The organism is Roseospira visakhapatnamensis, from assembly GCF_014197915.1.
Classification (GTDB): Bacteria; Pseudomonadota; Alphaproteobacteria; order Rhodospirillales; family Rhodospirillaceae; genus Rhodospira; species Rhodospira visakhapatnamensis.
This window is the reverse complement of the sequence record NZ_JACIGK010000002.1, coordinates 115,343-229,061: the sequence shown is the minus strand read 5'-3', so window position 1 is coordinate 229,061 and position 113,719 is coordinate 115,343. Positions and strand designations below refer to the sequence as shown.

General features: G+C 69.4%; 104 protein-coding genes, 1 tRNA gene, 1 other RNA gene, 2 pseudogenes and 1 riboswitch (2 of these 109 cut by a window edge). Of the genes and pseudogenes, 39 read left to right on the top strand and 69 right to left on the bottom strand.

Going from position 1 to position 113,719, the window contains the following annotated elements:
- Positions 1–54 carry the beginning of an acetate--CoA ligase gene (gene acs, locus GGD89_RS02500; protein ID WP_184042516.1) on the bottom strand. The gene continues 1,884 nt to the left of window position 1, outside the view, so the window shows 54 of its 1,938 coding nt (coding positions 1–54); its start codon is at positions 52–54; the stop codon falls past the left edge of the window.
- A gap of 280 nt (positions 55–334) precedes the next feature.
- Between acs and GGD89_RS20615 the strand changes: the two genes are divergently transcribed.
- The 3 genes from GGD89_RS20615 (at position 335) to GGD89_RS02480 (ending at position 3,943) form a co-directional block, all read left to right on the top strand.
- Positions 335–1,951, top strand: a complete 1,617-nt coding sequence (locus GGD89_RS20615; RefSeq protein WP_425503004.1) for an EamA family transporter — start codon at positions 335–337, stop codon at positions 1,949–1,951.
- A 114-nt stretch (positions 1,952–2,065) separates the two neighbouring features.
- On the top strand, positions 2,066–2,434 hold the full coding sequence (locus GGD89_RS02485) for a hypothetical protein (protein ID WP_184042515.1): 369 nt from the start codon (positions 2,066–2,068) through the stop codon (positions 2,432–2,434).
- A gap of 63 nt (positions 2,435–2,497) precedes the next feature.
- A complete protein-coding gene (locus GGD89_RS02480) occupies positions 2,498–3,943 on the top strand; it encodes a mannose-1-phosphate guanylyltransferase/mannose-6-phosphate isomerase (protein WP_184042514.1) in 1,446 nt (481 codons plus the stop codon).
- A 25-nt stretch (positions 3,944–3,968) separates the two neighbouring features.
- Here GGD89_RS02480 and GGD89_RS02475 read toward each other — a convergent pair whose 3' ends face one another.
- The 5 genes from GGD89_RS02475 to GGD89_RS02455 all read right to left on the bottom strand — a co-directional run bounded on the left by GGD89_RS02475 (position 3,969) and on the right by GGD89_RS02455 (position 10,505).
- Complete coding sequence (locus GGD89_RS02475) at positions 3,969–5,156, bottom strand: OmpA family protein (RefSeq protein WP_184042513.1); 1,188 nt, start codon at positions 5,154–5,156, stop codon at positions 3,969–3,971.
- A 6-nt stretch (positions 5,157–5,162) separates the two neighbouring features.
- Positions 5,163–5,693 carry a FecR family protein gene (locus GGD89_RS02470; protein WP_184042512.1) on the bottom strand — a complete coding sequence of 177 codons (531 nt, stop codon included), beginning with the start codon at positions 5,691–5,693 and terminating at the stop codon, positions 5,163–5,165.
- A gap of 225 nt (positions 5,694–5,918) precedes the next feature.
- Positions 5,919–6,905, bottom strand: coding sequence for a glycosyltransferase family 2 protein (locus GGD89_RS02465; RefSeq protein ID WP_184042511.1), 987 nt, complete (start codon positions 6,903–6,905; stop codon positions 5,919–5,921).
- Complete coding sequence (locus tag GGD89_RS02460) at positions 6,902–8,362, bottom strand: glycoside hydrolase family 113 (RefSeq protein WP_184042510.1); 1,461 nt, start codon at positions 8,360–8,362, stop codon at positions 6,902–6,904. Before GGD89_RS02460 ends, GGD89_RS02465 begins: the two co-directional genes overlap by 4 nt.
- Positions 8,363–8,477: 115 nt before the next feature.
- Positions 8,478–10,505 (bottom strand): Wzz/FepE/Etk N-terminal domain-containing protein, encoded by a 2,028-nt coding sequence (locus GGD89_RS02455; RefSeq protein WP_184042509.1) that lies wholly within the window; start codon positions 10,503–10,505, stop codon positions 8,478–8,480.
- Positions 10,506–10,866: 361 nt separating this feature from the next.
- Here GGD89_RS02455 and GGD89_RS02450 point away from each other — a divergent pair, with 361 nt between their 5' ends.
- Both GGD89_RS02450 and GGD89_RS02445 read left to right on the top strand, forming a co-directional pair.
- Positions 10,867–12,054 carry a PilZ domain-containing protein gene (locus tag GGD89_RS02450; RefSeq protein ID WP_184042508.1) on the top strand — a complete coding sequence of 396 codons (1,188 nt, stop codon included), beginning with the start codon at positions 10,867–10,869 and terminating at the stop codon, positions 12,052–12,054.
- Positions 12,055–12,092: 38 nt separating this feature from the next.
- Positions 12,093–12,893, top strand: a complete 801-nt coding sequence (locus tag GGD89_RS02445; protein ID WP_184042507.1) for a WecB/TagA/CpsF family glycosyltransferase — start codon at positions 12,093–12,095, stop codon at positions 12,891–12,893.
- 24 nt (positions 12,894–12,917) lie between these two features.
- On the opposite strand, the gene GGD89_RS02440 is transcribed toward GGD89_RS02445, so the two are convergent.
- The gene (locus GGD89_RS02440) at positions 12,918–14,258 is read right to left on the bottom strand and encodes a globin-coupled sensor protein (RefSeq protein WP_184042506.1); all 1,341 of its coding nucleotides are present in this window, start codon (positions 14,256–14,258) and stop codon (positions 12,918–12,920) included.
- A 495-nt stretch (positions 14,259–14,753) separates the two neighbouring features.
- Here GGD89_RS02440 and GGD89_RS02435 point away from each other — a divergent pair.
- The 5 genes from GGD89_RS02435 to lon all read left to right on the top strand — a co-directional run bounded on the left by GGD89_RS02435 (position 14,754) and on the right by lon (position 21,544).
- Positions 14,754–14,839 (top strand) — tRNA-Leu (locus GGD89_RS02435).
- A gap of 89 nt (positions 14,840–14,928) precedes the next feature.
- Positions 14,929–16,281, top strand: a complete 1,353-nt coding sequence (gene tig / locus GGD89_RS02430) for a trigger factor (RefSeq protein WP_184042505.1) — start codon at positions 14,929–14,931, stop codon at positions 16,279–16,281.
- Between the two features lie 165 nt (positions 16,282–16,446).
- Positions 16,447–17,100, top strand: a complete 654-nt coding sequence (clpP, locus tag GGD89_RS02425; RefSeq protein ID WP_184042504.1) for an ATP-dependent Clp endopeptidase proteolytic subunit ClpP — start codon at positions 16,447–16,449, stop codon at positions 17,098–17,100.
- 438 nt (positions 17,101–17,538) lie between these two features.
- On the top strand, positions 17,539–18,804 hold the full coding sequence (gene clpX, locus GGD89_RS02420; protein WP_184042503.1) for an ATP-dependent Clp protease ATP-binding subunit ClpX: 1,266 nt from the start codon (positions 17,539–17,541) through the stop codon (positions 18,802–18,804).
- A gap of 319 nt (positions 18,805–19,123) precedes the next feature.
- Complete coding sequence (gene lon / locus GGD89_RS02415) at positions 19,124–21,544, top strand: endopeptidase La (RefSeq protein ID WP_184042502.1); 2,421 nt, start codon at positions 19,124–19,126, stop codon at positions 21,542–21,544.
- 80 nt (positions 21,545–21,624) lie between these two features.
- On the opposite strand, the gene GGD89_RS02410 is transcribed toward lon, so the two are convergent.
- From GGD89_RS02410 to GGD89_RS02400, 3 genes are all read right to left on the bottom strand, one after another.
- Positions 21,625–22,695 (bottom strand): phosphatase domain-containing protein, encoded by a 1,071-nt coding sequence (locus tag GGD89_RS02410; RefSeq protein WP_184042501.1) that lies wholly within the window; start codon positions 22,693–22,695, stop codon positions 21,625–21,627.
- Between the two features lie 29 nt (positions 22,696–22,724).
- Positions 22,725–24,173, bottom strand: a complete 1,449-nt coding sequence (locus tag GGD89_RS02405) for a Ppx/GppA family phosphatase (protein ID WP_343058508.1) — start codon at positions 24,171–24,173, stop codon at positions 22,725–22,727.
- A gap of 292 nt (positions 24,174–24,465) precedes the next feature.
- A complete protein-coding gene (locus GGD89_RS02400) occupies positions 24,466–26,688 on the bottom strand; it encodes an RNA degradosome polyphosphate kinase (RefSeq protein WP_184042499.1) in 2,223 nt (740 codons plus the stop codon).
- 252 nt (positions 26,689–26,940) lie between these two features.
- Here GGD89_RS02400 and GGD89_RS02395 point away from each other — a divergent pair, with 252 nt between their 5' ends.
- Positions 26,941–27,471 (top strand): SixA phosphatase family protein, encoded by a 531-nt coding sequence (locus tag GGD89_RS02395; RefSeq protein ID WP_184042498.1) that lies wholly within the window; start codon positions 26,941–26,943, stop codon positions 27,469–27,471.
- Here the strand turns inward: GGD89_RS02395 and GGD89_RS02390 are convergent.
- The 3 genes from GGD89_RS02390 to GGD89_RS02380 are packed head-to-tail and all read right to left on the bottom strand — an operon-like array spanning position 27,440 to position 30,233.
- Entirely contained in the window at positions 27,440–28,303 is an 864-nt protein-coding gene (locus tag GGD89_RS02390; RefSeq protein ID WP_184042497.1) for a P-loop NTPase family protein, read from the bottom strand. The two genes, GGD89_RS02395 and GGD89_RS02390, sit on opposite strands and share 32 nt — an antisense overlap.
- Positions 28,300–28,959 carry a CDP-alcohol phosphatidyltransferase family protein gene (locus tag GGD89_RS02385; protein ID WP_221238283.1) on the bottom strand — a complete coding sequence of 220 codons (660 nt, stop codon included), beginning with the start codon at positions 28,957–28,959 and terminating at the stop codon, positions 28,300–28,302. Before GGD89_RS02385 ends, GGD89_RS02390 begins: the two co-directional genes overlap by 4 nt.
- Positions 28,887–30,233 carry a DUF2066 domain-containing protein gene (locus GGD89_RS02380; protein ID WP_246422293.1) on the bottom strand — a complete coding sequence of 449 codons (1,347 nt, stop codon included), beginning with the start codon at positions 30,231–30,233 and terminating at the stop codon, positions 28,887–28,889. Before GGD89_RS02380 ends, GGD89_RS02385 begins: the two co-directional genes overlap by 73 nt.
- Positions 30,234–30,393: 160 nt before the next feature.
- Between GGD89_RS02380 and purM the strand changes: the two genes are divergently transcribed.
- Positions 30,394–31,446: a phosphoribosylformylglycinamidine cyclo-ligase gene (purM, locus tag GGD89_RS02375; RefSeq protein WP_184042542.1), complete on the top strand. Its 1,053-nt coding sequence runs from the start codon at positions 30,394–30,396 to the stop codon at positions 31,444–31,446.
- Complete coding sequence (purN, locus tag GGD89_RS02370; protein ID WP_184042495.1) at positions 31,443–32,087, top strand: phosphoribosylglycinamide formyltransferase; 645 nt, start codon at positions 31,443–31,445, stop codon at positions 32,085–32,087. The genes purM and purN overlap by 4 nt, the downstream gene beginning before the upstream one ends.
- An 8-nt stretch (positions 32,088–32,095) precedes the next feature.
- Here purN and GGD89_RS02365 read toward each other — a convergent pair whose 3' ends face one another.
- Positions 32,096–34,342: a protein-disulfide reductase DsbD family protein gene (locus GGD89_RS02365; protein ID WP_184042494.1), complete on the bottom strand. Its 2,247-nt coding sequence runs from the start codon at positions 34,340–34,342 to the stop codon at positions 32,096–32,098.
- Between the two features lie 411 nt (positions 34,343–34,753).
- Here GGD89_RS02365 and GGD89_RS02360 point away from each other — a divergent pair, with 411 nt between their 5' ends.
- Positions 34,754–35,176 carry an ArsR/SmtB family transcription factor gene (locus GGD89_RS02360; protein WP_184042493.1) on the top strand — a complete coding sequence of 141 codons (423 nt, stop codon included), beginning with the start codon at positions 34,754–34,756 and terminating at the stop codon, positions 35,174–35,176.
- A 531-nt stretch (positions 35,177–35,707) separates the two neighbouring features.
- On the opposite strand, the gene GGD89_RS02355 is transcribed toward GGD89_RS02360, so the two are convergent.
- From GGD89_RS02355 to GGD89_RS02295, 13 genes are all read right to left on the bottom strand, one after another.
- Complete coding sequence (locus tag GGD89_RS02355; protein WP_184042492.1) at positions 35,708–36,394, bottom strand: energy-coupling factor ABC transporter ATP-binding protein; 687 nt, start codon at positions 36,392–36,394, stop codon at positions 35,708–35,710.
- Positions 36,378–37,202, bottom strand: coding sequence for a cobalt ECF transporter T component CbiQ (gene cbiQ / locus GGD89_RS02350; RefSeq protein ID WP_184042491.1), 825 nt, complete (start codon positions 37,200–37,202; stop codon positions 36,378–36,380). Before cbiQ ends, GGD89_RS02355 begins: the two co-directional genes overlap by 17 nt.
- Entirely contained in the window at positions 37,199–37,795 is a 597-nt protein-coding gene (locus tag GGD89_RS02345) for a cobalt ABC transporter permease (RefSeq protein WP_184042490.1), read from the bottom strand. The genes cbiQ and GGD89_RS02345 overlap by 4 nt, the downstream gene beginning before the upstream one ends.
- 13 nt (positions 37,796–37,808) lie before the next feature.
- Positions 37,809–38,432: a cobalt transporter CbiM gene (cbiM, locus tag GGD89_RS02340; RefSeq protein ID WP_184042489.1), complete on the bottom strand. Its 624-nt coding sequence runs from the start codon at positions 38,430–38,432 to the stop codon at positions 37,809–37,811.
- A gap of 86 nt (positions 38,433–38,518) precedes the next feature.
- Positions 38,519–39,316 (bottom strand): DUF4198 domain-containing protein, encoded by a 798-nt coding sequence (locus GGD89_RS02335; protein WP_184042488.1) that lies wholly within the window; start codon positions 39,314–39,316, stop codon positions 38,519–38,521.
- Between the two features lie 197 nt (positions 39,317–39,513).
- A riboswitch (cobalamin riboswitch) is annotated at positions 39,514–39,737 on the bottom strand.
- Between the two features lie 47 nt (positions 39,738–39,784).
- On the bottom strand, positions 39,785–41,032 hold the full coding sequence (locus GGD89_RS02330) for an MFS transporter (protein WP_184042487.1): 1,248 nt from the start codon (positions 41,030–41,032) through the stop codon (positions 39,785–39,787).
- A 49-nt stretch (positions 41,033–41,081) separates the two neighbouring features.
- Positions 41,082–41,465 (bottom strand): DUF5368 domain-containing protein, encoded by a 384-nt coding sequence (locus GGD89_RS02325; RefSeq protein ID WP_184042486.1) that lies wholly within the window; start codon positions 41,463–41,465, stop codon positions 41,082–41,084.
- A 53-nt stretch (positions 41,466–41,518) separates the two neighbouring features.
- Positions 41,519–42,901 carry an NAD(P)/FAD-dependent oxidoreductase gene (locus tag GGD89_RS02320; RefSeq protein WP_246422290.1) on the bottom strand — a complete coding sequence of 461 codons (1,383 nt, stop codon included), beginning with the start codon at positions 42,899–42,901 and terminating at the stop codon, positions 41,519–41,521.
- Positions 42,902–43,142: 241 nt separating this feature from the next.
- A complete protein-coding gene (locus tag GGD89_RS02315; protein ID WP_184042485.1) occupies positions 43,143–43,763 on the bottom strand; it encodes a rhodanese-like domain-containing protein in 621 nt (206 codons plus the stop codon).
- Positions 43,760–43,945 (bottom strand): hypothetical protein, encoded by a 186-nt coding sequence (locus GGD89_RS20770; protein WP_484592940.1) that lies wholly within the window; start codon positions 43,943–43,945, stop codon positions 43,760–43,762. The genes GGD89_RS02315 and GGD89_RS20770 overlap by 4 nt, the downstream gene beginning before the upstream one ends.
- Positions 43,946–44,458: 513 nt before the next feature.
- The gene (locus GGD89_RS20325; RefSeq protein WP_184042483.1) at positions 44,459–44,914 is read right to left on the bottom strand and encodes a Fur family transcriptional regulator; all 456 of its coding nucleotides are present in this window, start codon (positions 44,912–44,914) and stop codon (positions 44,459–44,461) included.
- Between the two features lie 3 nt (positions 44,915–44,917).
- Positions 44,918–45,736: a metal ABC transporter permease gene (locus GGD89_RS02300; protein WP_184042482.1), complete on the bottom strand. Its 819-nt coding sequence runs from the start codon at positions 45,734–45,736 to the stop codon at positions 44,918–44,920.
- Between the two features lie 33 nt (positions 45,737–45,769).
- Positions 45,770–46,585: an ATP-binding cassette domain-containing protein gene (locus GGD89_RS02295; protein WP_184042481.1), complete on the bottom strand. Its 816-nt coding sequence runs from the start codon at positions 46,583–46,585 to the stop codon at positions 45,770–45,772.
- Between the two features lie 200 nt (positions 46,586–46,785).
- On the opposite strand from GGD89_RS02295, the gene GGD89_RS02290 reads away from it, so the two are divergent.
- The 4 genes from GGD89_RS02290 (at position 46,786) to GGD89_RS02275 (ending at position 51,232) form a co-directional block, all read left to right on the top strand.
- Positions 46,786–47,895 carry a zinc ABC transporter substrate-binding protein gene (locus GGD89_RS02290; protein ID WP_246422287.1) on the top strand — a complete coding sequence of 370 codons (1,110 nt, stop codon included), beginning with the start codon at positions 46,786–46,788 and terminating at the stop codon, positions 47,893–47,895.
- 162 nt (positions 47,896–48,057) lie between these two features.
- Positions 48,058–49,710 carry an FAD-dependent oxidoreductase gene (locus GGD89_RS02285; RefSeq protein WP_184042480.1) on the top strand — a complete coding sequence of 551 codons (1,653 nt, stop codon included), beginning with the start codon at positions 48,058–48,060 and terminating at the stop codon, positions 49,708–49,710.
- A 55-nt stretch (positions 49,711–49,765) separates the two neighbouring features.
- Entirely contained in the window at positions 49,766–49,978 is a 213-nt protein-coding gene (locus tag GGD89_RS02280; protein WP_184042479.1) for a DUF2783 domain-containing protein, read from the top strand.
- Between the two features lie 165 nt (positions 49,979–50,143).
- Positions 50,144–51,232 (top strand): hypothetical protein, encoded by a 1,089-nt coding sequence (locus GGD89_RS02275; protein ID WP_184042478.1) that lies wholly within the window; start codon positions 50,144–50,146, stop codon positions 51,230–51,232.
- Here GGD89_RS02275 and GGD89_RS02270 read toward each other — a convergent pair.
- Positions 51,229–52,017 (bottom strand): class I SAM-dependent methyltransferase, encoded by a 789-nt coding sequence (locus tag GGD89_RS02270; RefSeq protein ID WP_343058506.1) that lies wholly within the window; start codon positions 52,015–52,017, stop codon positions 51,229–51,231. The two genes, GGD89_RS02275 and GGD89_RS02270, sit on opposite strands and share 4 nt — an antisense overlap.
- 130 nt (positions 52,018–52,147) lie before the next feature.
- Between GGD89_RS02270 and gloB the strand changes: the two genes are divergently transcribed.
- On the top strand, positions 52,148–52,930 hold the full coding sequence (gene gloB, locus GGD89_RS02265) for a hydroxyacylglutathione hydrolase (RefSeq protein WP_184042476.1): 783 nt from the start codon (positions 52,148–52,150) through the stop codon (positions 52,928–52,930).
- Here gloB and GGD89_RS02260 read toward each other — a convergent pair.
- Complete coding sequence (locus tag GGD89_RS02260; protein ID WP_184042475.1) at positions 52,927–55,146, bottom strand: YgiQ family radical SAM protein; 2,220 nt, start codon at positions 55,144–55,146, stop codon at positions 52,927–52,929. The genes gloB and GGD89_RS02260 overlap by 4 nt on opposite strands.
- A 146-nt stretch (positions 55,147–55,292) precedes the next feature.
- Here GGD89_RS02260 and GGD89_RS02255 point away from each other — a divergent pair, with 146 nt between their 5' ends.
- The 6 genes from GGD89_RS02255 (at position 55,293) to GGD89_RS02230 (ending at position 60,247) form a co-directional block, all read left to right on the top strand.
- A complete protein-coding gene (locus tag GGD89_RS02255; protein ID WP_184042474.1) occupies positions 55,293–56,726 on the top strand; it encodes a DUF4139 domain-containing protein in 1,434 nt (477 codons plus the stop codon).
- Between the two features lie 128 nt (positions 56,727–56,854).
- Positions 56,855–57,916 (top strand): adenosylcobinamide-phosphate synthase CbiB, encoded by a 1,062-nt coding sequence (gene cbiB / locus GGD89_RS02250; RefSeq protein WP_343058505.1) that lies wholly within the window; start codon positions 56,855–56,857, stop codon positions 57,914–57,916.
- A 218-nt stretch (positions 57,917–58,134) separates the two neighbouring features.
- Positions 58,135–58,392 (top strand): YjhX family toxin, encoded by a 258-nt coding sequence (locus tag GGD89_RS02245; protein WP_184042473.1) that lies wholly within the window; start codon positions 58,135–58,137, stop codon positions 58,390–58,392.
- 121 nt (positions 58,393–58,513) lie between these two features.
- Positions 58,514–59,062, top strand: a complete 549-nt coding sequence (locus tag GGD89_RS02240; protein ID WP_221238282.1) for a GNAT family N-acetyltransferase — start codon at positions 58,514–58,516, stop codon at positions 59,060–59,062.
- A gap of 89 nt (positions 59,063–59,151) precedes the next feature.
- Positions 59,152–59,688, top strand: coding sequence for a GNAT family N-acetyltransferase (locus GGD89_RS02235; RefSeq protein WP_184042471.1), 537 nt, complete (start codon positions 59,152–59,154; stop codon positions 59,686–59,688).
- Positions 59,648–60,247 carry a GNAT family N-acetyltransferase gene (locus tag GGD89_RS02230; RefSeq protein ID WP_184042470.1) on the top strand — a complete coding sequence of 200 codons (600 nt, stop codon included), beginning with the start codon at positions 59,648–59,650 and terminating at the stop codon, positions 60,245–60,247. The genes GGD89_RS02235 and GGD89_RS02230 overlap by 41 nt, the downstream gene beginning before the upstream one ends.
- Positions 60,248–60,279: 32 nt before the next feature.
- Here GGD89_RS02230 and GGD89_RS02225 read toward each other — a convergent pair whose 3' ends face one another.
- Together GGD89_RS02225 and typA are read right to left on the bottom strand one after the other, a co-directional pair.
- A complete protein-coding gene (locus tag GGD89_RS02225) occupies positions 60,280–60,900 on the bottom strand; it encodes a LysE family translocator (RefSeq protein WP_184042469.1) in 621 nt (206 codons plus the stop codon).
- 200 nt (positions 60,901–61,100) lie between these two features.
- Positions 61,101–62,936, bottom strand: coding sequence for a translational GTPase TypA (gene typA / locus GGD89_RS02220; RefSeq protein ID WP_184042468.1), 1,836 nt, complete (start codon positions 62,934–62,936; stop codon positions 61,101–61,103).
- 359 nt (positions 62,937–63,295) lie between these two features.
- Here typA and GGD89_RS02215 point away from each other — a divergent pair, with 359 nt between their 5' ends.
- Positions 63,296–64,513, top strand: coding sequence for an ABC transporter substrate-binding protein (locus GGD89_RS02215; protein WP_246422280.1), 1,218 nt, complete (start codon positions 63,296–63,298; stop codon positions 64,511–64,513).
- 159 nt (positions 64,514–64,672) lie between these two features.
- Here GGD89_RS02215 and GGD89_RS02210 read toward each other — a convergent pair whose 3' ends face one another.
- The 11 genes from GGD89_RS02210 to rpiB form a co-directional block, all read right to left on the bottom strand.
- Complete coding sequence (locus GGD89_RS02210) at positions 64,673–66,790, bottom strand: sodium-translocating pyrophosphatase (protein WP_184042467.1); 2,118 nt, start codon at positions 66,788–66,790, stop codon at positions 64,673–64,675.
- A 380-nt stretch (positions 66,791–67,170) separates the two neighbouring features.
- Positions 67,171–67,671 carry a flagellar basal body-associated FliL family protein gene (locus GGD89_RS02205; RefSeq protein WP_184042466.1) on the bottom strand — a complete coding sequence of 167 codons (501 nt, stop codon included), beginning with the start codon at positions 67,669–67,671 and terminating at the stop codon, positions 67,171–67,173.
- A gap of 56 nt (positions 67,672–67,727) precedes the next feature.
- A complete protein-coding gene (thiL, locus tag GGD89_RS02200) occupies positions 67,728–68,759 on the bottom strand; it encodes a thiamine-phosphate kinase (RefSeq protein ID WP_184042465.1) in 1,032 nt (343 codons plus the stop codon).
- An 85-nt stretch (positions 68,760–68,844) separates the two neighbouring features.
- Positions 68,845–69,354 (bottom strand): transcription antitermination factor NusB, encoded by a 510-nt coding sequence (gene nusB / locus GGD89_RS02195; RefSeq protein WP_184042464.1) that lies wholly within the window; start codon positions 69,352–69,354, stop codon positions 68,845–68,847.
- A gap of 53 nt (positions 69,355–69,407) precedes the next feature.
- Positions 69,408–69,863 (bottom strand): 6,7-dimethyl-8-ribityllumazine synthase, encoded by a 456-nt coding sequence (locus tag GGD89_RS02190; RefSeq protein WP_184042463.1) that lies wholly within the window; start codon positions 69,861–69,863, stop codon positions 69,408–69,410.
- A gap of 2 nt (positions 69,864–69,865) precedes the next feature.
- Positions 69,866–71,017, bottom strand: a complete 1,152-nt coding sequence (ribB, locus tag GGD89_RS02185) for a 3,4-dihydroxy-2-butanone-4-phosphate synthase (protein WP_343058504.1) — start codon at positions 71,015–71,017, stop codon at positions 69,866–69,868.
- 5 nt (positions 71,018–71,022) lie between these two features.
- Positions 71,023–71,613, bottom strand: coding sequence for a riboflavin synthase (locus tag GGD89_RS02180; RefSeq protein ID WP_184042462.1), 591 nt, complete (start codon positions 71,611–71,613; stop codon positions 71,023–71,025).
- 77 nt (positions 71,614–71,690) lie between these two features.
- Positions 71,691–72,800 carry a bifunctional diaminohydroxyphosphoribosylaminopyrimidine deaminase/5-amino-6-(5-phosphoribosylamino)uracil reductase RibD gene (gene ribD / locus GGD89_RS02175; protein WP_184042461.1) on the bottom strand — a complete coding sequence of 370 codons (1,110 nt, stop codon included), beginning with the start codon at positions 72,798–72,800 and terminating at the stop codon, positions 71,691–71,693.
- A 34-nt stretch (positions 72,801–72,834) separates the two neighbouring features.
- Positions 72,835–73,293, bottom strand: coding sequence for a transcriptional regulator NrdR (gene nrdR, locus GGD89_RS02170; RefSeq protein ID WP_184042460.1), 459 nt, complete (start codon positions 73,291–73,293; stop codon positions 72,835–72,837).
- Positions 73,294–73,378: 85 nt separating this feature from the next.
- Entirely contained in the window at positions 73,379–74,680 is a 1,302-nt protein-coding gene (gene glyA, locus GGD89_RS02165) for a serine hydroxymethyltransferase (RefSeq protein ID WP_425503007.1), read from the bottom strand.
- Positions 74,681–74,822: 142 nt separating this feature from the next.
- A complete protein-coding gene (gene rpiB / locus GGD89_RS02160) occupies positions 74,823–75,272 on the bottom strand; it encodes a ribose 5-phosphate isomerase B (RefSeq protein ID WP_184042458.1) in 450 nt (149 codons plus the stop codon).
- 655 nt (positions 75,273–75,927) lie between these two features.
- Here rpiB and GGD89_RS02155 point away from each other — a divergent pair.
- Entirely contained in the window at positions 75,928–76,359 is a 432-nt protein-coding gene (locus tag GGD89_RS02155; protein ID WP_184042457.1) for a Ros/MucR family transcriptional regulator, read from the top strand.
- Between the two features lie 291 nt (positions 76,360–76,650).
- On the opposite strand, the gene GGD89_RS02150 is transcribed toward GGD89_RS02155, so the two are convergent.
- The 5 genes from GGD89_RS02150 to GGD89_RS02130 all read right to left on the bottom strand — a co-directional run bounded on the left by GGD89_RS02150 (position 76,651) and on the right by GGD89_RS02130 (position 81,153).
- The gene (locus GGD89_RS02150) at positions 76,651–76,872 is read right to left on the bottom strand and encodes a DUF6898 family protein (RefSeq protein WP_184042456.1); all 222 of its coding nucleotides are present in this window, start codon (positions 76,870–76,872) and stop codon (positions 76,651–76,653) included.
- A 218-nt stretch (positions 76,873–77,090) separates the two neighbouring features.
- Positions 77,091–77,987 carry a 3-hydroxyisobutyrate dehydrogenase gene (gene mmsB, locus GGD89_RS02145; protein ID WP_184042455.1) on the bottom strand — a complete coding sequence of 299 codons (897 nt, stop codon included), beginning with the start codon at positions 77,985–77,987 and terminating at the stop codon, positions 77,091–77,093.
- 113 nt (positions 77,988–78,100) lie between these two features.
- Positions 78,101–79,180 (bottom strand): enoyl-CoA hydratase/isomerase family protein, encoded by a 1,080-nt coding sequence (locus tag GGD89_RS02140; RefSeq protein ID WP_184042454.1) that lies wholly within the window; start codon positions 79,178–79,180, stop codon positions 78,101–78,103.
- 62 nt (positions 79,181–79,242) lie between these two features.
- Positions 79,243–80,382 (bottom strand): acyl-CoA dehydrogenase family protein, encoded by a 1,140-nt coding sequence (locus GGD89_RS02135; protein ID WP_184042453.1) that lies wholly within the window; start codon positions 80,380–80,382, stop codon positions 79,243–79,245.
- 552 nt (positions 80,383–80,934) lie between these two features.
- Complete coding sequence (locus tag GGD89_RS02130) at positions 80,935–81,153, bottom strand: hypothetical protein (RefSeq protein WP_184042452.1); 219 nt, start codon at positions 81,151–81,153, stop codon at positions 80,935–80,937.
- 729 nt (positions 81,154–81,882) lie between these two features.
- On the opposite strand from GGD89_RS02130, the pseudogene GGD89_RS20610 reads away from it, so the two are divergent.
- The 3 genes and pseudogenes from GGD89_RS20610 to GGD89_RS02120 all read left to right on the top strand — a co-directional run.
- Positions 81,883–82,080, top strand: a pseudogene (locus GGD89_RS20610) (hypothetical protein); the annotation flags it as partial.
- 261 nt (positions 82,081–82,341) lie between these two features.
- Positions 82,342–82,680, top strand: coding sequence for a P-II family nitrogen regulator (locus GGD89_RS02125; RefSeq protein ID WP_184042451.1), 339 nt, complete (start codon positions 82,342–82,344; stop codon positions 82,678–82,680).
- Positions 82,681–82,693: 13 nt separating this feature from the next.
- The gene (locus GGD89_RS02120; RefSeq protein ID WP_184042450.1) at positions 82,694–84,079 is read left to right on the top strand and encodes an ammonium transporter; all 1,386 of its coding nucleotides are present in this window, start codon (positions 82,694–82,696) and stop codon (positions 84,077–84,079) included.
- Between the two features lie 297 nt (positions 84,080–84,376).
- On the opposite strand, the pseudogene GGD89_RS02115 reads toward GGD89_RS02120, so the two are convergent.
- Both GGD89_RS02115 and GGD89_RS02110 read right to left on the bottom strand, forming a co-directional pair.
- Positions 84,377–84,919: pseudogene (locus GGD89_RS02115) on the bottom strand (transposase family protein); the annotation flags it as partial.
- 28 nt (positions 84,920–84,947) lie between these two features.
- A complete protein-coding gene (locus GGD89_RS02110; RefSeq protein WP_246422277.1) occupies positions 84,948–85,580 on the bottom strand; it encodes a hypothetical protein in 633 nt (210 codons plus the stop codon).
- A 713-nt stretch (positions 85,581–86,293) separates the two neighbouring features.
- Here GGD89_RS02110 and GGD89_RS02105 point away from each other — a divergent pair.
- From GGD89_RS02105 to GGD89_RS02090, 4 genes are all read left to right on the top strand, one after another.
- Positions 86,294–90,235: a chemotaxis protein CheB gene (locus GGD89_RS02105; protein ID WP_184042448.1), complete on the top strand. Its 3,942-nt coding sequence runs from the start codon at positions 86,294–86,296 to the stop codon at positions 90,233–90,235.
- 285 nt (positions 90,236–90,520) lie between these two features.
- Positions 90,521–90,892, top strand: coding sequence for a PAS domain-containing protein (locus tag GGD89_RS02100; protein ID WP_246422274.1), 372 nt, complete (start codon positions 90,521–90,523; stop codon positions 90,890–90,892).
- Positions 90,893–91,127: 235 nt separating this feature from the next.
- Positions 91,128–93,512: a DNA translocase FtsK gene (locus GGD89_RS02095; RefSeq protein WP_184042446.1), complete on the top strand. Its 2,385-nt coding sequence runs from the start codon at positions 91,128–91,130 to the stop codon at positions 93,510–93,512.
- A 10-nt stretch (positions 93,513–93,522) separates the two neighbouring features.
- Positions 93,523–94,629: a DUF1835 domain-containing protein gene (locus tag GGD89_RS02090; RefSeq protein WP_184042445.1), complete on the top strand. Its 1,107-nt coding sequence runs from the start codon at positions 93,523–93,525 to the stop codon at positions 94,627–94,629.
- 92 nt (positions 94,630–94,721) lie between these two features.
- Here GGD89_RS02090 and GGD89_RS02085 read toward each other — a convergent pair whose 3' ends face one another.
- Positions 94,722–96,896: an HD domain-containing phosphohydrolase gene (locus tag GGD89_RS02085; RefSeq protein WP_184042444.1), complete on the bottom strand. Its 2,175-nt coding sequence runs from the start codon at positions 96,894–96,896 to the stop codon at positions 94,722–94,724.
- A gap of 88 nt (positions 96,897–96,984) precedes the next feature.
- Here GGD89_RS02085 and GGD89_RS02080 point away from each other — a divergent pair, with 88 nt between their 5' ends.
- Both GGD89_RS02080 and GGD89_RS02075 read left to right on the top strand, forming a co-directional pair.
- Complete coding sequence (locus GGD89_RS02080) at positions 96,985–97,680, top strand: transglutaminase-like cysteine peptidase (protein ID WP_184042443.1); 696 nt, start codon at positions 96,985–96,987, stop codon at positions 97,678–97,680.
- Between the two features lie 58 nt (positions 97,681–97,738).
- Positions 97,739–98,764 carry an endonuclease/exonuclease/phosphatase family protein gene (locus tag GGD89_RS02075; protein WP_184042442.1) on the top strand — a complete coding sequence of 342 codons (1,026 nt, stop codon included), beginning with the start codon at positions 97,739–97,741 and terminating at the stop codon, positions 98,762–98,764.
- Positions 98,765–98,771: 7 nt separating this feature from the next.
- Here the strand turns inward: GGD89_RS02075 and meaB are convergent, their stop codons facing one another.
- On the bottom strand, positions 98,772–99,767 hold the full coding sequence (gene meaB, locus GGD89_RS02070) for a methylmalonyl Co-A mutase-associated GTPase MeaB (protein WP_221238280.1): 996 nt from the start codon (positions 99,765–99,767) through the stop codon (positions 98,772–98,774).
- A gap of 507 nt (positions 99,768–100,274) precedes the next feature.
- On the opposite strand from meaB, the gene ssrA reads away from it, so the two are divergent.
- Positions 100,275–100,350: a transfer-messenger RNA gene (gene ssrA / locus GGD89_RS02065) on the top strand.
- A 362-nt stretch (positions 100,351–100,712) separates the two neighbouring features.
- On the opposite strand, the gene GGD89_RS02060 is transcribed toward ssrA, so the two are convergent.
- Entirely contained in the window at positions 100,713–101,270 is a 558-nt protein-coding gene (locus GGD89_RS02060) for a hypothetical protein (protein WP_184042441.1), read from the bottom strand.
- Positions 101,271–101,407: 137 nt separating this feature from the next.
- Here GGD89_RS02060 and GGD89_RS02055 point away from each other — a divergent pair, with 137 nt between their 5' ends.
- Positions 101,408–101,599: a type II toxin-antitoxin system antitoxin gene (locus GGD89_RS02055; protein ID WP_184042440.1), complete on the top strand. Its 192-nt coding sequence runs from the start codon at positions 101,408–101,410 to the stop codon at positions 101,597–101,599.
- Positions 101,600–101,626: 27 nt separating this feature from the next.
- Entirely contained in the window at positions 101,627–101,902 is a 276-nt protein-coding gene (locus tag GGD89_RS02050) for a hypothetical protein (RefSeq protein WP_184042439.1), read from the top strand.
- Between the two features lie 8 nt (positions 101,903–101,910).
- Here the strand turns inward: GGD89_RS02050 and GGD89_RS02045 are convergent, their stop codons facing one another.
- The 17 genes from GGD89_RS02045 to GGD89_RS01970 all read right to left on the bottom strand — a co-directional run.
- A complete protein-coding gene (locus GGD89_RS02045; RefSeq protein ID WP_184042438.1) occupies positions 101,911–103,581 on the bottom strand; it encodes a terminase large subunit in 1,671 nt (556 codons plus the stop codon).
- Complete coding sequence (locus tag GGD89_RS02040; protein ID WP_184042437.1) at positions 103,538–103,948, bottom strand: phage terminase small subunit P27 family; 411 nt, start codon at positions 103,946–103,948, stop codon at positions 103,538–103,540. The genes GGD89_RS02045 and GGD89_RS02040 overlap by 44 nt, the downstream gene beginning before the upstream one ends.
- A 93-nt stretch (positions 103,949–104,041) precedes the next feature.
- Positions 104,042–104,353, bottom strand: coding sequence for a phage head closure protein (locus GGD89_RS02035; RefSeq protein WP_184042436.1), 312 nt, complete (start codon positions 104,351–104,353; stop codon positions 104,042–104,044).
- 1 nt (position 104,354) lies between these two features.
- Positions 104,355–104,945, bottom strand: a complete 591-nt coding sequence (locus tag GGD89_RS02030; protein WP_184042435.1) for a head-tail connector protein — start codon at positions 104,943–104,945, stop codon at positions 104,355–104,357.
- Positions 104,942–105,178: an HNH endonuclease gene (locus GGD89_RS20605; RefSeq protein WP_221238279.1), complete on the bottom strand. Its 237-nt coding sequence runs from the start codon at positions 105,176–105,178 to the stop codon at positions 104,942–104,944. The genes GGD89_RS02030 and GGD89_RS20605 overlap by 4 nt, the downstream gene beginning before the upstream one ends.
- Positions 105,179–105,478: 300 nt before the next feature.
- Positions 105,479–107,125: a phage major capsid protein gene (locus tag GGD89_RS02020; RefSeq protein ID WP_184042433.1), complete on the bottom strand. Its 1,647-nt coding sequence runs from the start codon at positions 107,123–107,125 to the stop codon at positions 105,479–105,481.
- Complete coding sequence (locus tag GGD89_RS02015; protein ID WP_184042432.1) at positions 107,118–108,314, bottom strand: phage portal protein; 1,197 nt, start codon at positions 108,312–108,314, stop codon at positions 107,118–107,120. Before GGD89_RS02015 ends, GGD89_RS02020 begins: the two co-directional genes overlap by 8 nt.
- A gap of 125 nt (positions 108,315–108,439) precedes the next feature.
- Complete coding sequence (locus GGD89_RS02010; protein ID WP_184042431.1) at positions 108,440–108,829, bottom strand: hypothetical protein; 390 nt, start codon at positions 108,827–108,829, stop codon at positions 108,440–108,442.
- Between the two features lie 3 nt (positions 108,830–108,832).
- Positions 108,833–109,027 (bottom strand): hypothetical protein, encoded by a 195-nt coding sequence (locus GGD89_RS02005; protein ID WP_184042430.1) that lies wholly within the window; start codon positions 109,025–109,027, stop codon positions 108,833–108,835.
- A gap of 3 nt (positions 109,028–109,030) precedes the next feature.
- The gene (locus GGD89_RS02000; protein ID WP_184042429.1) at positions 109,031–109,216 is read right to left on the bottom strand and encodes a hypothetical protein; all 186 of its coding nucleotides are present in this window, start codon (positions 109,214–109,216) and stop codon (positions 109,031–109,033) included.
- Positions 109,213–109,392: a hypothetical protein gene (locus tag GGD89_RS01995; protein ID WP_184042428.1), complete on the bottom strand. Its 180-nt coding sequence runs from the start codon at positions 109,390–109,392 to the stop codon at positions 109,213–109,215. The genes GGD89_RS02000 and GGD89_RS01995 overlap by 4 nt, the downstream gene beginning before the upstream one ends.
- A 3-nt stretch (positions 109,393–109,395) precedes the next feature.
- Entirely contained in the window at positions 109,396–111,678 is a 2,283-nt protein-coding gene (locus tag GGD89_RS01990; protein ID WP_221238278.1) for a DUF927 domain-containing protein, read from the bottom strand.
- 118 nt (positions 111,679–111,796) lie between these two features.
- Positions 111,797–112,114: a hypothetical protein gene (locus tag GGD89_RS19690; RefSeq protein WP_221238277.1), complete on the bottom strand. Its 318-nt coding sequence runs from the start codon at positions 112,112–112,114 to the stop codon at positions 111,797–111,799.
- A gap of 2 nt (positions 112,115–112,116) precedes the next feature.
- A complete protein-coding gene (locus GGD89_RS01985; protein WP_184042427.1) occupies positions 112,117–112,293 on the bottom strand; it encodes a hypothetical protein in 177 nt (58 codons plus the stop codon).
- A 2-nt stretch (positions 112,294–112,295) separates the two neighbouring features.
- Positions 112,296–112,511, bottom strand: a complete 216-nt coding sequence (locus tag GGD89_RS01980; RefSeq protein WP_184042426.1) for a hypothetical protein — start codon at positions 112,509–112,511, stop codon at positions 112,296–112,298.
- Positions 112,512–112,591: 80 nt separating this feature from the next.
- Positions 112,592–113,248, bottom strand: coding sequence for a hypothetical protein (locus tag GGD89_RS01975; protein WP_184042425.1), 657 nt, complete (start codon positions 113,246–113,248; stop codon positions 112,592–112,594).
- Positions 113,249–113,425: 177 nt separating this feature from the next.
- Positions 113,426–113,719 carry the 3' end of a site-specific integrase gene (locus GGD89_RS01970; protein WP_184042424.1) on the bottom strand. 984 nt of this gene lie beyond the right edge of the window, so only the last 294 of its 1,278 coding nucleotides appear in the window; its start codon lies beyond the right edge, outside the window; the stop codon is at positions 113,426–113,428.

The window sequence follows — 113,719 nt, the reverse complement described above, 5'->3', positions numbered from 1 at the left end:
GTGCGCGCCTCGCGCCACGGACTCCTGGACGGGAAACACGTGGTGTTCGGACATGGGTTGATTCCTCCTCGTCCCCGATTCTTGCTGACGCGCGCGGCTCCCTCACCGGCGCGCGCCTCCTTGTCGTCACGGGGCGAACTCTAATGCAGATGCCCGCGCGTGCAAACCGCCTCGCGGGTGCGAAAGTGGCGAACCTGTCGCGACGGTGATGCCGCGTCGCGAGCCGCTTGATCGGCGCCCGCCGGCGCGCCATTCTGGCGGCCGGCGCGTCGCCCGTCCCCGTGGACCACGAACGGACACCGGCCCGCCGTTCTCCTTCGCGAAAGCTCAACCGATGCCCATCACCGATGTCCTCCTGGCCCTGCTGGTGCAGGTCCTGTGGGGGATGAACTTCGTCGCCGCCAAGGTTGGCGTCGACAGTCTGCCGCCACTGGTATTCACCGGCCTGCGGTTCCTGATCGCCGCCGCCCTGGTGCTGCCATTCTTTCCCGTGCCCCGGGGCCGCGCGCTGCTGGGCGTGCTGGCGCTGTCGTTCACCTTCGGCACGCTGCACTTCGGCGTCCAGTTCATGGCCCTGAGTCACGTGGACGCCGCCAGCGCGGCCGTGCTGCTGCAGACCGGCCCCCCGTTCAGCACCCTTCTCGGGGTGATCATCTTCAAGGAAACCATCGGCTGGCGGCGCATCGTCGGGCTGATCCTGGCCTTCTCGGGCGTCGTGCTGATCGCCGGGGAACCGAACCTGGGCGCCACCGGCCCGGTGCTCATGCTGCTTCTGGCGGCCTTCGCCTGGGCCGTCAGCAACGTGATCGTCAAGATGACCCAGGGCATCCCGCCGCTGGCCGTGACCGGCTGGCTGTGCCTGTTCGCCATTCCCCAGGTGGCCGCGCTGTCCTGGGTCCTGGAGGAGGGCCAGTGGGAGGCGATCCGCGCCGCCCCGATCGAGGCATGGCTGGGCGTGACCTATACCGCCGTGTTCGCCTCCCTGGTGGCCCATTCGCTCTGGTACGTCCTGCTCCGCCGCCACCCCATCGGCGTCGTCGCGCCCTGGGGTCTGGTGGCCCCGATCATCGGCATCGCGGCCGGCATCTTCATCCTGGGCGAGGCCGCCACCTGGCAGAAGCTGGTGGGCGGCGCCATCACCCTGGCCGGCGTGGCCATCGTGCAGATCCGCATGGCCCGGCGGGGTCGCCCGGTGGTCGGCACGGCCAGCCCGGAAACCACCCGCGACCCCTGCCAGACCATGGTCGATGCCCCCTCCCCCAACCATGACGCCCGGCCGGAGGGCGCGGCCCCGGACATGCTGGTGCTCCACTACACCGGCATGCCGGACGAGGCGACCGCGCTCGCGCGCCTGCGCGATCCCGACGCCAAGGTCAGCGCCCATTACCTGGTGGACGAAGACGGCCGCATCCTGCGCCTGGTGCCCGAGGACCGCCGCGCCTGGCACGCCGGGGTCTCGTCCTGGCGCGGCGGGGGCGACATCAACAGCCGCTCCATCGGCGTGGAAATCGTCAACCCCGGACACGAGTTCGGCTACCGTCCCTTCCCCGACGCCCAGATGGCCGCGGTGGTCTCGCTGTGCCGCGACGTCATCGACCGCCATGGCATCCGCCCCGGCAACGTGGTGGCCCACGCCGACATCGCCCCGACCCGCAAGGAGGACCCGGGCGAGTTGTTCGACTGGCCGCGCCTGGCCGATGCCGGGATCGGCCCATGGCCGCATCACGGGGAGTCACACGCGCCGGCGCCGACCGAGGCGGAGGCCCTGGCGGCGCTGGCGGCCATCGGCTACGATCTGACGGAGACGCGGGCGGCCGTGGTGGCCTTCCAGCGTCGCTACCGCCCCACCCGCTTCGACGGCGTGATGGATGCGGAAACCGCGCGTCTCGCGGTGGCGGTGCGACAGACGATCCGGACGGCGGAGGCGACGGCGTCTCGGCCGCATGGTTGATCGTGGCCCGGGGATCGGCCATCATTCAGCCGCCTTTGGTCGCTTTTTTGAAGCGGTGGCGCGGCCAGATCCAGCGCCCCACCATCCCCCTCTCGCCGATAGGGAGCCATTATCATGTTTCGATGCCACCGCCGCCTGCCCAAGACCCTGACCCTCGCGGCGACCCTCGCCCTGGCGTCCGCGCCGGCCCTCGCCCAGCAGGGCGACGCCATCCGCCAGATCGACGGCACCGGCCCCGCCACCGTGGTGTTCGAATGCACCCATCCGACCGCCCAGCCGGCGCACGTGGAGTTCAACCTGCGCCGCATGGGCGGCCAGATCTGGACCTACAGCAACTTCGAGCGCGCCGTGGACTGCGCCAGCCTGTCCACCGGCGGCATCACCTGCATGGCCACCGAGGCGCGCGGCCGGGGCCAGACGTTGCAGGGCACGCTGAACAACCTGTTGCGGGACGAGCAGGTGCGGTGCACGCGGGTGCGTTAGCGCCCGCCGTCTCGCCCGGCGACCCCGCCCCCGTCCTCAGGTCCGCATCACAGGTCCGCGCCCATGCCCCCGCACGCGCCCTCCGGCGATGCCGCGCCGCTGTACCCTGTTATCCTGTCCGGCGGCGCCGGCACCCGCCTCTGGCCCATGTCGCGGGCCCTTTACCCCAAGCAGTTCCTGCCCCTGGCCGGGCCCGACACCATGCTGCAAGCCACCGCGCGGCGCGTGGCCGGGCCGGGCTTCGCCGCGCCCCTGGTGATCTGCAACGAGGACCACCGCTTCCTGGTCGCCGAGCAGGTGCGCGCCGCCGGCCTGACGCCCGGCGGAATCCTGCTGGAGCCGGAGGGCCGCAACACCGCCCCGGCGGCCACCGTGGCGGCGCTGTCCGTGGCCCGCGCGGATCCGGATGGCGTGGTGCTGCTGATGCCGTCGGACCACGTGATCGCCGACGTCACGGCCTTTCACGAGTCCGTCGCCATGGCCGCCCGGGCGGCGCGTCAGGGCCTGCTGGTGACCTTCGGCATCACCCCCGAGCATCCGGAAACCGGCTACGGCTACATTCGCGCGGGCGCGCCGCTGGAGGGCGTGCCGGGCGTTCACCACGTCGCCCGCTTCATCGAGAAGCCGGATCAGGCCACCGCCGACGGCTACCTGACCGAGGGTGGCTACCTGTGGAACGGCGGCATTTTCGCCTTCACCGCCGGGACCTTCCTGGAGGAAATGGCGCGCCTGCATCCGGACACGGTGACCGCCGCCCGCGTCGCCCTGGACGAGGCCGCCGGCGACCTGGACTTCGTGCGGCTGGCCGCCGCGCCGTTCGCCGGCACCGTCGCCCTGTCGATCGACCACGCGGTGATGGAACACACCGAACGCGCCGCCGTGGTGCCGGTCTCCATGGGCTGGAACGACGTGGGCGCCTGGGGCGCGTTGTGGGACATCGGCCACCACGACGACGCGGGGAACGTGCTGGTGGGCGACGTCCTGGCCGACGAGACCCGGGACAGCTACATCCGCTCCGAGGGACCGCTGGTCACCGTCGTGGGCCTCACCGACGCGGTGGTCGTGGCCACCGACGACGCGGTGCTGGTGGCCCCCCGCGACCAGGCGACCAAGGTCAAGGAGATCGTCGCCCGGCTGGGCGCCGCCGGCCGTCCGGAAGGCCGCCTGCATCCCACCGTCTATCGCCCGTGGGGCAGCTTCCGGGGCATCGACCACGGGGAACGCTTCCAGGTCAAACAGATCGTGGTCAACCCGGGGGCCCGTCTCAGCCTGCAAATGCACCACCATCGCGCCGAGCACTGGATCGTGGTCGAGGGCACGGCCCGGGTCACGCGCGGCCAGGAAAGTTTCCTGCTGCACGAGAACCAGTCGACCTTCATTCCGCTGGGCACGATGCACCGGCTGGAGAACCCGGGCAAGCTGCCGCTGCGCATCATCGAGGTGCAGTCCGGACCCTACCTGGGCGAGGACGACATCGTCCGCCTGGACGATACCTACGGCCGGACGTGACGGTCGGCCCCTCGGCCCGACCGGTTCAGCGTACCGTGATCACCACGCGGCGGTTGCGTTCCTCGTCCACGTTGTCGCCGGTCTCGACGGCCAGCAGGGTCTCGCCCTGGCCGGCGATGGACAGGTAGCGGGTGTCCAGGCCCGCCGCGACCAGATCCGCGCGCACCGCCCCGGCCCGCTGTTCCCCCAGGTGCTCGTTGATGGTCTGGTCGCCCACCGTGTCGGTGAGGCCGACGATCTGAACGTCATAGGCCCCGCGCCGGCGCGCCTCGGCGACGACCTCGGCCAGCACCGCGCCCGCCCCTGGCGGCAGGGTGGCCGTCCCCGCCTGGAAACCGGCCAGCGTGAAACGCCGGGGCGGCGGCGGCTGGGCCGCCAACGCGTCGCCGAACAGGACTTCCGTGTCGGACTCGCTGAACGACACGGGACGCGGCGCGCCGCCACCCGCCCCCAGGGCCCCACCGGCACCGGCCGTCTCCAGGGTCAGGCCGGCATCGCCTCCGGCGCGAGCCCGCAACACCACGGCGCCCACCCCTCCGTCCGGATCGGGCAGCAGCACCACCGCATCCCCGGACATCGTGTGCTCAACCTCCAGGATGGCCCATTCGAAGGACATCCGGCAGTCCATCTGCTGGGGCAGTTCGACCCCCACCTGGTTCTCCATGGCCTCTCGGATCCAGCAATCCAGAAAGCCATGCGCCTGTGCCAGGGCTTCCGGCGCCAGGGACCGCCCGCCGCCATCCCGGGCCGCCATGAACCGCTCACGCGCCGCCTCCAGCGGCGCCCGCCACAGGATCATCAGGGTAGGATCATAAACCACGGTGGGGTCCGGCAGATCCCCCCGGATCATCCGCTTGGCCTTGTCCAGGTAGAACTCGACGCCGCGCCAGTCGATGACGCTTTCCCGGTCCCGCGCCAGGGAGATAAAGACGTTGAACATGGCGGCGTGATAGGCGTCGTCCCCGTCGATCGGTCCCCGCGCCACCACCGCGTCCACGTTCCACGGATCGTGGATCCCGCCGACGCTGGACCGTTCGGTTCTCGATGCCGCCGTCGCCGGTCCGGGCACGGCCGCGCCGCAGGCGAGAACCATGGCCACGGCCAGGGTGAGACCCCGGGTCAGGGCGCCGGCCCCGGGAACGCGCCGCCCCCCGCGCGGCAAGGATCGCGCGGGCGCGGTGTCACGAGAGTCCGCGGATGTCCGTGCGGGCATCGGCGGTCACCGTTTGGGGGCGCGGATGGCCAGGGCGGTCCCCCGTATGCCGATGGTGGCGGTGGGGGTGGACAGGCGCACGTTGCCCGGCCGTAGCTTGGCGATGCCGCCCGACACGTAGGAGAGGCTGCCGCCCAGCAGATTGGCCGAGAAACTGGCGTCTCCGGTCGCCGGGGCGTAGACCATCTCGTCGATCACCATGGCGCTGTCCGGCCCCAGCGACAGCAGGGTCTCGTCCTTGAAGGTAATGCCCACGCTGCCATCGGCGCCGGTGCGCACCTCGTCCATCAGTTCGATGGGATCGCCCAACGCCAGCGGCACGGCGGCGCCGCCGCGCATCACCGAGACCTCACCCTCCAGGGTCTTGACGCGGCCGATGCTCTCGGCCGGCGCCTGGGCCAGGGCACCGGAGGGGCCCGTCATCAAGGCCACGCCGATGACGATGGCGATCCCGATGGCCATGAGGACCGCCACGGCGGGGCCGCGTGCCCCCACCGGCGGCACGCCTCGATGTCGATGAACCCGATGTGTCGTCATGATGCCCCCCGATGTCCCCAAGACGCCCCCCACCCGACGGACATGGGCGGTCGGCGCGTCGACCCCATGCGGCCCCTGCCACCGCTCACGCGCCACGCCGGGAGGACGGCGCCGGGCGTGGCCGTGGTCACGCCCTGTCGGGCTTGTTTCGGCGGCATACAGAACCCTAGCATGTTCGGCTCTAGCGGCCAGGCAAAAACACCCGGCCGACCCCGGCGCGCGCCATCAGCCGTCCCCGCCATACAACGGAAAGCGAAACCCCGGCATCCATAGAACCTTGCCGAGCCCCCCCCACATCTGGGCCACGTGGCGCGCGCGATCGGGCCGGCCAAGGCTCGCCCCGGCCAGCCACAGGCCGCCGTGGAGTCCCGCCTGCGCCAGACCGGCGGCCATCCAGGCCGGCACCGCCCAGAGGCGCCGCCCCGGCACCCGCAGCCCGGCGAACACCCGGATCTGCCCGTCGCGGAAGCGCCGCCGGCGCAGGTAGTCGAGCGTGCAGCGGCGCGCGGGCACGTATTCCGAGACACGGGCGTCCGCGCTCCAGGCCAGGCGCCCCCCGGCCGCCACCAGCCGGCGCAGCAACACGGAATCCTCGCCGCCGACGCGCCCCAGATCCGGGTCGAACGGCTCCGGCGCGTTCGGCAGGTCCAGCACGGCCCGGTCGAACAGCGAGTTCTGGGTGCCCATGTGCGCCACCAGATCGGTGATGTCCGCCCCCGTCGGCCGTGCCACGTCGCGCCCGAAGTAGCGCGTCAGGAAGGGCCGCAACGGATGATCGTCGGCGCACGCCAAGTCCGGCGTCACCGGGCCGAACACGGCGGCGGCGCCGGTGGCCGTCGCCGTGGCCAGCAGCGCCGCCAGCCACCCGGGCGTGGGGCACTGGTCGTCGTCCAGGAACACCACGCGCGCGGCACGGGCCCGCGCCAGGGCGGCATTGCGGGCATGGGAGATCCCCGGTCGGGGTTCATGGACCGTCACCAGCCGGGGACCGGTGGTGTCGAGCGCCGGATGGTCGGCGCGAAAGGCGTCCAGATGGACCGCCGCCGAGCCGTCCGGGTCGTTGTCCACCACCACCAGGTCGACATGGGCCAGGTCCACGCCCCGTTGCGCCACGCAGCCGCGCAAGGCCCGCGCCAACAGATCCGGCCGCCGGAAGGTGGGGATCAGCACCGACACCAGGCACGCGGGGTCCGCCGTCTGGGGTGCGTTCATGGCCGTCCCTCCCCGTCTCCCGGCTCCGGCGGCGACGATCGCGCCAGGGGCGCCAAACGATCACGAAACACCGTGGCCGCCGGCTTGCCGGCCACCGAAAAGCCGTGCGCGTCCGGCACCGGACGCCCCGGAACGGCCGGCTGCACCGACCAGTCCCAGAACAGCACGCCGGCCAGCCAGCCGGCCCCGGCCGCCCGCATGGCCTGGGCAAAACCCTCGTAGAAGACCGCCTGTTCCGCCGTGTCCACCGGTCCACTGTCGGGGTGCGTCATGGCCTCGCCGGTGCCGGCGCCATCGATGGACCGGAAGCCGATCTCGGTGAACAGGATCGGCCGCTCGTGGCGGGCCGACAGCCGCGCCATCGCCTCCACCAGCGGCTGGCCGTCATAGAGATCGGCGGTGAAGTCATGCCGGGGCGGTTCCAGCCAGGCGGCCACCACCTGCTCGACGGTGGGATCGGCCTCCGTCATCAGCGGCGCATACATGTCCACGCCGATGTAGTCCAGCGCATCCCAGAAGGGCACCCGCATCTCTTCGCCATAGTTGGCGGCGTAGGTCAGCGGCCCGTCGTACACCGCGCGCACGGCGGCGATCAGCGCCCGCCACGCAGCCTCGTGCCGGGGAGCCGTCAGGTCCACAAGCTCGGTGCCGACCACGAACAAATCGGCGTTCTCGGCCTGGGCCATGCGGGCGTAGTGCACCATCATGGCCTGATACTGGGCGAAGAAGCGGTCGGGGTCGGCCGGCCGCAGGCGATGGCGCAACGCGAAGTCCACCGGATCCACATGCGGCTTCAACACCACGGCCAGGCCGAGGTCGCGGGCCACGCGCATCATGGCCACGACATTGGCGTCGGGCTCGCTCTGGTGGGTCTCGAAAATGTCGCTGGCCGTCAGGTCGGCCACGTAGCGGGTGGGCACGATGGCCACCACGTTGGCCCCGGTCGCGGCGAGGTTCGACAGGGACTGGACGGCATCGGCGGAGCCGAAGCTGTCGCGCCACCAGGACCCGATGTTGAAGCCCATCCAGCGCGGCGTGAACGCCCCCGCCGCGGCACCGGCGACCGGCGCGGGCATCGAGACGGGTGCCGCGCCGACGTCCGGGGCGACCGATGGCGGCGGCTGGGGCGGTCCCGGGACCGACGCGAGGCCATGCGTCACCGTAAGGCCAAAGGTGACGCTGGCCCCCGCCGGAATGCGCCGCGCCCACGGCGCGCTGGGCTCGGCGCGCAGCCCGGCGCCGACCTCGACGACCCGGACACCGGTGCTGTCGGTGACGGTCCAGCCCTCCGGCAGGAACAGCGTCAGGGTCCAGCCCTCGGCGGCGCCGTCGCCATGATTGGTCACGGTCACGGAGCCCTGGTAGCCACCGTCCCAAGTCTCCGTGAGGCGCACCTCCGGCACCAGGTCGCTGGCGGGCGCGAACAACGGCAGGGCATCGAGCGCGGCTGGATCCATGTCGACCTCGGGCTCTTGTCGCGTGGGCGGCGCCTGGAAACGCCATGGGGCCCCCGCCCCCCGACGTCTCCCATGTTTCGGGTCCCTTATGCCGGCCCTCGTTCGTCAGACGGGCTCAGCCCCGGCCGGGCACGCGGTTGAGCACCACGCCGGCCAGGGGCGCCCGCGCGGCCCGCAGCACCCGCATCGCCTCGGTCACGGAGCCTTGACGGCTGCGGCGGGGCGCCAGGGTCACCACCACCTGATCGGCGACCGCCGCCCAGACGGCGGCGTCGGCGTTCTCTCCCAAACCGGGACCATCGATCACAACCCAATCATAGCGGTCCGCCAGGGGCTGGGCCAGGGGACGCAACCCGGCCTCGCCCAGGCGCCACCCGCGCGCCTGCGCGCTCGCGCCCAGCGGCATGACCTCCAGGGGCGTGAGCGGATCGGCATGGATCACACCGTCGACTTCCGCGCCATCGCGCAGATGGTCCACCAGGCCGTAGTCGTTGGCGACACCGGTCACGGCATGCACCCGGGGCGCGCTCCGGTCGCCGTCGATCAGCAGCACCCGCGCCCCGTCCAGCGCCAGGGAGCGGGCCAGGGCCACCGCCAGCGCGGTCTTGCCCTCGCCCCGGTCGGCCCCGGTCACCAGCAGCAGGCCGGTCGGCCAGATGGAGTCCGGCGCCGCCAGCGCCAGCACCAGCCCGCGGACCGCCTCGGCGAAGCCCGATCCGGGGTCCTGGGCGATCATGTCCTCCGCCGGCACCAGGCGGGTACGCTCCGCCGGGACCTCCGGCAGCGTGCCCAGCAAAGGGAGGCGTGTCCACGCCCCGGCCTGGGTGGCGCCAAGAAGCCGCGTGTCGGTCTGTTCGAGCCACAGCACCAGCAACAGTGCCAGGAACCCGAAGGCGAAGGTTCCCCCGGCGATCACCAGCTTTCGGTTGGGTCCGACCGGCTCGGTGGGGGGCCTGGCGACGGACACCAGGGCACTGCTGGCCTGCTCCGTTCCCTGCAACTCCTGAACCTGCGCGGCCCGGTCCAGGAACGCCCGCAGCACGTCGCGGGCCACGGCCACGTCCCGTTCCAGGGCGCCCAACTCCACCTGCGCGGCATTCAGGCGGCGTTCTTCCTGACGCAGGGTCTCCAGGGCGCGCGCGCGGCTCTCCACGCGGCTGCGGGCGGTGGCGATCTCGGCTTGCAGGCTCTGTTCCAGGGTCTCCATCTCGGCGCGGATGGTGCGTTGCAGGTCGGCCAGTTGGGCGGCCTGGCGGTCCACAGTCGGATGCCCCGGCCGGAACACGGAGCGCACCCGCGCCAGCTCCGCCTGCACCTGGGCCTTCTGTTCCCAAAGCGCGGCGAGCGTGCCCGCGCCGATCAGCGACGGCGGCAGATCCAGGCGGTCGACCTCCAGGGCGCGCCGCAGTTCCTGATGCCGGGACCGCAAGGCGGCGAGTTGGGTGCGCTCGTCCTCCAACTGGTTGGCCGTCAGGGAAATGCGCTGTGACACCCGGTCCGGGCCGCCGGCCTCGGGCAGATTGTTGGTGGCCCGGAACTGGGCCAGCCGCTGCTCGCGCTGGGTCACGTCGCGGCGCAGTTGCTCCACCCGGCTGCGCAGCGTCTCGACGGTGGCGGCATTGGCCGACCGCTTGTCCCGCACCTGACGGTCCAGGTAGGCCTCGGCGATGGTGTTGGCGACGGCGGCGGCCTGGACCGGCGACTCCGACTGAAAGCGGATGGTGATGACCCGCGAGCGTCCCGACGGCTCCACGCTCAACGCGGCGTAGTAGGGACCGATCATGCGGGCGATGGCGGTGTCCTCGGACTCGCCGGAGGCCGCGTCCCAGGCCAGTCCCGGGTTGAGGTCCCGGTCATAGAGCATGCCCGACCGGCGGATCACGTCCTCGGCCAAGTCCCGCGACAGGATGATGGCCGCCTCGCCCTCGACGATGATCTCGGTGGCATAGAGGTCGGTAACCACCGACTGTTGCTCAAGGACCGTCGTCTCGGTGTCGCCGACCAGCACCTGCGCCGTCGCCTCATAGCGCGGAGCCAGCGTCATCGCCAGCAGGGCCGACACCACCGCGCCGGTGAGCACGGTGACGGCAACCAGACTCCGGTGCCGCCACACCGCGGCCAGCGCCCGGCGCGCCTCGGCCACGAGATCCGGTCCGGCCGGAAGGATCGCGGCCGGCGCGGGCCCGACGGACGTGGCGGCGTCGGGCGGTGGTCTGGCGATCGTTCCGTCCTGAATAATGGCCACCCCTGGCTCGACCCCCGATGTGCCCACGGTCCTCGACGTAACGCCAACGCAAGGCTCAGCGGTGAAAGTGTATCGCGACCGGCCCGGGATTGCACCTGCGACATGCGCCCCCGGGACCCACGAAAACCGAAGCAAGGCAAACGCTTTCGTGGTGGCCTTTGAGCGGTCTATGATGTCCCGGCGCGACCGCGTATGATAGGGCGGTGAAACCGGACGACCCATCGCTGGTGATGGGTTCTCCCCGAGGCGCGGACGTCCCATGACCGCACCCCAGCCCAGGCGTCGTCATCAACGCATCGAAACCCCCCTCGACATCCTGATCGACGGGCCGGTGGTGCGTGCCCTGGACTGGTCGATCAGCGGCTTCGCGATGCCGATCAACGCCCTGCCGGACGGCGAGGTCGGGCATGTGTTCGACCTGGACGCCTGCTTTCACCTCGGCGGCGTGATCATCGGCACCCGCTTTCGGGCGATCGTGGTCCGCCGCCTGTCCGATCGCATCGGCTGCCGCTTCGTGGATCCCACGGACGAACAGATGGGCCTGCTCCGCCAGCTCCACAGCGCGCACCGGGCGGGCCGCGCGCCGCGCGCGGACTCGGTCACCGCCACCCTCGGCGGCGCCGGCCCGTCCACCGCGCGCAGCCTGGTGCACAGCGACGTGGGCACGCCGGTGCCCCTGGACCCGGAGCGCGCGCCGCGCGGCGATCGGGGCGGCCGCGTCGCCGCCAGCGTCGCCGCCATCCTGGGCCGCATCGCCCCGTCGTGGGGACGTCATCCCCGGGCGATCCTGGCCTACGCCCTCATCGGCCTGCTGGGTCTGGGCCTGGGAACCTATGCCCTGTCCCTGCTGCTGCGCCCCATCGAGGCCACCTTCGCCGCCGTGATGCTGCCCGGCGACACGCTCCGGGCCCCCACGGACGGTGTCATCGAGGAAATCCTCGCGCGCCCGGGCGACCTGCTGTCGCCGCAGTCGGCCCTGGTGCGGTTCCGGCCGCGCGGCGGCCCCGGAGACGGCGGCGCCCGTTTCCTCCCCAGTCCCTGCTCGTGTTCCGTCGCCGGTCTGCGGGTTCAGGAGGGCCAGGCGGTGCGCGCCGACGATCCCCTGATCACCCTGGCGCCGCGCGGCGGCACCGGAACGGCCGGACCCGCGATCATCGAAACCCTGGTTTCCTGGACGCATGCCGACCTGTTCACCCCGGGGGCGGCGGTCGTCGTGCGGATCTCGGGCACCGACGGCCCCCGCGCGGGCGAGGTCATCACCGCCCCGGCGGCGGCGTCGTCGGCCTCCGCGCTGCCCCGCGTGCTGACCGAGGCGGCCGAGGACCGCCTGAAAACCGTCTACGTGAGCATCGACGGCTTCGAGACTCCTTTGGTGAACGGACAACCCGCCCGCGTTCGACTGGACCGATCGCCACTAAATATGGCACACAGGCTGTTCGGCGGCTAGTCCTGGAGGACAGCCGGAGCCGCATCGAGGACCCACCCATGGACCCGAGGCCCCCGCGCCAGGACAACGACCCCGAGACGACAACGGCGAACCGGCTGCCATTCCTGGGCATCGCCTATACGCCCCTGGATCTGCCCGCGGCCCTGCGCGCCTGCGTGACCCGTCCGGCCGGCGCCCCCCTCGCCTACGTGGTCACCCCCAACGCGGACCACGTGGTGCGCCTCAACGAGACGGGCGCGGCGGCCGGGGCCTTGCAGGCCATCTATCGCGATGCCTGGCTGTGCGTGAATGACAGCCGCATCGTCGGCGCCCTGGCGCGGCTGCGGGGCGTGCCGCTGCCGGTGTGCCCCGGCGCCGATCTGGTGGCGCGCCTGATCGGCGACGGCCACGTGGGCGCTGATGAGCCGGTGACCGTGATCGGCGGCACCGCGCCGATGATCGCGACCCTGCGGGAGCGCTACGGGCTACGGCGGCTGTACCACCACGATCCGCCGTTCGGTTTCGAGCACGACCCGGCCGAGATGGACCGATGCGTCCGCTTCATCCTGGAGAACCCGGCCCGCTTCATCCTGCTGGCGGTGGGCTCCCCCCGCCAGGAGCGTCTGGCGGCGGCGGTGGTCGCCGGGGGCCAGGGCACGGGCCTGGCCCTGTGTATCGGCGCCAGCCTGGAGTTCCTCACCGGGATCAAGAGCCGCGCGCCGCTCTGGATGCAGCGGCGCGGGCTGGAGTGGCTGCACCGATTGCTCAGCGAACCCCGCCGCCTGTGGCGCCGCTACCTGGTGCAGTCCCCCCGGGTCTTTCTCATCTTCCTGCGGCGCGCGGTGCTGGCGCGGGAGTGACACGGAACCGCGCGCGCCCCGGGGTCAGGCCATGGTGGTGCGGATGTCGGTCAGGAAGGCGTCCACCTTGGTGCGCAGGTACTCGGACTGCTGCGACAGATCGCCGGCGGCGGTCAGCACCTCTTCGGCCGCGTGCCCGGTCTCGGAGGCGGCCTGCGTCACCTGGCCGATGTTGCTGGACACGTCCGTCGTCGCGCCGCTGGCCTGCTGGACGCTCTGGGCGATCTCGCGGGTGGCGGAACCCTGCTGCTCGATGGCGGTGGCGATGGCCCCGGCGATCTCGCTGATGTGGGCGATGGTCTTGCTGATTGTCTGGATGGCGCCCACGGCGTCGCGGGTCGCCGACTGAACCCCCGAGACCTGGGCCGAGATGTCCTCGGTGGCCTTGGCCGTCTGGTTGGCCAGCGACTTGACCTCGTTGGCGACCACCGCGAAGCCCTTGCCGGCGTCGCCGGCGCGCGCCGCCTCGATGGTGGCGTTCAGCGCCAGCAGGTTGGTCTGGCTGGCGATGTCGTTGATCAGCCGCACCACCGCCCCGATCCGGTCGGCCGCCTCGGCCAGGGACTCGACCATGGTGTTGGTGCGCTCCGCCTCTTTCACGGCCTCGGCGGAAATCCGGTTGGATTCGGCAACCTGACGGGAAATCTCACCGATGGAGCTGTGCAGTTCCTCGGTCGCGGCGGCCACGGTCTGCACATTCAACGACGCGGAGTCGGCGGCACGCGACACCACGTCGGTCTGGGCGGTCGTGACCCTCGCCGTCTCCGTCATGCCGGCGGCGGTGTTCTGAAGCTCGGTGGCGGCGGCGGCCACGATCTCCACCATGGCCGACACGTCCTTCTCGAACTTGCCCGCGTAGCCGTTCATGGTACCAGCGAGGGTTTCCTTCGCGGTCTGGATGTAGACCGAGATGGCGATGTCCATGTCCAGGAACAGCGCGCGGGTGGTCGCCGCCGTGACCTCGGCCCCGTGCTGGGGCTTCTTGCGATAGTGATTGGCCAGGATGGGCATCAGGCGCGAGACGACGAAGGCGTAGCCGCCCAGGTACCAGCGCGGCTCCAGGCCGATGCGTTCATGGGTGCGGCCGATGCGATCGGCGTTGCGCATGTACTGTTCATCAAAGCGGCCGGCAAAGACGCTTTCCATCCAGTGTTTGCGCTGCATGGTGCGGGCGTGGGTCACGCGTGCCGGAGACTCGAAAAGACGCGATGTATTGGGTGTCTCCATGATCATCTTGTAGAAATCGTCGAGGATCCGGTCCATGTGCGGCTCGATGACCGTTCGCGCCTCTTGCAACAACGGCGCCATGGACTCGCCCACCTTCATGAACGACAGGCGTGCAGCCCGATCCAGTGTATCCACCATGTCTTAGGGGCTCCCCGTCGTTCGATTGAACTCTACCAGTGGACTTGCTCGTCATGGCCCCTGATCGTGCCCGAGAGGCCCGGTCTGGCGGTGACTGGGGGTGGCCAAGCGTCTTCCGCCCACGCCGGTATGCGCCGATCCAGACGCGAGGTCCAGCCCGGCGCAACGTCGCATCCCGTTGCCCCGATCCCCGCACACCACGCGTGCCATGTCCGATACATGAGCCACGGGCAGCGATACAAGATGGCCCGGTTTCGCCGACAAGACAGCGTCCTCGCATGACACCGCACCACCGAACACCACCGCTTTACTCACGAGCGCCAGGATGCCGGCAAATCCCCTACGTTGGCAACAGGCTAATCGGGGCCCGACACGCCGACCACGGCCCGGCCCGGCGGTCGCCTCCAGGCGACCGGGCGCGGCGAAAACGGCTCTTGCTCTTGGGCGCGCCTATTGTCTATGAGTACCGCTTATCGTGGACCCGTCAGGAACCCTGCGGGCGTGGTGGAATTGGTAGACACGCCAGATTTAGGTTCTGGTGGCTTACAGCCGTGGGGGTTCAAGTCCCTTCGCCCGCACCAAAATCCCGTTCCATCGCGACCGTCCACCGATCCGTGGCGGCAGCTGCCCCGCCCGATCCACGTTCCCGCACACTTAACCAGGACAGATCATGCAGGTCACCGAAACCCTCTCCGAGGAGCTGAAGCGCGCGTATACGGTCGTCGTTCCCGCCGCCACCCTGACCGAACGCAGCGACGCCAAGCTGCGCGATGTCGCGGGCAAGATCCGTCTGCCCGGCTTCCGTCCCGGCAAGGCGCCGCTGTCCCTGCTGAAGACGCGGTTTGGCGCCAGTGTGATGGGAGAGGTCGCCGAGGAAGCCGCCCAGGAGGCGGTCAAATCGGTGGTGGCGGACAACGATCTGCGGCCGGCCCTGCAGCCCAAGGTCGAGGTCGAGGCGTTCGAACCGGACGGTGGTGACCTGACCCTGTCGATCACCGTTGAACTGCTGCCCGACTTCGGCGAGCCCGATTTCTCCGAGATTGAACTGGACCGGGACGTCGCCGAGGTCTCCGACGAGACGGTGGACGAGGCGCTTCAGCGCATGGCCGAGGCCCGCCGGGACTCCACGCCGGTCGCGGTGGCGCGGGCGGCCACCGCGGGCGACATCGCCGTCATCGATTTCGTCGGCAAGCTGGACGGCGAGACCTTCGAGGGCGGCACGGCCAACGACTTCCGCCTGGACCTGGGCGCCGGACAGTTCGTGCCCGGTTTCGAGGACCAAGTCATCGGCATGGCCGTCGACGAGACCAGGACCATCGCCGTGACCTTCCCCGAGGACTACGGCGTGGAAACCCTGGCCGGCAAGGACACGACCTTCGACGTGACCCTCAAGGAGCTGCGGGCGCCCGTGGTGCCGGACCTGGACGATGCCTTCGCCGAGAGCCTGGGGGCCGATTCCCTGGATGACCTGAAGCAGCAGATTCGCGACCGCACCGCCGAGGAGTACCGCAAGGCCGGCCGGGACAAGGCCAAGCGGCGCCTGCTGGACCGGCTCGCCGAGCGGTTCACCCAGGCGGTGCCCGAGGGACTGGTCGACGTCGAGTTCGATGGCATCTGGTCGCAGCTCATGCAGGCCAAGGAGCGCGACATGCTGGAGGACGACGACAAGACCAAGTCGGACGACGAGTTGCGCGCCGAGTACCGCGCCATCGCCGAGCGCCGCGTGCGCCTCGGCCTGCTGCTGGCCAAGGTCGGCGAGGACAACGAGATCAGCGTCAGCCAGGAAGACATCGGCCGGGCCGTCATGGAGCGTACCCGCGCCTTCCCGGGGCAGGAGCAACTCGTGCTGTCCTACTATCGCCAGAACCCGCAGGCCCTGGAAGAATTGCGCCCGCAGGTTTTCGAGGACAAGGTGGTGGACTATATCCTGGAGCGCGCCAAGGTCACCGAGCGGACCGTGTCCGTCGAGGACCTCATGACGCCCGAGGACGAGGCCGCCGAGACCAGCGCCGCCGACGCCTGAGGGACCGTCCTGGACGGCACGGCCATGGTGTGCCGGGTCCCGTGACCAGCAAGCCGTCCGGAATGTACCCCAGGGTGGTCCGGACAGACACCGAGGATCGACCGGATCGCGCACACGGGCGCGCCCGGTCCCCTCGTCCCGCCTGACAAGAGAGTACCCCCCCCCATGAGCGAGCGCGATCCCCTGGAGATCTATGCCAACACCCTGGTGCCCATGGTGGTCGAGCAGACCAATCGGGGCGAACGGGCCTACGACATCTATTCCCGGCTTCTGAAAGAGCACATCATCTTCCTGACCGGACCGGTCAACGATCAGGTCGCCAGCCTGATCAGCGCCCAGTTGCTGTTCCTGGAATCCGAGAATCCAAGCAAGGACATTGCCTTTTACATCAACTCGCCGGGCGGCGTGGTGACGTCGGGACTGGCCATCTACGACACCATGAACTACATCCGCTGCGACGTCTCCACGGTGTGCATCGGTCAGGCGGCCTCCATGGGCTCACTGCTGCTGACCGCCGGCGCCAAGGACAAGCGCTTCGCCCTGCCGCACGCGCGCATCATGGTCCATCAGCCGTCGGGCGGCTTCCAGGGCCAGGCCACGGATATCGAGATCCACGCGCGCGAGATCCTGGCGGTGCGCGAACGGCTGAACGGGATCTTCGTGCAGCATACCGGCCAACCCATGGAGGTCGTGCAGCAGGCCATGGAACGCGACAAGTTCATGTCGCCGGACGAGGCCCAGGCGTTCGGCCTGATCGACACCGTCATCACCCAACGTCCGCGCGAGGACGACGAGGACGGATCGAGCGGGAAAAGCTGACGGCGGACGGCGCCAATCATCGCCGGATCGGGACGATCCGGGGCGTTGGCCCCGGATCCATGTTGTGTGTCCATCCGCCGGGCGGTCAGGATCCGGTGCGCGTGCCCCGGGTATCCGTCGGCCGGGCAGCTGTACACGAGCGGTCCCGTGCCATGGGCGCCGGTTTGTCGTTGCCCGAAAAAATGGCACTGAGGCAGAACAATCCCTCAAGACGGGTTCTTTTTTCCCATTGTGTGGGCTGACGGTGCGCGGGTAGTATGATTCCTCGGTGAACAGGACGAGATCTCCCGTACCGGATCCGGTTGCGGAGGATACGGTGTGTTGCGCCCGTCCCCTAATGTCGTTCCGCGACGTTGTCCGGCGACGGGGACGAGGAAATGCCCGAGGAGACCGGTGGCGCTACCGTCCAGCGGGAATGCGCGCGGAAGTGGAGTGGTTATGAGCAAGTCGTCCGGAGGCGATTCCAAGAATACGCTGTATTGTTCCTTTTGCGGGAAAAGTCAGCACGAAGTCCGGAAGCTGATCGCCGGACCGACGGTGTTCATCTGTGATGAATGCGTCGAACTGTGCATGGACATCATCCGGGAAGAGAACAAGACCCAGCTCGTGAAGTCGCGGGATGGCGTGCCCACCCCACGCGATATCCTGGCTGTCCTGGATGACTATGTGATCGGCCAGCAGCACGCAAAAAAGGTGCTAGCGGTTGCCGTTCACAATCATTACAAGCGCCTTGGTCACGGCGGCAAGAACGCCGACGTGGAACTGGCCAAGTCCAACATAATGCTGATGGGTCCCACCGGCTGCGGTAAGACTCTGCTGGCGCAGACGCTGGCGCGGATCCTGGACGTGCCGTTCACCATGGCCGATGCCACCACGCTGACCGAGGCCGGCTACGTCGGCGAGGACGTGGAGAACATCATTCTCAAGCTGTTGCAGGCGTCCGACTACAATGTCGAACGGGCGCAGCGCGGTATCGTGTACATCGACGAGATCGACAAGATTTCCCGCAAGTCGGACAATCCGTCCATCACCCGCGATGTATCCGGCGAGGGTGTGCAGCAGGCCCTGCTGAAAATCATGGAAGGCACGGTGGCCTCCGTGCCGCCACAGGGCGGTCGCAAGCATCCTCAGCAGGAATTCCTGCAGGTGGACACCACCAACATCCTGTTCATCTGCGGTGGCGCCTTCGCCGGCCTGGAGAAGATCATCACCCAGCGCGGCCGGGGCACGTCCATCGGCTTCGGCGCCGACGTGCGCTCGCCCGAAGAGAAGCGCACCGGCGACGTGCTGCGCCGGGTGGAACCCGAGGACCTGCTCAAGTACGGCCTGATCCCGGAGTTCGTCGGCCGCATGCCGGTACTCGCCACCCTGGACGATCTGGACGAGGATGCCCTGATCGAGATCCTCACCAAGCCCAAGAACGCGCTGCTCAAGCAGTACCAGCGCCTGTTCGAGATGGAGAGCACCCAGTTGTCCTTCTCCCAGGACGCCCTGGAAGCCATCTCCAAGAAGGCCATCGCCCGCAAGACCGGCGCGCGCGGCCTGCGCTCGATCATGGAAAGCATCTTGCTCGACACCATGTTCGACCTGCCCAGCATGGAGGGCGTCGAGGAGGTGGTGGTCAATCGCGAGGTGGTCGAGGGACGCGCCAAGCCGTTGGTCATCTACGCCGACCGCCGCGAAGACATGGAAACCTCGGCGTAGTCCGGGCGGGACGGCGGCGAACGCCCGGGCCCGGCATCGACCGAGGGACGCGGGCGAAGGGGGGACGCGGGCGGCGCGCCCGGACCCACCCGCCGCCACGAAACCGGGTCGGCATGCGGATGCCCCCCTCGGGGCCGGGTCATGCACGCGGAACGCAGGATCAGCCTTGATCGTTGGCATCGGCTGCCCCACATGTGCGGGCGTTCCGATGGTTTGGGCGCCATCGTTGCGTCACGGTTCGTCGTCATCCTCGACGCACGATCAGTTTTCCCGGCTGGCGAGCCCTCTTCGCCCGGCCGCAACAACGTGAGGCCACCCCGTGGAATCCGGCTCGACACAGGTGTTTCCGATTCTTCCGCTGCGCGACATCGTCGTGTTTCCGCACATGATCGTGCCTTTGTTCGTGGGCCGCGAGAAGTCGGTTCGGGCGCTGGAAGACGTCATGGGCAGCGACAAGCAGATCCTGCTGGTGGCCCAGAAGAACGCGGCGCAGGACGACCCCGGGCCGGAGGACATCTTTCAGATCGGCACCGTCAGCACGGTGTTGCAGTTGCTGCGCCTGCCGGACGGCACCGTCAAGGTGCTGGTCGAGGGCAATGCCCGCGCGCGCATCGATGCCTATCAGGACAATGAGAGCTTCTTCGAGGCCCAGGCCACGCTGCTGGAGGATGACGACAGCACCGAGGCCGAGCTGGAGGCCCTGCAGCGCTCGGTGGTGTCGCAGTTTGAGCAGTACATCAAGCTGAACAAGAAGATCCCGCCCGAGGTGCTGGTGTCGGTCAACCAGATCGACGACCCGGCCAAGCTGGCCGACACTGTGGCCTCGCACCTGGCCCTGAAGATCGCCGAGAAACAGGAGTTGCTGGAGACCACCACGCTCGCCGAACGGCTGGAGCGGGTCTACGCTTTCATGGAGTCCGAGATCGGCGTCCTTCAGGTGGAGCGCAAGATCCGGGGCCGCGTCAAGCGCCAGATGGAGAAGACACAGCGCGAGTACTACCTGAACGAGCAGCTCAAGGCCATCCAGAAGGAGTTGGGCGAGACCGAGGACGGTCGTGACGAGCTTCAGGAGCTGGACGACAAGATCGACAAGACCCGCCTGTCCAAGGAGGCGCGGGAGAAGGCCCGGGGCGAGTTGAAAAAACTTCGCAACATGAGCCCCATGTCGGCCGAGGCGACGGTGGTCCGCAATTACCTCGACTGGATGCTGTCGATTCCCTGGAAAAAGCGGTCCAAGATCAAGCGGGACCTGCGCGAGGCGGAACGCATCCTCAACGCCGACCACCACGGCCTGGAGAAGGTCAAGGAGCGGATCCTGGAGTATCTGGCGGTCCAGGTGCGCACCAGCACCATCAAGGGACCGATCCTGTGCCTGGTCGGCCCGCCGGGTGTCGGCAAAACCTCGCTGGGCAAGTCCATCGCCCGGGCCACCGGCCGCAACTTCGTGCGCGTCTCCCTGGGCGGCGTGCGCGATGAGTCGGAGATCCGGGGCCACCGGCGCACCTACATCGGCTCAATGCCCGGCAAGGTCATCCAGGGCATGAAGAAGGCGCGCTCGTCCAATCCCTTCTTCCTGCTGGACGAGGTGGACAAGCTGGGCAACGACTGGCGGGGCGATCCCTCGTCGGCGCTGCTGGAGGTGCTCGACCCCGAGCAGAACAACGCCTTCAACGACCATTACCTGGAGGTCGACTACGACCTGTCGGACGTGCTGTTCATGACCACGGCCAACAGCCTGCGCATGCCGCAGCCGCTGCTGGATCGCCTGGAGATCATCCGCCTGTCCGGCTACACCGAGGACGAGAAGGTGGGCATCGCCAAGCGCCACCTGATTCCCAAGCAGATGAAGGCCCACGGCCTGAAGCGGGGCGAGTGGTCGATCAGCGACGGCGCCCTGCGCGACCTCGTCCGCTACTACACGCGCGAGGCCGGCGTCCGCAACCTGGAGCGGGAACTCGCGGCGCTGTCGCGCAAGGCCGCCAAGGAACTGCTGCTGCGCACCAGCCGCAAGCGGGTCGCCGTGTCCAGCGCCAACTTGAGCAAGTACCTGGGCGTGCGCCGGTATCGCTATGGCGAGGCCGAGGCCGAGGACCTGGTGGGCGTGACCACCGGCCTGGCCTGGACCGAGGTCGGCGGCGAGTTGCTGTCCATCGAGGCCCTGGTGATGCCCGGCAAGGGCGGTATCACACTCACCGGCCACCTAGGCGACGTGATGAAGGAATCGGTGCAGGCGGCGCGGTCCTACATCCGCTCGCGCGCCATCACCTATGGCGTACGGCCCCCGATGTTCGAGAAGCGGGACATCCATGTGCACGTGCCCGAGGGCGCGACGCCCAAGGACGGTCCGTCGGCCGGCGTCGCCATGTGCACGTCGATCGTCTCGGCCCTGACCGGCATTCCGGTGCGCAAGGACATCGCCATGACCGGCGAGATCACCTTGCGCGGGCGCGTGCTACCCATCGGCGGCCTGAAGGAAAAGCTGCTGGCGGCCCTGCGTGGCGGCCTGACCACGGTGTTGATCCCGCAGGAGAACGAGAAGGATCTGGCGGAGATCCCGGATAACGTGAAGAAGGGGCTGACCATCATCCCGGTGCACACGGCCGACGAGGTGCTGCGCAACGCGCTGACCCGTCCGGTGACGCCGATCGAATGGACCGAGGCCGACGCGGAGGCCGCCGACGCCGCCCTCAAGACGTCCATCGAGACCGAGGACGCGGACGGCACCTTGCGACCTCACTGACGAACCGGACGCCCGTGCGGGTCCCGCGTGAGGCGGGTCCCGCCGTCATGCCCTGGCCGGGCGGGCATGACGGGATCGGATCAGGCCGGGGACGGGTCCGCGGGGGCCAGGCCCAGCATGGCGGCCCGGCGGCGCAAGCTGTCGCTATCCGCCGCCACCAGCACCGGCACGCCCAGGTGATCCATCCACGCCTGCCACCGGGCCGGCGCCCGCCGGCTCGGCGGCCGGCCGGCCACATCGCGGATCAGGATGGCCGCCACGCGCCGGGGATGGTCCCGGGCGACGGCGGCATAGGTCTCGGGATCGCGCTGCCCGTTGTCGCCGACCAGAACCACCGGCAAGGTGGGATGAACGGCCATCATCGCCTCGATCAGCGCCCGTTTGTGCCCCGGCGCGCGTCGCGGCAGGGGGGTCTGCATCGTCAGTCCCCATTCGCGGAGCATCACCACGGGGTCGCCGCCGAGGGCGGCGCTGATGCCGTTGCGGCGAAAGACCTCCTCCAGCACGTCGTAGACCCCCCAGGGTCCCCGCGACACGAACACCACGGGGTTCTCCGCCGGCGCCGCGCCGCCGCCGGCCCCACCGTCGCGGAGCGCCTGGTAAAGGCGCGCGACCCCGGTGAAGGCGCGACGGTGATCGGCGCCCGCCACGAACAGGCGCCACAGCATGGCCGCCCGATTGGCCACACCGGTGAACAGCACGGTGTCGTCGATATCGCTGATCACCAGATGCCGGGCCGAGGCGGGCGGCACCCAGACCTGCCCCCGTGCTCGCGCCGACCCGAAGGTGGATCGCGCCAGTAACAACTCCACCGCGTTCCAGCCGGACGGTGGCGGCCGGTCGGGACACAGGCGCACCCGGACATAGCCATCGGCGTCGGTGACCACGTCCTGTGTCTGGTCCTGGAAGCTGGCGCGCACCACCGCCCCCGGCACGCCCCGGCGCACCAGATGCCGTCCCAGGTCGGCGGGATCGAGGCCGTGGGGATCGCGGGACGACAACGGTCCCCACGACGGTTCCGCCAGTACCCGGGCCATCAGGAACAGGCCCTGGGCCGAGGCGGTGCCCCGATAGGGCCGGATGGAGACGCGCTCGCCGATTCGGGCGTTGGCGATCCGCGCCCGCGCGATCCTGGCGCGAAGGCGTGACATGGTCCGGGACTGACGTCGCTCCGATGTCCTCACGGCGCGGTCACCACAACGGGGTCCGCGTCCAGAACCCGCGCCAGCTTCTCCAGCCGGCGCTCCAGGAACTCGGGTTCGAACAAGGGGTCTCCGTCCGGCACGGTCAGCGTCAACCGCCCCGACAGGTCACGGGCCAGGGTGGTGCGCGACAGCACCCCCGGCGCGCCCCCGCTGAGGGTATGCGCCAGGCGCAGGGCGGCGCCGATGACCCGCGTCCGGCGTGCCCGCGCCGGATCGTCCAGCAGCGCTTCCGCCTGGACGACGACGGACGCGTCCCCGTCGCCGCCATAGCGGTGATACACCACCAGCGCCAGGGCGGCCCGATCGCGGTGGTTCAGGCCCATGAACGGCAGCCGCAGCATGCGATGGAACGCCTGATCCGCCCGATAGTCCGGGTGTTCGTTCCAGAAGATATCCCCGATCAGCGACGCCGCATGCCGCATGCGCGCCAGGTCGGGTGGTTCCGCGGGAAACAGCGGCTCCATCCAGGTGGCCACCTCGTCGCCCTGCACCGGGAAGCGGCCGGCGTCGCGGGCCATCATCTTCATGGAGGCCAGCAGCGGATCCTGCCGCCGCAGCGCCTCGGGCAGGGTGTGCATGAACTGCCCCTCGCGCACCCCATAGACCGAGAACACGACCCGGCGCGGGCGCACCGCGTCCACCAGGCGCCCCAGCGCCATCGCCGCCAGCGGCAACATGGGAACGCGCTTCTTGCTCAGGCGCTGCACCTGCATCAGGTCCTTGGGCGCGGCCTCGGCCACCCAGGCCAGCAGGGGCCGGGCATCGGTCGCGCTGACGGTGAAGTTGTCCAACACGTGCAAGGGATAGGTCAGCCGGTCCATGCACACCCGGGCCAGCGCCCGCCAGGCGCCTCCGACCGCATAGACCGCCTCGCCGCCGGCCCGGCTCAGCCAGGGTTCGCGGGCCAGCGCCTCGTCGAGCAGGCTCTCGGCCATCGCCCGGTCTCCGCCGGACGCCTCTGTGAGTCTCAGTAAACCAAGCGGAAAGCTGGCCGTGTCCTTGAACCGGCCCCCCTGCACCCACACCAGATCCAGGCTGCCGCCGCCCAGGTCGGCGACCACGCCCTCGGCCTCCGGAACCGCGCACAGCACGCCCTCGGCGGCGCGACGGGCCTCGTCACGGCCGCTCAGGACCTGGACCCGGATGGTGTTGTCGCGCTCCAGGTCGGCGACCAGGTCCGGGCCATCCTCGGCATCGCGCACGGCGGCGGTGGCCAGCACCTCCAGCCGCTCCACCCCCATGGCCCGGGCCAGGGCGACAAAACGGCCGACGGCGGCCCGCGCCAGGGCACGCCCTTCCGGATTCAAACGGCCGCTGTTGGCCAGACCCTGCCCCAGGGCGCAGAGCGCCTTCTCGTTGAACAGCGGCACCGGCACCCGGGCACCCCCCCGGTACACCACCAGCCGCACGGAGTTCGAGCCCACGTCCAGGATCCCGACAGGCTCGCGGCCGACGCCGTCGGGACCGGGTCCGGCATGGCCCGGGGACCCGAGTCCGGAGACGTCACCCCGGCCCGACCCCGTCCCGTCCGAACCGCGCGCCTGGTCAGCGCGTCGGCCCGCCCCGGTACCGGCGTCCTCCGACTCGTTCCCGGCGGAGTCCGCCAACCAGGGCCCACCCGCGCCGAGGGCCGAGTAACGCCCCGGATCTTGGTCTACGTCCATATGTATCCTCACCGACCTCCGGCCCGGCGGATGCCGCGCGCGCACGCGCCGCTCACGACACCACCGGGCGCCGCTTTAGAACCAGATGCGCCACGTCCGTGCTGGCCTTTCCCAGGGACTTGCCTCGTCCGGACAAGCTGGGGTTGTCCATGAAGTAACGGTGCGCGTTGAAAGCCTCCTCGGACGAGTCCACGCGATTGAACCGGCCGTCCGCGGTCAAATACCATGTCTGCTGCTCGTCGTTCAGGTTGGCCACCATGATCTGGTTGACGACCTGGGTGCGCACGGTCTCGTTCTCGATCGGCACCAGGGTCTCGACCCGCGAGTCCAGGTTGCGCGGCATCCAGTCGGCCGAGGAGATGTAGATGAGCGCCCGGGCCGACGGCAACTCGGCGCCGTTGCCGAAGCAGGCGATGCGCGAGTGCTCCAGGAAGCGGCCGACGATGCTCTTGACGCGGATGTTGTCGGACAGGCCGGGCACGCCGGGGCGCAGGCAACAGATGCCCCGGATCACGAGGTCGATCTGGACACCGGCCTGGGAGGCCCGGTACAGCGCGTCAATGACGTCGCCACTCACCAGGCTGTTCATCTTCGCCCAGATGGCGCCCGGACGGCCGGCCCGCACGTGGGCGATCTCGGACTCGATCAGGTCGATGATCCGGGCCTTCAGGGTCAGCGGCGCGAGATACAGCTTTTCCAGGCCATGCGGCTTGGCATAGCCCGTCATGTAGTTGAACGCGGTGACCGCGTCGCGGCACAGGCCCGAATCGGCGGTAAAGAACGACAGGTCGGTGTAAATCTTGGCGGTGATCGGATGGTAGTTGCCGGTGCCGTAGTGCACGTAGCTGCGCAACTGCCCCCCTTCCCGACGGGTCACCAGGGAAATCTTGGCGTGGGTCTTCAGGTCCATGAAGCCATACACGACATTGGCGCCGGCCCGCTCCAGGTCCCGCGCCCAACGGATGTTGGCCTCCTCGTCGAAACGGGCCTTCAACTCCACCATGGCGGTGACGCTCTTGCCGCTTTCGGCGGCCTCCACCAGGGCGGCGACGATGGGCGAGTTGTTGGAGGTCCGGTACAGGGTCTGCTTGATGGACACCACCTGCGGATCCCGCGCGGCCTGGCGCAGGAACTGCACCACCACATCGAAGGACTCGTAGGGATGATGGACCACGATGTCCTTCTGGCGGATGGCCGCCATGCAGTCGCCGCCGAAGTCGCGGATGCGCTCCGGGAACCGCGCCGCGAACGGCACGAACTGCAGGTCCGGCCGATCGTCGGAGATCAACTGCTTGAGGTCGGCCATGCCGATCGGCCCGTTCATGCGGAACAGGTCTTCCTCGGCCACCTGCATTTCCTCGCAGATCAACCGAACCAACGTCTCGGGCATGTCGGCGTTGAGCGTCAGGCGGATGCAGACGCCGCGCCGGCGCCGCTTCAGCGCCGATTCGAAGCTTCGCACCAGGTCCTCGGCCTCTTCGTCGATTTCCATCTCCGAATCCCGGATGACCCGGAAATGCCCCGACTGGTCCACCTGGAAGCCCGGGAACAGGCGGTCCAGGAACAGGGTGACCATGTCCTCCAGCAACACGAAGCGATGGTCCGGCCCCGGTAGGCGCGTCAGGCGGTCCACCTGCCCCGGCAGCGGCACCAGGGCGCGCAGGCTCTCCCGGCCGACCGGCCCGCCCCCCGCCAGTTGCAGCACCAGGGCGTGGCCCAGGTTGGGGATGAACGGGAACGGATGCGCCGGATCGATGGCCAGGGGGGTGAGGATGGGGAACACCTGCTCGATGAAGTGGCGCTCCAGCCAGGTCCGGTCCTCGTCGGTCAGTTCGTGCACGCCGACCACCGACACCCCCACGGCGCGCAGGTCGGCATGCAGCTCCGCCCAGATGTCCTGCTGTTCCTCCAGCAGATCACGGGCGGTTCGGTTGATCTCGGCCAGTTGCCGGGCGGGCGTGCGGCCATCCTGACTGGTCTTGTTGACGCCGGCGGTCACCTGCCCCTTCAGGCCGGCCACGCGCACCATGTAGAACTCGTCCAGGTTGGAACCGGATATGGAGAGAAAGCGGATCCTCTCCATCAGTGGGTGACGGGCGTTGCGGGCCTCGTCCAGCACACGGAAATTGAAATCCAGCCACGACAGTTCCCGGTTCAGGAACCGTTCGGGCGAGGTCATGTCGATGCCCAGGGCGGCCGCCCCGGCGGACACCTCTTCCAACGTCTCCGTGGTCGCGGACGGGGTCGCGGGGATCGCGTCATTGGGGCTTGTCATCGTCGTCTCCGTTGACGTCCGTGGTGCTGGGAGCGCAGGCTGACGACCGGTAAGGGGGCCGGCACGTCCGCGACACACCCGGCGACTCGGCGCTCGATTCAGCTCCCGCCAGGGTCCGGGGTCAAATGACGATTTGGCTGGCGCGTGCCCGCACGCTCCCCAGGCGAGCCGGGGGACCCTGGTTCCCAGGCTCCGTCCGGTGTCGCCGCCGGAGGCCCCCGCCCCGTTCCGACGGCCCGGAGATCGCCCTCCTTGAAATACCTGTACCTTCTGCGGCACGCCAAATCCAGTTGGGAAAACCCCAACATTCCGGATCACGACCGGCCACTCGCCCGTCGCGGGGAGAGGGCGGGCGCCGCCATCGCGACCGTCGTCGCCGCCCTGTCGCCGCGCCCCGATCTGGTGCTGTGCTCCACCGCCACGCGCGCCCAGGAAACGCTGGCGCTGGTGCGCCACGCCCTAGGGGACACCCCGGTACGCCTTGAGCCGGTTCTCTACACCCTCGAAGCCGTGCATCTCCGCCAGCACCTGGAGCGCCTGGACGACGCGGCCACCGCCGTGCTGGTCATCGGCCACAACCCGTCGCTGGAGGTGCTGGCGCAAGACCTGGCGGCGGCGGACAGCGGCCCGGCCATGACCCGCCTGCGACGGAAGTTTCCCACCGCCACCCTGGCGGACCTGGACCTCCCGATCGCCACCTGGGCCGCCCTGGGGGAGACGCTGGCGCGGGGCGACGCCCACCTGCGGCGCTTCACCCGCCCGGCCGATCTGCGCTCCCCCTGAGGCCGTCACCGTCCTGGTCCTGGTCCTGGTCCTGGCCCGCGCCAGCGCCGCCATCCCGGGATCCGGCGGCGGCCTCCAGCACCTCGCGGGCCAGCGCCACGGTGATCGCCCGCCCCCGTCCCCAGGCCACCGCGTCCAGCCGCGCCACCAGCGCCCGCGCCGCCGCGAACGAGCGCTCCATGCGACAGGCCAGCAGCCGCACCACCGCCGGCGCCACGATGACCTGACGGTCGGCGAACAGCTTGACCAGCACCATCTCCAGCAGGGTCTCGTCGGGCGGGGTGATCTGGGCCACCGGCAGAGCCACCAGGCGCGAGCGCAGATCGGGCAGCGTCACCGGCCAGCGCGCCGGCGGCACGCGCGCGGTGAGCATCAGGCTGGCGCCCCGCTCGCGGGTCATGTTCATCAGATGCAGCAAGGCGACCTCGGTGTCCGCCTCCAGCGGCGGGCCATCGGCGGCGTGCTCCACGACCAGGGTCGCCGCCCGGTCCAGCGTCGCCGCCGGATGCAGGGCCTCGACCGTCGGCCGCCCCACGATCAGGGCGCCCGCGCGGGCCGCCAGCACGTGCGCCAGATGGGTCTTGCCGCACGCCGCCGGCCCGACCAGCGCCAGGGTCGGTCCCGGCCAGTCGGGCCAACGATCCACCCAGGCCACCGCCGTCGCGTTGCACGGCGCCACCAGGAAGTCGGCGCGCCCCAGCGCCGGCCGCGCGGGGAAGTCGAACACCATCTGCGGGCCGGGCTGGGGTGCCGGTCGCGCCGGGCTCCCCTCCTCGGGCAACGGCGCACCAGCCGGCACATCGCCGTTCCGAGGCTCGACCTCCTCGCTCATGGCGTGCCCTCCGTGGGCGGCGCCCCGGCCCGCCACCATCGCCATCCGCGCTCCGCGTAGGTCAGCGCCGACCCGACCACGGTCACCACCACCGCGCCGATCAGCGCCGACTCGATCCAGGCGCCCATGGACAGGGCCTCGGCCGGCAAGTCTCCGGTCACGGCATTCAGGCTCAGCACCAGGGCCACGAGAACCACCTGGACCAGGGTGTTCAGACGCGACACCCGTGAGGGCGCCGGTACGAAGGCCCGCCCGCTCATCCGGAAGGCCAGCGCCCCGGCCAGGATCGCCACGTCGCGCCCGACCATGAGCACCACCAGCCAGATCGGCAGCAGGCCCACCCATCCCAGTGTCACCGCCGCCCCCGACAACAGGACCTTATCGGCCAGCGGATCCAGCAGCGCGCCCAGCGGCGTTTCCAGCCGCAGCCGCCGCGCCAGCCAGCCGTCCAGGGCATCGCTCAGCGCGGCGACCATCAGCACCACCAGGGCGACGCCGCTCCAGCCCGCCAGGATGCAGCCCACCATCGGCCCCACCAGGATCAGGCGGGCCGTGGTGACCGCGTTGGGCAGCCAGGCCAGCATCAAGGGCGCGCCGGAGGCCAGGCGCCGGCCCCGGTCCCATAGCCGGTCGTGGTCCCGGTCCGGGACGGCCACGCGGACGCGCCAGAGGGAGTCCCCCCCGGCGACGCCGGCGTCGCGGGAGCGCCATATCCCGTGGGAGCGCCATACCCCGTGACGGGACCGCCGGTCGCCCCGGCCCCAAGCGGGGTCCCGCTTCCGGCGCCATAGGCGGCCCCGACCCCGGATCCGGCCCGGCCAATCAGCCAGTACCCACCTTGCTCGGTCAGGCTGAGGCCCTGGCGCGCCAGGGCGTCGCGCACCCGCGCGGCGTCCCCCTGCACCGACAGGATCAGTTGCGCCATGTCCCGAGTCATGGCCTGAACCGTCATATGCCGGACCAGCGGGGCACGCTCCAGTTCGCGGCGAATGGCCACCCAGTCCTGGAAGCTGCCGAGACTGACCAGCGCCGTGACCTCACGCGTCGATCCGGCCCGCACCAGATTGGCGTCCCGCCAGTCGGTCTCCAGGCGCCGGGCCACGTCGGCGGCGGCGCGTGCCAGGAAGGCACCATCGTCCTCTCCCGCCTGACGGCTGACCGTCTGGCCGCCGGTCCGCGCCATGGCCCGGGGCGAGCCATAGTGCAAGCTCACCTCCAGGGTATCGGGGCCCCGGCGGACGCCATGGGCCAGCAGAACGGTGTCGCGGCCATAGCGCTCCAGCAGGGCGGCCAGCGCGGCGCCATCGGGCGCCAGCGCCTGTTCGGGAGACAGAGTGGTGACGTCCGCCAGGTCGCCGGTGGGCACCTCCACGGGTATCAACACCGATCCGCCGTCCTGACGGCGCCAGGCCAGCAGCCAGGGATTGGTGTCGTCCCACAGCACCGCCGGCCGGTCGGGACCCGCCTGATAGACCGGCACCACCAGCACCGGCCGCGACGCCTCGGCGGCATGGCCGATGCCATGCCCGTCCAGCAGGCGGCGCACGGCCGGACCGTCGAAGCGCACCGTCAGGCGCGCCTTGTAGCTGGTATCGGTGGTGCGCTCGCCGGCCAGGCTGTAGGTGTCCACCAGGGGCAGCACCTGGTCCCGGGACAAGGGGGGAAGACGGGCGCGCTGAGTTGGATCGGCGATGCGCTCCAGCACCACGCGCAGGGCGTCCACCTGCCCCTTGGCGATGGCCTGATCGCGGGCGGTGGCGGCGCTGTCGGCCTCGGCGGCGATGGGCACGCCGCGCGCCGTGTAGGTGTCTCCCGTCTCGCTCGCTGTCTGGGCGAGCGCCGGACGGACGCCGGCCCAGGATCCGACGGACACGGCGGCGCGCGGATCGCCCGCCACCACCAGCGCGACGCACAGAGCCGCGAGAACCATCGCCCGCGGCCCGTTTGCAACGCCGGCGCGGTGCGCTATTGTCCGCCCCACGGACCGTGTCTCCCGGTCGCCCGCCCCAGTCCGTGCCCGCCACACCGCCAGCTTCCGCGAGGCCGCCATTTCCGCTCCTTCCCCAACAGAGGCCCCCGATCCGGGAGGCCTGACCTACAAGGCCGCCGGCGTCGACATCGACGCCGGCGAGGCCCTGGTGCGCGCCATCGCGCCGCTGGCCCGCTCCACCACCCGCCCGGGCGCCGACGCCGCCCTTGGAGGCTTCGGCGCGGTGTTCGATCTGGCCCGCGCCGGGTTCCGCGATCCCCTGCTGATCGCCGCCACCGACGGCGTGGGCACCAAGCTTCGGCTTGCCATCGAAACCGGGCGCCATCAAGGCGTTGGCGTCGATCTGGTGGCCATGTGCGTCAACGACCTGGTGGTCCAGGGCGCCGAGCCGCTGGTATTCCTCGACTATTACGCCACGGCGCGGCTGGATGTCGAGACCGCGACGGCGGTCGTCGCGGGCATCGCCGAGGGCTGCCGTCAGGCCGGATGCGCGCTGGTCGGCGGCGAGACGGCGGAAATGCCCGGGATGTACCAGGCCGGCGACTATGACCTGGCCGGCTTCGCCCTCGGCGCGGTGGAGCGCGACGCGCTGCTGACCGGGGCTCGGGTGACCGAGGGCGACGTGCTGCTGGGGCTGGCCTCCAGCGGACCGCACGCCAACGGCTTCTCGCTGGTGCGCCGGGTGGTGGCCGACCTGGGGCTGTCCTGGGAGGCCCCCGCCCCCTTCGAGACCGATGCCGCCACCCTGGGCGAGGCGCTGCTGGCGCCCACCCGCATCTACGTGCGGCCCTGCCTGGCGGCGGTGCGCGGCGGCGCCGTGCACGCGCTGGCCCACATCACCGGCGGCGGGTTTGTCGAGAACATTCCGCGCGTGCTACCCGACGGACTGGCCGCCCGCCTGGACATGACCGCCCTGCCCCCACCCCCGGTATTCCGCTGGCTGCATCAGGCCGGCGGCATCGCGCCCGCCGAGATGGCCCGCACCTTCAATTGCGGCGTCGGCATGGTGGCGGCGGTGGATCCGGACCGCGCGGACGAGACCGTCGCGCTGCTGATCCAGCACGGGGTGGAGACCCGCCCCATCGGCCGGGTGACGGCGCGCGACGGCGGCCCGGCGGTCATCCTGGATGGCCTGGACGAGGCCTGGGCATGACCGAGTCGCCCACCCATCCACCGCGCAAGACCCCCATCGCCGTCCTCATCTCGGGGCGCGGCAGCAACATGCGCGCCCTGGTCGACGCCTGCGATGACGCCACGTATCCGGCCCGCGTGTGCCTGGTGCTGAGCAACGATCCCGCCGCTCCCGGGCTGGCCTGGGCCGCCGAGCAGGGCTTGCCCACGGCGGTCATCGACCATCGGGCCTTTTCCGGCCGTCCGGCCTTCGAAGCCGCCCTGAACGCCCGCCTGGTCCGGGCCGGGGCGGAGTGGATCTGCCTGGCGGGGTTCATGCGCCTGCTGACGGCAACCTTCGTCAACACCTGGACCGGCCGCCTGCTGAACATCCATCCGTCCCTGCTGCCGGCCTACAAGGGCCTGCACACGCACGCCCGCGCCCTGGCCGCCGGAGAGCGCGAGCACGGCTGTTCGGTCCACTTCGTGGTCCCTGACATGGACGCCGGGCCGCTGATCGGGCAGGCGCGCGTGCCGGTCCTGCCCGATGACACCCCGGACAGCCTGGCCGAGCGTGTGCTTGGCCAGGAACACGGATTGTATCCGGCGTGTCTGGCGGCGGCGCTGTACGGGTATCCCACGCTGGAGGCCGCCCGCGCGGCGGGCGCGGCCCACACCGGGTGACGCGCCGCTCAGCGGCTGGCGGCCGGCAGACCCGCCGTGTCCAGCGCCTCCAGCACCACGCCGCTGGTCAGCAGTTCTGGCAACGCCAGGCCGTCCGGCGCCCGCGCCCCGTAGACGGCGTTGAAGGGGATCCCGTAGCGACCGAACCCCGCCAGATAGGCGGCGATGGCCGCGTCGGGCCGGGTCCAGTCCCCGCGCATCAACACCACCTCCGCCGACGCCAGCCGGCCGGCCACCGGCTCCTGGTCCAGCACCGCGCGCTTGTTGACGATGCAGGTGACACACCAGTCGGCGGTGACGTCCACGAACACCACGCGCCCCTCGGCCAGCAGCGCGGGGATGGCCGCCGGCTCCAGCGGTCGCCATGCGAGGCCGCCGTCGCGCGTCGCTGGCAGGGCGTCCCGGGGTCCGTCGCCCGGCAGCAGACCGGCCCACGCGGGCAGCGCCAGCGCCACCAGGGCCGGCACCAGCGCCGCCGGCCAGCGGCCCCGGGGGAGCGCCAGCGCGCCAACCATCAGCGCCATCAGCCCCCCCACGGCCAGCGCCGCGCCGGCGCCCACCTGGGCCGCCAGCACGCTCAGCAGCCAGACGGCGGTGCCGGCCAGCGCCACGCCGAGCCCCGCCTTCAGCCACAGCATCCAGCGCCCGGGGCGCGGCAACCGAGTCGCCAGTCCGGGGCGCGCCGCCACCAGCAGGTAGGGCAACGCCATGCCCACGCCCAGGGCCAGGAAGATAGCCAGGATGTCCAGCGCCCCCCGGGCCAGCGCGAAGCCCACCGCCGTCCCCAGGAACGGTGCCGAGCACGGCGTGGCCAACAGCGTGGCGAACGCCCCGGTGGCGAACGCGCCCCAGGCCGAACCCGGGTCGTCCCCGCCGGCCCGGTCCACGCCACGGCTGGCGGCGCCGGTCAGGCCCTGGGGCACCACGACCTCGAACAGGCCCCACAGGTTGGCGGCGAACAAGCTCAGCAGCACCACCATGACCACCAGGAACAGCGGCTGCTGGAACTGAATGCCCCACCCGACGGCCAGGCCGGCGGCCTTGACGGCGATGGCCGCCCCGCCCAGGGCCAGGAACGACGCGACGATCCCGGCGGCGCTCATCACGAAACTGGTGCGGGCCCGCGCCGGGGACGCGCCACCGTGCCCCATCACCCCCAGCACCTTGAGCGACAGCACCGGCAGCACGCAGGGCATGAGATTCAGGATCAGGCCGCCCAGCAGCGCCAGCCCAAGCATGGTCAGCCAGGATGGGTCGTCAGGGGCCACCGTCGCCGGCGCCACCCGATCGCCGGCCGCGCGCACCAGCGGATGGGGCGCCGTCACCGCGTCCACCACGGCCGACGCCTCCAGGCCGCGCGCACCGTCGACCACGGTGACCGTCACCGGCCCCCCGGTCAGCGACGGCACCCCGCCGACGCGGCTCCACAACACCACCCGGCCGTCCGCGTCCCGGGCGACGCCGGGGGGATCGAACCACGCGCCCTCCGGCCCCTCCACGAACAGGTCCGGCGCGACCAGCGGCGGATCGGCCCGCACCACCACCTGCACGACGAGGTCGGCGGGACCGGCGCCATCCCCGCCGTCCACCACGGCCACATCCTCCAGGGTCAGGCCCTGGGCGGCCCCGTCACCGGGAACGGCGCTCTCGAACCGGTTCAGGTCGTGCGCGTAAGGCGTGGCGCCGCCCGGTCCGGCCGGCAGGTCCATGGTCAGGTCCACGGCGCGCGGAATACAGACGTCGGCACAGGTCAGGTAGTCCACCCGCGCCACCAGCCTCAAGGACTGGCCCGGATCCTCCGGCCTGACCCGCAGCGGGTAGATCACGCCATCCCGGTAGCCGATGGTCTGAATGCCCAGGACCGAGAAGCGCTCCGGCGCCGGCCAGCGCAGGGTGGCGTCGGCCAGGTTCCGGCTGCCGTCCCAGGTGATGGTGGGGGGATAACCCGCATCCCCGGGCGCGCGCCAATAGACCTTCCAGTCGTCCACCATGTCGAACTGAAGGCCGAGGCGCAGGGTTTCCCGGCCCCCGAGGGCCGTTGTGGCCGAGATCAGACGGACGCGGCCCTCGGGCGTCTCGGCCCAGGCACTGGACCCCGGCGGGGTCCACTCGGGCAATTGCGCCACCGCCGGAGACGCGCCGGTGACCAGAATCACCAGCAGCAGCACCAGCGGCGACCAAAGGGCCGCCAGAGGTCCCCAGGCCGATCGCCCCGAGGCCGCGTCACGCGCCCCCGTCCGGGTGTTGCCAGTCATGCCGTATCACCCTCTCCCGCACCCGGCCCGTCCACCCACCGCCGCGTGACCAAACCTTGACGCCACCGCCCACCCCGGCCATCCCGCCATCGAACCCCTGGACACCCAGAAGTGGGTGCGCGGACCCCGTTTACGAACATTCCGTCCCCAAGCGCCGCCCGAACCGTGCTACCGTACCTTGGTAGCACGACTCGACGGCGCCGGGCGACGCGACAGGATCCCGCGCCCGGGCGTGTCCATCGTTCCGGCCGGCGGCGTGATCTCGCATGGCTCAGCGCCCTTGGGACCATGGTGACGATGGTGACAATGGTACGGTCGCGCACGTCCCGAACGGGACGCTGGCCGCGACAGGATCCCCGCCGCATTGTATAACCGACCCGATCATCACGACACGCCGGATACGGAGCCGGAATGAATCAGGACGAACTGCTCCAACTCCAGGACAACGCCCGCGCGGCCAGCACCTTGCTGAAGGCGATGAGCAATGAACATCGCCTTCTCATCCTGTGCCGGCTGCTGGGCTGCGAGCGGTCGGTGGGCGAGTTGGAACGCGTGGTGGGGTTGAGCCAGTCGGCCCTGTCGCAACACCTGGCGCGGTTGCGTCGCGACGATCTGGTCAAGACCCGGCGCGAGGCCCAAACCATCTACTATTCCCTGAAGGGCGACGCGGTGGCGTCGGTCCTGAGCACCCTGTACGACCTGTACTGCGCCACTGCCGACGACGCGCACCCGGACCAGACCGACGACGGATCGGCCGACACCACCTCGGCCCGACGCGCCGAGCCGATGCCCGCGCGCCCCCCCACGGCGCTGGCCGTCGCGCCCCGGCGCTGAGCCCCCGCCCCCGCCCCCGCCGATGGAGTCGCCGGGTCGACGGGGCATCCCCGCCCATCCGGGGTACGGCGTCGCGCGCCCGGACACTCCGGCACACGGGAGTCCGGGCACCGCGTCGGGCCATGGCTGACCACCCCGGCGATCCGCGACGACCCAAAAAAAGGGCGTTGCCGCGATCCGCGCGCAACGCCCTTGAAGGCCGTCTTGGTCCAGGTCAGGGATACGGGAAGGAGCACCGTCGATGATCGGGATGCCGGGCGAAGACCGATGATCCACCTGATGTCTTCGCACACCCCTCGTCGTCGGGAACCACTGTGGGCCGACCCACCGGTGTCCATAATCTGTCATGACACGCCGCCGGCTCGACCACTCTCCCACTGACGACACGATCCTAGCAGCCCGGCCCACGCGAATCCGGTGCGCATCCGGCCGAGTCCTGGGTCGATCGGGGGACCCAAAGGGCGCAAGGGCCACGGCGCACACGCCACGCTTGGAGTCCCCAAAGACGGGCTGTGATCCCCTCGGGCGGGATCAGGCCCCCATCCCGGCATGACGGCACACCGGTTGCGGGGTGACCAGCCGACCCTGTTGCAAACGCAGGGTGCGGGTGGCAATCCGACGGCGGAAGTGGGGATCGTGCGAAATGACGATCATCGCCTGCGGCAGGCCGCGCAGAATCTCGGACAGGCGGGCCGTGGTGTCCTCGTCGAGGGCGTTGGTGGGCTCGTCCAGCAACAGCACCTCCGGCTCCATGGCCAGCACGCAGGCCAGGGAGACCAGACGCTTCTCGCCCCCCGACAGCTTGTGGGTGATCCGGTCCCGGAAGCCCTCCAGGCCCACCCGCGCCAACACCTGGTCCACCACGGCCAGGGCCTCGGCGCGCGACAGACCCAGGTTCAGGGGGCCGAAGGCCACGTCCTCGGCCACGGTGGGACAGAACAGCTGGTCGTCGGGATCCTGGAACACATAGCCGGCGCGGCGGCGCACCTCCTGGAAGTCGGCCTCGACGCGGCGCTCGGCGCCGAAGGCCACGATGCGGCCCGCCTGGGGTGTCAGCAGACCGACCAGGATCTGCATCAGCGTGCTCTTGCCGGCGCCGTTCGGTCCGGTGATCGCCAGGCGCTCGCCAGCCGCCAGGGTCATGGTGGCATCGGTCAGCACCGGGGGCCGGCGCGGATAGGCGAAGCACAGGCCGGCGACCTCAAACAAGACCGACATACAGGGCATCCAGCGTCAGGAGCAGGCCCAGGGCGGGCACCGTGGTTCCGATGAACAGGACATCGCGGGGACCATAGCGCAGATCGTCCAGCAGCGGCAGGCGGCCCGTGAAGCCCCGGCACTTCATGGCCTGGAGAATGCGCTCGGAGCGTTCCAGCGCCCGCACCAACAGCATGCCGATCAGGTATCCCAGGCTCCGAAAGGTGTGGCCGTTGGTGCGCGGGCGGAAGCCGCGCGTCTTCATGGCGCGGCGCAGGCGGCGGTACTCGTCCTCCACCACCGTGATGTAGCGCACGGTGAACAGCAGCAGGTGCACCAGACGCTCCGGGCATCGCAACCGCGCCAGGGCGTGGCCGAGGGTGGTGGGCTCCAGCGAGCCGACCAGAGACAACAGCATCAGCACGATGGCGTTGGCCGTGAGCGCGATGGCCGCCGCGCGCTCCAAGCCGGCCCAGGAGGCCGGCCAGCCGAACACCCAGAAGGCGGGATCGCCGGGCATGGTGAACGGCAGCAGCACCAGCATGAAAACGATGAAGCCATCCATCATGGCCATGCGGCGCAGCGTCGGCCCGGCCGGCAGGCGCGCGGCCAGCAAGGCGGCGCCGGCCAGGGTCAGGGCCATCAGCAGCGCCGCCAGGCTGGAGAGCGCCACGGTCACCCCGGCGAAGGCGATGGCGCCAAGCAGACGGGTCCGGGGGTCCACGGCGCCGAGCCAGCCGCCACCGGGTCCGCCGATGGCCTGGGGCGCCGAGCGCACCGCCGCCCCCGCCCTGGCCGACGACCCGACCGCCTCGACCCGGTGACTCACGCGCCGGATCCGGGCCGACGCCGGGCCATCAGGAAGAAGGCCAGGCCGAACAGACCGAGGATGTACCCGATGCCCCCGAGCACCGCTTGCAGGTCGTTCTTTTCCTTGTAGGCCGCGAGTTCCTTGCGCAGGGGACGCACCTCGGCACGCACCGCGTCGGCCACCATCCTGGTCAGGTCGAGCGGAAGGGCGGCCACGGGTCCGGGCGCTCCAGCCGACGGGATCGCGCCGGGGGCAACGGGGTCCGCCGCCCCGGCGGTCAGGTGACCGGGCAGATCGTCCAGGTCCATGGTGAACTCGGCCACGTGCCCGGCCCCCAGATTGGCCCGGAAGACGTGGGGCACGGCCTGGGTCGGGGTGAAGACGAAAAAGCCATCGGCATCCGTGCGGGTCTCGCCGAGCTTGTTGCCGTCCGGGTCAAACACCTCGATCGGCGTATCGACCGCCATGTCACCGTTGGAGAAGCCCACCTCGCCCTCGATGACCTCGCCGGCCGCGTACCCCGACGCAACCACCTTGTGGGCCCGCGCCGGCAGGGCGACCGTCGTCATCAACAGGGCTCCGACGAGCAGCATGGACACAGGTTTCATCATCGTTGAATCATCCTCACGCGGCGCGCGCCGGGGCGGCCAGGGTGCCGAACAGCTCCGGCTTGACGCGGTGGATCAGGGTCACGGCGGCGGCGCACACCAGGCCCTCGATCACCGCCACCGGCACATGGGCCAGCACCACCAGCTTGGCGGCGGGCAGGAACTCATCGCCCGACAGCCAGAGCACCAGGGCGACCTGCACGGCGGTCAGGACGATCGCCAGGGCCCCGCCGACAAAGCCGGTCAGGACCGCCACACGGGTGTCGGCGCTCGCGACGCCGCGGCGGCAGAGCAGCCAGACCAACACCGCCGGCAGGGCGATGTTGACGGTGTTCACCCCAAGAACCGTCAGGCCACCGAACCCGAAAAAGACGGCTTGCAACAACAGGCCCACGAACAACGCCGGAAAGGCGGCCCAGCCGAGCACCAGGCCGGCGAGTCCGTTCATGATCAGGTGCACGCTCGACGGGCCGAGGGGCACATGCACCAGCGCGGCGACGAAGAAGGTGGCGCTCAGCACGCCGGCGACCGGGATCTTCTCCAGGGTCAGCGACCGCAGCCCGAGGGCGAGTCCCCCCACGGCCAGGACCCCACCGCCCAGGACCACGGCGTTGCTCAGGGCTCCGTCCACGATATGCATGGCGACACCTTACCTTTTCATCACCGCCAGGACAGGGTGGGCCGACGCGTCCGGGACCGTGCCCCGCGCGCGCCGGCCCGACGGGGTTACTGCATGTCGAAGGCGCGGACCCAGATCACGGCATCCTGGCTCAACTCCTTGCCGTCATGCTCGGTGGCCGGACCGCTGCCCAGGGCGGCGAAGCCCCAGAAGCCCGCCTTCGGAATGCCGAAGGTGAACACACCGTTGGCGTCGGTCACGGCGACCACGGTGCCGCCGGGCATCGGCTGGGCGGTGGGCTCGGTGGTGGCGTTGGCTTCCATGTCCGGCTCGGACGCCATGAACTCGATCTCGACCTCGGCGCCGGCCACGGGCGCGCCATCCGACAGCACCTGACCGGAGAACGTGGAGCCGACAATCACATTGGTCGGCTTGTTCAGCGGCACGATCTCGGTCGGCAGGCCCTGTGGTTCCATCCAGTCCGTGGGCATCTGGTTGCGGTTCAGATAGGCCTTGGTGATCTGCTGGATGTAGATGTCCTCGCTTTCCTCGTAGTACGGCGCGGGGACGGTCACCAGCACGTAATCGCCGGAGCGCTTGACCGGCGCAACGACCTCGAAGGCGGCGGCACTGTTGTTCGCGCCCTGGAAGGTGATGGGCGTCACGCTGTCCATGAGATCGATCCTCTCGCCGCGATGCACCATGTAGACGTCCAGCGGCGGACCCATGTCCATGACGTGGCCGTTCTCGAACGGATGCCAGAAGATCAGCTTCACCGGCACGTCACCGGGACGGGCGATGTTGACCTCGGGGGTGTAGCTGAGTTGGAAGTGGGCGCTCGCGGTCACGGGGGCCAGCAGGGCGGCGGCGGCAAGCGAAGCCAGGGCGGTCTTTCGTGGAATCATGGCGGTGCGTCGCTCCCAAGGCATGCGGGGCGCGGAGCCCGGCTCCGCGCGCGCAATCAATGAAAGGACGATCGGGGGAAGGATGGCGTCGCGAGGGGCGGACGGACCGGAACGCGGGCACGTCGGGATCCACCGCCAACACCCAACGCCAGACGCGCACCCCGGCGTCCGGTCGAATGCACGGCGCCGCTCTCCGTCGGCGCCACACATCGGCGGCAGGTCTCCTGGCTCGCGGGTCGTCGCGGGTCCGCCGCCTTCCCGAGGGGGATCCTGCGATCCCATCCCAGTGGCGCGTGACGGAGCGCTCGCCGCTCACAGTTGCGGGGGCAGCCACGGAGTCGGCCCCTGATGGGTACGCCTCACCGTGTTCCCTTTTCACCCGGACGCGTGGCGCCCGGGAACCGTCGATTGGTGTAGAAAAGGCGTCAATCGCCCCGTGAAGTCAAGGAGCTTCGGTCGAGCCGATGGTCACCGGACACGCCCGGTCCGGCGCCAGCGGCCATGCGTCAGGGCGATCAGCGCGGTCAGGGCGGCGGCCACCATGACGGGGACCTGGGCACCATTCCAGGCGCCGCCGGCGGCGGTGACGGCGGCGGCCACCAGGGGCGGCCCCAGGAACTGGCCGATGTTGGACCCTTGCATGAGCAGCCCGTTGGCGGCCGCCAGATGGCCGGGCGATGGCGCCTCGGCCGGCGTGCCGGCGAACAGCGCGGCGGGGATCAACCCGCCGGCCGTCGAGAACAGCAGCACCAGCGCGAATCGGACCGGGTCGGCCAGGGCCGGCGAGAACAGGCCCCAGCCGCACAGGGCCATGGCGACGCTGGCGACGACGATGATCCGCGTTCCCGTCACGCCCCGGCGCAGCAGCCCGCCGCCGACCAGGTTTCCCGGCGCGTTCATGAGCACCACCAGCGCCGTCAGCAAGGCGGCGGCGCGCCCGGTCACCCCCAGCGCCTCGGGCAGGAAGGTCGGCAGCCAGACCATGACGGCGATCCACTGGAAGGCATAGGCGCCGAAGGTGGCGGCCATCAGCAGCAGCCCGGGCCGGGTCACGCTCTCGATCAGGACGCGCCAGGACGCGCCGGGCGGCGGGGTCGAGCGCGCGATCCCCGCCGTGGCGGTGGTGACGGCCGCGCCGCCCATCACCGCCAGGCCGGCGACGGTCAGCCAGAGCGCCCGCCAGTCGGCGGCCTCCAGGACCAGGGGCGCGCCGGCCAGGGCGATGGCCATGCCGGCGGGCATGAAGACGCTCCACAGACTGAGCGCCAGGGAGCGGTCGCGGGGCGCGGTCACGGCCAGCACCAGCGCCGGCGTGGCCACCGAGACCGCCATGAAACCTAGTCCCTCCAGCAACCGGCTGGCCAGGAGCACCGGCACCCCCTGGCTGACGGCACCGGCCGTGCCCCCCAGCGCCAGCGCCACGAATCCCAGTCCGACCAGACGGCGGCGTCCCAGTCGGTCGGCGGTCACCCCAGCCACCAGACCCAGCGACATCCCCAACACATTGAAGGTGGAAACGATGAACCCCGCCGGCACCAGCCCCACCCCCAGGTCGACCCGCAAGGCGGGCAAGGCCGGCGGCACCTTGCCCACGTGCAGCGCGGCAACCATGCCGCCCAGCACCAGCGTCAGTACCACCGGCCAGCGGGTGCGCCCATGATCGGGGATCGGGGTGGCGGGGATCTGGGTGGCGACGGGATCGCTGACGTCGGGCACGGGTGGGCTCTCCGCGATGGGGTCGCCCGCGCCCGGGCGACCCGCGCGATCAGGCGACGTGAGGCGCCCGCGCGGACGCCGGACTCCGTCCGGTCATCACGTCGATCAGGCCCCACGCGGCATAGGTCAGGATGGTGGTCCCCATCAACCCCGTTCCGAAAATGATGCCGATCAGCAACCAGTCCACCGGACCGCCGGCATCGGTGAAGCCGGACATGGTGACCCAGGCCATCAGCACCAGGGCGCCGACGCCACCCAGCAGGCCCATGGCCTGGCAGCGCAGCAGGCGGCGGCTGACCAGGGTCCGCTCACGCAGCAGCACCATGACGAAGCCGGCGATACCCATGACGGCCAGCGCCAGCAGCACCCACAGAATACCGCCCATCATTTCCAGAAACACCGATACGAACACGGCGATGTCGAAGCCTTGCATGGTCTGGGTCTCCTCCCCGTTGTGCTTTCTTCATTCGGTCCGGACGGCGCCGGTCATGCCTCGCCGCGCAGCATGGCGATGTAGGTGGGCTTGAGGGCGATGGTCTTCATCACCCAGCTGATCCACAGTTCCTCCAGCGGCGCCACCACGCCCGGGAAGGAGGGCGTCAGGTTGTTGCGATAGTCGAACTCCACCAGCATGGCGCGGCCCATCTGGGTGATCAGCGGGCACGAGGTGTAACCATCGTAAACGGCATCGCTGTCCTTGCCGTCGAGTTGGGCCACCAGGTGATCGGCCGCGACCGGCACCTGCCACTTGACGCTGGCCGCCGTCTTGCCCTTGGGCACACCGGCGACGTCACCGACCGCGAACACGTTGGGGAAGCGGGGATGACGCAGGGTATGCTTGTCGGCCTCCACCCAGCCGTCGGCGGCGAACGGCCCCTCCTGCCAGGGAAGCGCGCTGTCGCGGACGGCAGCGGCGGCACGCATGGGCGGAATGACGTTGATGAAGTCGTAGCTGATCTGTTTGGGCCCGTCGGGCGTGGCGAAGGTTGCTTCCTTGCGGCCCAGATCGATCCCGGTCATGACGTGTTCGTAGCGCGTGTCGAAGCCCCGGTCCTCGAACAGCATGCGCACCTTCTCGGCAACGATGGGCACGCTGAACAGCGACTTGGAATGCGCGGCGTAGATGATCTGGGAGTCCTCTCGCCGGCCCCGGTCGCGCAGGCGGTCGTCGGCCAGGAAGGTGTATTTCAGGGGCGCGCCGGCGCACTTCATCTCGGTGGCCGGGCGCATGAACAGACCGGTCCCGCCGGTGGCCAGGAAGTGGGACAGCGACTCCCAGGTGGCGTGCGCGGCCTCGGGACCGCCATAGTGACTGCCCAGGCCATCCCGGCCCACCCGGCTCACCTCCATGCCGTCCAGGGAGTCGTAGTCGAGGTCGATGCCGGCGGCGACGACGAGGTAGTCATAGGGCACGGCGCGGCCGCTTTCGGTGACCACCTGGTTGGCGTCGGGATCGAATTCCGCCACGCCCTCCTCAATCCACTCAACGCCCGAGGCGATGTAGTCGGCGGTGCGCGAGATGGGATAGTCCTGGGACTTCAGGCCGGCGGCCACCAGGGTGAACCCCGGCTGGTACAAGTGGCGCCTGCGGGCGTCGATGAGGGTGATGGTCGCCCCCTCCAGGCGGCGCGCCAGGCGTGAAGCCATGGACAAGCCCGCGGCACCGGCCCCGGCGATGACGATACGGGCCTTGGTGCGCACCGCGTTCTGAGCCCGGGCCGAAGGCACGACCGCCGTCGCGCCGGTCGCCAGGGCGGCTCCGGCGGCGCTCAACTTGAGCAGGGTGCGGCGGTCCAGGCCGCGCCGGGCCAGCGCCGCGTCATCGTCGGCCGGCGCCTCCATGGGTGCCCGGGTCGTGTCCTTGTCCATCCGTCGTTCCTCCCTTGGTTCCAAGCCTTGTTTGTTCTTGTTCTCAAGCGTGATCACGCGGCGTCGACGGCGCCGCCCTTCTGGGATCCTTATATATCAGATTATTCTAATACACAACATGTCGGGAACCGTGTCCCGGCGCGGGCTCGTGGGACACGACAACAGACATCGACAGGCCCAACCGGACCCTGCCGGCGCGGACTCCACCGCGTGCGACGGCCGCCCCCGGCCTATGGCTGCATCATTGTCCGTCGCTCATGTACACGATGCCTTCAGGCAGCGTGTAGCCCCAAGGCAAGCCGCTGTTGCGCCAGCCATCGACGTCGCGCACCCCCGCCGACGCGCCATCCTTGCGCTTCCCGCCCTCGAACCCGTCCACCATGGTGTAAGTCTGCGTCCAGCCGCGATCATGGAGCAGGTCGGCGGCCGGCGCGCTTCGCGTGCTGCCCGAGCGGCACATGAAGATCACCTTGGTGGTGCCCTTGTCGGCCTCCAGGGCGTTCAGGCGAGCCTCGACGGCATCGGCGAACGCCGGGTTCAGCCGCATGTGCCAGACGCCCTTGTCGGGATTCAGGGCGGTGGGATCGGCGATCTTGTAGGGCACATGAATGTCGGTCTCCGACGCGAAGCCGGTGAACATCACCTCGACCGGATCGCGGGTGTCCACCAGGACGACGGCATCGGGTTCGGCCCGCATCAGATCCCAGGCTTCCAGCGCGGTGACATAGAGGCCGGACTTGACCTGGGCCGACGCCTTCTCGGGCACGTCGGCGGCCAGCGACGGCGCGGCGGCCAAACTCAGGCCCAGGCCGACGGCCAGGGCCAGGGCATGGATGCACGGTCGAGTCATGGATCGAGTCATGGGACGGCTCTCCTTATCTCGGTGTCGGTCCGGACGGCCGGGACAGACGGGACCCACTGATCAGGACCACATGGATAGGCACGGGCGTCACGCACCGGCCTCGCCGACCTCCGCGCACTCGCAAGCGGGCAAATGCCGCACCTGGGACGCCTGCCGGAGCGACCGGAACACGGCCAGGACATCCTCCTCCTCGACGACGTCGATCAGACGGTCATACATCGCCATCGTATCGCGTTCGGCGACCATGGCGGCGCGACAGGCCTCCCCCACGTCGGTCGGCCGGGTGAGGCGTCCGCGCCACCGGTTGGGAGGCGGGTCGATGCCATAGCGCTCAAACACTTGCAGCAGCGTGTCGGCGTGCCGCCGTTCGGCCTCTTGAACCTGCACGAACGGCCGCACCGGACCGAAGGCGGCGATCGCCGCCTCGTACATCGCCTCGGCCCGATATTCATCATCGAGGGCCTCTACCAGGGCCGCCCGCAGGGTTTCACCCATGACCGTGACTCCAGCGCGGAATGCCGAATCCCAATGCGCCCGGGGTCACGGGCACGGCACCCCGCACCGGACACGGGGGGTTCGGCCGGCCACCGCTACCACGGGACGCCGACGCTATTCTTCCGCCATTTGGGCCGGCCTGTAATTGCTCAAACGCAACCCGACGGCAGGATCCGGGGCCGACGACACGCCGCGTCCGATCAGGGACCGGGGTCCTCGTCGTCCGGAGACTCCGAGGCCGCCATGCGCCCGCAGCGGCCGCACAGGCCCCGCAATTCGATCCGCCCGCCCAGCACCTGGAACCCGGCGCGACGGGCCAGGGCGGCCAGCGCCGCGGTGTGGCCATCGTCGGCGAGTTCCCGCGCCGCGCCGCAACGGTCACACAGCACGAACACCGTGACCTGTGGCGGATGAGCGCCCCGGGTGCAGGCGACGAAGGCGTTCCGGGTCTCCAGGCGATGCACCAGCCCGAGCGCGGCCAGCCGGTCGAGCGCCCGATACACCTGGGCCGGCGCCCGCAGACCCTGGCTCCGCAACCGGTCCAGGATGGCATAGGCGCCCAGGGGCTCCCCGACGGTCCGCAACAGGTCCAGCACCAGCCCCTGGTTGCGGGTCAGGGCCGGTGACAGGGGTGGCGGTGGTTCCGACCCCGCCATGGCTCACGACCCCGCGTCCGGCGGCGCCGATCCACGCCGCCAGGCCATCGGCAACAGGCTCGCCAGGAACAACAGGAACGCCGCCATCACGATCGACGGCCCGGACGGCGTGTCCAGGGTCAGGGATCCGCCCAGCCCCAGCACCACCGCCACCGCCCCGACCAGCGAGGCCACCACCGCCATGGCTTCCGGTCCCCCCGCCAGCCGCCGGGCCGTGGCCGCCGGGATGATCAGCAGCGCGGTGATCAACAGGATGCCCACCAGCTTCATGGCGATGGCGATCACCGTCGCCAGCAGCAGCATGAACAGCACGCGCGCCCGGGTCGGCCCCAGGCCCTCGGCCCGGGCCAGTTCCTCGTTCACGGTGGCGGCCAGCAGCGACCGCCACGACCAGGCCAGCAAGCCCAGGATGACCACGCCGCTGGCGAAGATGATGGCGATGTCGGTCCTGGAGACCGCCAGGATGTCGCCGAACAGGAAGCCCATCAGGTCCACCCGCACCCAGGGCATGGCCGCCACGGCGACCAGCCCGATCGCCAGCGCGGCATGCGCCAGGATGCCCAGCAGCGTATCCGAGGACAGGCCACCGATGCGCTCCAGCAGCATCAGCGCCCCGGCCACCAGCGTGGCCACCAGGAACACGCCACTCATCGGCTCGATCCGCAGGAACAGGGCCAGGGCCGCGCCCAACAGCGCCGAGTGGGCCATGGTGGCGCCGAAATAGGCCATGCGCCGCCAGACCACGAAGCAGCCCAGCGGACCGGTGATCAGGGCCAGGCCGACCCCGGCGATGAGGGCGCGGGAAAAGAAATCGTCAAGCATGGGCGGGGACATGTCCGATGCGGGGCCCGGGCGTCACGGATCCCGGTGATGATCGTGGTCGTGGTCGTGGTCGTGGTCGTGCGCATGACCGGCGGGCCCGCCCCCGTGACGGTGGCGGTAGACGGCCAGGGTCTCGGCCGCCGCCGCGCCGAACAGGCTGGCGTAGGCCGGGTCGGCGACCACGGCCTGCGGCGATCCCCGGCACGACACGCTGCCGTTCAGGCAGATGACCGTGTCCGTGGCCGCCATCACCACGTGCAGGTCGTGGGATATCAGCAGCACCCCGCAGCCGTGGCGATCGCGGATATCCTGGATCAGGCCGTACAGCGCCAGTTCGCCGGGGAAGTCCACGCCCTGAACCGGCTCGTCCAGGACCAGCAGGTCCGGCGCCCGCAGCAGCGCGCGGGCCAGCAGCGCCCGCTGGAACTCTCCCCCCGACAGGTCGTGCACCGGGACCCGCCGCAGGTGCGGAACGCCCACCGCCTCCAGCGCACCCTCGACCGCCGTCCTGTCGTGGCGGGCGGTCAGCGTCAGCAGCCGGTGGACGGTCAGCGGCAGGGTCCGGTCGATGGACAGCGCCTGGGGCACATAGCCGATGCGCAAGCCGGACGCCCGGCGGATGGACCCCACGTCGGGCTTGATCACGCCGATGATGGCCTTGGCGGTGGTGCTCTTGCCCGATCCGTTGGGGCCGATGAGGGTGACGATCTCGCCCCGGTTCACGGTCAGGTCGATGTCCCGCACCAGCCAGCGGCCATCGCGGTGGACGCCGAGGCCATGCGCCTCGACCAGGGACGTGGCCGGACCGGCGGTCGAGATAGACCGGGACTGGGAGCGCGTGCGGAGCATGCGGCGAGCGATCCTCTCGAAAAGGGGAGGCCTGGACGCAGCGGGCGGTCCAAGCCGATCGGGCCCGCGCGGGGCGCACCTGGGCTTTGGTCGGTCATACACCCATTGAAGCCGACAGGGAAATGTTATGTTATAATATAACGGTTCCGCCGTCGGGCGTTTGCACGCGCCCTGTTCCCCCTCGTTCAAGGAGACGACCCATGAACACCCCCGGGTCCTGGCGCCGGATGGGCGCCCGCATGGTCCTGACCGCCGGCGCGGTCTGCGGCGCGCTGGCCTTCGGCGCCGCGCCCTCGCGCGCGGCCGACCCCATCGGCGTGGTGGCCTCCATCAAGCCCATCCATGCCCTGGTGGCCGCCGTGATGGGGGACGTCGGCACCCCCCACCTGATCGTCAAGGGGGGGGCCTCGCCGCACACCGCCAGCCTGCGTCCGTCCGACGCGGCGGCGCTGGAGTCGGCCGACGTCGTCGTCTGGGTCGGCCCCACCCTGGAGCGGTTCCTGGTCGGCCCCGTCGAGACCCTGGGGGATACGGCGGCAAGCCTGCGCCTGGAAACGCTGGACGGCCTCACCCGGCTGCCGATGCGCCTGGGCGGGCCATTCGAAAAGCATGTCCACGGCCACGACCACGACCACGACCACGACCACGATCACGCGGCCACGCACGACACCCACGATCACGGTCACGATCACGCGGCCACGCACGACACCCACGATCACGGTCACGACCACGCAGCCACGCACGACGACGACCACCACCACGACCACGACCATGAGGCCGCCCCCCCGGCGGACCGGGCCGATCCCCACCTCTGGCTGGACCCGGTCAACGCGCGGGTGATGGTCGCCGCCATCGCCGACACCCTGGCCGAGGCCGACCCCACCCACGCCGAGACCTACCGCGCCAACGCGGCCGCGACGATCGCCCGCCTGGACACCCTGGTCGCCGATCTGTCGGCGGAGCTGGCGCCGGTCGCCGACGTCCCCTTCGTCGTCTTCCACGATGCCTACCAGTACTTCGAACACCGCTTCGGCGTGCGCGCCGTGGGCTCGGTCGTCGTCAGCCCGGAGACCAGCCCCGGCGCCGCGCGTCTGGCCGACATCCGCGATCGCCTTCGGGACCAGGGGGCGGTCTGCGTGTTCGCCGAACCGCAGTTCGAGCCCCGCCTGGTGCGCGTGGTGGTCGAGGGCACCGAGGCCCGCGCCGGCGTGCTGGACCCGCTGGGCGCCGACCTGCCGGCGGGACCCGATTTCTACGAGCGGCTGATCCGGGGTCTGGCCGACTCCCTGCGCGCCTGCCTGGAGGGGTAGGCCGCGCCCCCCGCCCTCGCCAGCCCCCCCTCGTCGACCTTTGCCTTGTCGCCGGCCGCCCCGCTCCGTAGGATCCCCTGGACGGTAACAAATGAAACTAAACGATCACCGCGCGGCCCCCCGCCGGGCCGGACGCGGCGATCCCCGGGGAGGTCGGCGGCCATGTTGAGCACCTACGCATATCCGGAGTTTCCCTACGTCCCGTCCGAGGAGCAGCGCACCGGCCGGCGCGTCCGCCACCCCGTCGTGGTGGTCGGCGCCGGACCGGTGGGGCTGACCGCCGCGCTGGACTGCGCCCACCATGGCGTGCCGGTGGTGGTGCTGGACGACAACTCCACCGTCTCGGTCGGCTCACGCGCCGTCTGCTACGCCAAGCGGCCCCTGGAGATCTGGGACCGCCTGGGCTGTGCCCAGCGCCTGCTCGACAAGGGCGTGATCTGGAAAAACGGCAAGGTGTTCCGGCACGACCGGCTGATCTACCAGTTCGACCTGCTGCCCGAGGACGGGCACCGCATGCCGGCCTTCATCAATCTTCAGCAGTACTACCTGGAAGAATACCTGATCGACCACGCCCACGGCTTCGACGACCGGGTGGACCTGCGCTGGAAACACCAGGTGGCCGACATCACGCCGGCCGGGGATCATGTGCGCCTGACCGTCGAGACCCCGGACGGGTTCTTCGACATGGAGGCCGACTGGGCGATCGCCTGCGACGGCGCCCGGTCGGACATCCGCGAGGCCCTGGACCTTCCCTTCGCCGGCCAGGCGTTCCAGGACCGGTTCCTGATCACCGACGTGGTCATGAAGGCCGACTTCCCCGCCGAGCGCTGGTTCTGGTTCGACCCGCCGTTTCATCGCGGGCAGTCGGTCCTGCTGCACATGCAGGCGGACAACGTCTGGCGCATCGACTTCCAGCTCGGCATGGAAGCCGACCCCGAACAGGAAAAGCGGCCGGAACGTGTGATCCCGCGCCTCAAGCGCATGCTGGGCGAGGACACGGCGTTCGACCTGGAGTGGGTCTCGGTCTATCAATTCGCCTGCCGCCGGCTGGAGGACTTCCGCCACGGCCGGGTGCTGTTCGCCGGCGACGCGGCGCATCAGGTCTCGCCCTTCGGCGCGCGCGGCGCCAACACCGGCATCCAGGACGTGGACAACCTGATCTGGAAGCTGGCCCTGGTGCTGCGCGGCCAGGCGCCCGAGCGCCTGCTGGACAGCTACAGCGAGGAACGGGTGCTGGCGGCGCGGGAGAACCTGCTCACCTCCACCCGCTCCACCGACTTCATCTCTCCCAAGAGCACCGTGTCCCGCGCCTTCCGCGACGCCACCCTGGACCTGGCCGAGCATCTGCCCTTCGCCCGGCCGCTGGTCAACTCGGGCCGGCTGTCGCGACCGACGCCATACACGGGGTCGTCCCTCAACACAGCGGACACCGAGCCCTTCACCGGCGCCCCGCCCCCCGGCACCAATGCCGCCGACGCTCCGGTGACCGCCGAGGGAGCGCCGGACTGGCTGCTGCGGCACCTGGGGGATCGCTTCGTCGCCCTGCTGTTCCTGGGGGAGGAGACGGCACCGCCGCCGGACCACACCGGGACCATGGCCGCCCTCGCCGCCCAGGACGTGCCGATCCACGTGGTGACGGTCGGCCGTCGCGCGGGCGACCTGGTGGACGGCGCCGGCCTGGCCCATGAGCGCTACGACGCCACGGCCGGCACCACGGTCCTGGTGCGCCCGGACCAGGTGATCGCCGGCCGCTGGCGCGGCCCCGACCCCGCCCGGCTGGCCACCGCCCGCGACCGGGCCATCGCCCGCGCCTGATGCCTCGACCGGGACGCCCGCCCTCGCCCTGCCCGCTTCCATGGGGACCGCCGCCATGCCGCTGACCATCCAGCCCAACCTGCCCGACCCGGACGGCTTCTACGAGCGACTCATCGCCCTGCACCGCGACCTGGACCTCGCCGGCAGCCGCCGCGTCAATGCCCGGCTGATCCTGCTCCTGGCCAACCACATCGGCGATCCCGAGGTTCTGGACGAGGCCATGCGGCTGGCCCTCGACCCGGCGGCCCCGCGAACGCACGCGCGCTGACCGGCCGTCACGGGACGGCGCCGCCGCCTCGGTGCCGGAGACGGGACCGGAGACAGCGGTTGCCACGCCCCCGGTCTGTGGCAATATGGGGTCGGCTCCACCCGAGACCGTCTTCGGGAGCACCTCACCCCTCTTGCTCGTTCCTGCTGTCGAGCGGACCCGCGCATGACCGACGCCACGGCGCCCAGCACCACCCCCGCCACGGCCGACGCGCCGCTGCCCGCGACCGCGTTTGGCGGCGCGGCGACGGTGACCTTCGAACACGTGTTCTTCCGCAAGGTGGACGACATTCACTTCCAGTTGGATCAGGCCACCCAGCAGCCCGTGGCCATGGTCAGCCTGGGCGATGAAGTGGTCAGTCTGCCATTGGAAGGCGTGCGCAAGGAGTTCGCCATCGCCAGCGACAGCCCCGACGGCCGCATGCTCGCCCTGTTGGCCAAGGGCCTGAAGTTCGTCAAGGGCCTGCGTCTGGGTGATCCGATCCCGCGCGAGGTGCTGACCGGCGACGCATCCTGGGAGCCCAAGGACAAGCACCGGCAGATCGCCTACCACCGCCTGTCCATGCAGGTCCTGGGCTGGCTGTCCGGTGACGAGCACGTAATCACCAACCCCGACGAACTCATGCAGGTGGCGGGCGATCCCACCTTCCGGCGGCGGGTGAACGAAGCCTTCGGCGAGGCCGCCAACGCGCTGATGCTGTCATCGAAGGAACAGGTGACGGACCTGTTGCGTGACCTGTCCAACGATCTGGCGTACATTGAGGCCCTGCGCGACGAGTTCAACGCCATAAAGCGGGCGTACCTGAAGGCGCAGGACTTGCGTACCATCTATGCAAACGAACATTCGATGCTGGCCACGGCCCACTCCTTGCTGCGGTTGTTCAACCTCGCCGTGGAGGACTTCACCCGCGCCTTCGAGACCGTGGACGCCCAGACCGGCGAGATCATGGCGGCGCTGCGGAACCTGGACATGGTCAAGACCTACCTGCACACGCATCGGGACGATTTGCGCGTGCGGCTTGTTGTGTGGGAGGATCTGCTGACCGCCTGGCTGGATCACCCCATGCAACCGGGCCGATCGCTGGAGGACCTCATGGCCGCCACCTACCGGTTCCTGGGACCGCGCTACATGCCGGTCGATGAATGGGTGATGATGACCAAGCTTCAGGAGCCCGGACGCAAGCCGCCGGAGACCCTGCGGGTACGCAAGGAGAAGCAGATCCGCTACCAGCGCGGCCGCATGTCCTGGGATTAGCGCGCGTCAAGGATCCGCCGGGGGGTGTCGTCGGGTGCATGGCCACGGCGCTCGGCGGCGGTGGCGCCCGGCCGCAAGCCGGGAAACGTCACCACAACCGGCGTACGCAGGCGGGCGCGGCGCGGCTCGCGACTCATCGGCAGGGCGTGGATCTGCTTGCTGGCCTCCACCAGCAGGACGCCGGAGAAGCCCGGAAACCAACGCCCCCCCAACCGCTCCCAGACCGGCGCCGCCGACCGCACCACGCCGGAGCGGGTGGGCGGCGCGAACAGGGCGGCGGCCCGGTCCCCGGGGGCGAACAGATTGGCCCGCAACAGGGTTTCCAACTGACTGCTGGAATAGGGCCGGCCGCTGGCGAAGGGGCTGCGCTCAAGATGGGACCACAGGCCGCGCCGGTTCGGCACCACCATCAGCAGACGCCCGGAATCGGTCAGGACCCGCCAGATTTCCCGCAGGGCCGCCGTGGTATGGTCCAGGCCCTCCAGCCCATGCACCAGAAGGACCCGATCCACCGAGCGATCCGGCAGCGGCAATTCGGTCTCCTCGGCCATGGCCACCAGGTTGCGCCCCTCGGCCGGCCAGCGCAGCACGCCCTGCGCCGAGGGCATGAAGGCCAAGACCCGCTCGGCCTCGCCCTGGAAGGGCGCCAGATAGGGCACGGCGTAGCCCAGACCCACCACGCGGTCGCTCCGCACATCGGGCCAGAACGCACGCACGCGACGCGCGATCACCCGCCGGGCCATGTCACCCAGGGGCGTCTCATAAAAGTTCCGAAGATCGATCACATCCGCGCGCATAAGCGATAGGCTAGCATGGTCCGAAAGGTTCGTCGCCCCCACGGTTCACACGCGGCGTCGGGGGAACGGCCGGCGGGCGGCTCACGTCCCGGGCATGGCCCGGCCAACGGAGGATATCATGGCGGACCTGATCATTGTTTCGGTACCCGTGCTTGGCGACAACTACGTCCACGTGGCGCATGAGCCGGACAGCGGCGAGACCGCCGTGATCGATCCGGCCGTGGCCGAGCCGGTGCTGGCGGTGCTGGAGGACCGGGGCTGGCGCCTGACCGCCATCCTCAACACCCATCATCACCATGACCACACCGGCGGCAACCAGACGATCAAGGACCGCACCGGCGCCCAGGTCGTGGGCAACCGCAAGGACGCCCGGCGCATCCCCGGTCTGGATCACGGCGTGGTCGAGGGTGACACCATCCGTCTGGGCGAACAGGCGGCCCGGGTGATCGAGGTGCCCGGCCATACCAGCGGCCACATTGCCTTCTGGTTCGCCGACGCGACACCCGACTCCGGTGCGCTGTTCTGCGGTGACACCCTCTTCTCCATCGGCTGCGGCCGCCTGTTCGAGGGCTCGCCGGCGCAGATGTGGGCCTCGCTCGGCAAGCTGCGGGCGCTGCCGCCGACCACCCGGGTCTACTGTGCCCATGAGTACACCGAGGCCAACATCCGCTTCGCCCTGACCGTGGACCCCGACAACCCGTCGCTGCGGGGACGCGCCGAGGAGGTGGCTCGCCTGCGCGCCCGGAACACACCGACGGTGCCCTCGATCCTTGGCGACGAGATGGCGGCCAACCCGTTCCTGCGCGCCGACGACCCGGCCCTGGCCGCGCGCCTGGGGCTGTCGGCAAGCGACCCGGTCGCCGTGTTCACCGAGGTGCGGGAACGCAAGGACCGGTTCTAGGGTCTGTTGGTCCCCGGCCCGCGCCCTCGCGCGGTCCGTCGCGGCGAGCGGACGGACGCCGCATGGTCCCGGGCATGCTGGGTCAGGATGACCTGGCGGCCTTTTTTGCGGCCGGCTCGCCCCCCCTCGCCGCCGCCACGCCCGGTGCCGGGCGGCTGACCGGCCGGCACCAGCCGGCGCTTGCCCGGGCCGATCAGGTCGGCGCGGCCCAGGGCCTTCAGCGCCTCGCGCAGCAGCGGCCAGTTTTCCGGATCGTGGTAGCGCAGGAACGCCTTGTGCAGCCGGCGTTGGCGCAGACCCCGAGCCACGACAACGGCCTCGCCCTGGCGCCGCACCGGGGCCAGCGGATTGCGTCCCGAATGGTACATCGCCGTCGCCAGCGCCATGGGCGACGGCAGGAACGCCTGCACCTGATCGGCGCGAAAGCCATTGGCCTTTAGCCACAGCGCCAGGTTCATCATGTCCGCGTCCGTGGTTCCCGGATGCGCGGCGATGAAGTAGGGGATCAGGTACTGCTCCTTGCCGGCGTCCCGCGAGAACCGGTCGAACAGCGCCTTGAAGCGGTCGTAGGTGCCGATGCCCGGCTTCATCATCCTGGACAGCGGCCCGGGTTCGGTATGCTCCGGCGCGATCTTCAGGTAGCCGCCCACGTGATGGGTCACCAGCTCCTTCACATAGGCCGGCGCGTGCACCGCCAGATCGTAGCGCAGGCCCGAGGCGATGGTGATCTTCTTCACCCCGGGCACGGTCCGCGCGGCCCGGTACAGCGCCACCAGCGCCGAATGATCGGTGTTCAGGCTCTTGCAGATGGCGGGATAGACGCAGGACAGGCGCCGGCAGACCCGCTGGATCGCCGGATCCTTGCAGGCCAGCCGGTACATGTTGGCCGTCGGCCCGCCCAGGTCGGAGATGACGCCGGTGAAGCCCTCGGTCTTGTCCCGCACCCGCTCGATCTCGCTCAGGATGGACCCCTGGGAGCGGTTCTGGATCACGCGGCCCTCGTGCTCGGTGATGGAGCAGAAGGTGCACCCCCCGAAACAGCCGCGCATGATGGTCACGGAAAAGCGGATCATCTCCCAGGCCGGGATGCGCTGGCCGTCATAGGCCGGATGCGGCGCCCGGGCGAAGGGCAGATCGTAGACCGCGTCCATCTCCGCCGTGGTCAGGGGGATGGGCGGCGGGTTGATCCACACCACCTTATCGCCATGGGCCTGGACGAGGGCGCGGGCGTTGCCGGGATTGCTTTCCAGGTGCAGCACCCGGGAGGCATGGGCGTAGAGCACCGGATCGGCCTTCACGGCCTCGTAGGAGGGCAGGCGGACGACGGTTCCCCGGTTGCCGGTATCGGGTGCGCGGGTTTCGTCCGGCCTTGGTGCCGCGGCCGGTTCCGCCGGAGTCGCCGGCCCCCCATCCTGACACAGGCCGGGCGCGCGGCCGTCCCGGTCCCCGCTATCGGCGTAGGGGTTGGGCGGTGCCTGGACCGGCCCCGGCGTGTCGATGGTGCCGGAGTCCTTGACCGCCCAGCCCTCGGGCACACCGTCGCGCACCAAAGCCGTGCCCCGGATGTCGGTCATGGCGCGCGGATGCTCGCCCCGGGCGGCGCGGTGGGCGATCTCGGCGATGGCCCGCTCGCCGTTGCCGAACACCAGCAGGTCGGCGCGGCTGTCCAGCAGCACGGAGCGGCGCACGGTGTCGCTCCAGTAGTCATAATGCGCCACCCGGCGCAACGACGCCTCGATCCCGCCGATCACCAGGGGCACGTCCTTGAACGCCTCGCGGCAGCGCTGGGCGTAGACGGTCACCGCGCGATCCGGCCGCCGCCCGCCCTCGTCCCCGGGCGTGTAGCTGTCGTTATGCCGCAGCCGCCGGTCGGCGGTGTAGCGGTTGACCATGCTGTCCATGTTGCCGGCGGTGATGCCGATGAACAGGGTGGGCCGGCCCAGGGTCTTGAAGGGCGTGGCGCTGGTCCAGTCCGGTTGGGCCAGCAGACCGACGCGGAAACCCTGGGCCTCCAGCAGGCGACCGACGATGGCCATGCCGAAGCTGGGATGGTCCACATAGGCATCGCCGCTCACCAGCAGGATGTCGCAGGCGTCCCAGCCCAGCGCCTCCATCTCGGCGCGGGTCATGGGCAGGACCGGCGCGACACCGAAGCGATGCGCCCAATACTTGCGCCAGGAAAACAGGGGACGGGGAGACGAGTCGGCGGCGGTCATGGGCCGGCGGTGCCTGTGTGACTAAGGATCGAGGGCGCCGACGGTACCATGCCCGCCACGGGACGGCCATGATGCGGCGGCAGGGTCCCCCATCGAACCCGACCCGTCATAGTGTTCACAATCGTGTTTAAAGAGGAGACCGTGCCATGCCCCGTCGCCTGCTGCTGTCCACCGCGGCCGCCCTGCTGGCCGCGAGCCCGGCGTTCGCCGCCGAGATCGCCGTGCCGCCAGGCGGTCCCGGGTCCGTGGCGCTCACCATCCATGGCAACCACACCGCCCTGGTGCGCGAGACCCGCGCCGTGACGCTGCCGGCCGGCGAGAGCGACCTGGCCTTCCCCGAGGTACCGGGCACCGCCGACGCGACCTCGGTCCGTTTGGCGCCGGCCGATGACGGCGCCTCGATGCTGGTGCTGGAACGCAGTCTGGCCGCCGATGTCCCCAATCTGCGCCGCCTGTTGGAACTGTCGGTGGGCCGGGAGATCGGCCTTCTGGTGGCCGACCAGGGCGCCGACGCGCCGCCGCGACGCGCCACCGCCACGGTGCTGTCGGTGACCGAGGACGTGGTCCTGGAAATGGACGGCGCCATCCGCATCGGCCTGCCCGGCGATGTCGTGTTGGACAGCCTGCCCGAGGGCCTGCGTCCCTCGCCCACGCTGCTGGCCTCGGTCGAGACGGAGACCGCCGGTCCGCGCTCCCTGGCGCTCACCTATCTGGCCGGCGGCCTGGGCTGGAGCGCCGACTACACCCTGGACGTGACCGCCGCCATGGACGGCGCCGATCTGGCCGGCTGGGCGACCCTGACCAACACCAGCGGCCGGACCTTCACCGACGCCGCGCTGACGCTGGCCGCCGGGCAGGTCGCCGTCGCGTCCCATGACGACCAGTTCGGCGGACGGGGCATAATGCGCGCCGACATGGAGATGGCCGCGAGCATGGCACCGGCGCCCAAGGCCGAGGCCCAGGGCGGGCAGCACTTCTATCCCCTGAAGCGCCCGGTGACCCTGGCCCACCGCCAGACACGGCAGGTGGCCCTGGCGCACGCCCCGGACATCGCGGTCACCGCGCGTCATGTGGTTCCGGCGGTTCCTCATCCGGGGCTTTACGTGGATCCGGGCGCCGAGGACACGCCGGTGCATGCCTCGCGTCACCTGGTGTTGACCAACACCACCGACACCGGCCTGGGCGTGCCCCTGCCGGCCGGCGTCGTGCGGGTCTACCAGGCCGGACCGGATGGCGGGCCCCGCTTCCTGGGGGCCGACCGCATCGACCACCTGGCAGTGGGCGGCGAGGCCATCCTGACCCTGGGCGAGGACTTCGACGTCACCGCCGAGCGACGGCGCACCGCCTACCGGCGCCTGGGGGATCGCCTGGTGGAGACCGATCACACCGTGACCCTGCTCAACGGCAAGCCCGATCGGGACATTGAGGTCCGCGTGGAGGCCACTCTCCCGGGCGACTGGGCGATCCTCGACGAGTCCGCCGACCACGAGCGGGTGACCGCCCGTCGCGTGGTGTGGACGGTCCCGGTTCCGGCCAGCGGCGAGGTGACCCTGAGCTACACGGTGCGGACGCAGTACTGAGGTTAAAGACGGGACTGAGGTTAAAGACGGGACGGAGTCCGATCGCCTCGCCGCGCCCGACCCTGGCGCGGCGAGGCGGGGCTCCGGGCCGGCTGGGTCGCGATCGCCCGTGGGGCGCCCTGGACAGGTTGTCCCTTGCCCCGGACGGCCCGGCATGGAACAACGGCGCCGCCATGATCAGCCTGTTCGACACCGGCGCGACCGCCCTGTTCGACCCCCTGCTGCTGTTGCTGGGGGCGATGCTCATCGACGCCTACCTGGGCGAATTCGGCCCCCTGTTCCGGATCCTGCCGCACCCCGTGGTGATCATGGGCCATGCCATCGGCGAGGCCGATGGCCGCCTGAACCGGCCGCATCGCTCGGCCCGGGACCGCCGGATCCGGGGCATGGTCGCCGCCCTGGGCCTGACCGCCGCCGCCGCGCTGGTGGGCATCGCGGTGCAGTGGTTCTCGCTCACCGCGCCCGGCGGCTGGGTGGTGGAACTGCTGCTGATCTCGGTGCTGCTGGCTCAGAAGAGCCTGCACGACCACGTGGCGGACGTGGCCCGGGGGTTGGAAACCGGGGGGCTGGCCGCCGGCCGACAGGCGGTGCGGATGGTGGTGGGGCGCGATCCGGACGCCCTGGATCAGCCGGGCGTCTGCCGGGCCGCCGTGGAGTCCCTGGCCGAGAATTTTTCCGACGGCGTGGTCGCCCCGGTCTTCTGGTACATGGTGTTCGGGCTGCCGGGTCTGCTGGCCTACAAGATGATCAACACCCTGGACTCCATGATCGGCCATCGCACCGAACGGCATCGGGACTTCGGCTGGGCCTCGGCCCGGCTGGACGACATCGCCAACGTCGTACCGGCGCGGCTGTCCGGCGTCCTGATCATCGCCGCCGCCGCCGCCCTCAAGGGGGCCGACCCGCGCGCCGCCTGGACGATCGTGCGGGCCGACGCGCGCCGTCATCGCTCGCCCAACGCCGGCTGGCCGGAAGCGGCCATGGCCGGGGCGCTGGACATCGCCTTGTCCGGGCCGCGCCAGTATCACGGCCGGACCACCGCCGAGCCGTGGGTGGGTCATGGCCGCGCCCGCCTGGGACCCACCGACATCCGCCGCGCCTTGCGACTCTACGTCCACGCGTGCGCCGCCACCGCGCTCCTGGTGGGTCTGGTGCTGGTGGTCAGACTGACGATGACCGCGGCGGTGTAGAGCCTGTTGACGTCGCGCCCGGCCCGCGCCTATGCTCCGGCCGTCGCGGAGGAGTCTCCGCCTCTCATCATGGGTGTTGTATGTTGGAGCTTGCGGCGCGCCGCTGAGCGCCTTGCCTCGGCAAGGACTGTCATCTTGCATTGATACGAGTCTTCGCGCGCGCGGTGCCGCGCGAGGGCTGTGTCGTGCGCGGTTGACTTGTCCGCGAGTTCCCTCCCATGAATATCTCAAGAATCGAGCAGCGCGTCTTGCACGCGCTGGCTCAAGGCGGCCTGATCCGCCATGACCGCGACGCCTCCGGCCGCATTGTCCATGTCACGTGCTTCACGCGCGAGGGATACGGGCTTCGCGACTGTGACCTGACGGTCTTCCGAAAACTGAAAGCCAAGCGTCTGATCGCATCGGTCAACGGACGCCCCTATCGGCTCTCCCGATTGGGACGCGTGGCCGTGCGCGCTCAACCCGACAACCGCTGACACCTCCCGACCCCGCCGCCCGCGCCACGACACACGGCGGGCGGAGGCGGATCGCGGTGTCGGCGATATGCGTCGCGGCCGCGTCCGCCCGGGGTCCTCCCCCAAGAAAAGGACAACGATCGTGTTGATTCGTGAAACCACCGAAACCGACCGTTCCACGCTCCTCGGCATCCAGCGCCGCGCCTTCGGGCGGGACATGGAAGCCCATCTGACCCGGGACCTGTTGCGCGACCCGAGCGCGGCCCCCCGGCTGTCGCTGCTGGCCCTCGATGAGGATCGGCTCGAGGGACCGTCCGCCCTCGGCCACATCCTGTTCACCGCCGCCAGCCTGGACGGTGCCCCGCACGTCACCGTGAGCGTCCTCGCGCCGCTGGCGGTGGAGCCGGACGTCCAGAGACACGGGATCGGCGACGCCTTGACCCGGGCCGGCCTGGCCCGCCTGACCCAGGCCGGGGTCGACCTGGTCTTCTTGGTGGGGCACCCGCCCTACTACCCCCGGTTCGGGTTCCAGCCGGCGGGGCCTCTGGGGTTCGAGGCCCCGGTGCCCATCCCGCCCGAGTTCGCCGACGCCTGGATGGTGGTGGCGTTGCGGGACGGGCTCATCGGCGCGGTCTCCGGCGGCGTGCGCTGGGCGGAGACCTTCCACCGCCCTGAGTACCAGGGAGCATGACCCTGGCGCGGTGTCGGTCGCGCGCGGGACGGACCCCCGCGCGAGCCGGCGCCGCGCCCCCCCTGTCATCCCAGAATCAAGGCAAAGACATGTTGTTTCGCGACACCACCGCGTCCGATCTGGACACCGTGCTCGCCATCCATCGCCATGCGTTCGGCGAGGAGGACGAAGCCCATCTGACGCGCGACCTCCTCGGCGATCCGAGCGCCGCCCCCCGTCTGTCGCTGCTGGCCGTGATCGACGACCGGGCCGTGGGTCATATCCTGTTCACGGCGGCGCCGCTGGCCGGCGCCGAGCCTCCGGTCAGCGCCCGCCTGCTCGCGCCCCTGGCCGTGGAGCCCGACGCGCAGGGGCGCGGTGTCGGTCAGGCCCTGATCGACAAGGGACTGGGCCGTCTCGCGCGGGCCGGCGTGGACCTGGTGTTCGTGCTGGGACACCCGGGCTACTACCCGCGCCGAGGATTCGTGCCGGCGGGACGGCTGGGGTTCGAGGCCCCCTACCCCATCCCCGAGAAAGACGCCGGGGCGTGGATGGTGCGGGCGCTGCGGGACGGCGTCATCGGGACCGTCGCGGGTCGGGTGTGCTGTGCCGACGCCCTCGACCGGCCCGAGTACTGGCGGGAATAGCGGCGGCGGCCTCCCTGGTCGGGCGCGGGGGGGTTACACCACCGCGTCCGATCTGGACACCGTGCTCGCCATCCATCGCCATGCGTTCGGCGAGGAGGACGAAGCCCATCTGACGCGCGACCTCCTCGGCGATCCGAGCGCCGCCCCCCGCCTGTCCCTGCTGGCCGTGATCGACGACCGGGCCGTGGGTCATATCCTGTTCACGGCGGCGCCGCTGGCCGGCGCCGAGCCTCCGGTCAGCGCCCGCCTGCTCGCGCCCCTGGCCGTGGAGCCCGACGCGCAGGGGCGCGGCGTCGGTCAGGCCCTGATCGACGAGGGACTGGGCCGTCTCGCGCGGGACGGCGTGGACCTGGTGTTCGTGCTGGGACACCCGGGCTACTACCCGCGCCGAGGATTCGTGCCGGCGGGACGGCTGGGGTTCGAGGCCCCCTACCCCATCCCCGAGAAAGACGCCGGGGCGTGGATGGTGCGGGCGCTGCGGGACGGCGTCATCGGGACCGTCGCGGGTCGGGTGTGCTGTGCCGACGCCCTCGACCGGCCCGAGTACTGGCGGGAATAGCGGCGGCGGCCTCCCTGGTCGGGCGCGGGGGGTTACACCACCGCGCTCACCAGCACGCCGACCCCGAACAGCACCAGCACCGCGCCTGACCCCCGGTTCAACCAGCGCAGCCACATCGGCGTGAAGTGCGACCGCACCGCCCCCGCCACCGCCGACAGCAGGCCCCACCACGCCGCCGAGCCGATGAACACCCCCAGAATCAGCAGGTTGGTGTCCAGGGACACGGGGCTGCGCATCTGGACCGCCGTGATGGAGGCGAACACCGCCATGAAGGCCAGGATGGTGGCCGGGTTGGTCAGCGTGATGAGAAACGTCGACAGAAAGTCGCGCATCAGGCCGATATGCGTGTCCGGCGTCGGCAGCATCTGCGATCGGGCCCGCATGGTGCGGACCCCCAGATACACCAGGAACACGCCCCCGACCACGCTCAGCAAGGTGCGGTGATTGGTCAGGAAATTGGTGACCAGGGTCAGGCCCCAGGCGGCCACGGCGCCATAGAGGGTATCGGCCACCGCCGCCCCCAGGCCGGCCACGAAGGCCGCCATGCGGCCATCGGCCAGAGCGCGGCGGATACACAAAATCCCCACCGGCCCGACGGGCGCGGCGATGGCGAAGCCGATGAGAGTCCCCTTGATGAGCGGTGGCAGGTCCATGAGCGGGCCAAAACGGATGAAACGGCAACGAGCGGCAAGGCGGCGAGGCGCGGGAACCGCGCCCCGGGGCACGGGCCGAGGCCCGCCGTTGGGTCCCCATCATCACCAGCTTGCCGGCCGGATGCAAGACGGGCGGGCCATGGTGTCGGGCGGTCCGGCCGCCGACGCGTCCGGTCGTCCCGGTCGGGCGATCGTCGCCCCTACCCGTCGGCCCCCTTGCGGCTGGCCTTCTTGCGGTCGTGCGGGTCCAGCAGCGCCTTGCGCAGGCGGATGGAGGAGGGCGTCACCTCCACCAGTTCGTCGTCCTGGATGTAGGCGAGCGCGTCCTCCAGGGTCATCCGCCGGGGTGGCGGCAGCAGGATGGCGTCGTCCTTCCCGGAGGCGCGGATGTTGGTCAGCTTCTTGGCCTTCAGCGGGTTGATTTCCAGGTCCTGGCCCCGGTTGTGCTCGCCGATGACCATGCCCTCGTAGACCATTTCGCCGGGCTCGATGAACTGCGGTCCCCGGTCCAGCAGGTTGAACAGGGCGTAGGCCACCGCCTCGCCGGTGGCGTTGGCAATCAGCACGCCCGCGCGCCGGCCCTCGATCACGCCCTTGTGGGGCAGGTAGCCGTGGAACAGCCGGTTCATGACCCCGGTGCCCCGGGTGTCGGTCAGGAACTCCCCGTGATAGCCGATGAGGCCGCGCGAGGGCGCGTGGAACACCATGCGGGTCTTGCCGCCGCCGGAGGGACGCATCTCCACCAGATCGGCCTTGCGCTGGGTCATCTTCTCGACGACGGTCCCCGCGTACTCCTCGTCCACATCGACCACCACCTCCTCGATCGGCTCCAGGCGCTGGCCGGACTCATCGGTCTGGATCAGCACGCGCGGGCGGGAGATGGACAGCTCGAAGCCCTCGCGGCGCATGGTCTCGATCAGCACGCCCAACTGAAGCTCGCCGCGCCCGGCCACCTCGAAGGCATCCTTCTCGGCGGTCTCGGTCACGCGGATGGCGACGTTGCCCTCGGCCTCGCGCATCAGACGGGCGCCGATGACGCGACTGGTCAGCCTGGAGCCCTCGCGCCCGGCCAGCGGACCATCGTTGACCGAGAAGGTCATGGCCAGGGTCGGCGGGTCGATGGGCTGGGCCGGCAGCGCCTCGGTGATCTCCAGGGCGCAGAGCGTGTCGGCCACCGTGGCCTCGGTCAGTCCGGCCAGGGCGACGATGTCGCCGGCCTCGACCTCTTCCACCGCCACGCGCTCCAGCCCCCGGAAGGCCAGTAGCTTGGAGGCGCGGCCCTGCTCGATCACGCGGCCGTCGCGGGACAGCGCCTTGATGGGCTGGTTGAGGCGGACCCGCCCGGTCTCCACCCGCCCGGTGAGGATGCGGCCTAGGTAGGGATCGGCCTCCAGGGTGGTGGCCAGCATGGAGAACGGCGCGTCCAGCACCCGCGTGGGCGGCGGCACATGCCCCAGGATCAGGCGGAACAGCGGCTCCAGGGTCAGGCCCGAGGTGTCGGTCTCCACGACCTCGGGGGTGTCGGCCGCCCAGCCGTCGCGGCCCGAGGCATACAGCGTCGGGAAGTCGAGCTGGTCGTCGTCGGCGCCCAGGTTGGCGAACAGGTCGAAGACTTCGTCATGCACCCCGTGGGCGCGGGCATCGGACCGGTCCACCTTGTTGATCACGCAGATGGGCCGCAGCCCCTTGGCCAGTGCCTTGGACAGCACGAACTTGGTCTGCGGCAACGGTCCCTCGGCCGCGTCCACCAGCAGCACCACGCCGTCCACCATGGACAGGATGCGTTCCACCTCGCCGCCGAAGTCGGCGTGGCCCGGCGTGTCGACGATGTTGATGCGGGTGCCCTCCCACGCCACCGAGGTGCACTTGGCCAGGATGGTGATGCCTCGCTCGCGTTCCAGGTCGTTGGAATCCAGCGCCCGCTCGGCCACGGCCTGGTGCTCCCGGAAGGTCCCGGACTGCTTCAGCAGGGAATCGACCAGGGTGGTCTTGCCGTGGTCGACGTGGGCGATGATGGCGATGTTGCGCAGGTCCATGGGGTGTCCGTCTCAAGGCATGGCGGAGGGGAAGCGGGCCGAACTGTCGGGAGTCGCGATGGGACCCGGGCTTACACCAGATTGCGCCCACAGTCACGCGAGGGTTTGGCGCCGTGGGGCGCCGGTCCCGGCACGGCGCCATGGCCCCCGCCTGTCGCGCGAACCGGCCGCTGGACCCGCGCCGGACGCGCGCACCGGATTGTCAAGGCGGGGCCGCCTTCCCTATGCTCGTCCGTCCACCGTTTGGAGCGGAGCCCCTTACCCGTCGCCGGGCGCGCGGTGCGACCATGCAGGACGGCAAGCCCGCGCGCGGATCCCGCGACGTGTGCCAACGACAGTCACAACAGGGAAACAGCATCATGACCACGCGCACAATGAAGACCCTCATCCCGGTCGCCGGCCTGGCCACCGCGACCGCCATCGCGCTGACCTCGGCTGCGCACGCCCAGGACATGAAGATCGGCGCCATCATTCCGATGACGGGCGACCTCCAGGCCTATGGCGAGACCACCCTCAACGGGGTGCGCCTGGCCGAGAAGGAAATCAACGCCGCCGGCGGCAACATCACGGTGGTCGTCGGCGACACCCAGACCGCGCCTCAGTCCGGCGTGGACGCGGCCCAGAAATTGGTGTCCATCGAAAAGGTCAGCGGCCTTGTCGGCGCCCTGTCGTCGGGCGTGACCATCCCCATCGCCCAGTCCGTGTCCGCCGTGGTCGGCGTGCCGCAGATCTCGGGCGCCTCGACGTCGCCGGTGATCACCGGCCTGGAGGACAACGACTTCCTGTTCCGCACCGTGCCGTCCGACGCCGGCCAGGGCGCGGCGCTGGCGCAGGTGACGAGCGAACGCGGCATCGAGGCCGCGGCCATCATGTACGTCAACAACGACTACGGAAAAGGGCTGGCCGACGCCTTCCAGGCCGCGTTCGAGGCCATGGGCGGCACCGTGACCCAGTCGGTGGGCTTCGAGAAAAACCAGGCGTCCTACCGGGGCGAGTTGAAGGCCGCCGCGGACGGGGACGCGGAACACCTGGTCCTGATCGCCTATCCGGAAAGCGGCCAGACCATCCTGCGGCAATCGCTGGAAGGCGGCCTGTTCGGCAAGTTCATCTTCACCGATGGCCTGAAGGCGCCGGAGCTGGTGGAGGCGCTGGGCGCCGAGTACCTGAACGGGACCTTCGGCACCACCGCCAAGGCCCTGGAAACCGAGGGCGGCAAGCACTTCCAGGACGCCTGGAAGGCCGAGTACGGCGCGACCTCCGAGAAGCCATACCACGACACGGCCTACGATGCCGTCCACCTGCTGTCGCTGGCCGCGCTGAAGGCGGGCTCGACCGATCCGGTAGCGGTGCGCGATGCCCTGCGGGACGTGGCCAACCCGCCCGGCGAGAAGGTCGGCCCCGGCCAGTTCGCCAAGGCGATGGAGCTGCTGGCCGCCGGCACCGACATCGACTACGAGGGCGCCGCCGGGTCCCAGAACTTCGACACCCATGGCGACGTGGCGGGCACCTTCGAGCTGTGGGAAATCCAGGACGGCCAGTTCGAGACCATCACCGTGTTCGAACCGAAGGCCATGTAGCCTGCGTCTTCTGTCACGCCGGTCCGCCAACGACGCGGGACCGGCCGGAGTCAAGACTGGCGCGCCGGGTCTCCCCGGCGCGCCATTTCTCTTGCGGCCCAAGCCACGCCACGGCCGGACGGAGCGCCTCTGGAGAGGCCCCCGTCCGGGGGGACGCAGTCAGCCGTGCGCCATCACCGCCAGCAGCAGCAGGGCGACGATGTTGGTGATCTTGATCATCGGGTTCACCGCCGGGCCGGCGGTGTCCTTGTACGGATCACCCACGGTGTCGCCGGTGACGGCCGCCTTGTGCGCCTCGGAGCCCTTGCCGCCCAGGTTGCCGTCCTCGATGTACTTCTTGGCGTTGTCCCAGGCCCCGCCGCCGGCGGTCATGGAGATGGCCACGAACAGACCGGTGACGATCACGCCCAGCAACATCGCGCCCAGGGCCGAGAAGGCCGCCGACGGACCGGCGATCGCGTCGATCACGAAGTACAGCACGATCGGCGACAGCACCGGCAGCATCGAGGGGATGATCATCTCCCAGATGGCCGCCTTGGTCAGCATGTCCACGCACCGGCCGTAGTCCGGCTTGGCCGTGCCCTCCATGATGCCCGGGATTTCCTTGAACTGGCGCCGCACCTCGTTGACCACGGCGCTGGCCGCGCGGCCGACGGCGGTCATGCCCATGGCCCCGAACAGGAACGGCAGCATGCCGCCCACGAACAGGCCCACCACCACGTACGGGCTGGACAGCGAGAAGTTGACGACGATGCCCTCGAACGCCGGATACAGCTCGGGGTTCTGAGAGAAGTAGTCCAGGTCCAGGGTGTAGGCGGCGAACAGCACCAGCGCGCCCAGACCGGCCGAACCGATGGCATAGCCCTTGGTGACGGCCTTGGTGGTGTTGCCCACGGCGTCCAGGGCGTCGGTGGTCTTGCGGACGTTTTCGTCGAGGTTGGCCATCTCGGCGATGCCGCCGGCGTTGTCGGTCACCGGGCCATAGGCGTCCAGCGCCACGACCATGCCGGCCAGCGCCAGCATGGCGGTCACGGCGATGGCGATGCCGAACAGGCCGGCCAGCATGTAGGCGCTGATGATGGCGGCGCAGATGATCAGCGCCGGCAGGGCGGTCGCCTCCATGGACACGGCCAGGCCCTGGATGACGTTGGTGGCGTGCCCGGTCTGGGACGCCTTGGCCACCGAGGTCACCGGTCGGAAGCCGGTACCGGTATAGTACTCGGTCACCCAGATGAGCAGGCCGGTCACGACCAGACCGATGGCCGCGCAGAGGAACAGGTGATGCGGCATGAACGTGGTGCCGCCCGCCGTATAGACGGTATCGAAGCCCAGCAGCGGGAAGGTGATGATGCCAATGCCGATCAGCGAGAGCACGGCGGCCATGAGGAAGCCCTTGTAGAGCGCCCACATGATATTGGTGGAGCCCTCGGCCATCTTCACGAAGCGCGTGGCATACACCGACGCCAGGATGCACACGCCGCCGATGGCCAGCGGGTAGCCCATCATGATGCCCTGGGCATTGGTGCCCGCGAAGAAGATGGAGGCCAGCACCATGGTCGCCACCACGGTCACGGCGTAGGTCTCGAACAGGTCGGCGGCCATGCCGGCGCAGTCGCCCACATTGTCGCCCACATTGTCGGCGATCACGGCGGGATTGCGCGGATCGTCCTCGGGAATGCCGGCCTCGACCTTGCCCACCAGGTCGGCGCCCACGTCGGCGCCCTTGGTGAAGATGCCGCCACCCAGCCGGGCGAAGATGGAAATCAGCGAGGCGCCGAAGCCCAGCGCCACCAGCGGATCGATGAGCCCGCGTCCCTCGGCGCCGAAGATCTGGAGGATGACGTAGTAGACGCAGACCGCCAGCAGGGCCAGTCCGGCCACCAGCATGCCGGTCACCGCGCCGCTCTGGAAGGCGATCTCAAGGCCCCGGTTCAGGCCCTGCCGCGCGCCCTCCGCGGTGCGCACGTTGGCGCGCACGGAGACCAGCATGCCGATGAACCCGGCCGAGCCGGAGCAGATGGCGCCGATGGCGAAGCCGATGGCCACGGACAGATCCAGCACGAAGGCCAGGACCAGGAACACCACCACCCCGACTCCGGCGATGGTCAGGTACTGGCGCCGCAAGTAGGCCTGTGCTCCCTCCTGCACGGCCCCGGCGATCCGTTGCATGTCTTCCGATCCGGCGTCGGCCGCCATGATCGCGCGAACCGTCCTTACGCCATAGTTGAGCGCCCACGCGCCACACCCTATGACAAAAATGTACAATAGGATCAGCATCTTGTGTTCCGTCCTTCAGTCAGCGAGTTAACCGTCTGATCGAACGCCGGGGTCGTTCGCGGGATCCCTCGCACGGGTCGGCCCGCGTCCCGCCTTCCCCCCGAGCCCCAGCTTCGTCCCGTCCCGCGTTTCCCTAGAGCGTGTTGCGTGATTTTGGACTCACCCAAAACGCTCTACGTTTTTGTTTTTAAAGCAAATCGTCGTCGCGATCCGGTTCGGATCGCTCGGGATTTGCTCTAAGCTTTTGTTACGCCTGAGGGAGCCTGCCAGAAGACCCGGAGGCAGGCAACGGTTTGCCCCGCGCACCGATGCGGGCATTGGGACCAGTCCTAGCCGAACGAGGGGGATGGACGCGGAACGACACCACCCATGGACTGGGGTCAGCGTTCGAACGCACCTTCAATCAGGACATCGTGCACCTTGTCCGGACCGATGGCCCGGTCGCTCACCGCATTGAGCACGGCCTTGATGGACGCGAGATCGAGTCGTCCCGACCGGTCCATGATATCGGGCAGGGTTTTCAGGAGCGCCGTCACATAGGCGTCCTGAAGGCGCGGCATGTCCCGCCGCACGTCGGCCATCTGGTCCGGACTCACATGCAGGCGCAACGACAGCAGGATGTGCTTCGGTGTCACACCCTGGCGCAGGACGGGCACGGCCATCTGCGGCACGCGCAGGAACTGGGGTTCCGGACCATGATCCACCGGCGCCGGCTCGGGCACGGCGGCGACCTCCTCCTCGGGAGGCGCGGGCGATCCCATCAGCCCGGCCAGCAGGGGTTTGACGCCCAGCACGTCGGGAATCACGCCGAAGGCCGTCAGGCCGCCACCCACTCCGCCCACCAGCAGGATAATCAGGAAGACGATGATCAGGCCCTTCATGGGGTCACCCCTCCTGGTTGCCCAGCGCCCCCCGGAGGGACCGACGCGTGGGGATCTTACTCCCAGCGATGCCTATACCCTGTGGCGGCCAGGGTCAACGGCGCCCCGTTCCCGTCCAGCACCCACACCAAGGGGGTGTCGGGGGCCTCGGGAGCGGCCGGGACCAACGCGCCCACCCGCGTCACGGGAATGTTCAGCCGGTCCCCCAGCGCGCGGATCGCCGCATCGCGGCCGGGCGGGGCGGCGAACACCAGTTCGTAGTCGTCGCCGCCGCCCAGGACCACGTCCAGCCACGTTGGGTCGGCGCTCACACAGTCCCGCGCCGGAGCGGACAGCGGCACCGCCGGTCCCGAGACCCGGGCCGCGCATCCGGACGCCCGGCACAGATGCGCCAGATCGGCGGACAGCCCGTCGGAGATGTCGAGGGCGGCGGTCGCCAGGCCGCGCAAGCCGATGCCCAGGGCCACCCGGGGGCACGGCAGGCGGTAGCGGTCGGCGAGAGACGCCCTCGCGTCCTCGTCAAGAAACGCAAGATCTCCCTGCAACGCCCTGAGACCCAAGGCACTATCGCCAATGGTTCCCGATACCCACAGGTGATCCCCGGGGCGTCCGCCGCCACGCGACAGGTGGGTTCCCGGCGGCACGGTCCCCAGAATGGTGATGCTGAAGGTGGCCGGCCCGGGCGTGGCCACGGTGTCGCCCCCCAGCAGACCCACGTCGAAGGCGCCGAGGTCCTGCTCCAGCCCCCGGGTGAACCGGTCCATCCAGGCGTCCCCCTCCGCCGGGGACAGCGCCACGGACAGGAACACCCCCAGCGGCCGCGCGCCCATGGCCGCCATGTCCGACAGGTTCACCCGCATCGCCTTGCGGGCCACCAGGTCGGCCGGATCGTCGGGCAGGAAATGGACACCGGACACCAGCGTGTCCATGCTGACCACGGTGTGCTGGCCGCCTTCCGGCGGCGGCAACACGGCGGCGTCATCGGCCAGGTTGAGAGCCGCCGGATGACGCCGCGCCAACGGCGCGAACAGGCTGTTGATCAGGTCGAACTCGCCACGCCGCGTGCCTTCTGTCCGCGCTACGGTCATGGCGTCCCCGCCCTTCTCCAAAGCTCACCGGCGGAGGGATCCACCGTGCCCCCCATCCGCGCCGCGATCCCCCTGGGGACGACGATCATCGCCCCGCGAAGGCATCGGGGTGCACCTGCCGCCCGATCCGATCCAGCACGGCATTCACCAGCTTGACCTCCGGCCCCTCATAAAAGGCCCGCGCCAGATCCACGTATTCGCTGATGCTGACCCGGGGCGGGATATCAGAGATCTCGGTCAGTTCGTAGACCGCCACCCGCAGGATGGCGCGCAAGACGTGCTCCAGCCGATTGGCGACCCAGTCCCCGGACAGGCTGGCGTCGATGATCTCGTCCAGACGCCCGCGTTCGGCATCCGCGCCGCGCGCCAGACGAATGAGCAGATCGGTGTCCACCGGCACCAGCGTCTCATGCACCTCGCGCGGTTCCAGCACCCCGTCGGGGTCGGGGATATCCACCAGCGCCTCGCCGGCCAGCCGCCCTTCCAGGACGTCGCGCAACACCACGCCCAGGTCGCCGCCCCCGGAGTCCGTCGCATACAGGGTCTGGACCGCCGCCAGCCGCGCGGCGCTACGGCGCCGGGCACTCGTGCTCATGCCAAGAGATCTTCCAAATGTGGGTTGTCATGACGGGCCGATCTCCAGAGGAGTCAGAGGCCCATTTCCTTCTTGATCTCGATCATGCGCAGGCAGGCCCGCGCGGCCATCCCGCCGATGTTCTTGCCGTCCGGACTGGCCCGGTCCATCGCCTGTGCCCGCGTCCCGCAGGTGAGGATGGCATTGCCCACGGCCAGCGAGTAATCGAGCGCGAGCCGGTTCACCCCCCCCATGGCCTCGCGACAGACATGCTCGTAATGGTCGGTCTCGCCCCGGATGGCGCAGCCCAACAGCACGTAGCCCGAATAGCGATGGTCGGTGGCGCGCAGCTCCATGGCCCGGATGGCATAGCGCATCACCGAGGGGATTTCGAGGATCCCGGGTACGATGATCCGCTTGTAGCCCGCCCCCCGGGCCGTCAGGTCACGCACCGCGCCGCGCACCAGGTTATCGGCGATGTCGTCGTAGAATCGCGCCTCGACGATCAGGATGCGCGCGCCATCAACCATGCTCAGGACTCCTTGAGCGGGGGAATCGGCCTTTGCTCAACCACGCTCAGACCATAGCCGTCAAGGGCAATGATCGTACGGTGGGTGTTGGACAGCAGGATCATGTCCCGCACGCCGAGATCCAGCAGGATCTGCGCGCCAACCCCATAGTCCACCAGCCGGTTGGCGTCGCCATGGCCCTCCAGGTGGGCGCGGACGCGGCTGCTGAGCGCCGTCTGGTGCGGCTCGCGGATCAGCACGATCACCCCGGTGCCATGGGCGGCGATGCTGTCCATGGCCTGGTGCAGGTCATCGCCCTTGCCGCTTTCGGCGTCGTGCAGCACGTCGTCCAGCACGTTCAGCGCGTGCATGCGCACCAGGGTCGGAGTCTGCGGATCGATGCGCCCCTTGACCAGGGCGATGTGCTCGGCATAGGCGACGGTGTTGACGTACACCACCATGCGCCAGTCGCCGCCGTACTGGGAGACGAAATCCATCTCGATCTCGCGACGCACGATCCGCTCCGTGCGCCGCCGATGGGCGATCAGGTCGGCGATGGTGCCGACCTTGAGGTTGTGATACTGGGCGAAACGCACCAGGTCCGGCATGCGGGCCATGGAGCCGTCATCGTTCATGATCTCGCAGATCACGCCGGCCGGGATCAGGCCCGCCAGCCGGGCCACGTCCACCGCCGCCTCGGTGTGGCCGGCGCGCACCAGCACGCCGCCGTCGCGGGCCATCAGGGGAAAGACATGCCCGGGCGTGGCGATGTCGTCCTTGCCCTTGGACGGGTCGATGGCCACGGCGACGGTATGCGCCCGGTCCGAGGCGGAGATGCCCGTGGTGACGCCGTCCTTGGCCTCGATGGAATAGGTGAAGGCGGTGCCGTGGCGCGAGCTGTTCTGCTGCGGCATCAGCGGCAACGCCAGATCCCGGCAGCGATCCCCCGTCAGCGCCAGGCAGATGAGCCCCCGGCCGAACTTGGCCATGAAGTTGATGGCGTCGGGCGTGGCCATCTGGGCCGGAATCACAAGATCGCCCTCGTTCTCCCGGTCCTCGTCGTCCACCAGGATGAACATGCGGCCGTTGCGGGCGTCGTCGATGATCTCCTCGGGCGCGGAGAGGAAGGTGCCGAAGGTCGTGTGGGTGGTTTCGATCTGGTCCGGACTCCCCACGGGGCCTACTCCTTCACCTCAAGCAACCGCGCCACGTAGCGCGCCAGCATGTCGATTTCCATGTTCACCCGGTCCCCCACGGTCAGACCGCCGAACGTGGTGACCTCGGCCGTATGCGGAATGATATTGACGTCGAACCGGTCGTCTTCCACGCCGTTGATGGTCAGCGACACGCCGTCCAGCGCCACCGAGCCCTTGGGCGCGATGAAGCCCTTGAGCGCGTCGGGCACGGCGAAGGTGAACCGGATCGACTCGCCCTCCTCCCGGCGGCCGGTCACCCGGGCGATGCCGTCCACGTGCCCGGAGACGATATGGCCCCCCAGTTCGTCCCCGACCGCCAGGGCCCGTTCCAGGTTCACCCGCGTGCCCTCCCCCCAGTCGCTGAGGGTGGTGACGGTCAGGGTTTCCTTGGACGCCTGCACCGTGAAGCAGTCCGGCCCGGTCTCGATCACCGTCAGGCAGCATCCGTTGTGGGCGATCGACGCCCCCAGGGGAATGGTGGCCGTATCGTAGCGGGTTTCGAGGGTGAACTTGGTATCGCCGGATCGCTCGATCCGCCGCACCCGGCCCAGGTCGGTGACAATGCCGGTGAACATACGCCGTGGGGCTCCTACTCAAGGTGATGGACCGGCGACCAGGGACGCCAAGACCCCAGAGAAGGGAGACTCGGACGTCAGTCGCCGACCCGACGCGCCCACAACACCATGTCGGGGCCGATGGGCATCCAATCCAGGGGAGCAAAATTGGCGCAATCCGCCAGCCGGTCAACCCCGAAGCCCGCGACCCCCGGCCGCGCCCCATCGCCGAGCACGCGCGGTGCCTGCATCCACGCCAGGTGGTCCACCACATCGGCCGCCAGCAAAGCGCCGATCAGCCGCCCGCCCCCCTCGACCAGCAGGCGGGTCAGACCCGCGTCTCCCAGCGCCTGAAGCGCCGCCCGGGGATCCACCCGCCCCGCCGTGTCGGCGGGCACCGGCAGCACACGGACGCCCCGCCCCTCCAGACGATCGCGTCGCGCGCGGCCCTCGGCGGTTTCCAGATCGGCCGCGCGGCACAGCAGCCACACGGGTCGCCGATCGGCGCTGGCGGCCAGGCGGCTTCCGATCGGCAGACGCAGGGCACCGTCGAACACCACCCGCACCGGCGAGCGGTCCTCCAGGCCCGGCAGCCGGCAATCGAGCATCGGATCATCGACCAGGGCGGTCCCGATACCCACGGCGATGGCATCATGGGTGGCCCGCAGGCGGTGACCCAGGGCGCGGGCGCGCGGACCGGTGATCCAGCGGCTTTCACCGGCGGCGGTGGCGATGCGCCCGTCCAGCGTGGTGGCGGCCTTGACCGTCACCAGCGAACGCCCGGCCGTGACCCGCGACAGGAAGCCGGCGGTGACGAGGCGGGCCTCCTCGCTCCGCAAGCCCTCATCCACCCGGACCCCGGCCGCCCGCAGGCGCGCCAGCCCGCGTCCGGCCACGCGCGGATCGGGATCGGTCAGGGCGACCACCACCCGCGCCACTCCGGCCGTCACCAGGGCGTCGGCGCAGGGAGGGGTCTGACCGTGATGGGAACAGGGTTCCAGGGTGACATAGGCGGTGGCCCCCCGGGCCCGCTCCCCGGCGCGGACCAGGGCCTCCACCTCGGCGTGGGGACGGCCGCCCGGCTGGGTCCAGCCCCGGCCGACCACCTCATCTCCCTCGGCGTCGGCCTGCACCAGCACACAACCCACCGCCGGGTTGGGCCACACCCGGCCGAGACCGCGCCGGGCCAGGGCCAGGGCGGCGGCCATGTGCCCCCGGTCCGCGACGGTCCACGAGACCGAGCTAGTAGTCGTCTCCACCTAATTTCTCAACAAATGTCTCGAAATCCTTGGCTTCACGGAAGTTTTTGTACACCGATGCGAACCGCACATAAGCCACGGGATCGAGCGTCGACAACGCCTCCATGACCATCTCGCCCACCGTGTTGGAGGGGATCTCGGTCTCGCCGGAGCTTTCCAGACGCCGCTGGATGCCGTTCACCACCCGCTCGATGCGTTCGCTGTCGATGGGGCGCTTGCGGCAGGCGATGTGTACCGACCGGGCCAACTTGTCCCGCTCGAAGGGTGCCCGCTGCCCGTTCTTCTTGACGATCACCAGGTCCCGCAACTGCACCCGTTCGAAGGTGGTGAAGCGCGATTGGCAGGACGGGCAGAACCGCCGCCGCCGGATGGCTCCACCGTCCTCGGTCGGGCGCGAGTCCTTCACCTGGGTGTCCATGTGCCCGCAAAACGGACAGCGCATGGGCCGAGCCCTCCCTTTGTCTTGGGCGCCGTCACCAGACGACGCCCCACACCACCACCACCGTCAACGAGGCGTCTGACCGTGCCTAAAGCGTCTGATAGATCGGGAACCGCGCGCACAGCGCCCGCACCCGATCCCGAACCGCGCCCTCGACGGCGCCGTTGTCGTCGCGGTTGGCGGCCAGGCCGTCCAGAACCTCGGCGATCATCTCGCCCACCTGGGTGAACTCCGCCGTGCCGAAACCACGCGTGGTGGCCGCCGGAGAGCCCAGCCGCACCCCCGAGGTCACCATCGGCTTCTCCGGATCAAAGGGAATGCCGTTCTTGTTGCAGGTCATGCCGGCGCGTTCCATGGCCGCCTCGGCGATGGTGCCGGTCAGGCCCTTGGGACGCAGATCCACCAGCACCAGATGCGTGTCGGTCCCGCCGGCCACCAGATCCAGGCCGTTCTTCAGCAGGGTGTCGCCCAGCGCCCGGGCGTTGTCCTTGACCCGACGGGCATAGTCCACGAACGACGGCTGCAACGCCTCGCCGAAGGCCACAGCCTTGGCGGCGATGATGTGCATCAGCGGGCCGCCCTGGAGGCCGGGGAAAACGGCCGAGTTGATCTTCTTGCCCAGGTCCGGATCGTTGGACAGGATCAACCCGCCACGCGGCCCCCGCAAGGTCTTGTGGGTGGTGGTGGTCACCACATGAGCATGCGGCAGCGGGCTCGGGTGCAGCTTGGCGGCCACCAGACCCGCGAAGTGGGCCATGTCGACCATCAGCAGCGCGCCCACGGCATCGGCGATGGCCCGGAACCGCTCAAAATCGATCTCGCGGGGATAGGCCGAACCGCCGGCGATGATCAGCTTCGGCCTGTGCGCCTTGGCTAGGGAGTCGACCTCGTCGAAGTCGATGCGTCCATCCTGCTTGCGAACGCCGTACTGGATGGCGTTGAACCACTTGCCGGACTGCGCCGGGGCGGCGCCGTGGGTCAGGTGGCCGCCGGCCGCCAACGACATGCCCAGGATGGTGTCGCCCGGCTTGCACAGGGCCAGCATCACCGCGCCGTTGGCCTGAGCGCCGGAATGCGGCTGCACATTGGCGAAGGTACAGTCGAACAGCCGCTTGGCGCGATCGATGGCCAGGGCCTCGGCCTCGTCCACGAACTCGCACCCGCCATAGTACCGCCGCCCCGGGTAGCCTTCCGCGTACTTGTTGGTCAACACCGAGCCGGCGGCCTCCAGCACCGCCCGCGACACGATGTTCTCGGAGGCGATCAGTTCAATCTGGTCCTGCTGGCGAACCAGTTCCCGGCGGACGGAGGCCGCCACGTCGGGATCGGCGTCCGCCAGCGCGGCGGAAAAGAAGGCAGTGGTCTCGGTCACGGATGACTCCCTATGAATGGCCTGTGAGAGGCTCGAAACGCGACGCGCCCGACCGGCGACCGGCCCGGCACGAGACAGCACCGGTCCACGACGGGGCCGGCGCGCGACGCGCCGCGCCCGTCGGCCGACCGCGGCGATGGCGTCCCCGCCGCCGGTGTCGTCACAGCGACGGCATGGCCCCCAGCTTGGTGACGCGGCGTTCGTGACGCCCGCCCTCGAACGGCGTGTTCAGGAAGGCGTCGACGCACTCAAGGGCCACCGCCGGCCCGGTGGTCCGCCCGCCGAGCACGAGGACGTTGGCGTCGTTGTGCTCCCGGCACAGGCGCGCGCCCGTCACGTCATGCACCAGGGCGGCGCGGATGAAGGGATACCGGTTGATGGCGATGGAGATGCCGATGCCCGTGCCGCATAACAGGATGCCATGGCTGGCCCGACCGTCACGCAGGGCTTGGGCCAGATGCCCGGCGTAATCCGGATAGTCCACGGACTCCGATCCGTCGGCGCCCAGGTCCAGGGTCGCCAGGCCGCGCCCCTCGACATGCGCGCGCAACAGGGTCCGCAACTCGACGGCCCCATGATCGGAAGCCAGGGCTACAAGGGATTGCGTCACGATCGACCTCTCGCATTGTGTCGAGTCTTGGAGGGCGTCACCGGCGATGCCCCGCAGGTCGGGCCTCGTCCGGGTCTCGACGACGACGACTCGACCGCACGACGTGTGGACCTGCCCACCGTCTCGGGTGTTCGGTACCACATGTCGGCGGGGAATACCACCACAACACCAAGGCTGCCATCGACGCCCCCCGGCGTCCGCCAGGCTGGGTCATACGTGAGTCGGACCGTCCCCATAAGGTTCCGGGAGACCCGGCGATCATAGGCTCAACGGATGGGGAAAACGCGCAAATCCGCCACGGACGACTCGCACGTTGGCTGATGTCACGAGCCGACAAATACCGAGTGTCGGCCGAGCGTCGGGCCATGATCGACGAATCGTCGTAACGCTTACCCGTGCGTTGCCTCTGGGTAGGGCGCGGACGGCGCGGCGCCCTCGTAATCAATATTGTGCTTGATGAACAGGTAGAGTATTGAATATTTCACAGATGCTAACTAGTTTCGAGGCCAGTGGGACAGCGCTTGAAACCGGGGTGTCCGTCGTCTGACTGCGGACGTCCGATGATGGGCCAACAAGACTCGACCAAGGCAGTCATTGCCCCGTGTTTCACCGGTGTCGTGAACCGGCCATCAATCGAGAGGGAAGAGCAGCAAGCATGACAGACGATCCAGCCACGGCGATGCCCCGAGACGAGATGCTGAAGCTCGCGGTCAACATCGTGACCGCCTACGTGGGCAACAACCCGCTGCCCGCCGGGCAAATTCCCGAACTGATCCACACCGTCTACGGATCACTCAATGGGCTTGGTCAGGCGCAGGCCGAGGTCAAGGCGGAGGCCCAGAAGCCAGCCGTGCCCATCCGCAAGTCGGTGTTCCCGGATCACATCATCTGCCTTGAGGACGGAAAGAAGCTCAAGATGCTGAAGCGGCACTTGCGCACCAACTACAACATGACACCCGACGAATACCGGGCGAAGTGGGGGCTGTCCGCCGACTACCCCATGGTAGCGCCGAACTATGCCGCGCAACGCTCTGAGTTCGCCAAGAAGATCGGCCTGGGACGCAAGTCCGGCGCCGCCGGGGCCTGACAGCCCGGACGGCGACCAGCACCGGCCGTTCGACAGACGGTCCCGGGGGCTTGGCCTGAAGACCAAGACGATCGCATCGTGGTACGTCCCGACCACCCATACGCATGCTGGCGGTGGCAGGCGTCAGGGTGGTTCGGATACGCGCTGAAACAACCGTTCGTCCATTCGTGACGGACGGTTGTTTTCATGAGAGCCGGATGGAGAGGGCGGGTCCCGCCGTGTGCGGAGGTCCCCCCCGAAGCCCAGGCCGCGACCGCCGGTTTGGGGGCGTCTTCGCCGCATAGCGGACGCTCAGGCCCGGCGCCCCGGTGTCTTGCTCCGGTCACGGTTCAGGACGTATTGCAGCTTCCGCAAGGCGGCGCGCTTGAGGGTGATCTCCGGCAGGCGCGGGTCGCCCACCATGCGCACTTCCGTGTTGGTGGCCGGATCGATGGCCGAGACCCGCACGACGGAGCGATCGTACAGCAACTCGAACAACACCTCACGGGATGGTTGGCCGCGCTGCCTGCTCATGGGTTGGCTCCCCCTGTTGATATGGTCACGGGGATACACCTTGGGGTCCGGCGGCGCCACACACCAAGCTCGGCCGGCGCCTTGGTCACAGAATGCCACGGCGGGCGGCGCACCGCCACCGGCGGTCCGTGACACCGATCGCGGACGTCCGCGCCGCCGATGGGATGGCGCCATCCCCCGCGACGCCCGGGGTGATGCCATGCCCTGGCAATCCGGCCCTACGACTGACCGTCGATCATCCGGATGATGCCGGAGAAGTCCAGCGCCCCGGCGTCGCCCTGGTTGCAGAACAACGCGTACAGGCTTTCGGCCATGCTCCCCATGGGCGTGGCGGCGCCGCTGCTGGCGGCCGCCTGCTGGGCCAGCTTCAGATCCTTGAGCATCATGGCGGCGGCGAAACCGGCCTGGTAGTCCCGGTTCGCCGGACTGGTGGGCACCGGTCCCGGAACCGGGCAGTAGGTGGTCAGCGACCAGCACTGCCCCGATGCCTTGGAGCTGACATCGAACAGCTTCTGGGCGTCGAGCCCCAGGCGCTTGGCCAGCATGAAGGCTTCGCACACCGACACCATCTGTATGCCCAGCATCATGTTGTTGCAGATCTTGGCCGCCTGCCCGGTGCCCGGTCCCCCGGCGTGCACCACGGCCTTGCCCATGCAGTCCAGGATGGGGCGCGCGGCCTCCACCGCGTCGTCGGGACCGCCCACCATGAAGGTGAGGGTGCCGGCCTCGGCGCCCCCCACACCGCCGGACACCGGAGCATCCACCATGCGCAGGCCGGCGTCGGTGGCGGCGCCAGCCACGGCGCGGGCGCTGTCCACGTCGATGGTCGAGCAGTCGATGAGCAGCGCCCCCGGCCGCGCCGCGCCGATGATCCCGGTGGCCTCGTCCATGTAGACGGCGCGCACATGCTGGCCGGCCGGCAGCATGGTGACCACCACGTCGGCGGCGCCGGCGGCCGCCGCCACCGAGGCGGCGCGGGTGGCGCCGGCGGCCTCGGCGCGGACCAGGGCGTTCTCGGACAGATCGAAGGCATGCGCCCCGTGCCCGGCCTTGATCAGATTGGCGAGCATCGGCCCGCCCATGTTGCCGAGGCCGATGAAGGCGATGGTGGCCATGGGTTGGTATCCTCCCTCTCTTGCGGACCCGGTTGGGGTCCTTGGTGTTTCATGTTTTGCGTTCCGGTCCGCGTGCCGCGACACGCGGGCGGGCCGGCGCGGGCCGGCGTTCCTCAGCGGAACGACAGGTCCGGTTCGTCATCAAGCGGCGCGAACCAGGCGCGCACCCGCTCCTCGGTGACCGCCTCCAGGGTGGCCGGAGACCAGCGCGGCGCCTGATCCTTGTCCACGATCACCGCCCGCACGCCCTCCTGGAAGTCCGGCGCCCTCAGGAACCGGCGCGCCAGCCGGTACTCCAGTTGCATGGCGCGGTCGAAGTCCAGCCGGAGGCCGGCCCGCATCTGCCGCAGACTGACCTTCAGGGACGTGGGTGACTTGGTGCGCAACACCGCCGCCGTCTCCTTGCCCCACGCGGTGTCCATGGCGTCCAGGGTCTCCAGGATCTCCTCGACGGTATCCCGACCGAACGCCTCGTCGATGGCCTCGCGATGGACCTCCAGCGGCGGGTCCTCCAGGTGGTCGTGATACAGATCCATGACGTCTGTGAGGGCCTGGACCACCTCTTCGTTGGAAACGGCGTTGCGGGCCGCGTCACGCAAGGCCGCCTCGAACTCCGGCAGGCGCTCCGTGGGAACATGGTGGGTCGCCACCTCCGCATACAGGCAATCGGCGGGGCCGAGGCGCGCGCCGGTCAGTCCCAGGTAAGTCCCGATGTGCCCCGGCAGGCGCGGCAGGGCATAGGTGCCACCGACGTCCGGGAACAGCCCGATACCGGTCTCGGGCATGGCGAACAGGGTGTTCTCGGTGGCCACGCGATGGCTGCCGTGAAGGGAAATCCCCACGCCGCCCCCCATGGTGATGCCGTTCAGAACGGCCACGTAGGGCTTGGGAAAGGTGCGGATCAACCGGTCGAGCGCGTACTCCTCCGAGAAGAAGGAGCGGATCGTCTCCTGGTCGTCGACCCGGGCGGCCTCGGCCAGGGCGCGGATGTCGCCCCCGGCGCAGAAGGCCTTGTCCCCGGCGCCCTCGATCAGCACCATCTTGACAGTCGCGCTGTCGGCCCAGCGCCGCAGCGTCGCGTCCATCTCACGAATTTTCCCCAGCGTCAGGGCATTCAGGGCCTTGGGCCGGTTCAGCAGAATGCGGCCCATGCCGTCCTCGGCCTCGAAGAGGATTTCCGGCTCATCGTTCATCGTGGCGTTCCCGTTCCGTCCGTCCCGTGCCCACCCGTCATGGCGTCCCGCGCTGGCCGCCCTCACCCGGCCAGCAGCCGCCGGGCAATGATGACGCGCATGATCTCGTTGGTGCCTTCCAGGATTCGGTGCACGCGCAGATCCCGCAAGATGCGTTCGATGGGATACTCCCGGATGTATCCGTAGCCCCCATGGAGCTGCAAGGCTTCATCGCACACCGCGAAGCCCACGTCGGTGGCCAAGCGCTTGGCCATGGCGCAGAGCGAGGTCGCCCGGGGGTCGCCGGCATCCAGCGCCGCCGCCGCCTTGTGCAGCAGCAGGCGGGCGGCCTCCAGGTCGGTGGCCATGTCGGCGAGCTTGAACTGCGTGGCCTGGAAATCGGCGATGGCCCGCCCGAACTGCCGACGGTCCCGGGTATAGGCCAGGGCCGCCTCCATGGCGCCGCGCGCCCCGCCCAGCGAGCAGGCGCCGATGTTCAGCCGCCCGCCATCCAGACCCATCATGGCGACCTTGAAGCCATCACCCTCCCGTCCCAGGCGGTTGGCGGCCGGCACCCGGCATTCCTGAAGCACCAGGGCCGACGTGGGCTGGCTGTTCCAGCCCAGTTTGCGTTCCTGCTTGCCATAGGACAGGCCCGGCGTCCCGGCCTCGACCACGAAGGTGGAAATGCCCTTGGCGCCGGCCTCGCCGGTGCGGGCCATGACCACATAGATGTCGGAGCGGCCCCCGCCGCTGATGAACGCCTTTTCGCCGGTGAGCACGTAGGTGTCGCCCTCCGCCTCGGCCCGGGTCTTCAGGGAGGCCGCATCGGACCCGGCACCCGGCTCTGTCAGACAGTAGCTCCCGAAATGCTCCATGGTGCACATGCGGGGCAGGAACCGGTGGCGCTGCTCGTCGTCGCCGAAGCGGTCGATCATCCAGGTCGCCATGTTGTGGATCGACAGATAGGCGGTCGTGGACGGGCAGGCGACCGCCAGTTCCTCGATGATCACCGTGGCATCCAGCCGCCCCAGGCCGGATCCTCCCACGTCCTCGCCCACGTAGATCCCGGCGAAGCCCAGGTCGGCCGCCTTGCGCAGGGTCTCTTCGGGGAAGATCTTCTCCTCGTCCCAGCGGTCCGCGTGCGGGGCCATCTCGTTGGCCGCGAACTCGCGGGCCACATCCTGGAACTGAACCTGCTCCTCGCTCAGGTTGAAATCCATGCGGCACCATCCTCCCGTACGATTTTGTTCGTTTGGCGCGTCCGGCGCGCCCCTATCTCGCGGCGTCACACCGCGACCGGCCGAGGATGATAGGGGCAGGATCGGGGGCCTGCAAACGCCCGCGTGGTGGCCGTGCGGCGGCATCGCCACGCACCCGTTGATCCCTCCGGTTGACGTAGCGGCAGGCTGGATCGCGGCCACGGCTAAGGCCCCCGACCCTGTGCGCGAGGGCGCTGAACGCGGGTGTCGCGATCGCGGGATGGCGGGCAAGGCGGCCGGCGTGGGCCGAATCGGCCGTCCGGGCACCGCCGCCGTGTCGCGACACGCGGTGTCGCCGGCCCCCATCCGCAAGCCGTCCTGGGGGATCGGCATCGGGCCGCACCCACGCGCCACCCGTTTGCCATGGGACGATCACCTCCCGAACGCCCCTGCGGTTTTCACCGGCGCGCACGACAAAGGGCCGGGCGTCCTTTCGGATCCCCGACCCCGATCTCGTACAACGACCGAGGGACCGCCGCCCTCACCGGCCCCGCCACCAGGACGGGCGGCGCGTTACGGCATGCCGTTCAGCTTCAGGACGGTCTGCCCCCAGTCCTCGGAGGCGGGCGCCGCGATGTAGTAGGCGACGGTTTGGTCTGGGCTCCCGCTCCACAATGGGGTGTGGGAGACCATGCGTCCCATGTCCAGTCCGGCTTGGAGGACCAGACTGAGACCGACCAGAGCCAGCACCGCACCGAGATGCTGCCCTGTCGAGCATCGTTCCATGGTCATGACAATCCTCCTGTCTTCCATGCGCCACGTCGGGACACGACAATTTCGTTTTTCGGCCGAGACGAGAGGCTCTTCATGAACACAATCTTACGGCACGAAGTGCCATTTTTCAAGGCGTTGAATTCTCGGCGTTTTCGTGATCCGCAGTGACCGACGTCACAGGCGCTGACGGCATGGGCGCCGCGATGCCCCGCCTACACACTCTCCGTCGATGACTTAATATGAAGATATATCAAAATATTGAGTGAATGTGTTCAGACTATGATGAATGCGTTTGCGACGAGGCGGCCACCACGGCCACGACCGTCATCCCAGCGCCTTAGAGCGTGTTGCGTGATTTTGGACTCACCCAGAACGCTCTACGTTTTTGTTTTTAAAGCAAATCGTCGTCGCGATCCGGTTCGGATCGCTCGGGATTTGCTCTAATCGGGTCTCCGGTCCCAGAACCACATCTTGAGGCAGTGCCCACCGGACGGGACATGGTGTTTGTCAAGGTCGTTGTCCAGGTCCCGTGTCCGCGCGACCTTTTTCGGCGGGCCCCGTCCGACCTTGGACAGGGTGCCGTCGCCTCCGGCTCCGTCAAGGCCGCGCCGCGCTTCGCGCGGTGACCTTCGGCTATCCTGGACCGGGCCGTCTTCGTCTCAACCGTGGCCGTGCCCCGAATATCAACAGGCCCTGGGTGATGGGCAGGTCGGGACGGAGGGATGGCCGCTTTTCCGGTCGAACAATGGGATAGAGCCTGGTTGGGTTTGCGTGTCACGGCACGCCTCCCGTGGCGCCATCCTGCTGGAGCAGAACGACACGTGGGCCGTCCAGCGCGCCCGCACCATGACCCTGGAAACCATCGCCCCCTCGGTGAGGATCAGACCGCCATGCCAATCGCAAAAGACAGCGATGACATATAACCTCACCCAATCCGCGCATTAGCCTGCCTTCAAGCACAATTACTGACCAGACGCGCGCCGTAACGCCTTTTTTTTAATCACCGGCCCCCTTGACGCCTGGGTTCCGGCTCCGGTCACTCCCCGTCCGCGACCATTAACGCCCTGAAAATATTCGGGTTCTTCGCACCGCACCATGACTGGCACAGGGCTTGAATAATGGAGGTCAGGACGTCGCGCCAACCCCGGATCCCATCCGGTGGGCCAGGACGATGTCACTCACGCGATAGCATTGGGGGAACCGGCGATGAAGTTGATCATGGCGATCATCAAGCCCTTCAAGCTTGACGAGGTGCGCGAGGCCCTTGTCCCGCTTGAAATCCAGGGGCTGACGGTCTCCGAGGTAAAGGGCTTCGGGCGTCAGAAGGGCCAGACGGAAATCTACCGCGGCGCCGAATACCAAGTGAACTTCCTGCCCAAGGTGAAGATTGAGTTGGTAGTGCCGGACGAGATGGTCGAGCGCGTGCTTGAAGCCATCTCGACCGCCGCGCGCACCGACAAGATCGGCGACGGCAAGGTCTTTGTCGTCGACGTGGCGCAGGCCGTCCGCATTCGCACCGGCGAAACCGACGCCGACGCCCTTTAGGAGGACCGTGATCATGATCCGCAGCACATCCACCGTCTCGCTGGCCACCCTGGCCGGCGCCGTCACGCTGGCCATCCTGGGCGCGACGGGCGGCCCGGCGCTGGCCCAGGAGGCCGCCGAGGCCGTCACCGAGGTCGCGCCCGTCCTGCCGGTGTCCGCCGAAACCGCCTATATCTTCAACTCGTTCTCCTTTCTGATCCATGGCCTTCTGGTGGTGTTCATGACCACCGGCTTCGCCATGCTGGAAAGCGGCCTGGTGCGCACCAAGAACACCACCATGCAGCTGACCAAGAACATCGCCCTGTACTCCATCAGCGGCCTCACGTTCTACGTGATCGGCTACAATCTGATGTACAATGGTGTGGATGGCGGCTTCTTCGGCATCCCCGGTCCCTGGAGCGCCGAGGATCCGCTGAGCGCGGACGGCACGTTCACCGGCGATGCCGGCGGCTATGCGGCGGCGTCCGACTGGTTCTTCCAGATGGCCTTCGTGGCGACGGCGGTCTCGATCGTCTCCGGTACCCTGGCCGAGCGCATCAAGCTGTGGCCGTTCCTGGCCTTCGCGGTGGTGCTGACCGCCGTGATCTACCCCATCCAGGGCGCCTGGGTGTGGGGCGGTGGCTGGTTGTCCGAGGCCGGCTTCAGCGACTTCGCCGGCTCCACCCTGGTGCATTCCGTGGGCGGCTGGGCGGCCCTCGCCGGCGCCATCCTGCTGGGCGCGCGCGCCGGCAAGTTCGGTCCCGACGGGCGCGTGCATCCCATGCCGGGCGCGAACCTGCCGCTGGCCACGCTGGGCACCTTCATCCTGTGGCTGGGCTGGTTCGGGTTCAACGGCGGCTCGCAACTGGCCATGGACAGCGCCTCCAACGTCACCGACATCGCCACCATCTACCTGAATACCAACCTGGCCGCCGCCGCCGGCGTGGTCGTGGCGATGATCCTGACCCAGGTGGTCTACGGCAAGGTGGACCTGACCATGGCCCTGAACGGCGCCCTGGGAGGACTGGTGGCCATCACCGCCGAACCGCTGGCGCCCTCGCCCCTCATGGCCATCCTGATCGGCGGCATCGGCGGGGCACTGGTGGTGATGAGCGTACCGCTGCTCGACAAGCTGAAGATCGACGATGTGGTCGGCGCCATCCCGGTGCACCTGGTATGTGGCATCTGGGGGACGATGGCGGTTCCCTTGACCAACGGCGACACCAACTTCGGGGCGCAGGCTCTGGGCATCGTCTCCATCGGTGTCTTCGTCTTCGCCGCCAGCCTGGTGTTCTGGCTGGTTCTTAAGATGACCATGGGCATCCGGGTGAGTCCCGAGGAAGAGGCCCTGGGTCTCGACAAGGCCGAACTGGGCATGGAGGCCTATCCCGAGTTCGGGCGTGGCTCCCAGGCGATCTGAGCCGGTTCCGCGCGCGACCCCGGGTGGGAGGGGCGGCCATCCCGGCCCTCCCACCCGGGACCCGGCCCGATCCCATGCGGGCGGTCCGTCCTCCACCGTGACCCCGGGGCCTCGTGCCCCGGACTTTTTTTGGTTCATCACGGACAAGCGGGGAGAGGCGGACAACGAGACGGTCTGACAAACTGGTCGTTGCGACACGACACAGACAGAGGTGGCCGGAGTCGTCGAGACAGCGTTCGGTGGATTTTAAGTGGGGCCGTCCACACATGGATCGCCTGCCGTGAGTGGGCCGCCCAAGGAAGAATGCGGCCGGCGGTAAAGCGCCTCCATGCCCATCCGGCGCATCAGCGTCACCACCGTGTCGCGGCCGACCATGAAGCCTTCCGCCACCAGCATGTCCCGATGCAGCGCGTCGATCCGGTGCATCAGCGCCAGGTCCGCCTCCGAAACCGGCCGAGGGCGATAGCACAGGCCACTCCGGCTGATCCCCAGCATCTCGGCCTGGCGCATCACCGGCAGAGTATGGTCGCGGTCCAGCATCAACGGGCCGATCTTCGCGTGCGGCTCCTTGACGTCCACGGCCGGGCCGGAGCCGCCCGGCGCCGGGTCACCGAACACCCCCGTGGCCCCTTCCAGAAGCTGGGCGCGCCACGCCGTGATCTGGTTCGGGTGACCGTCGAACCGCGGCGCCAACTCGGCCAGCGTCTTCTCCCCCTTGATGGCCGCAAGAGCCACTGTCGCCTTGAAGGCCGGTGCGCCCCGGCACCGCTCCGCGGTGCCGCATGTATTCAAGGCGGCGGCGCGGTCGTCTCGCCACAAAAGGTCCTCCTGTCTCGGCATCCTCGCCGGTCTCAGGCAGGAGATCCCCTTATCGCCCTGTCCAGATTTCCCCGGCCGGCTCTTCCGGTTGCGGTCGTCCCAGATCAAGAAGGCGGGGGGCGCGATCGATGATCTCGTTGAGGATACGCTCGGCCGAGCGCTGTCGCGTCAGGAGATCCGGGGGGAGTCTGTCCTCGAACTCGGGCCGCGACAGGATGCCGTGGGCATCGTACAGGGTCTTGATTTCCCGGAGGAACACCTCGCGGGATCCAAGCGGTAGGTGCTCTTCCTCGGAAATCGCGCGCAAGAACGTCAGCGAGCATTCCAACAGGCTGCTCCACAGCGAGACGGTCCGCTGATCCAGTATGTCGCGAAACGGGCCCCGAATGTCCTCGGGCAGGTTGTCCACCCGTCGCTCGATGACGATCAGGAACGCCAGGCACTCCGACGTCAGGTTGCGGGTCCGGGCATAGTCCATGAAGCGCGGGGGATGATCCAGGGTCCCCTCAAGGATGGTGTTGGACGCCTGAAGGGATTCGATCCTGTTGCCCAGGGACTCCAGGAACTCGCTCAGTTCTTCCGTCTGCCGGCCGACGGCCGTGAGTCGCCGCTGTTGGCGAACCTCGGCCTGTTGCCGGCTCGTGCCGGTCCGCACCCTGTCGTCTTCGTTGAGCTGTTGCATGCCGTTTTGTCGCGTTGCTATCGACTGCCGATGCCCTATGACTGTACGCCGTCGCCTTCCCGGACGGAAGCCTCGCGGCGCATCCAACCGCCCGATCGCCGTCGGGCGGGCATGGAAGGGTGGCGCCGCGACGGCGCGCCCCGGAATGGCACGAAACGCTCTTCAAACGGGCGGAGGAAACGCGTATGTAGGCAGGATAGGGGCGCGGATCGATCGCGTCGTCCTCGGGTTGTCGGGGTCGGCGAGGTTGTTTTTGTGCCGTCTGGCGGGGGGTGGTTCTCCCGCGCATGGTCCGGGTGTGACGCACCGGGGGTTGCCTCGTCGGGAGCGCGCGGACCGGACTATGAACGACGCGGAATACGGGGTGTGTCGCGACGGATCAGGTCGCGGGTGCCGGCGCCGGACGGCCCGGTGAACGAGGCACTGCCGCTGATGTGGCCGTGGGCCAGGACGGGGGCGGCATGACCATCGACTCGAAAATCTCCGAGACCGACGACGACGCCCGGCCCATCGACGATGGGCCGGGTAAGGACGGGCGGATCACGAATGGGCCGGGCAAGGCGGACGCCGTCACGGACGCCCCGACCGAACGCGATGACCGACAGGACGATGGACGTGACGACGCGCTTGACCACGGAAGCGGGGACGCAATGGTGCCTTCGGCCGATCCGACCTCTGATGCCTCTCCCCCCGTCACGCCGTCCGACGACTCCATGACGAGCAGTCAGGTCGACGACACCACCAGGACGGGGGGCGCCACGTCACGTCCGGACGCGCCCACGGGCGAGGACATCGGCGACGCGCGGCCCGCGAAGGCCGTCACGGAAGACGCGGGCCCGCCCCCGGACGCCTGGCCGGGCGAGGCCGGCGACCCCGACGCGGATGGCGAGGCCAAGAGCGGAGACGCCGAGGATGACGACACCGCCATGGTGGTGGTCGGCGTCGGCGCCTCGGCCGGCGGCCTGGAGGCGTTGCGGCCGTTCGTGGCCAACCTGCCCACGCAATCCAACATGTCCTACGTCATCGTCCAGCACATGGCGCCCCAGTACCGCAGCATGTTGGTGCAGTTGTTGAGTCGCGAGACCAACCTGCGCATCAAGGAGATCGAGTACGGCGCGCCGCTGGAGGCCAACACGGTCCACATCTGCCCGCCGAACAAGGACCTGCGCCTGCAAAGCGGCCGCCTGCTGCTGAAGGAGCCGTCGGCGCCGCACGGTCCCAAGCCCTCGGTGGACGTGTTTTTCTCGACCCTGGCGGAGGCCAAGGGACCGAAGGCGATCGGCGTCATCCTGTCGGGCACGGGGAGCGACGGATCCCAGGGCGTGCGCGCCATCAAGGCCCATGGGGGCCTGACCGTGGCCCAGTTGCCGGCGACCGCCAAGTACGACGGCATGCCCTCGGCGGCCATCGAGACCGGATGCATCGACCTGCGCCTCGCGCCCAACGAGATCGGCCCGGAACTGTCGTCCATCATCCGCTTTCCCCGGGCCGTCACCCTGACCGACGACGGCGCCGGTGACGCGGAAGACACCATGGGGCAGATCTTCCAGATGGTCCGCGAGCGGACCGACATCGATTTCTCGAAATACAAGCCCAGCACCATCCGGCGGCGCCTGGAGCGGCGCCTGGCCGCCAATCGCATCGAAACGCTGGATGCCTACCTGGAGTTCGTCAAGCGCAACCGCGACGAACTGAACCTGCTCACCAAGGACATCCTGATCTCGGTGACGTCGTTCTTCCGCGACCAGAAAGCCTTCGCCGAGGTGGACGAGGTCCTGGGCGAGATCATCACCGCCAAGCAGACCGGCGACGGGCTGCGCATCTGGATCCCCGGCTGCGCCACCGGCGAGGAAGCCTACTCCTTCGCCATGCTGCTGGCCGACCGCCTGGGCGGCAATCCGCGCGGCCTGAAGGTCCAGATCTTCGCCACCGACGTGGACCTGGACGCCATGTCCCATGCCCGCCGGGGCATCTACTCCGAGACCACCGTGGAGACCCTGGACCGGCGCTTCATCAAGCGGCATTTCGAACCCATCGGCCAGGCCTTCCAGGTGCGCAAGGAAATCCGCGACATGGTGGTGTTCGCGCGCCAGGACCTGGCCAAGGACCCGCCGTTCGTGCGCGTCGATCTGGTCAGTTGCCGCAACCTGCTGATCTACTTCGACGCGGGCCTTCAGGACCAGGTGTTGCGCACGTTTCATTACGCCCTGAACTCGGGCGGTTACTTGTTCCTTGGAAAATCGGAGTCCCTGGGCCAGAACACCGAACTGTTCCGCGCCGTCAAGTCGCCCTCGTCCAAGGTATTCAAGAAGCGCGCCACCCACGGCATGGTGCACGCCCTGCCGCCGTTCGGCTCGCTGCGCGCGCGCCTTCCCGAGGGCACGGCGCGCCCGGCGCCGGACCGCAACCAGGACACGGTGGAATCCCTGGCCATCCGGACCTTCGTGCAGAACGCCATGCCGCCCAGCGTGGTGGTCGACGAGAACCTGGACATCCAGTTCCTGCATGGCGACCTGTCGCCCTTCGTGCACATTCCCCAGGGCAAGCCCGAGATGAACCTGGGACGCATGGTCATCCACGACCTGCGCACCGAGACCCGGGCGATGGTGCACAAGGCGCGCAACGAGGGCACCGTCATCCAGGGCACGCGCAAGACGCTGCGCCCGCCCGGACGGGTACCGGTCAACACCTGGGTGGTGGTGCGGCCCATGGGGGCGTCGGTGGATCACGACGCCCTGTTCCTGGTGTCCTTCGAATCCCAGGACGCCGTGCCCGAGGTGTCCGGGGTGGTCGAGGAGGGCGCCGTCGATGGGGCCGCCGCCCGCCGCGAGGCCGACCTTCGGGTCGTCGAACTGGAACAGGAACTGATCGCCACGCGCGAACACCTGCAAACCGTGGTGGAGGAACTGGAGACCTCGAACGAGGAGCTTCAGGCGCTGAACGAGGAGTTGCAGGCGGCCAATGAGGAATTGCAGTCCTCCAACGAGGAACTGGAAACGTCGAACGAGGAACTGCAATCCACGAATGAAGAATTGACCACCGTCAACGAAGAACTTCAAATCCGTACCACCGAATTGGCCGATGCCAACTCGGACCTGATCAATATTCAGGACAACATCGGTTTCGCCATGGTGGTCGTGGACAGCTACTTCCGCATCACGCGCTTCACGCCGCCCGCCGTGCGGCTGTTCGGACTGCTGCCCTCGGATGTGGGCCAGGTGATCACCACCATACCGACCCACCTGGGGCTGAAGAACCTGCGCGAGCAACTGGCGTCGGTGGTGTCCGACGACGAGGGCGTCGAGGAGATCATCGAGACCGACGAGCGGGTCTACCGCATGCGGATCATGCCGCATCACAACAGCCAGGGAGAGACGGACGGCGCCATCCTGGCGTTCATCGACGAGACCGAAACCCGCGAGCAACAGCACAAGCTGATGCAAAGCGAGCAGTGGCTCCGGCTGATCACGGACTCGGTGCCGGTGTCGATCGCCTACGTGAACGAAGACCAGAAAGTCACCTTCAGCAACCGGTACTTCGCCGATGCCTTCGGTCTGACCAAGGACAAGGTGGTCGGCACCCAGGTGGAAACGCTGCTTGGCCGCGCCAACTATCGGCGTCTCCGCGATGCCCTGCGCGGCGCCCTGGACAGCCGCGTTCAACGGGGCGAGGTGCAGTTGCAACTGGCGCGTGGCGACCATCGCTTCACGGCCTACAGCATGGTTCCGCACTGCGATGCCGCCGGCCCGGTGCTCGGGGTGTTCGTGCTGCTCAGCGACATCGACGATATCAAGAAGGCCGAGTCCTCGTTGCGCAACGCCAAGGACATGGCCGAGGAGGCCAACCGCGCCAAGAGCGAGTTCCTGGCCAACATGAGCCACGAGTTGCGCACGCCGTTGAACGCGATCCTGGGCTTTTCCGAGATCCTGTCACACGAGCTGTTCGGGGAGATCCTCAACAACGAGTACAAGGAGTACACCCGCATCATTCACGAAAGCGGGCAACACCTTCTCAGCCTGATCAACGACATCCTCGACCTGTCGAAGATCGAATCCGGGCGGATCGAACTGCATGAGGAGGCCGTCAACCTCTATCACGCCGTGGACGCGGTCATTCGCCTGGTCAGCGAACGCGCCCAGAACGCCCGCGTCGAAATCGTGCTCGACCTGCCCCCCGACCTGCCCCTGGTGCTGGCCGACGCCACCGGGGTCAAGCGCGTGCTCATCAACCTGCTGACCAACGCCATCAAGTTCACCGAAGGGGGCGGCAGTATCGCGGTCTCCGCCGCGCTGACGCGCCGCTGGCTGACCATCAATGTCGCCGACACCGGGATCGGCATCTCGCAGGGCGACATTCAGCGGGTCTTCGCGCCGTTCGAACAGGTGGACGGCTCGCTGGCGCGCCGGTCGGATGGGGTTGGACTGGGCCTGCCCATCACGCGGTCGCTGATGCGCCTGCATGGCGGCGACATCAGCCTGTCCAGCAAGGAGGGCGAGGGCACGACGGTCATGGTCCGGTTCCCACGGGAACGCTGCATCATGGCCGACGCGATGGCCGACACCGACACTCGGACCGCCGATACGCTGGCCGAGGGAGACGCCGACGCCGAACCGGCCCCCGACTTGGATCGGGGCACCGAGGCGCCGGCCGACTGACGGCACTCGGCGCCGGGACAGTCGGGTCGCCGAATGGCTCTTGTCAGGCCCGACCCGGCGCTGGTAACGCTATAGGCCCCGGGGGGGGGGCGCCATGGCCTGTCCGCTGGCCCCCGGGGTGCCATGTCGCGCGCGTGCGCCGAACAGGCGCCCTCTCCCACCGCTCGCCGGCTTCATTGTCCCTTGGGAACGCTCATGAACAGTCTGGTTCTCGTCTTGCGCCACCCAAAGTTGAAAGGTTTGTACGACTATTGGCTTGGGCTGTGCCGAAACGAAACACCCCCCATGGCCGATGACGTGGAACCCGCCGATCTGCGGCCCTGGATGGGCAACCTGGTGGTGATCAAGGTGGCGCCCGGGAACGAAACCGAGGGCACCCCCGCCTCGTACACCTATTCGTTCTACAGCCAGTTTTTCGCCGGCAAGTTCGGCGACGACAAGGCGGGCCAGTCGCTGGACCGCCTGCCCGACGGTCCGCGCGACATCCTGCTGGCGGAGTACGACCGCGTGGTGCGCGAGCATATCCCGGCGTCGCGGGTCTACACGGCCGACTTCGACGGCCTGACCCAGACCTGGGAACGGCTGGTGTTGCCGCTGTTCGACATCGACGGCGCGGTGGACAAGCTGCTGGTGGCGGCCTATGAACTGCCGCGCTGACCACGCGGCCGCGCGCGCCGCGCTGATCGCGCGCGGTGTGTCGCGACCGCCGGACAGCGGCGCCGGGTGCCGCCACTGACCCACAAAGGGTGGTGGACAATAGGCCCCGAATTATACAGCATGTGGCAAGGTGTCGCGCTCCCTCAGGGGAGGCCGCGCCCGTCCCGAGTCCGCGCCAGCGCGATCGAGCGTCGGGGCGCGTTGGTGGAGTCGGGAGCTAGCAAGGGATGAGTCCATGACCCTCACACCACCTTCGCCATCGAACGATCCGGCCGATGATGATGGGCTGACGGCCGACGAGTTCAATCTCTGGTGCGCGCTGAACAACATGCCCTTCCGCCTGACGGAACATGTTTGGCCGGACGGAGCCACTGAGTGGGATGTGGAGGTCCACCCCGGCCGGCCCGACCAGACCGTGGCCTACGGAACCGGTCAGACGGACGAGGGCATCGCCGCCGCCATGGCCTTCGCGTTTGTCGCCGGCGCGGAGTGGGCGGACCAGGCGGTGCGCGCCGGGATCGAGGACGACGACGAGCGCGACGACCGCCCCATGGCTGACCGGCAGGTGGGACCCGTGTTCACCGCCCCGGTTGCGGCGCTGGCGGGTGGCGAGCGCACCGACGAGACGCGGGACGACGAGGCCTGCCGGGACGAGACCAATCTGGAGGCCCCGGCCGACGACAGCCCGGCCACCGGAGCCGGGGACGAGTCCGGTTGGGACACCGGCGCCGACCCGATGGCGTTTGAAGCGCCGGAAGACGCACCCGAAGCCCCTGTCGGCATGGCCGACCCTCAGACCGTCGACACCGCGATCGACGGGATTGGATCTTTCGAAGCCGGCGACTGGAACGCCGAGGACGACGACGCCCTGGAGGTCCCGGCCCCCATGGACGCGGGCGCGGACGAGGATACAACGGCGATCGACCCCTTCGGTCCCGGTCCCGAGGCCTCGGCGGACCCCGCCTGGCCGGCGCCGGCCGATACGCGGGTCGGCGGAGCCCCCGGCATGGCGGCGGCCACGCCGGATGGGGCGCCGGTGGCCTACGCGCCCCCCGCGCTGGACCTGTTCCAGGCCCCACCCCAGGACGCGGAACGCGTGCTGGATGAACAGGCCCTGGCCGACCGGGCGCGCGCCCTGGAAACCGTATTGCGCAACTTCAAGGTGCGTGGCGAGATCATGCAGGTCCACCAGGGGCCGGTGATCACCCTCTATGAACTGGAGCCGATCCCCGGCACCAAGTCGTCCACCGTCATCAATCTGGCCGACGACATCGCCCGCTCCATGAGCGCGGTCACCGCCCGGATCGCGGTGGTTCCCGGGCGTTCGGTCATCGGTATCGAACTGCCCAACGAAACCCGCGAGACGGTGTACCTGCGGGAGATCCTGGGCTCCGACGCCTTCACCGCCAGCGTTGCCAAGCTGCCGCTGGCCCTGGGCAAGGCCATCGACGGCGGCCCCTTCGTCGTCGATCTGGCGCGCATGCCGCATCTGCTGATCGCCGGCACCACCGGCTCGGGCAAGTCGGTGGGCATCAACGCCATGATCCTGTCGCTGCTGTGCCGCATGTCGCCGGACCAGTGCCGGCTGATCATGGTGGACCCCAAGATGCTGGAGCTGTCGGTCTATGACGGCATCCCGCATCTGCTGACCCCGGTGGTTACCGACCCCGGCAAGGCCGTGATGGCCATGAAGTGGGCGGTCCGCGAGATGGAAAGCCGCTACCGCGCCATGTCGGCGGTGGGCGTGCGCAGCATCGAAGGCTTCAACCAGCGCATGAAGGAGGCCATGGCCAACGGCGAGGTCATTACCCGCCAGGTGCAGGTGGGCTATGACCGGCAGGCCAAGGAACCGGTCTTCGAGGAACGGCCCATGGAGTTGCGCACCCTGCCCTACATCGTCGTGATCGTCGACGAGATGGCCGACCTGATGCTGGTGGCCGGCAAGGAGATTGAGGCCGTCATCCAGCGCCTGGCGCAGATGGCCCGGGCCGCCGGCATCCACCTCATCATGGCCACGCAACGGCCCTCGGTGGACGTCATCACCGGCACCATCAAGGCCAACTTCCCCACCCGGGTCAGCTTCCAGGTGACCAGCAAGATCGACAGCCGCACCATCCTGGGCGAGGCCGGGGCCGAGCAGCTGGTGGGCCAGGGCGACATGCTCTACATGGCCGCCGGCGGGCGCATCACCCGTATCCACGGCGCCTTCGTCTCCGACCGGGAGGTGGAGGCGGTGGTCGGCGAACTCAAGGTGCAGGGCGAGCCCCACTACGTCCACTCGATCATCGAGGAGGACGAGGAAGGCGTGCCCGTGGGAGACGATGGCCCGGGACCGGGTGGCGGAAGCCCCGGCGGCACCGCCGGCGTGGACCTGGAGGGCATGCTTGGCGAGGGCTCCGGCGACGAACTCTACGATCAGGCGGTGGCCCTGGTGCTGCGCGAGAACAAGGTTTCGGTGAGCTTCATTCAGCGTCACCTGCAGATCGGCTACAACCGATCCGCGCGCATTGTCGAGCGCATGGAATCCGAGGGGCTGGTCAGCGCGGCCAACCATGTGGGTAAGCGGGACATTCTGGCGCGTGGCCGCATGGCGGGCGGCATGGTCGGTGACGACGGCTGATCGGCGGCGCATGTCCAGCGCCCCCTACGGCATCGTCTCCCTGGCCACGGCCGGTGGTGCCCGGGCGCGGTCCGGCCCCCGTCGCGCGGCGCCGGATGGCGACAGATCGACCCTGCATGTCCGCTGCGGCTCCGACATTCGCGACGCGCTGGCCACGCTCGGCTTCCAGGGCGATTTCCTGGAGGTGGCCGATCCCCTGGTCCAGGGACCGGTGCCCGCGACCCGATCCGCGCGGGCGTATCAGGACACGCGGGCGACCTTCATCGCCGATGCCTACGGCATGCCACCCACCGAGGCCCGCGCCCGCATGGCCGGCGAGGCCGCCGGACTGGCGGCGGAGGACCGTTATGCGCGCGTCGTCCTCTGGTTCGAGCACGATGCCTACGACCAATTGATCCTGGCGCGGGTCCTGGATTCCCTGCATGGGGCACGCGGGCTCGCCGAGCGGGTGGCGCTGGTGCTCTATGATCCGGCGCGGGATGGCGCGGTGGTCGGGCGCGTGCGAGGACTGGGAGAGTTGACGCCCGAGCGCCTGCGCCTGCTGTGGAACCGCCGCCGGGCCGTCACGCCGACCCTCACGGCCCAGGGACGGCGGGTGTGGGACGCCCTGCGCCGGCCGGAGCCGCGCGCCCTGGCGCGGCTGGCCCGGGGACCGGTGCCGGGCCTGCCCACCATGTCGCCGGCCCTGACCCGCTGGCTGCAGGACCTGCCCTGGGTCGGCGACGGCCTGGGAGTCACCGAACGCGGCATCCTGCGCGCCCTGGCGGCGCGGGATGGCGCGGCGGCGACGGGAGCGCTGTTCCGGGCCTATCTGGAGACCGACGACCAGCCCACGCTGGGTGACGCCATGTTCGTCGCCGTGATCCTGGGCCTGACCCGGGGGCCGGCCCCGGCGGTGGTCCGCACCGACGAGGGAGGACCGGAGCGCCGCGCCACCTGGGCCATGACCGACACCGGCCGCCGGCTGCTGGACGGCGCCGCCGACTGGGCGGCGCTGGGAGGGCTGGACCGCTGGATGGGGGGCCTTCGCCTGCTGTCGCCGGCCCCGGCGTGGCGGTGGGACGCGGATGCGGGCGCGCCGGTCCCGGTGTCCGGCGCCGGGTCTCCCCTCACGTAAACCCAGCGGCGGATGAGTGTGACTCATCCGCCGAGCGGCACCGGCCCGCTCCCCCACCCGGCCACCCCAAGTATACGGCCGTGGGTGGCCGGCTACGGACTGCAACGGTCATTCTCAATGACCGTTGGTATAAGATGCTCCGAATCCGGCCGGGCCAGCTCCGCCCAGGCGTCCCGCCCCCCTTTGTTGTTCAGAGTGTTGAGCAGGCTGAGCACGGGCCGCCGGTCGAAGCGGCGGTCGATCTCGCCCATCAGGATCCGCTCGGCCTCGTCGAACGACTTACCGGCGCGGAAGGCACGGGGACGGATCAGGGCCACGAAGGTGTTGGCCAGCGCCACGGCCTGGGCCGACGGCAGGATGTCGGCACCCGACAGACCCAGCGGGCGACCGCCGCCGTCGACCCGCTCGTTGATCTGCCGCAGGGTTTCGATCACCGGTCCATCGAACTCGAGTTCCCGCAGGATGTCCGGACCGCTGTCCAGGGCTTCGCGAACCTGCCGCAACTCGGCGTCGGACAGCGCGCCCCGGCGGGTCAGCAGCGCGCGCGGAACACGGATCTTGCCGATGTTCACCAGCCGCGCGGCCTGATCGGTCGCCGCCACCAGCGGGGCGTCAAGGCCCATCTCCTCGGCGATGGTGCGGGCCACCAGGGTGACATGACGCGACTGGTGGGCGGAGTCCGGATCCCGTTCGTCGACCAGACCGACCAGGGTCTCGATCAGTTGCTGGGTGTTGCGCTCCCGGCGGCGACGCTCGCGCACCAGGGCGGTGCGGTCCTCGATCGCGGTCAGCACCTCGGGCGCGCGGCCGTCCATGCCGTTCAGACGACAACTGGTGGAGCGCCACACCACCGGCTCCCCTCCTCCCTCGCCGTCGTCGAACTGGGCGGTGTGGGTGCGATCCTGGCCGGAGGTCAGCACATCACGCGCCAGTTCGGCGTAGACGTGTCCACGGTCCTGGCCGAGCATGGCCACCAGCGCGCGGCCGGTCAGATCGGCCTTGGGGGCGCCCATCACCTCCGCCGCGCGCCGGTTGACGAAGGTCAGGGTCTGGTTGGCGTCGGTGACGAACAGCGCGTGCGGCTGGGTGTCGGTCACCACATCCAGGAACCGGGACATGGCCTGGAAACGCGCTGACGAGGCTCGGTAGCGCTCCGCCGCCTCGCGGACACGCACCGAGGTCGCGTGCCGCCACACCGCCACCACACCCGCGCCCATGCCCAGCACCACCAGCACCAGCACGGTGAGCAGGGTGGCGCGGCGGGTGGCGCTGGCGGCCAGGACCTCGGCCCGGTCGAGGGCGTGGACCAGGACCCAGTCCGTCTCCGGAATCGCCCGGCTGACCGCGAACACCGGGGTCCCGGCGTGGGTCACACCCTCCACGAAGCCTCCAGGCTCGGCCACGGCGGCGGCGGTCACGAGACCCGGGGTGCCGAGGGCCCGCGATCCATCAAGAATCGCGCCATCCTCCGCCGTCGTCGTCAGGACCTGGACGCGATCCCCCGCCGCGCGGACGAGAGCGGTGTGGGCGCTCGCGCTGGTGTCGCCCGGCTGGCGAAGGGCGGCGGCCACCTCGGCGCCGAACGGCCGCAGGCCCACCACGCGGGCGATCACCTGGCGTCCGCCGCCGTCGGCGCCCCGGGCCAGCACGGGCACGGCGAAGGCCAGCACCGGGGTACCGTCGGCGGCCCGATACGGGGGAGACAAGCCGCGGTCGGCGACGGGCACCCTGTGCAAAAACGCCCGCAGGGCGCCGTCGATGGGCGGCATGTCCGGCGAGGCGACGATGCCCGTGCCGTCGGGGGTCACCAGGGCCAGGCCGGCGCCGCCGCCGGGCGTGACGTTGGCCGGCAGGTCATGGGCGGGAACGGCGGGCCGGAAGCCGGCGCGCTGGGCGGTGGCGGTCAGCAGCGTGCGCAGGTAGGCACGCAGCGCCGGGTCGTCGTCGAACACCCGCCCATCGTCGCGCGGGCCGAGCACGCGTGTGTAGACCTGAAGGGACTCGTTGCGCGCCAGGTCCCCCAGTTCGTCGAAGCGGGCCTGGATCCAGGCATGCACGGCCTCGGCCCGGCTGTCGGCGATCACACGCATGCGGGCCTGGACGATGCGGATATCCCGCTGCCGCTCCGCCTCGGCGAACCAGAGACTGCCGCCCAGGCCGACGGCCATCAGGACGCCCAGGAGCACCAGGGCCCCGGTCACCTTGGTCTTGACGCCACCGTCAATCGCATCGAGTGTCGGAGACGTCGTTTCGGAGGGCGCCGTCATGGGTCCCGCTCCTGGTGTCCAGCATGTCCGAAGGCGATCGGGTCCGATCGCGCGCGACAAGCATACCAGCAACAGGCGATCCACGGCCATGCACCGAACCCGTTGGACCAGCGCGCTCCGCGGGACCGCGACCGCGACTCTCGGCCGGCCGGGCCTAGCCCGGGTCACCGGCGTGCTGCTGGCGATGACCCTGGCGTGTGGCGCGCCGGCGGCGTTGGCCGACGACGACCGGTTGTTCGGCCGCGACGGCAAGGCGTACACGGACTTCGCGCCGATGCCGCAATGGACCACCATGCTGGAGCGGCTGAAGGCGGAAGAGCGCGAAAACAGCGCGTGCGGGGCGGGCGCGCCCATCGACGGCTGTCCGCACACCGAATGGTCCGCCTTGATCGCGCGAATCCGCGACCGGGAGCCGCGGGCCCAGATCGAGGCGGTCCAAGACTTCGTGAACCAATGGGAGTATATTACCGATCCCATCAATTGGGGGCGGGAGGACTTCTGGACGACCCCCAGCGAGTTCTTCGTGAAGGCGGGCGACTGCGAGGACTACGCCATCGCCAAGTTCATGAGCCTGCGCGCGCTGGGCTTTCCGGGCGACGCGCTCAAGGTCGTCGCCGTGCGGGACCTGAACCTGGGTATCGGCCACGCCGTCACGGTGGTCACCCTGGCCGGCGAGACCCTGTTGCTCGACAACCAGATCGACCCGGTGATCGAGACCCGCTCGGTGCGGCACTATCGGCCGGTGTTCGCGGCCAGCGAGGACGTGTGGTGGCTTTATCGATGATCATCACCGCCGGGCGCGGCACCGCCACCCGGCCCGGGCGAGGCGGGCGCCGCCGGACATGATGAGAGACGCGCCTCCCGGCCGGCCCGCGCCGCCGCCCCGTCGGCCGGGCACCGGCGACCGCCGCCCCTGGGTGTCCTGGGCGGGCCTCGTGATGGTGGCCACGCCGCCCCTGGCCACCGTCTGGCCCTACTGGCTGTCGGAGGTGATCCTGTCCGCCGCCCATCTGCTGGCGGGGCTGGCGCTGCTTCTCGCGGCATGGCTGGCGAGCCGGGGGCGGCGCGGACTGGCGGTGTTGGCGATCGTCCTAGCCGGGGTGAACATGGCCCTGGTGGCGCGGCCCGTGGGCGCCGGGCTCGCCGACACGCCCGCGACGCCCTGCGAGCGGCCGGTGCGGGCGGTCAGCCTCAACATCCTGAGCGTCAACCATTCCCCCGTGATCCTCACCCACTACCTGGAAGCCGAAGCCTTCGACGTCGTGTTCCTTCAGGAGTACAACGAGTGGCACGTCTGGCCCTGGATGCTGGAGCATCTGCGACACCACTATCCACATCAGGTCACGCGCGAGGGCCGCGATGTGGCCATCCTGAGCCGCCTGCCCTTTGTGGCGTCGCCGGTGGACGCGACACTGACGACGGTCTTCGACCGCCTGTTCCTGGCCTCCGGGATGATCCACGCCGTCACCCGTCTGGAGGGCCGCGAGGTGGTGCTGGTGTCCGCGCACCTGTCCAGTCCCTATACCCAGGGGCTGTACAAGACGCGGAACCGGCAACTCTCCCTGCTGGCGGACGTGCTGGCGGGGCTTGACCGGCCGGTCATCCTGGGCGCCGACCTGAACGGCGTGCGCTGGAACCCGCGCATCGACGCCTTCCTGAAAACGGCCGGGTTGGGGTACCTGGATCACGGGTTTCCACCGCCCACCACCCGCCCCAACTGGCTGCCCGTTTTGGGGGTGCAGATCGACTACGTGGCGCCCAGCGCCGATGCCTTCACCGGCACCCAGACCGTGGGACCGGACGTGGGCTCCGATCACCTGCCGCTGGAGGCGACGCTGTGTCCCCGATGGGCGGACACGGGCGAATAGGCTCCCGTCAGTCTGGCGTGATCCCGAAGGCTTCCAGGATCTTCATGGCCGCGAGTGTCACGGTCATGGAACCGTCGTCGATACCCGACATCAGGGCCGGCAAGCGCGCCTTGACCGCCGGATGCGCGCGCATGGCGTCAAGCACCCGGTCCTCGACCATGGACCACATCCACTTGGTCTGCTGCCGGCGACGCTTCTCGGCCAGTTCACCGCTCTCGGTGACCGTGCGACGGTGATCGTCCAGGGTCGCCCACAGGTCGTCCAGCCCCGCGCCCGTCAGCCCCGAACAGGTGACCACGGGCACCGCCCAGCCGGGGGTCGGGGGTTGCAGGATGCGCACGGCGTTGCGGTATTGCTGTTGCGCCTGGCGCGCGCTCTGGGCGTTGCCGCCGTCGCTCTTGTTGACGGCGATCACGTCGGCCAGTTCCAGGATGCCTTTCTTGATGCCCTGGAGTTCGTCTCCGGCACCGGGCAGCATCAACACCAGGAAGCAGTCGACCATGTCGGCGACCACGGTCTCGTTCTGGCCGGCGCCCACGGTCTCGACCAGAATCACGTCGTAGCCGGCGGCCTCGCACACCACCATGGTCTCGCGGGTGGCCCGGTTGACCCCGCCCAGGCGACCACCCGAGGGCGACGGCCGCACGAAGGCCCTGGGATCGATGGACAGTTGCTCCATGCGGGTCTTGTCGCCCAGGATGGAGCCGCCGGAGCGCGACGACGACGGATCCACGGCGAGCACCGCGACCTTGTGGCCCTGGGCCGTCAGCATGCGGCCCAGGGACTCGATGAAGGTGGACTTGCCCACGCCGGGCACGCCGGTGATGCCCACCCGATGGGCCCGGCCGCTGTGCGGCAGCAACGCCAGGAGCATCTCCTGGGCGACGGCCTGGTGCTTCGGATTGCGGCTTTCCACCAGGGTGATGGCGCGGCCCAGATGGGCGCGATTACCGGAGCGCACGCCAGCCACATAGTCGGCGGCGGTCATGGAACGAGGAGGCATGGGGAGGGCTCTGGGATCAGGAGGGGACGGAAGCGGAGTTGGCGTGGCCGACCCGCACCCTACTCAAACCGGTTCGGCCCGGAGGCGCAAGCCTTGGCTGCGCCGGCGTCGATGAGCCGTCCCGGGAGCCGGGTTCCCCACGACCGATGCGACCACCCGTATGCGATCCATGGCGCACCGGCGGCTTGTCGTTCGGATAGGGTGACGCGACCGACGATGGCGCGGTCTCGGCCGGTCGGTGTCACCGGATCGAGCGATCGTCGAGAGGGTCGCCGGTATGGGCCATCGGGAGGGGACCAAGAGCCCGCCTCGGGAGGCGCCCAAGGGCGCGATCCGATGGGCGACGAGCGGGTGTCGCGAGACCTGATTCGGGGACAGGCGTCAGCCGGAGTCCGGTGTCGCGACGCGCCGATTTCCCATCTTGACTTTGGGCGCCGCGCGCAGCAATGTCCGGGGCCTTCGCCGCCCGGCTCAACCATCCAGTGGCCGGTGGCGAACAGACCTCAAGGGGCCGTAGCTCAGTTGGGAGAGCGCAGCAATCGCACTGCTGAGGTCAGGGGTTCGATTCCCCTCGGCTCCACCAATAAAATCAAGGGGTTAGCTCGTAAGAGCTAGCCCGTTTTTCTATTCCAGGAAGTCCATAGGAAGTTTCAGGCGCGGTTTCAGGAAGGCCGGCCCCGCTGACATCGCCTTCCCTGCGCACGTTCCCTCGCCGTTTCCAGGTTCCCCCTTGTTGTTCCCCGGGGGAACACGGGGAACAGAGGGTACAGCCTTGTTCTTATTGGTGAAAACATGTTCCCCCGGTCGGGGAACATGGGGGAACACGGGGAACACCCCGGGGAGCAGAATGCAAAACCCGCCCCCGGGTCTCCCCGAGGGCGGGTCGGTGCGCCACCGTGGCGCGGCGGTCAGGTGGAGGCCATCGCCTCCCGGTCGCTCAGGCCATCACGCCTCGCCCCGCCCCCCATGCAGGAAGTCACGGAACCGCACGCGGGCCACCTGATCGTGAAACCACCAGGCCGGCGGATCCGTATCGTCGTCCCAGGTCGTGCCATCGAACTCGTGGCGCCAACTGTATTGCAGCGCGGCCCCTCGAAGGGTTTGCGGCTCGATGGCCATGAAACGATCTTCGAGCGTGATGAACCGCCGCCACCACGCTTCGGGCAGCCCACCATCCTTGCACAGCCTGGCGATGCTCTCGTTGAGGACATCGCAAACGGCCTGCGGATGCCCGCTGTTCTCCGGCGTGCGTCGACCATCGTCCCCGGCCATACGATTCCGCATGGCGGCGGGCGTGGCGCCAGTGGCATGGATCCGCTCGGCCATCACCATGAGGTCGGCGTACAGCGCGGTCAGGTCCTCTTCGGGACCCGGCGTCCAGGCGAGAGCGGGGACCGCAATCGCGGCCGAGGTCGCGGTGGCGGCGGCGGTCGCGACAAACGCGCGGCGGGTTGTGGTTCTGGTGCCAACCTCTGGCACCGTGATATTCTCATGGATAGCCATTCCTCTTGCTCCGTACACGTGGTTGTGGTTGGCCCCGGTTTGGTGTTGCAGCACTGACCGGGGCGCTTGCATTCTCACACAATCAAAGTACACTGCACACACCTTCGTTCGTCAACGTAAATGTGTGAGAATGTGTGATGGCAAAGCGCGCCGCCCTGTCCTTCAGGGTCTCCGATGACGTGAAAGCCGGCTTGGATCGCGCGGCGGCGGACGATGATCGTTCGGTCTCGTCTTTGGTTGAACGCATCCTAAGGGCGTGGTTGACTGATAAGGGGTATCTGCCCGGCCCCGGCGCGGATAGCGGAAAGGGCGGGCAGGTTTCCGGTTGATGCGTTCTCGGAGAGGCGGCAATAGCTATGATAAAGGTTCGGCTTTACATTGCCCGCGCTGGTGGCGTGGTCGAAGATGGCCAAATGGATTGCGATCTATCTATGTTCGGCGGCCTTGTTCCTGCGGTCGGGGACGAGATTCTTGATCCAGGGGTAATACAGGGCCAAGACCGCCACGACCACCGCAACCGCCAGCTATTGACGGTTACAAGGCGCGTTTTCAATTCTCGTGATAAAGAAGACTATGTTGTCTTGGTGGTGGAGCCGCGTCCTGTTGCGGATGGTGAGCGCGACCTCGTTTAGGTCGCCTCCTACAGCACCAGCAACCCGTCAGGCCGGGCGCCCTCGTCGTCATAAACCGACCCGACGTCCCCACCAGCCACGGCACGGCCCACGGCCATGATCAGCGCGGTTGCGGCGTCGATTCGCTCCTTCGCGCGGGCCTTTGACGGCTTGATGTTGCCGGCCGGATCCTTGTCAGGGACCACGTTGCCGACGCACCAGCGCAACACCGGGTGTCCGCCGTGGCGCAGCTTGCCCGACAGGATCAGGCGTTCGGTGTCCTTCATGGGTGGCGACATGGACACGAAGCCCTGACGGTGGGTGGTCACCGGAACCCCGGCTTCTTGCAGGCGGGTAATCGACCCCGTGGCGTTCCACTGGTCCATCGCCACTTCTCGGACGTCGAACCGGTCGCACAGGCCGATGATGCAGGCTTCGACGGCGCCGTAATCCACCACGTTGCCGGGGGTGGCTGTCAGAAGGCCGGTGTCCGCCCATGTTGGATAGGGCACCCCGTCCACCTCCGCCCGGCGGCGCATGGTGTCGGCCGGCACGAAGCAGAACGGCACCACGTCCACCCCGCCGTCATCGTCGGGCAGGGCCAGGACCACGGCCGTCAGATCGGTGGTGCTGGACAGGTCAACCCCGATCCAGGCCGGGCGGCCCTCGAGCGCGTCCAGGTCCACCGCGTCGGCGCCCCGGTCCCATGACGTCATCGCTACCCAGCCGGCCACACTGCCGTCAATCCAGCGGTTCAGGTGCAGTTGCTGCCAGCCCTCTACCTCGTGGGGCAGCGGGGCGGCCTGACGCGCCAGCTTGCGCAGTTCGTCCAGGTACAGGAACTCACCGAGGGCCGGGTTGAGGGCGTGCCACAGGTCTTCGTCCTGCCAGGGGAGGTCTTCGCCCTCGGGCGGATCCGGGGTGGCGAAGATCACCGGCAGGAACGATTCGTCCTCCCGCTCGCCCTTCGCCACCGCGTGGGAATGCTGCCAGCGATCCCATGCGAGCGTGTTCCGGCCCACACCAGCCGTCGAAATGGTGATGGTCAGGGGATCGGCCCGCTTGCCCATGCTGGTCCGCAGCACGCGCCAAAGTTCCCGGCCCGAATGCGCGGGCCATGCGTGGATTTCATCGCCGATCAGCAGGGAGATGTTGAGACCGTGCTTGGTGTAGCTCTCATGGGAAATGGCCTTCAGCACCGATCCCGATTTCGGGTGATGAAGCTCCTTCTGGGACTCGACGGCGCGGACGATCCGGGACAGGGTGCGGTCGGCCTCGACATACCGCTTCGCATGCCCGAAGCCGATGGACGCCTGTCCCCGGTCGGCGGCGGCCACCACCACTTGCCCGGCCGCGTCGCGCTCCGGCCCCAGCAGGTGCAGCAGCCCCAGCGCGGCAATGAGGGTGGTCTTGCCGTTGCCCCGGGGAAGCCACACGGCCACGTCGGAGAAGCGGCGCCGGCCGTCCGGCAGGATATCCCCATAGACGCGCTGGATCAGGCGCCGTTGCCAGCGGGCCAGCACCCTGCCCAGGCGTTGCCCGGCGCGCGGTCCCTCGGTGATGGTCAGGCGTTCCACGAACGCGACGGCCCGGGCGCCCTTGCCGTGCGGGTCGGGAATGTCGCTATCATCGAACAGCCAGGCGGGCCGGTATTGGTCAACCGTCCACCAGGTCGCCCCATCCGTTGCCGGTCTCGTCATCGGTCTTTCCTCGCAGGGCTTGGCGGTGCGGCGTCAACGCCAGTTCGGAGCCCAGAAGCCGGGCCTCGCGCATGGCCCCCTGTTGCACCTTGAACGCGGGATGGACGGCCGGGCCGCGCTCGCCTTCGACCGTGCGACCCTCCCGGATCAAGGTTTCCTCGGTCTCGCGGACGGTACCGACAGCGATGCAATAGCTTTCCAGGGTCGCGCGGGCTTCGGCGGTCAGCAGGTCCCGGCGGTGAAGCTCCGGCGCAACCCGCTTCCATTCGGCCTTCGCGTGATCGGCCAGCCAGGACGGCGGCGGCGGTGCCCGGCCGGCGGATTTCCCGCCCTCGACCACCGACAGGTTCGGCTTCCGGCCCTTCATGGCTGCAAAACCTCCAATTTCCGGCCCATCTCGCACTTGACCCCACCGCCGGTCCCCAGACCCCGGAGGGAAATTCCCGACTCCCCCTGGAGGTCATTCGCTGGTGGCGTGAATCTCGATGGCCTCGCGGCGCCCAAGTTCCCGAAGCGCGCGGACGTTCCAGGCGACACCGTCCCATTCCAGCACGTCAGCCGTGGTCAGGTCGGATCGGTGGTGCATCGTGAACACAGCCCGGCGTTCAGCCGTCACCATGTCGGCCTTGACGAACTCCCCGCCGCTGGTCTGATGGACATGCGCCCAGACGGTCACAACAACGACCATGACGGTATCGAAGCCGCCGTCCGGTCGCGGTGTCCAGATCTCGCGCTTTATCGTGACGCGCCTATCCAAGCGGCCCGGATCCATGTCAGAAGCTCCACACCTTGAAGCGGGCCAGCGCATCCAAGCCCATGTCGGGCAATCGGTTGACAATGTTGCCAATGTTCATGGGGGTGCGCGTATCGTACGTCAGCGCCACCATTTGCCGCAGCGTGACCTTTATGGGCTCGGGCACGGCGTCCGGCCCGTCGCCATAACCGCAGGTGAAGGTGATTCGCACGGCCTCGGGGCGGCGGGCGGTCGCCGGCCAGGACGTGACCGGGACCAAGCGCCCGAAGTCACCAACTCCGGTCGCGTGGTAGCGGTCGGCGGACAGGGTGGTTTCGGTGCCGCTGGTGTCCAGGTAGGCCACGGAGTCCACGGTGCGCAGCGGTGGCAGCGGCAGGTCGATGTTGGAGTGCGGGAACTCATCCAGGCGCAGGACCCACGTTTGCGTCACCAGGGCGCGGCCCAACCAACCCTCGGCACCATCCAACGTGTCGGCGGCGGCCTCGATCAGGGTTCGCACGTCGGCGCTGTCGGGTGGCACTTCCCCGCCCAGGCTCAGGCGCAGGAAGTCCCACACCGACCTTTCGGTGACGGGCAACACGGCCGGGGCGGTGACACGGATCAGGCTCATCGGGCGCCCTCACGGTTCCAGGGGTGGTCAGGGTCCAGTGGTTGGCCCTGGGCATCGACGCCCCTCACCCATCCGCCGCGCTTCTCTTCGGCCTGCTTGGTGCTGTTGTGGCAGTGCGCGCAGAGGGGTTGCAGGTTCGACGGATCGTCGGACCCGCCCAGCCGCTTCGGTTTGATATGATCCAAGTGCTCGGCGAGCGCACCACAGCGGACACAGCGGGTGCCCGACGGCATCAACTCTACCCGCAGTTTCCGCCAATCCGTCCCGTAGCCTCGCCGGTACGCCGACACCCGGGTGTCCGGCTTCGGACGGCAGGCGCACCGTTGCCCGGCCGGGACAGGGCGCCGGCAGTGCGGGCAGATGCGGGGCGGACGGGTCGGCATGGTCTGGTCTCCAAGGCAAAGCCCGCCGGGGATGCGAAGAGCTGGACACATCCCGGCGGGCCTCTGGTGTCCCTGCATCCCGCAGGGACCGGGCGGGACGCGCCTGCCTCCCGCAGAGCGCCCCTATCCGCCTGTCTCCCTCAGGCGGACTTAGCTGGTGGCCATCGTCAAACCCACGGCGGCCTCGGGCATGGTCAGCGCCCCACCGACACGCATCCGCGAATGGAAGCGGGTCAGGCCGTTGGTCGCCTGGGTGTAGGGGTCGCGCAGGATGGAAACACCCGCGCGGGTGACGACGCGGTAGGCCGTCTTCCAGTCCCCGAACAGGACCGGAACGGCGCCGCTGGCGATCTCCGGCATGTCGGCGGCTTCGGCCACCGGGAACCCGAGGAAGGTCGCCGGCTGCCCGGCGGCAAGCCCGTCTTGCCACAGGTAGTGGCCGTCACTGGCCTTCATCTTGCGCACGGTGGCGATGGTGGACGGGTTCATGATCCAGGACCCGCGCGCGCGATAGGTCGGCTTCAGGCTGTACAGAAGGCCGATCAGGGCATCCGCCGACAGGACGGTGGTAGACCCGTTGGCCATCGTCACCAGATCGGCGCTGGTCAGGATGCCCGAGGGCTTGCCGGTGCCGTCGCCCGACAGGAACGCCACCCCTTCCAGGCGGGCGTATTCGGTCGCCAGCATGTTCGACAGTTCGGCGGACACGTTGATGGCAGCGTCTTCCAGAAGCTGGGTGGACACGTCCACGTACACCGACGCCTCGTGAACCGGGATGCGCACCTGACCGAACGCGGGTTCGGTGCCGGTGCGGGCGCCGATCTCGGACACCCACACGGCGGTCGGGCGCGTGGTCAGCTTGGGAAGCACGATCTCGCCCGCGCTGGTGCTGGTCACGGCGGCCAGACGGCGGATCGGGCTGATCTCCTGAAGCCCCTTCAGCAGGTCGGCGCGGAAGTCCGGGGTGGTCAGATAACCGCCGCTGGTATCGTCGGCCACATGCAGGGAGCGGATTTCCTCGGCGCCCAGCGCCTCGCGACCCCGGCGGATGAAGGTATCGAACGCCCGGGTTTCGATGCCCGGAGCGTCGTTGGCAGGGGTGGCGGTGACCCCGGCGCGGCCGGCGCGGGCTTCCAGCCGGTCGGCGCGGGCCTCGGTCTTGGTCACGCTGGCCTTGATGGCGGACACGTCGTTGGCGATCCCTTCCACGCGGGTTTCCAGGGCGGACACGCGCCCGGACAGGTCGCCGGGTTCGGTGCTGGTTTCGTCCGCCCGGGTCTCCGGCGCGGCCTCGGTGTTGGCGTCCATGGCGGACTCCTTCTGTTGTGCCGCGCGGGCGGCGGTGGAACGGACTTCGGTGATTCGGGTTTTCGGGTTGCTGGCCACGGCCACACAGGACACCTCGGCAAGACGGGCGGCGGTGATGGTGCGGCCTCCCCCCGCGCGCGGCTGGTCCCGCACCCGCTTGAAACCCACGGACAGGGCCAGTGCGCCGGCCTTGGCCAGCGCGTGCGCCTCGGCGCCGTCGCGGGTATCGAGAACAAAGCGGCCCTCGATCTCCAGCCCGTCCGGGGTGTCGGTCAGGGTCTCCACCACGCCACAGACCCGGGTTGCGTCGTGGTGCAGCAACAGCGGGACTTTCCGGGCATCCGCGCGGGTTTCGGCCAGGGATGCGGAGAAGGCGCCGGGGCCGAACGCGGTGCCGTGCTGATCCAACACGCCATACGCCGACGCGAGACCCCGGAAGGTGCCTTCGGCGCCCAGGGTGGGGGCGAAACGCAGTTCGATATCAGGCATCGGTCGCGCCCCCCGTCTCGGTGTTCATAGGGAAGCGCAGCTTCGCGGCCTCGCCACCGCGCGCGGGCAGGTTCTCGCGGGCGCGGGCTTCGTCGGGCTCCATCAGCCCGCCGGCAATGGCCTTGACGTAGGCGTCAATCCGGCTTCCCAGGTCGGCCATTTCCAGGGCGCCGGTCGTGTGTTCGGCGTAGTAGTCCTCGCGCTCGTCTTCGGTCAGAAGGTCGCGGTAGATGGTCTCGACCCAAAGCCGCAGGTACGGAAGCAAGGTCAGGCTCAGGAATTGCCGGCCCAAGCTTTCGGCGTTGGCGTGCGTCACCCGGGACATTTCGGACAGCAGCGACAACGGCACGCGAAGGATGCGGGATACCTCCGCCACCTGGAACGTCCGCATTTCCTGAAACTGCATATCCACGCTGTTGAAGGTCAGCGGCGCGAAGTCCATGCCTTCTTCAAGCACGGCGGTTGACCCGCTTTCGGAGCCGGAATGCAGGGCTTGCAGGCTGGATTTCAGCCGCTCGATGGTCTGGGCATTGAGGCGACCGGGCGCCTTCAGCAGGCCAGAAGGCCGGGCGCCGCGCGCCATGATCCGGGAAGCGTGGCGCTCGAGGGCGATGCCAAGCCCGATGGCATGGCGGCCGGCGCGGATCAGGGACAGGCCGGTGTTCGGCACCACCCCAAGCCCCCGCAGGTGGAACACCTCCGTCCGGTCAAGATCGCGGTGGGTGCCGTCCGACAGGCTCAGGCGGTAGCGCGGTTCCAGGGTCTGGGGATCGGTCTCGACCGTCACCGATTTGCGGGGCAGCGGCACCACCTCGAGAACCCGGCCATCCGATGCGCGGGCCACATGCGCGAACGCCTGCCCGTCCAGGATCAGGGCGGCGGTCATGTCGGTTTTGAACTGGTAGGCGGTCGTCCAGGGGCAGGGTAGACGCGACAGCAGCTTTTCAAGGGGGTGGTCGTCGGCGCGGCGCCGGTCGTCTCCGTCGCGGCGGTACAGGTGACACGGGAGCATGCCGACGCTTTCGCTGATCGCCCGGACGGCCCCCAGGACGGGGGCGTATTCCAGGCCCGCGTCGGACGAAACCGCGATCCCTGCGGCCGTCTCGTGGGCCTCGCGCAACAAAGCCTCGAGTTCGCCCAACGAACCCGAACGGGTTTCCAGTCCGAGAATTCTCCGAAAAAATGACATGGGTCTGCCCTGTCCAGCCATGGGCACGGTGGACAGAAAAAGAGCCCGAGAACAAGTCCGGGCTCGCGCGCGCGTGAAGTTAGTTTTGCTCTTCGTTGATTTGCGTTGACCGCTGTTGATTTCTGTTACTCTCGCGGGCGCCGTGAGAACGGAACCACCGACGAACCATCCTTCTGTGCTGGCAGGGCGGCCAGCTTCTCACCGATGAACACGCGGCCACCGTCGGCAAGCCATGCCTCGACGGCGTGCGTCGGGAAGCATCGGCACCCCTCCACGCGGGCAACAGGGATCGCTCGGTCCTGGCAGTATGCGGTCAAGGCGGTGCGGACGGCGCGGTAAATGCCCGGGTGCCGGCCTTGCACACCTGCAAGGCCGATGACTTGGGTGACGGCCAAGAAGGCGTCACAGTGCGGTTCGCCATGGCTGGTCCACTGAAGCACCCGGACTCCGCCGCTGATGTGGCGGTAGTAGTGCGTTCGGCCGTCGGGCGCCTCGGTTGCGGTGGTCATGGTCATGGCTCAGGTCTCCAGTTCCAGGATGGCGGTTAGGCGGTCGCAGGTATCCAAGGCGTCGGCCGTCCGGGCCAACACCCACTTCGTGTCGCCGCTGCGGGCGTTGCCGAGGATTTCGACGAGGAGGTCGTGGAGGATTGCGGTTTCATTTATGCCGGCCGCACAGGCGGCAACAGCCGGGTCGGTGGTCGGTGTCGTCATGGATCAGGACTCCTTGGGGTGGTCGGTGATGTCATGCCGCGCCAGCGCCAACAGGTCGGCGGCCAACGCAACGGCCCGGGTCGCGGCCATGGGCACCACGGCGGCGGGCTCGGGTGTGTCGGGGTGGTAGACGGACAGCACCAGCGGCGCCCCGGGTCGGTCCTGCGTCACGATCAGGCGGGCCGTCATGGCGCCGGGTCCGGTGAGACGCACGGCTCCGAACCATCGTCGTGACCATGCGTGGCAATGTGGGTCAGCACCGCGAACGCCCGATCCGCCCGCGCCTTCAGTTCGGCGGCCAGGGCTTCGGTCTCTTCGCGGTCCCGTTCGGCGCGGCGGCGCGCCAGCCGTTCGGCCAGGGGCATCGGTCATCCCTCCGGCCGGATCGCATAGACATTGACCGGGCGCCCCGGGACGCGGATTTTCTTTGATCGCTTGCCCTGGTCCCGATCCACGATCCACCCGGCCCGATCCAGCCCGTCGAGGGCGCGGGTCAGGTCGTGCCCGGCCACCGCTTCCTTCAGCGCGTCGGACGTGAACAGGTAGGTCCGCTGGCCCTGGTGGTCGTCCCGCCACCATCCGGCGCGCTCGCGGGTCTGGATGGTGTCGGTCTCGCTCACCTGCGAGAACCGGGTGTCGCCGTGCCGATCAAGGAAGGCGCGCACTGCATCAAGGATTTGCTCATCCTCCGGTCGGCCTTCGGTGCGGCCTTCTTTCCAGAGGCGGAATGCAAGCGTTGCGGCGTCGAGGGAAGCATTATCCGGCCAGGACACTACGCCATAGTCGCAGGCCAGTTCCCCGGCCATGGCAATCAGGGCGAGCATGGACGCGGCCCGGCCTTCCAATTCGGCGCCGGCCGCGAAGCCCGGTTCCGCGCGAAGATCGGCCAGCAGCGCGCCATGATCCTGCGCATCGTTCAACAGGGCCTCAATGAAGGCCGGCGCGGCGTGTCCGTGGTGATCCTCGGTCGCGGTCTTAAGCGTGTCGGCCATGGTGCGGCCATCGGGCAGACCGTGCAGCACGTCGAAGACGCCATGCGTCCGGCCGTCACACCGGATGTCCAACAGGCGCGCGGACTGCCCGGCCTTCTGTGCGCGGTTGCCTTCGGCCATGCTGGCAGCGATGGAGCGTTCCCCGGACGACAACGCCACCACGCGCCACCGATGAACAGGCCGGGCGCCCCCGGTACGGGTCGCGCGGGTCTTGCCCGCGCCATTGCCGAGCGCATAGACGACCGCGCCGACTTCTCGGGGATCACATTCGCTGATTTCGTCCAGGATCAAGAGCCCGTCGTTCCGGGCGGCGGCCACGGCCTCCAAGCCGTTGGACGTCGTGCGCCAGGACCGCCCAAACTTGCGCGGATGACCCCAGGCGGACGCGGCCATATCCAGCAGCGTTGACTTACCGGTGCTGGAGTCTCCGACAAAATGCAGCCCGGCCCCCTGTCGGTGCAGGCGCGCCAGCAGCGGCCCCGCGAACGCGGCGGACAAGGCCAGGATCGCCAGCGGATTCCCGACGGCGCGGGCGGCCACCTCGGTCTTCCAGCCGTCGAGGGCGCCGACGGTTCCGGTGCCGGGAGCGTCCGTCCCCTGCCACACCGCTTCGGCGTCGCCGATGGTGCGGTCGGTCATGATGTAGGCGGAGCGGTCGGACAACCAGCCCGTCCGGGTCGCGGCCATCACTTCCCGCTCGGGGAACCGGCTCATGATCCAGCGCGGCAACAGCGTCCGGCCGGCCTGGATGTCGATCCGAACCCCCTGGTCCAGAAGCTCCCGGCGCAGGTCGGACCCATCGCCGGCCAACAAGGAGATGGGCGCGGCCCAGGTCTTTTCCCGGCCCTTGGGATCGGCGAAGCGCAGCAACAGGCCATGGTCCCGGCCGTCGGCGCCCTCGGTCATGGCGTCGGCCCAGATGGGCGAGCAAATCCAGGTGTCCGTCGGCGGCGGCGGATCACCCTTGCCGAAGCCGTGGAAGTACAGCCCCGGCCGGCCGTAGGGCGTCCGGGTGTCATACGTGGCGAAGCCCGGCCGCTGCGGTTCGTCGGCCGGCGGCGCGTCGTCTTCGTCGGCCGGCGGGTCCCAGGGCGCGGCGTCGGCCAGCAGCGCGAATAGATCGGCGCCCTCCGGCGGATCGTCGGCCAGGTCCCACTTCGGCGGGAAGCCGGCGGGCACCGGGACGATGCGCACCGACGCGGCGCCGGCCTCCATCGCCAGCGCAGCAACACGCGCGGCGAAGTCGGCACCGGGGTCGTCGTGGTCCGGCCAGACGGTCACCGGCCGGCCTTCCAGCGGGGACCAGTCGGTGAGGTGCGGCGCTTTGCCCCCGCCCATCGGCGTCGTGACCGCCATATCCGCGAACAGCATCGCGGCGGCATCGGCGGTCTTTTCGCCTTCGACGATCAACACCGGAGCCTCGGAACCCGCCACCAAATCAGGGAGGCGGTAAAGCGGACGCGGCGCCGGAATACTCTTGGCGCGCCATGCGCGCTTGCCCTTGCCGATGTCGCAATAGGTGAGGGGCAGAACGTCCTTGTCCGGCCGGCCGTCGGTCTCGAACTCGAACCGGCCAGCGAAGCCCATCAAGCGGCCGTCAGCGTCGCGATAGGGCCATGTCGCGGTGGGTTCGCCCCAGGCCGGATGACGGAAGCGCATCTTAGGCGCGTCATCGGGAACCGGGATAATCGGGGTCTTTTCGCCCTTCGGCGGTTGCGCGTCGTTTGCGGTGGCGCGCTCTTCGTCGGTCAGGGGGGCAAACGCCCGTGCGGTGCTGTTATTCATGGCGACCCCCCAGCATGTCGGCCAGTGCCCGGGCGGCCTCGACTTGGCGCAATCCATGCACGTAGGCGGCCAGCGATATGACGTCCCCGCCCTTGTCGCCCGTGGCGAAGTCGGCCCACCGGCCCGTCCGCATGTTCACCGAGAACGATCCGGGCCGGCGGTCGGCCCGGCGCGGGTTGCGGGCCACATACTCGACACCGTTGCGGGCACCGTTCGGCAACCAGCGCGCCAGCAGGGCGGGCAGCGCGGATAGGGCGGCGCGGTTGATCTCGGCGAAGTCGAGACGGGTGTTCGGGCGCGGAGTGGTCATGGTCAGGCGGCCTCCGCCCTCATGTCGCGGACCAGAAAGCGGGCAAGGTGGGCGTACTTGTCTTCGGGAACCGGCTCCGGCCGGCGGGCGGGCCGCTCCGGTTCCTGCCACGGGCGGCGGAACAGCGGGTTCCGGTCGGGATCGGCCATGGCGGCGTAGTCGGCGGCGGACTTCGGCATGGTCACACCTCCGACGTGCTGGTGATAGGCTCGCCCAGTTTTTCGTCCGCCCAGGCGTCGGCCAGGTCGCGGGGATAGAGCGGGGTCCGGTTGAAGCGGACAAACGGCGGGCCTCCGCCCCGGCAACGCCATGTCGCCAGCGTCGAGGGCTTGATTTCGATCCCGTGCGCGGCCTCGAGGTACTCGCACAGTTCGGCCGGCCGGAGCCGCTTCTTCATGAGGCGGGCCGGAAGGCAAACCCCACCCATTCGCGCCCCAGGGGGCGCGTTAGAAACCGTGGTCATGTCTGCTTCTCTTGTTAGGAGGAGATCAGGTCCGCAATCGCAAAAACTATGTCCTCGTTAAAGTACCGATGTTCATGCAGGCGGCCATAACCACGAGACTGCATGTCCTTGCTCCACTCGGTCAGGTCTTCGATGGGCTCGTGGTAACTGAGGGCTTCCGCCCAACTGTCTTGCGGGTCCGAGCAAAACACCCGGATATGCGCCTGGGGCCAGGGGCCATGAACGTCAACGCTCACCCCTCCGCCCAGAATCTCCCGGCCATCCCTCGCGCCGACGAGTGCCGCCAGACTGCCGTCCGCCGCGCTTTCGATCAGCGCGGTAAGCGCATCCAAAAAGCTATGCCCGGCCGGGAGCGCGGCGAGATGAGGCAAAGCCGGCGCCGTCCATTCAGGCTTCCGATCCCCCTTCGGGAACCCGCCTTGGGCTTTTTGAACGCAGAGCCCGGAATAATCCTGCCACGCAGCGAAGGTGTCCTTAATCTGTGACGCGCCGGCCAGCGCAATCAGCAGGCTTGCGGCATCGCGGGGCGTGACGTTCGCCGCACTGCGACCGCGCCCGCCCTTCGTCACCGCGCCGTTCTCGCGCAAGACGCGATAGGGATACAGCACCGCGTTGCGTGGATACGCGATCAGGCGCGCGACCTCGTCAACCAACTGCCCGGAAGAAACCATGATCGGAACACCCTTTAAGCCACGCTCTAAAGGAGATTTACCCCATGGAAACTCTGGCGTCAAGGGAGATTTCGCCTTTGGATGATCTTTTTTCAGGCGGCCCCGCCGGGCCGCACCACTTGTTCCCTCTGTTCCCTCATGTTCCCACGGTGGGGGAACAGGAAAAGCCCTTTCAAATCAATCCTGTTCCTCGTGTTCCCCCGGTTCCCCCGATTTCGAGGTGAGGGCGCGGGCAATTCGGCCGGCGGCGGCATTGGCGACTTGGCGCACAGGATCGTCCGCAAGGTGCGCATAGCGTTGTGTGGTCTCGGCCCGGCGGTGCCCCAAGGTCTTGCCAATCAGCAGCAGGCTTGCCCCATCCGCAGCCGCGAAGCTGGCGAAGGAATGCCGCAGATCGTGAATGCGGACATCCTCCACCCCGGCCCATTGCCGGACCATCTCCCAATCCTTCTGGAGTCCGCCTATCGGCCC

Coding starts and splice junctions, on each gene's coding strand:
- GGD89_RS20615 (WP_425503004.1), top strand. CDS start 335: ATGCCCATCACCGATGTCCTCCTGGCCCTGCTGGTGCAGGTCCTGTGG.
- GGD89_RS02485 (WP_184042515.1), top strand. CDS start 2,066: ATGTTTCGATGCCACCGCCGCCTGCCCAAGACCCTGACCCTCGCGGCG.
- GGD89_RS02480 (WP_184042514.1), top strand. CDS start 2,498: ATGCCCCCGCACGCGCCCTCCGGCGATGCCGCGCCGCTGTACCCTGTT.
- GGD89_RS02475 (WP_184042513.1), bottom strand. CDS start 5,156: ATGCCCGCACGGACATCCGCGGACTCTCGTGACACCGCGCCCGCGCGA.
- GGD89_RS02470 (WP_184042512.1), bottom strand. CDS start 5,693: ATGACGACACATCGGGTTCATCGACATCGAGGCGTGCCGCCGGTGGGG.
- GGD89_RS02465 (WP_184042511.1), bottom strand. CDS start 6,905: ATGAACGCACCCCAGACGGCGGACCCCGCGTGCCTGGTGTCGGTGCTG.
- GGD89_RS02460 (WP_184042510.1), bottom strand. CDS start 8,362: ATGGATCCAGCCGCGCTCGATGCCCTGCCGTTGTTCGCGCCCGCCAGC.
- GGD89_RS02450 (WP_184042508.1), top strand. CDS start 10,867: ATGACCGCACCCCAGCCCAGGCGTCGTCATCAACGCATCGAAACCCCC.
- GGD89_RS02445 (WP_184042507.1), top strand. CDS start 12,093: ATGGACCCGAGGCCCCCGCGCCAGGACAACGACCCCGAGACGACAACG.
- GGD89_RS02440 (WP_184042506.1), bottom strand. CDS start 14,258: ATGGTGGATACACTGGATCGGGCTGCACGCCTGTCGTTCATGAAGGTG.
- tig (WP_184042505.1), top strand. CDS start 14,929: ATGCAGGTCACCGAAACCCTCTCCGAGGAGCTGAAGCGCGCGTATACG.
- clpP (WP_184042504.1), top strand. CDS start 16,447: ATGAGCGAGCGCGATCCCCTGGAGATCTATGCCAACACCCTGGTGCCC.
- clpX (WP_184042503.1), top strand. CDS start 17,539: ATGAGCAAGTCGTCCGGAGGCGATTCCAAGAATACGCTGTATTGTTCC.
- GGD89_RS02410 (WP_184042501.1), bottom strand. CDS start 22,695: ATGTCACGCCTTCGCGCCAGGATCGCGCGGGCGCGGATCGCCAACGCC.
- GGD89_RS02400 (WP_184042499.1), bottom strand. CDS start 26,688: ATGACAAGCCCCAATGACGCGATCCCCGCGACCCCGTCCGCGACCACG.
- GGD89_RS02390 (WP_184042497.1), bottom strand. CDS start 28,303: ATGAGCGAGGAGGTCGAGCCTCGGAACGGCGATGTGCCGGCTGGTGCG.
- GGD89_RS02380 (WP_246422293.1), bottom strand. CDS start 30,233: ATGGTTCTCGCGGCTCTGTGCGTCGCGCTGGTGGTGGCGGGCGATCCG.
- purN (WP_184042495.1), top strand. CDS start 31,443: ATGACCGAGTCGCCCACCCATCCACCGCGCAAGACCCCCATCGCCGTC.
- GGD89_RS02365 (WP_184042494.1), bottom strand. CDS start 34,342: ATGACTGGCAACACCCGGACGGGGGCGCGTGACGCGGCCTCGGGGCGA.
- GGD89_RS02360 (WP_184042493.1), top strand. CDS start 34,754: ATGAATCAGGACGAACTGCTCCAACTCCAGGACAACGCCCGCGCGGCC.
- GGD89_RS02355 (WP_184042492.1), bottom strand. CDS start 36,394: ATGTCGGTCTTGTTTGAGGTCGCCGGCCTGTGCTTCGCCTATCCGCGC.
- GGD89_RS02345 (WP_184042490.1), bottom strand. CDS start 37,795: ATGATGAAACCTGTGTCCATGCTGCTCGTCGGAGCCCTGTTGATGACG.
- cbiM (WP_184042489.1), bottom strand. CDS start 38,432: ATGCATATCGTGGACGGAGCCCTGAGCAACGCCGTGGTCCTGGGCGGT.
- GGD89_RS02335 (WP_184042488.1), bottom strand. CDS start 39,316: ATGATTCCACGAAAGACCGCCCTGGCTTCGCTTGCCGCCGCCGCCCTG.
- GGD89_RS02325 (WP_184042486.1), bottom strand. CDS start 41,465: ATGCAAGGCTTCGACATCGCCGTGTTCGTATCGGTGTTTCTGGAAATG.
- GGD89_RS02320 (WP_246422290.1), bottom strand. CDS start 42,901: ATGGACAAGGACACGACCCGGGCACCCATGGAGGCGCCGGCCGACGAT.
- GGD89_RS02315 (WP_184042485.1), bottom strand. CDS start 43,763: ATGACTCGATCCATGACTCGACCGTGCATCCATGCCCTGGCCCTGGCC.
- GGD89_RS20770 (WP_484592940.1), bottom strand. CDS start 43,945: ATGTCCTGGCCGTGTTCCGGTCGCTCCGGCAGGCGTCCCAGGTGCGGC.
- GGD89_RS20325 (WP_184042483.1), bottom strand. CDS start 44,914: ATGGCGGGGTCGGAACCACCGCCACCCCTGTCACCGGCCCTGACCCGC.
- GGD89_RS02300 (WP_184042482.1), bottom strand. CDS start 45,736: ATGCTTGACGATTTCTTTTCCCGCGCCCTCATCGCCGGGGTCGGCCTG.
- GGD89_RS02295 (WP_184042481.1), bottom strand. CDS start 46,585: ATGCTCCGCACGCGCTCCCAGTCCCGGTCTATCTCGACCGCCGGTCCG.
- GGD89_RS02290 (WP_246422287.1), top strand. CDS start 46,786: ATGAACACCCCCGGGTCCTGGCGCCGGATGGGCGCCCGCATGGTCCTG.
- GGD89_RS02285 (WP_184042480.1), top strand. CDS start 48,058: ATGTTGAGCACCTACGCATATCCGGAGTTTCCCTACGTCCCGTCCGAG.
- GGD89_RS02280 (WP_184042479.1), top strand. CDS start 49,766: ATGCCGCTGACCATCCAGCCCAACCTGCCCGACCCGGACGGCTTCTAC.
- GGD89_RS02275 (WP_184042478.1), top strand. CDS start 50,144: ATGACCGACGCCACGGCGCCCAGCACCACCCCCGCCACGGCCGACGCG.
- gloB (WP_184042476.1), top strand. CDS start 52,148: ATGGCGGACCTGATCATTGTTTCGGTACCCGTGCTTGGCGACAACTAC.
- GGD89_RS02260 (WP_184042475.1), bottom strand. CDS start 55,146: ATGACCGCCGCCGACTCGTCTCCCCGTCCCCTGTTTTCCTGGCGCAAG.
- GGD89_RS02255 (WP_184042474.1), top strand. CDS start 55,293: ATGCCCCGTCGCCTGCTGCTGTCCACCGCGGCCGCCCTGCTGGCCGCG.
- GGD89_RS02245 (WP_184042473.1), top strand. CDS start 58,135: ATGAATATCTCAAGAATCGAGCAGCGCGTCTTGCACGCGCTGGCTCAA.
- GGD89_RS02235 (WP_184042471.1), top strand. CDS start 59,152: ATGTTGTTTCGCGACACCACCGCGTCCGATCTGGACACCGTGCTCGCC.
- GGD89_RS02225 (WP_184042469.1), bottom strand. CDS start 60,900: ATGGACCTGCCACCGCTCATCAAGGGGACTCTCATCGGCTTCGCCATC.
- typA (WP_184042468.1), bottom strand. CDS start 62,936: ATGGACCTGCGCAACATCGCCATCATCGCCCACGTCGACCACGGCAAG.
- GGD89_RS02215 (WP_246422280.1), top strand. CDS start 63,296: ATGACCACGCGCACAATGAAGACCCTCATCCCGGTCGCCGGCCTGGCC.
- GGD89_RS02210 (WP_184042467.1), bottom strand. CDS start 66,790: ATGCTGATCCTATTGTACATTTTTGTCATAGGGTGTGGCGCGTGGGCG.
- GGD89_RS02205 (WP_184042466.1), bottom strand. CDS start 67,671: ATGAAGGGCCTGATCATCGTCTTCCTGATTATCCTGCTGGTGGGCGGA.
- thiL (WP_184042465.1), bottom strand. CDS start 68,759: ATGACCGTAGCGCGGACAGAAGGCACGCGGCGTGGCGAGTTCGACCTG.
- nusB (WP_184042464.1), bottom strand. CDS start 69,354: ATGAGCACGAGTGCCCGGCGCCGTAGCGCCGCGCGGCTGGCGGCGGTC.
- GGD89_RS02190 (WP_184042463.1), bottom strand. CDS start 69,863: ATGGTTGATGGCGCGCGCATCCTGATCGTCGAGGCGCGATTCTACGAC.
- GGD89_RS02180 (WP_184042462.1), bottom strand. CDS start 71,613: ATGTTCACCGGCATTGTCACCGACCTGGGCCGGGTGCGGCGGATCGAG.
- ribD (WP_184042461.1), bottom strand. CDS start 72,800: ATGGCCGCCGCCCTGGCCCTGGCCCGGCGCGGTCTCGGCCGGGTGTGG.
- nrdR (WP_184042460.1), bottom strand. CDS start 73,293: ATGCGCTGTCCGTTTTGCGGGCACATGGACACCCAGGTGAAGGACTCG.
- GGD89_RS02155 (WP_184042457.1), top strand. CDS start 75,928: ATGACAGACGATCCAGCCACGGCGATGCCCCGAGACGAGATGCTGAAG.
- GGD89_RS02150 (WP_184042456.1), bottom strand. CDS start 76,872: ATGAGCAGGCAGCGCGGCCAACCATCCCGTGAGGTGTTGTTCGAGTTG.
- mmsB (WP_184042455.1), bottom strand. CDS start 77,987: ATGGCCACCATCGCCTTCATCGGCCTCGGCAACATGGGCGGGCCGATG.
- GGD89_RS02140 (WP_184042454.1), bottom strand. CDS start 79,180: ATGAACGATGAGCCGGAAATCCTCTTCGAGGCCGAGGACGGCATGGGC.
- GGD89_RS02135 (WP_184042453.1), bottom strand. CDS start 80,382: ATGGATTTCAACCTGAGCGAGGAGCAGGTTCAGTTCCAGGATGTGGCC.
- GGD89_RS02130 (WP_184042452.1), bottom strand. CDS start 81,153: ATGACCATGGAACGATGCTCGACAGGGCAGCATCTCGGTGCGGTGCTG.
- GGD89_RS02125 (WP_184042451.1), top strand. CDS start 82,342: ATGAAGTTGATCATGGCGATCATCAAGCCCTTCAAGCTTGACGAGGTG.
- GGD89_RS02120 (WP_184042450.1), top strand. CDS start 82,694: ATGATCCGCAGCACATCCACCGTCTCGCTGGCCACCCTGGCCGGCGCC.
- GGD89_RS02110 (WP_246422277.1), bottom strand. CDS start 85,580: ATGCAACAGCTCAACGAAGACGACAGGGTGCGGACCGGCACGAGCCGG.
- GGD89_RS02105 (WP_184042448.1), top strand. CDS start 86,294: ATGACGAGCAGTCAGGTCGACGACACCACCAGGACGGGGGGCGCCACG.
- GGD89_RS02100 (WP_246422274.1), top strand. CDS start 90,521: ATGGCCGATGACGTGGAACCCGCCGATCTGCGGCCCTGGATGGGCAAC.
- GGD89_RS02095 (WP_184042446.1), top strand. CDS start 91,128: ATGACCCTCACACCACCTTCGCCATCGAACGATCCGGCCGATGATGAT.
- GGD89_RS02090 (WP_184042445.1), top strand. CDS start 93,523: ATGTCCAGCGCCCCCTACGGCATCGTCTCCCTGGCCACGGCCGGTGGT.
- GGD89_RS02085 (WP_184042444.1), bottom strand. CDS start 96,896: ATGACGGCGCCCTCCGAAACGACGTCTCCGACACTCGATGCGATTGAC.
- GGD89_RS02080 (WP_184042443.1), top strand. CDS start 96,985: ATGCACCGAACCCGTTGGACCAGCGCGCTCCGCGGGACCGCGACCGCG.
- GGD89_RS02075 (WP_184042442.1), top strand. CDS start 97,739: ATGATGAGAGACGCGCCTCCCGGCCGGCCCGCGCCGCCGCCCCGTCGG.
- meaB (WP_221238280.1), bottom strand. CDS start 99,767: ATGCCTCCTCGTTCCATGACCGCCGCCGACTATGTGGCTGGCGTGCGC.
- GGD89_RS02060 (WP_184042441.1), bottom strand. CDS start 101,270: ATGGCTATCCATGAGAATATCACGGTGCCAGAGGTTGGCACCAGAACC.
- GGD89_RS02055 (WP_184042440.1), top strand. CDS start 101,408: ATGGCAAAGCGCGCCGCCCTGTCCTTCAGGGTCTCCGATGACGTGAAA.
- GGD89_RS02050 (WP_184042439.1), top strand. CDS start 101,627: ATGATAAAGGTTCGGCTTTACATTGCCCGCGCTGGTGGCGTGGTCGAA.
- GGD89_RS02045 (WP_184042438.1), bottom strand. CDS start 103,581: ATGACGAGACCGGCAACGGATGGGGCGACCTGGTGGACGGTTGACCAA.
- GGD89_RS02040 (WP_184042437.1), bottom strand. CDS start 103,948: ATGAAGGGCCGGAAGCCGAACCTGTCGGTGGTCGAGGGCGGGAAATCC.
- GGD89_RS02035 (WP_184042436.1), bottom strand. CDS start 104,353: ATGGATCCGGGCCGCTTGGATAGGCGCGTCACGATAAAGCGCGAGATC.
- GGD89_RS02030 (WP_184042435.1), bottom strand. CDS start 104,945: ATGAGCCTGATCCGTGTCACCGCCCCGGCCGTGTTGCCCGTCACCGAA.
- GGD89_RS20605 (WP_221238279.1), bottom strand. CDS start 105,178: ATGCCGTCGGGCACCCGCTGTGTCCGCTGTGGTGCGCTCGCCGAGCAC.
- GGD89_RS02020 (WP_184042433.1), bottom strand. CDS start 107,125: ATGCCTGATATCGAACTGCGTTTCGCCCCCACCCTGGGCGCCGAAGGC.
- GGD89_RS02015 (WP_184042432.1), bottom strand. CDS start 108,314: ATGTCATTTTTTCGGAGAATTCTCGGACTGGAAACCCGTTCGGGTTCG.
- GGD89_RS02010 (WP_184042431.1), bottom strand. CDS start 108,829: ATGACCATGACCACCGCAACCGAGGCGCCCGACGGCCGAACGCACTAC.
- GGD89_RS02005 (WP_184042430.1), bottom strand. CDS start 109,027: ATGACGACACCGACCACCGACCCGGCTGTTGCCGCCTGTGCGGCCGGC.
- GGD89_RS02000 (WP_184042429.1), bottom strand. CDS start 109,216: ATGACGGCCCGCCTGATCGTGACGCAGGACCGACCCGGGGCGCCGCTG.
- GGD89_RS01995 (WP_184042428.1), bottom strand. CDS start 109,392: ATGCCCCTGGCCGAACGGCTGGCGCGCCGCCGCGCCGAACGGGACCGC.
- GGD89_RS01990 (WP_221238278.1), bottom strand. CDS start 111,678: ATGCGCTTCCGTCATCCGGCCTGGGGCGAACCCACCGCGACATGGCCC.
- GGD89_RS19690 (WP_221238277.1), bottom strand. CDS start 112,114: ATGACCACTCCGCGCCCGAACACCCGTCTCGACTTCGCCGAGATCAAC.
- GGD89_RS01985 (WP_184042427.1), bottom strand. CDS start 112,293: ATGCCGAAGTCCGCCGCCGACTACGCCGCCATGGCCGATCCCGACCGG.
- GGD89_RS01980 (WP_184042426.1), bottom strand. CDS start 112,511: ATGAAGAAGCGGCTCCGGCCGGCCGAACTGTGCGAGTACCTCGAGGCC.
- GGD89_RS01975 (WP_184042425.1), bottom strand. CDS start 113,248: ATGGTTTCTTCCGGGCAGTTGGTTGACGAGGTCGCGCGCCTGATCGCG.